General features: G+C 66.9%; 101 protein-coding genes and 1 pseudogene (2 of these 102 only partly in view). 44 read left to right on the top strand and 58 right to left on the bottom strand.

The features are described from left to right. A protein-coding gene (locus tag FOB72_RS29375; protein WP_191002304.1) for a hypothetical protein crosses the window boundary here: on the top strand, positions 1–181 show its end. Its footprint begins 191 nt before the window's first position; the window shows 181 of its 372 coding nt (coding positions 192–372); its start codon lies off the left edge, out of view; the stop codon is at positions 179–181. Here FOB72_RS29375 and mdtD read toward each other — a convergent pair. Beyond that, positions 171–1,589, bottom strand: coding sequence for a multidrug transporter subunit MdtD (gene mdtD, locus FOB72_RS29370; RefSeq protein WP_223851633.1), 1,419 nt, complete (start codon positions 1,587–1,589; stop codon positions 171–173). The genes FOB72_RS29375 and mdtD overlap by 11 nt on opposite strands. Before the next feature lie 105 nt (positions 1,590–1,694). Here mdtD and FOB72_RS29365 point away from each other — a divergent pair, with 105 nt between their 5' ends. Then, entirely contained in the window at positions 1,695–2,552 is an 858-nt protein-coding gene (locus FOB72_RS29365; protein WP_150376755.1) for a LysR family transcriptional regulator, read from the top strand. A 38-nt stretch (positions 2,553–2,590) separates the two neighbouring features. On the opposite strand, the gene FOB72_RS29360 is transcribed toward FOB72_RS29365, so the two are convergent. Then, the gene (locus tag FOB72_RS29360; protein ID WP_150376754.1) at positions 2,591–3,706 is read right to left on the bottom strand and encodes an AGE family epimerase/isomerase; all 1,116 of its coding nucleotides are present in this window, start codon (positions 3,704–3,706) and stop codon (positions 2,591–2,593) included. Between the two features lie 197 nt (positions 3,707–3,903). On the opposite strand from FOB72_RS29360, the gene FOB72_RS29355 reads away from it, so the two are divergent. The 4 genes from FOB72_RS29355 to FOB72_RS29340 all read left to right on the top strand — a co-directional run bounded on the left by FOB72_RS29355 (position 3,904) and on the right by FOB72_RS29340 (position 6,972). Further along, a complete protein-coding gene (locus FOB72_RS29355; RefSeq protein WP_223851632.1) occupies positions 3,904–4,176 on the top strand; it encodes a hypothetical protein in 273 nt (90 codons plus the stop codon). A gap of 183 nt (positions 4,177–4,359) precedes the next feature. Next, complete coding sequence (locus tag FOB72_RS29350) at positions 4,360–4,638, top strand: hypothetical protein (protein WP_150376753.1); 279 nt, start codon at positions 4,360–4,362, stop codon at positions 4,636–4,638. A 154-nt stretch (positions 4,639–4,792) separates the two neighbouring features. Next, the gene (locus tag FOB72_RS29345) at positions 4,793–5,803 is read left to right on the top strand and encodes a ferritin-like domain-containing protein (protein ID WP_150376752.1); all 1,011 of its coding nucleotides are present in this window, start codon (positions 4,793–4,795) and stop codon (positions 5,801–5,803) included. A gap of 26 nt (positions 5,804–5,829) precedes the next feature. Next, positions 5,830–6,972, top strand: coding sequence for a glycosyltransferase (locus tag FOB72_RS29340; RefSeq protein WP_150376751.1), 1,143 nt, complete (start codon positions 5,830–5,832; stop codon positions 6,970–6,972). 23 nt (positions 6,973–6,995) lie between these two features. On the opposite strand, the gene hpnA is transcribed toward FOB72_RS29340, so the two are convergent. Continuing rightward, complete coding sequence (hpnA, locus tag FOB72_RS29335; protein WP_263364846.1) at positions 6,996–7,994, bottom strand: hopanoid-associated sugar epimerase; 999 nt, start codon at positions 7,992–7,994, stop codon at positions 6,996–6,998. A 166-nt stretch (positions 7,995–8,160) separates the two neighbouring features. Between hpnA and ispH the strand changes: the two genes are divergently transcribed. Then, positions 8,161–9,171, top strand: coding sequence for a 4-hydroxy-3-methylbut-2-enyl diphosphate reductase (gene ispH, locus FOB72_RS29330; RefSeq protein ID WP_150377552.1), 1,011 nt, complete (start codon positions 8,161–8,163; stop codon positions 9,169–9,171). 20 nt (positions 9,172–9,191) lie between these two features. Then, the gene (gene hpnH, locus FOB72_RS29325; protein ID WP_150376750.1) at positions 9,192–10,358 is read left to right on the top strand and encodes an adenosyl-hopene transferase HpnH; all 1,167 of its coding nucleotides are present in this window, start codon (positions 9,192–9,194) and stop codon (positions 10,356–10,358) included. A gap of 92 nt (positions 10,359–10,450) precedes the next feature. Here the strand turns inward: hpnH and FOB72_RS29320 are convergent, their stop codons facing one another. The 8 genes from FOB72_RS29320 to FOB72_RS29285 form a co-directional block, all read right to left on the bottom strand. Beyond that, positions 10,451–11,776: an acetamidase/formamidase family protein gene (locus FOB72_RS29320; protein WP_150376749.1), complete on the bottom strand. Its 1,326-nt coding sequence runs from the start codon at positions 11,774–11,776 to the stop codon at positions 10,451–10,453. A gap of 37 nt (positions 11,777–11,813) precedes the next feature. Beyond that, positions 11,814–12,632 (bottom strand): alpha/beta fold hydrolase, encoded by an 819-nt coding sequence (locus tag FOB72_RS29315; protein ID WP_191002303.1) that lies wholly within the window; start codon positions 12,630–12,632, stop codon positions 11,814–11,816. Further along, entirely contained in the window at positions 12,623–13,375 is a 753-nt protein-coding gene (locus tag FOB72_RS29310) for a DNA-binding domain-containing protein (RefSeq protein ID WP_150376747.1), read from the bottom strand. Before FOB72_RS29310 ends, FOB72_RS29315 begins: the two co-directional genes overlap by 10 nt. After that, positions 13,372–13,569 (bottom strand): hypothetical protein, encoded by a 198-nt coding sequence (locus FOB72_RS29305; RefSeq protein ID WP_150376746.1) that lies wholly within the window; start codon positions 13,567–13,569, stop codon positions 13,372–13,374. Before FOB72_RS29305 ends, FOB72_RS29310 begins: the two co-directional genes overlap by 4 nt. Beyond that, positions 13,566–14,429, bottom strand: a complete 864-nt coding sequence (locus tag FOB72_RS29300; protein ID WP_150376745.1) for a DUF692 domain-containing protein — start codon at positions 14,427–14,429, stop codon at positions 13,566–13,568. Before FOB72_RS29300 ends, FOB72_RS29305 begins: the two co-directional genes overlap by 4 nt. A gap of 10 nt (positions 14,430–14,439) precedes the next feature. Continuing rightward, entirely contained in the window at positions 14,440–14,865 is a 426-nt protein-coding gene (locus FOB72_RS29295; protein ID WP_150376744.1) for a DoxX family protein, read from the bottom strand. Next, positions 14,862–15,137, bottom strand: a complete 276-nt coding sequence (locus FOB72_RS29290; protein WP_150376743.1) for a DUF2282 domain-containing protein — start codon at positions 15,135–15,137, stop codon at positions 14,862–14,864. The genes FOB72_RS29295 and FOB72_RS29290 overlap by 4 nt, the downstream gene beginning before the upstream one ends. A gap of 280 nt (positions 15,138–15,417) precedes the next feature. Continuing rightward, entirely contained in the window at positions 15,418–16,065 is a 648-nt protein-coding gene (locus FOB72_RS29285) for a phospholipid-binding protein MlaC (RefSeq protein ID WP_150376742.1), read from the bottom strand. Positions 16,066–16,327: 262 nt separating this feature from the next. On the opposite strand from FOB72_RS29285, the gene FOB72_RS29280 reads away from it, so the two are divergent. From FOB72_RS29280 to FOB72_RS29250, 7 genes are all read left to right on the top strand, one after another. After that, positions 16,328–19,048 carry an MMPL family transporter gene (locus FOB72_RS29280; RefSeq protein WP_150376741.1) on the top strand — a complete coding sequence of 907 codons (2,721 nt, stop codon included), beginning with the start codon at positions 16,328–16,330 and terminating at the stop codon, positions 19,046–19,048. A 143-nt stretch (positions 19,049–19,191) separates the two neighbouring features. Then, positions 19,192–20,055, top strand: a complete 864-nt coding sequence (locus tag FOB72_RS29275) for a VacJ family lipoprotein (RefSeq protein WP_150376740.1) — start codon at positions 19,192–19,194, stop codon at positions 20,053–20,055. 258 nt (positions 20,056–20,313) lie between these two features. Further along, complete coding sequence (gene pilM / locus FOB72_RS29270) at positions 20,314–21,354, top strand: type IV pilus assembly protein PilM (protein WP_150377550.1); 1,041 nt, start codon at positions 20,314–20,316, stop codon at positions 21,352–21,354. Further along, positions 21,351–22,031 (top strand): PilN domain-containing protein, encoded by a 681-nt coding sequence (locus tag FOB72_RS29265; protein ID WP_150376739.1) that lies wholly within the window; start codon positions 21,351–21,353, stop codon positions 22,029–22,031. The genes pilM and FOB72_RS29265 overlap by 4 nt, the downstream gene beginning before the upstream one ends. Next, positions 22,028–22,660, top strand: a complete 633-nt coding sequence (locus FOB72_RS29260) for a type 4a pilus biogenesis protein PilO (protein WP_150376738.1) — start codon at positions 22,028–22,030, stop codon at positions 22,658–22,660. The genes FOB72_RS29265 and FOB72_RS29260 overlap by 4 nt, the downstream gene beginning before the upstream one ends. Beyond that, entirely contained in the window at positions 22,657–23,205 is a 549-nt protein-coding gene (locus FOB72_RS29255; RefSeq protein ID WP_150376737.1) for a pilus assembly protein PilP, read from the top strand. Before FOB72_RS29260 ends, FOB72_RS29255 begins: the two co-directional genes overlap by 4 nt. Further along, the gene (locus FOB72_RS29250; protein ID WP_150376736.1) at positions 23,202–24,977 is read left to right on the top strand and encodes a type IV pilus secretin PilQ; all 1,776 of its coding nucleotides are present in this window, start codon (positions 23,202–23,204) and stop codon (positions 24,975–24,977) included. Before FOB72_RS29255 ends, FOB72_RS29250 begins: the two co-directional genes overlap by 4 nt. 86 nt (positions 24,978–25,063) lie before the next feature. Here FOB72_RS29250 and FOB72_RS29245 read toward each other — a convergent pair whose 3' ends face one another. The 8 genes from FOB72_RS29245 to FOB72_RS29210 all read right to left on the bottom strand — a co-directional run bounded on the left by FOB72_RS29245 (position 25,064) and on the right by FOB72_RS29210 (position 32,264). Then, on the bottom strand, positions 25,064–25,540 hold the full coding sequence (locus tag FOB72_RS29245) for a pilin (protein WP_150376735.1): 477 nt from the start codon (positions 25,538–25,540) through the stop codon (positions 25,064–25,066). Positions 25,541–25,622: 82 nt separating this feature from the next. Then, positions 25,623–26,045, bottom strand: coding sequence for a pilin (locus FOB72_RS29240; protein WP_411859860.1), 423 nt, complete (start codon positions 26,043–26,045; stop codon positions 25,623–25,625). 171 nt (positions 26,046–26,216) lie between these two features. Continuing rightward, the gene (locus FOB72_RS29235) at positions 26,217–26,699 is read right to left on the bottom strand and encodes a type IV pilin protein (RefSeq protein ID WP_150377548.1); all 483 of its coding nucleotides are present in this window, start codon (positions 26,697–26,699) and stop codon (positions 26,217–26,219) included. Further along, entirely contained in the window at positions 26,696–30,007 is a 3,312-nt protein-coding gene (locus FOB72_RS29230; protein WP_150376733.1) for a pilus assembly protein, read from the bottom strand. Before FOB72_RS29230 ends, FOB72_RS29235 begins: the two co-directional genes overlap by 4 nt. Continuing rightward, positions 30,007–30,549 carry a hypothetical protein gene (locus FOB72_RS29225; RefSeq protein ID WP_150376732.1) on the bottom strand — a complete coding sequence of 181 codons (543 nt, stop codon included), beginning with the start codon at positions 30,547–30,549 and terminating at the stop codon, positions 30,007–30,009. The genes FOB72_RS29230 and FOB72_RS29225 overlap by 1 nt, the downstream gene beginning before the upstream one ends. Then, positions 30,542–31,246: a PilW family protein gene (locus tag FOB72_RS29220; protein WP_191002302.1), complete on the bottom strand. Its 705-nt coding sequence runs from the start codon at positions 31,244–31,246 to the stop codon at positions 30,542–30,544. The genes FOB72_RS29225 and FOB72_RS29220 overlap by 8 nt, the downstream gene beginning before the upstream one ends. Next, positions 31,243–31,722, bottom strand: a complete 480-nt coding sequence (locus FOB72_RS29215) for a prepilin-type N-terminal cleavage/methylation domain-containing protein (RefSeq protein WP_150376728.1) — start codon at positions 31,720–31,722, stop codon at positions 31,243–31,245. Before FOB72_RS29215 ends, FOB72_RS29220 begins: the two co-directional genes overlap by 4 nt. Then, on the bottom strand, positions 31,719–32,264 hold the full coding sequence (locus FOB72_RS29210) for a GspH/FimT family pseudopilin (RefSeq protein ID WP_191002301.1): 546 nt from the start codon (positions 32,262–32,264) through the stop codon (positions 31,719–31,721). The genes FOB72_RS29215 and FOB72_RS29210 overlap by 4 nt, the downstream gene beginning before the upstream one ends. A 7-nt stretch (positions 32,265–32,271) precedes the next feature. Between FOB72_RS29210 and FOB72_RS29205 the strand changes: the two genes are divergently transcribed. Continuing rightward, positions 32,272–33,105 (top strand): hypothetical protein, encoded by an 834-nt coding sequence (locus tag FOB72_RS29205; protein WP_150376726.1) that lies wholly within the window; start codon positions 32,272–32,274, stop codon positions 33,103–33,105. Here the strand turns inward: FOB72_RS29205 and FOB72_RS32330 are convergent. Further along, positions 33,102–33,473, bottom strand: a complete 372-nt coding sequence (locus FOB72_RS32330) for a transposase (protein ID WP_191002300.1) — start codon at positions 33,471–33,473, stop codon at positions 33,102–33,104. The genes FOB72_RS29205 and FOB72_RS32330 overlap by 4 nt on opposite strands. A 308-nt stretch (positions 33,474–33,781) precedes the next feature. Between FOB72_RS32330 and FOB72_RS29195 the strand changes: the two genes are divergently transcribed. Beyond that, positions 33,782–34,528, top strand: a complete 747-nt coding sequence (locus FOB72_RS29195) for a response regulator transcription factor (RefSeq protein ID WP_191002299.1) — start codon at positions 33,782–33,784, stop codon at positions 34,526–34,528. Continuing rightward, positions 34,525–36,333 (top strand): sensor histidine kinase, encoded by a 1,809-nt coding sequence (locus FOB72_RS29190; RefSeq protein WP_150376720.1) that lies wholly within the window; start codon positions 34,525–34,527, stop codon positions 36,331–36,333. The genes FOB72_RS29195 and FOB72_RS29190 overlap by 4 nt, the downstream gene beginning before the upstream one ends. Before the next feature lie 192 nt (positions 36,334–36,525). Here FOB72_RS29190 and FOB72_RS29185 read toward each other — a convergent pair whose 3' ends face one another. From FOB72_RS29185 to FOB72_RS29145, 9 genes are all read right to left on the bottom strand, one after another. After that, positions 36,526–38,232 carry a PAS domain-containing sensor histidine kinase gene (locus FOB72_RS29185; protein ID WP_150376718.1) on the bottom strand — a complete coding sequence of 569 codons (1,707 nt, stop codon included), beginning with the start codon at positions 38,230–38,232 and terminating at the stop codon, positions 36,526–36,528. Next, on the bottom strand, positions 38,225–38,923 hold the full coding sequence (locus FOB72_RS29180) for a response regulator transcription factor (protein ID WP_150376716.1): 699 nt from the start codon (positions 38,921–38,923) through the stop codon (positions 38,225–38,227). Before FOB72_RS29180 ends, FOB72_RS29185 begins: the two co-directional genes overlap by 8 nt. A gap of 313 nt (positions 38,924–39,236) precedes the next feature. Then, on the bottom strand, positions 39,237–40,607 hold the full coding sequence (pelG, locus tag FOB72_RS29175; protein WP_150376714.1) for an exopolysaccharide Pel transporter PelG: 1,371 nt from the start codon (positions 40,605–40,607) through the stop codon (positions 39,237–39,239). Position 40,608: 1 nt separating this feature from the next. Then, a complete protein-coding gene (pelF, locus tag FOB72_RS29170) occupies positions 40,609–42,198 on the bottom strand; it encodes a GT4 family glycosyltransferase PelF (RefSeq protein ID WP_150376712.1) in 1,590 nt (529 codons plus the stop codon). Further along, positions 42,195–43,196 carry a lipopolysaccharide N-acetylglucosaminyl transferase gene (locus FOB72_RS29165; protein ID WP_150376710.1) on the bottom strand — a complete coding sequence of 334 codons (1,002 nt, stop codon included), beginning with the start codon at positions 43,194–43,196 and terminating at the stop codon, positions 42,195–42,197. The genes pelF and FOB72_RS29165 overlap by 4 nt, the downstream gene beginning before the upstream one ends. Then, on the bottom strand, positions 43,189–44,622 hold the full coding sequence (locus FOB72_RS29160) for a PelD GGDEF domain-containing protein (RefSeq protein ID WP_150376708.1): 1,434 nt from the start codon (positions 44,620–44,622) through the stop codon (positions 43,189–43,191). The genes FOB72_RS29165 and FOB72_RS29160 overlap by 8 nt, the downstream gene beginning before the upstream one ends. Before the next feature lie 28 nt (positions 44,623–44,650). After that, positions 44,651–45,202 (bottom strand): penicillin-binding protein activator LpoB, encoded by a 552-nt coding sequence (locus FOB72_RS29155; protein ID WP_150376706.1) that lies wholly within the window; start codon positions 45,200–45,202, stop codon positions 44,651–44,653. Positions 45,203–45,254: 52 nt separating this feature from the next. After that, positions 45,255–49,457: a tetratricopeptide repeat protein gene (locus FOB72_RS29150; RefSeq protein ID WP_150376704.1), complete on the bottom strand. Its 4,203-nt coding sequence runs from the start codon at positions 49,455–49,457 to the stop codon at positions 45,255–45,257. Further along, the gene (locus tag FOB72_RS29145) at positions 49,420–52,230 is read right to left on the bottom strand and encodes a bifunctional glycoside hydrolase 114/ polysaccharide deacetylase family protein (RefSeq protein WP_223851820.1); all 2,811 of its coding nucleotides are present in this window, start codon (positions 52,228–52,230) and stop codon (positions 49,420–49,422) included. Before FOB72_RS29145 ends, FOB72_RS29150 begins: the two co-directional genes overlap by 38 nt. A 996-nt stretch (positions 52,231–53,226) precedes the next feature. On the opposite strand from FOB72_RS29145, the gene FOB72_RS29140 reads away from it, so the two are divergent. The 4 genes from FOB72_RS29140 to FOB72_RS29125 all read left to right on the top strand — a co-directional run bounded on the left by FOB72_RS29140 (position 53,227) and on the right by FOB72_RS29125 (position 57,307). Beyond that, positions 53,227–53,430 carry a cold-shock protein gene (locus tag FOB72_RS29140; protein WP_011301065.1) on the top strand — a complete coding sequence of 68 codons (204 nt, stop codon included), beginning with the start codon at positions 53,227–53,229 and terminating at the stop codon, positions 53,428–53,430. Positions 53,431–53,622: 192 nt separating this feature from the next. Then, entirely contained in the window at positions 53,623–54,474 is an 852-nt protein-coding gene (gene hpnD / locus FOB72_RS29135) for a presqualene diphosphate synthase HpnD (RefSeq protein ID WP_150376702.1), read from the top strand. Between the two features lie 124 nt (positions 54,475–54,598). Then, positions 54,599–56,611 carry a squalene--hopene cyclase gene (shc, locus tag FOB72_RS29130; RefSeq protein ID WP_150376700.1) on the top strand — a complete coding sequence of 671 codons (2,013 nt, stop codon included), beginning with the start codon at positions 54,599–54,601 and terminating at the stop codon, positions 56,609–56,611. A 3-nt stretch (positions 56,612–56,614) separates the two neighbouring features. Further along, complete coding sequence (locus FOB72_RS29125; RefSeq protein ID WP_150376698.1) at positions 56,615–57,307, top strand: phosphorylase; 693 nt, start codon at positions 56,615–56,617, stop codon at positions 57,305–57,307. Positions 57,308–57,340: 33 nt separating this feature from the next. On the opposite strand, the gene FOB72_RS29120 is transcribed toward FOB72_RS29125, so the two are convergent. Continuing rightward, positions 57,341–58,594, bottom strand: a complete 1,254-nt coding sequence (locus FOB72_RS29120; protein ID WP_150376696.1) for an Hsp70 family protein — start codon at positions 58,592–58,594, stop codon at positions 57,341–57,343. 178 nt (positions 58,595–58,772) lie between these two features. On the opposite strand from FOB72_RS29120, the gene FOB72_RS29115 reads away from it, so the two are divergent. Genes FOB72_RS29115 through FOB72_RS29105 form a run of 3 tightly spaced genes read left to right on the top strand, consistent with a single transcriptional unit; the run spans position 58,773 to position 61,825 of the window. Next, entirely contained in the window at positions 58,773–59,771 is a 999-nt protein-coding gene (locus tag FOB72_RS29115; protein WP_411859859.1) for a Bug family tripartite tricarboxylate transporter substrate binding protein, read from the top strand. A gap of 12 nt (positions 59,772–59,783) precedes the next feature. Then, positions 59,784–60,983, top strand: a complete 1,200-nt coding sequence (locus tag FOB72_RS29110) for a CaiB/BaiF CoA transferase family protein (RefSeq protein WP_150376694.1) — start codon at positions 59,784–59,786, stop codon at positions 60,981–60,983. Further along, positions 60,980–61,825 (top strand): citryl-CoA lyase, encoded by an 846-nt coding sequence (locus FOB72_RS29105; protein WP_150376692.1) that lies wholly within the window; start codon positions 60,980–60,982, stop codon positions 61,823–61,825. Before FOB72_RS29110 ends, FOB72_RS29105 begins: the two co-directional genes overlap by 4 nt. Position 61,826: 1 nt before the next feature. Here FOB72_RS29105 and FOB72_RS29100 read toward each other — a convergent pair whose 3' ends face one another. The 5 genes from FOB72_RS29100 to FOB72_RS29080 form a co-directional block, all read right to left on the bottom strand. Next, positions 61,827–62,618, bottom strand: coding sequence for a phosphate/phosphite/phosphonate ABC transporter substrate-binding protein (locus FOB72_RS29100; protein WP_150376690.1), 792 nt, complete (start codon positions 62,616–62,618; stop codon positions 61,827–61,829). Between the two features lie 21 nt (positions 62,619–62,639). Further along, positions 62,640–63,650: an ornithine cyclodeaminase family protein gene (locus FOB72_RS29095; protein WP_150376688.1), complete on the bottom strand. Its 1,011-nt coding sequence runs from the start codon at positions 63,648–63,650 to the stop codon at positions 62,640–62,642. Positions 63,651–63,662: 12 nt separating this feature from the next. After that, positions 63,663–64,658, bottom strand: coding sequence for a Bug family tripartite tricarboxylate transporter substrate binding protein (locus FOB72_RS29090; RefSeq protein ID WP_223851630.1), 996 nt, complete (start codon positions 64,656–64,658; stop codon positions 63,663–63,665). Positions 64,659–64,818: 160 nt separating this feature from the next. Continuing rightward, on the bottom strand, positions 64,819–66,138 hold the full coding sequence (locus FOB72_RS29085; protein WP_150376686.1) for a sensor domain-containing diguanylate cyclase: 1,320 nt from the start codon (positions 66,136–66,138) through the stop codon (positions 64,819–64,821). A 162-nt stretch (positions 66,139–66,300) separates the two neighbouring features. After that, positions 66,301–67,071 (bottom strand): IclR family transcriptional regulator, encoded by a 771-nt coding sequence (locus FOB72_RS29080; protein ID WP_150376684.1) that lies wholly within the window; start codon positions 67,069–67,071, stop codon positions 66,301–66,303. A 262-nt stretch (positions 67,072–67,333) separates the two neighbouring features. On the opposite strand from FOB72_RS29080, the gene FOB72_RS29075 reads away from it, so the two are divergent. Continuing rightward, on the top strand, positions 67,334–68,572 hold the full coding sequence (locus tag FOB72_RS29075; protein WP_150376682.1) for an MFS transporter: 1,239 nt from the start codon (positions 67,334–67,336) through the stop codon (positions 68,570–68,572). Here the strand turns inward: FOB72_RS29075 and FOB72_RS29070 are convergent. The 5 genes from FOB72_RS29070 to FOB72_RS29050 all read right to left on the bottom strand — a co-directional run bounded on the left by FOB72_RS29070 (position 68,533) and on the right by FOB72_RS29050 (position 73,035). Then, positions 68,533–69,303 (bottom strand): class I SAM-dependent methyltransferase, encoded by a 771-nt coding sequence (locus FOB72_RS29070; protein ID WP_150376680.1) that lies wholly within the window; start codon positions 69,301–69,303, stop codon positions 68,533–68,535. The two genes, FOB72_RS29075 and FOB72_RS29070, sit on opposite strands and share 40 nt — an antisense overlap. A gap of 83 nt (positions 69,304–69,386) precedes the next feature. After that, positions 69,387–70,256, bottom strand: coding sequence for an ABC transporter permease (locus tag FOB72_RS29065; protein ID WP_150376678.1), 870 nt, complete (start codon positions 70,254–70,256; stop codon positions 69,387–69,389). Positions 70,257–70,258: 2 nt separating this feature from the next. Continuing rightward, a complete protein-coding gene (locus FOB72_RS29060; RefSeq protein ID WP_150376676.1) occupies positions 70,259–71,119 on the bottom strand; it encodes an ABC transporter ATP-binding protein in 861 nt (286 codons plus the stop codon). Between the two features lie 2 nt (positions 71,120–71,121). Then, positions 71,122–72,141 (bottom strand): ABC transporter substrate-binding protein, encoded by a 1,020-nt coding sequence (locus tag FOB72_RS29055; RefSeq protein WP_150376674.1) that lies wholly within the window; start codon positions 72,139–72,141, stop codon positions 71,122–71,124. A gap of 27 nt (positions 72,142–72,168) precedes the next feature. Next, positions 72,169–73,035 (bottom strand): TauD/TfdA dioxygenase family protein, encoded by an 867-nt coding sequence (locus tag FOB72_RS29050; protein WP_223851629.1) that lies wholly within the window; start codon positions 73,033–73,035, stop codon positions 72,169–72,171. Between the two features lie 225 nt (positions 73,036–73,260). Here FOB72_RS29050 and FOB72_RS29045 point away from each other — a divergent pair, with 225 nt between their 5' ends. Both FOB72_RS29045 and FOB72_RS29040 read left to right on the top strand, forming a co-directional pair. Beyond that, positions 73,261–74,226 carry an aliphatic sulfonate ABC transporter substrate-binding protein gene (locus FOB72_RS29045; protein WP_150376670.1) on the top strand — a complete coding sequence of 322 codons (966 nt, stop codon included), beginning with the start codon at positions 73,261–73,263 and terminating at the stop codon, positions 74,224–74,226. An 84-nt stretch (positions 74,227–74,310) separates the two neighbouring features. Further along, on the top strand, positions 74,311–74,964 hold the full coding sequence (locus FOB72_RS29040; protein WP_150376668.1) for a peroxiredoxin: 654 nt from the start codon (positions 74,311–74,313) through the stop codon (positions 74,962–74,964). A 130-nt stretch (positions 74,965–75,094) separates the two neighbouring features. On the opposite strand, the gene FOB72_RS29035 is transcribed toward FOB72_RS29040, so the two are convergent. Next, positions 75,095–76,057, bottom strand: coding sequence for a chemotaxis protein (locus FOB72_RS29035; RefSeq protein ID WP_150376666.1), 963 nt, complete (start codon positions 76,055–76,057; stop codon positions 75,095–75,097). Between the two features lie 511 nt (positions 76,058–76,568). Between FOB72_RS29035 and FOB72_RS29030 the strand changes: the two are divergent. Together FOB72_RS29030 and FOB72_RS29025 are read left to right on the top strand one after the other, a co-directional pair. Beyond that, positions 76,569–77,885: pseudogene (locus FOB72_RS29030) on the top strand (NCS2 family permease); the annotation flags it as partial. Positions 77,886–78,314: 429 nt separating this feature from the next. Next, on the top strand, positions 78,315–78,635 hold the full coding sequence (locus FOB72_RS29025; RefSeq protein ID WP_150376662.1) for an H-NS histone family protein: 321 nt from the start codon (positions 78,315–78,317) through the stop codon (positions 78,633–78,635). Positions 78,636–78,759: 124 nt separating this feature from the next. On the opposite strand, the gene FOB72_RS29020 is transcribed toward FOB72_RS29025, so the two are convergent. Beyond that, positions 78,760–79,401, bottom strand: coding sequence for a hypothetical protein (locus FOB72_RS29020; protein ID WP_223851628.1), 642 nt, complete (start codon positions 79,399–79,401; stop codon positions 78,760–78,762). A 227-nt stretch (positions 79,402–79,628) separates the two neighbouring features. Next, the gene (locus FOB72_RS29015) at positions 79,629–80,453 is read right to left on the bottom strand and encodes an IclR family transcriptional regulator (protein ID WP_150376660.1); all 825 of its coding nucleotides are present in this window, start codon (positions 80,451–80,453) and stop codon (positions 79,629–79,631) included. A 221-nt stretch (positions 80,454–80,674) separates the two neighbouring features. Here FOB72_RS29015 and FOB72_RS29010 point away from each other — a divergent pair, with 221 nt between their 5' ends. From FOB72_RS29010 to FOB72_RS28995, 4 genes are all read left to right on the top strand, one after another. Beyond that, positions 80,675–82,123, top strand: a complete 1,449-nt coding sequence (locus FOB72_RS29010; RefSeq protein WP_150377539.1) for an NAD-dependent succinate-semialdehyde dehydrogenase — start codon at positions 80,675–80,677, stop codon at positions 82,121–82,123. Positions 82,124–82,209: 86 nt separating this feature from the next. Further along, the gene (locus FOB72_RS29005; protein ID WP_150376658.1) at positions 82,210–83,367 is read left to right on the top strand and encodes an iron-containing alcohol dehydrogenase; all 1,158 of its coding nucleotides are present in this window, start codon (positions 82,210–82,212) and stop codon (positions 83,365–83,367) included. 112 nt (positions 83,368–83,479) lie between these two features. Further along, on the top strand, positions 83,480–83,638 hold the full coding sequence (locus FOB72_RS29000) for a DUF3309 family protein (protein WP_109583499.1): 159 nt from the start codon (positions 83,480–83,482) through the stop codon (positions 83,636–83,638). 34 nt (positions 83,639–83,672) lie between these two features. Next, on the top strand, positions 83,673–83,861 hold the full coding sequence (locus tag FOB72_RS28995; protein WP_150376656.1) for a DUF3008 family protein: 189 nt from the start codon (positions 83,673–83,675) through the stop codon (positions 83,859–83,861). 62 nt (positions 83,862–83,923) lie between these two features. Here the strand turns inward: FOB72_RS28995 and FOB72_RS28990 are convergent, their stop codons facing one another. Genes FOB72_RS28990 through FOB72_RS28980 form a run of 3 tightly spaced genes read right to left on the bottom strand, consistent with a single transcriptional unit; the run spans position 83,924 to position 85,934 of the window. After that, positions 83,924–84,529, bottom strand: coding sequence for a ParB-like protein (locus FOB72_RS28990; protein ID WP_223851627.1), 606 nt, complete (start codon positions 84,527–84,529; stop codon positions 83,924–83,926). Between the two features lie 27 nt (positions 84,530–84,556). Beyond that, on the bottom strand, positions 84,557–85,000 hold the full coding sequence (locus tag FOB72_RS28985) for a hypothetical protein (RefSeq protein ID WP_150376652.1): 444 nt from the start codon (positions 84,998–85,000) through the stop codon (positions 84,557–84,559). A 40-nt stretch (positions 85,001–85,040) separates the two neighbouring features. Then, a complete protein-coding gene (locus FOB72_RS28980; protein ID WP_150376650.1) occupies positions 85,041–85,934 on the bottom strand; it encodes an SDR family oxidoreductase in 894 nt (297 codons plus the stop codon). 225 nt (positions 85,935–86,159) lie between these two features. On the opposite strand from FOB72_RS28980, the gene FOB72_RS28975 reads away from it, so the two are divergent. Continuing rightward, positions 86,160–86,786, top strand: a complete 627-nt coding sequence (locus tag FOB72_RS28975; protein ID WP_150376648.1) for a ParB-like protein — start codon at positions 86,160–86,162, stop codon at positions 86,784–86,786. Here FOB72_RS28975 and FOB72_RS28970 read toward each other — a convergent pair. Then, the gene (locus FOB72_RS28970) at positions 86,783–87,148 is read right to left on the bottom strand and encodes a hypothetical protein (RefSeq protein WP_150376646.1); all 366 of its coding nucleotides are present in this window, start codon (positions 87,146–87,148) and stop codon (positions 86,783–86,785) included. The two genes, FOB72_RS28975 and FOB72_RS28970, sit on opposite strands and share 4 nt — an antisense overlap. 261 nt (positions 87,149–87,409) lie before the next feature. After that, positions 87,410–88,453 (bottom strand): DNA topoisomerase IB, encoded by a 1,044-nt coding sequence (locus tag FOB72_RS28965; RefSeq protein WP_150376644.1) that lies wholly within the window; start codon positions 88,451–88,453, stop codon positions 87,410–87,412. 233 nt (positions 88,454–88,686) lie between these two features. Here FOB72_RS28965 and FOB72_RS28960 point away from each other — a divergent pair, with 233 nt between their 5' ends. After that, a complete protein-coding gene (locus FOB72_RS28960) occupies positions 88,687–89,340 on the top strand; it encodes a DUF4142 domain-containing protein (RefSeq protein ID WP_191002298.1) in 654 nt (217 codons plus the stop codon). An 11-nt stretch (positions 89,341–89,351) separates the two neighbouring features. Here the strand turns inward: FOB72_RS28960 and FOB72_RS28955 are convergent, their stop codons facing one another. The 3 genes from FOB72_RS28955 to FOB72_RS28945 all read right to left on the bottom strand — a co-directional run bounded on the left by FOB72_RS28955 (position 89,352) and on the right by FOB72_RS28945 (position 92,082). Further along, positions 89,352–90,242 (bottom strand): alpha/beta hydrolase family protein, encoded by an 891-nt coding sequence (locus FOB72_RS28955; RefSeq protein WP_150376640.1) that lies wholly within the window; start codon positions 90,240–90,242, stop codon positions 89,352–89,354. Further along, positions 90,229–91,425: a DUF3182 family protein gene (locus FOB72_RS28950; RefSeq protein WP_150376638.1), complete on the bottom strand. Its 1,197-nt coding sequence runs from the start codon at positions 91,423–91,425 to the stop codon at positions 90,229–90,231. Before FOB72_RS28950 ends, FOB72_RS28955 begins: the two co-directional genes overlap by 14 nt. A 93-nt stretch (positions 91,426–91,518) precedes the next feature. After that, positions 91,519–92,082, bottom strand: a complete 564-nt coding sequence (locus tag FOB72_RS28945; RefSeq protein ID WP_150376636.1) for a low affinity iron permease family protein — start codon at positions 92,080–92,082, stop codon at positions 91,519–91,521. A gap of 168 nt (positions 92,083–92,250) precedes the next feature. Here FOB72_RS28945 and FOB72_RS28940 point away from each other — a divergent pair, with 168 nt between their 5' ends. Continuing rightward, positions 92,251–92,574, top strand: coding sequence for a BON domain-containing protein (locus FOB72_RS28940; protein ID WP_150376634.1), 324 nt, complete (start codon positions 92,251–92,253; stop codon positions 92,572–92,574). A gap of 48 nt (positions 92,575–92,622) precedes the next feature. Here FOB72_RS28940 and FOB72_RS28935 read toward each other — a convergent pair whose 3' ends face one another. The 5 genes from FOB72_RS28935 to FOB72_RS28915 form a co-directional block, all read right to left on the bottom strand. Further along, on the bottom strand, positions 92,623–93,087 hold the full coding sequence (locus FOB72_RS28935) for a PRC-barrel domain-containing protein (RefSeq protein WP_150377537.1): 465 nt from the start codon (positions 93,085–93,087) through the stop codon (positions 92,623–92,625). 133 nt (positions 93,088–93,220) lie between these two features. Next, positions 93,221–93,826, bottom strand: a complete 606-nt coding sequence (locus tag FOB72_RS28930; RefSeq protein ID WP_150376632.1) for a hypothetical protein — start codon at positions 93,824–93,826, stop codon at positions 93,221–93,223. Between the two features lie 15 nt (positions 93,827–93,841). Further along, the gene (locus FOB72_RS28925; protein WP_150376630.1) at positions 93,842–94,159 is read right to left on the bottom strand and encodes a hypothetical protein; all 318 of its coding nucleotides are present in this window, start codon (positions 94,157–94,159) and stop codon (positions 93,842–93,844) included. A 251-nt stretch (positions 94,160–94,410) separates the two neighbouring features. Beyond that, entirely contained in the window at positions 94,411–95,187 is a 777-nt protein-coding gene (locus FOB72_RS28920) for a sensor histidine kinase (RefSeq protein WP_223851626.1), read from the bottom strand. Positions 95,188–95,248: 61 nt separating this feature from the next. Next, positions 95,249–96,649, bottom strand: a complete 1,401-nt coding sequence (locus FOB72_RS28915; protein ID WP_150376628.1) for a sigma-54-dependent transcriptional regulator — start codon at positions 96,647–96,649, stop codon at positions 95,249–95,251. 257 nt (positions 96,650–96,906) lie between these two features. Between FOB72_RS28915 and FOB72_RS28910 the strand changes: the two genes are divergently transcribed. From FOB72_RS28910 to malQ, 6 genes are all read left to right on the top strand, one after another. Beyond that, positions 96,907–97,923: a sigma-54 interaction domain-containing protein gene (locus FOB72_RS28910; RefSeq protein ID WP_150376626.1), complete on the top strand. Its 1,017-nt coding sequence runs from the start codon at positions 96,907–96,909 to the stop codon at positions 97,921–97,923. Positions 97,924–98,156: 233 nt separating this feature from the next. Further along, a complete protein-coding gene (locus FOB72_RS28905; RefSeq protein ID WP_150376624.1) occupies positions 98,157–101,483 on the top strand; it encodes an alpha-1,4-glucan--maltose-1-phosphate maltosyltransferase in 3,327 nt (1,108 codons plus the stop codon). Further along, positions 101,480–104,878 carry a maltose alpha-D-glucosyltransferase gene (treS, locus tag FOB72_RS28900; protein WP_150376622.1) on the top strand — a complete coding sequence of 1,133 codons (3,399 nt, stop codon included), beginning with the start codon at positions 101,480–101,482 and terminating at the stop codon, positions 104,876–104,878. Before FOB72_RS28905 ends, treS begins: the two co-directional genes overlap by 4 nt. A gap of 10 nt (positions 104,879–104,888) precedes the next feature. Next, positions 104,889–107,132 (top strand): 1,4-alpha-glucan branching protein GlgB, encoded by a 2,244-nt coding sequence (gene glgB, locus FOB72_RS28895; RefSeq protein WP_223851818.1) that lies wholly within the window; start codon positions 104,889–104,891, stop codon positions 107,130–107,132. Between the two features lie 87 nt (positions 107,133–107,219). Then, positions 107,220–109,367, top strand: a complete 2,148-nt coding sequence (gene glgX, locus FOB72_RS28890; protein WP_150376618.1) for a glycogen debranching protein GlgX — start codon at positions 107,220–107,222, stop codon at positions 109,365–109,367. A 2-nt stretch (positions 109,368–109,369) separates the two neighbouring features. Next, a complete protein-coding gene (malQ, locus tag FOB72_RS28885) occupies positions 109,370–111,541 on the top strand; it encodes a 4-alpha-glucanotransferase (RefSeq protein WP_150376616.1) in 2,172 nt (723 codons plus the stop codon). Positions 111,542–111,578: 37 nt separating this feature from the next. Here malQ and FOB72_RS28880 read toward each other — a convergent pair whose 3' ends face one another. After that, on the bottom strand, positions 111,579–113,528 hold the full coding sequence (locus FOB72_RS28880) for an ATP-binding protein (protein ID WP_150376614.1): 1,950 nt from the start codon (positions 113,526–113,528) through the stop codon (positions 111,579–111,581). A 163-nt stretch (positions 113,529–113,691) separates the two neighbouring features. Further along, complete coding sequence (locus FOB72_RS32325) at positions 113,692–113,829, bottom strand: hypothetical protein (RefSeq protein WP_191002297.1); 138 nt, start codon at positions 113,827–113,829, stop codon at positions 113,692–113,694. Between the two features lie 193 nt (positions 113,830–114,022). Between FOB72_RS32325 and FOB72_RS28875 the strand changes: the two genes are divergently transcribed. Beyond that, positions 114,023–115,343: the 5' portion of a glycogen/starch/alpha-glucan phosphorylase gene (locus tag FOB72_RS28875; protein ID WP_223851625.1), read on the top strand. It continues 1,259 nt past the right edge of the window; 1,321 of the gene's 2,580 nt are visible here — the first part of the coding sequence; it begins with the start codon at positions 114,023–114,025; the stop codon falls past the right edge of the window.

Below are 115,343 nucleotides of genomic sequence, written 5' to 3'. Positions count from 1 at the left end.
GCTGTCCGAGCTCAGCGACCAGTTCGCGCGCCAGCTCGCGGAGACGCTGTCGCGGGAAGCCGGACTGTATGCGGCCCACGAGATGATGGAAGCGCTGGACCCGAACTACCAGTCCGCATTCGCCCACGACATGCTGGACGAATGCGAACGGCTGCTGCGGGAAAACGGCGTCACTGAGTAATCGCGCCGCGGCGCGGCCGCGTGAGTTCGGCGATATCGAGCCGGCGGAACACGAGCGCCGACAGCATCGTGATGATGCCCACGCTGACGAAGGCCAGCCGGTAGGCCGGCGCGGCCACGCCGAGCTTGACCGAAAACAGGCTTACGAGCCCGCCGCCGATGGTCACGCCCAGGCCGATGGCCAGCATCTGGACCATCGAGAACAAGCTGTTGCCGCTGCCCGCATCCTCGCGCGACAGGTTCTTCAGCGTCACGCTGTTCATCGCCGCGAACTGCATCGAGTTGGACGCGCCGAAGGTCGCCAGCTGCAGGATCGACACCGCAAGCGGCCAGCCCGGCGCCATCGCCGCGAACGACGCGATGGATCCGCCGACGATCAGCGTGTTGACCACGAGGAAGTTGCCGTAGCCGAAGCGGTTCACGAGCGGCACGATCCAGCGCTTGGCCACCGCGCCCGCGAGCGCCACCGGCAGCAGCATCAGCCCCGAATGGAACGGCGTGTAGCCCAGTTGCAGCTGCATCAGCAGCGGCAGCAGGAACGGCACCGCGCCGGAGCCGATCCGCGCGACGAGATTGCCGATCAGCCCGGTGGTGAAATTCGGCTCGCGGAACAGCGCAAGACGAAACAGCGGCGTGCGATGACGGCGGGCGTGCGGAATATAGAGCAGCGCGGACACGACGCTGAGCGCGGCCAGCGCGATACCGAGCGCGGGGCCGCCGGTACCGTGCGAAGCATCCAGCGCCAGCGAGAACGACACCATGCATAGCGACAGCAGGCCGCAGCCGAGCCAGTCGAAAGGCGGCGCCACGCCCGACTCGCCGGCCGGCAGGTAGCGGCGCACCGCGAGCAGGCCGATCAGCCCCACGGGCACGTTGATCAGGAAAATCCAGTGCCACGACGCGCTCTCCACGAGCCAGCCGCCCAGCACGGGGCCGAAGATCGGACCCACCTGCCCGGCCACCGAGACGAACGCCAGCGCCGCGATGTACTGCTCGCTCGGCACATTGCGCAGCACCGCGAGCCGCCCGATCGGCAGCAGCATCGATCCGCCGATGCCCTGCAGCACGCGCGCGATCGTCAGTTCCGTAAGCGTATGGGCGGTGGCGCAGAACACCGAGCCGAGCACGAAGATCAGGATGGCGGCGAAGTACACGCGCCGGGTGCCGAAGCGGTCGGCCAGCCAGCCCGAGGCCGGTGTCAGCATCGCCATCGTCAGCGTATAGGCAACGATCACCGGCTGCAGCGCGAGAGGTTTCTCGTTGAGGCTATGGGCGATGGACGGGAGTGCGGTGTTGAGAATCGTCGTATCGAGGGCCTGCATGAAGAAGCCCGCGAAGACGATCCAGAGCATGGCCTTCTGCGAAGACCCGGATGTTCCGGCGGTGGTGGGGGGTGAAACGGCAGTCATTGCATGGTTTTGTAGCGAATGCTGAAATGTTAACGAGGGCATCGCCCATCGGGAACCCCTCTGGAGTTATTGACTGCAATCGGAAATTCCGATGACAATGCCCCCATGCTCAATCCCGTCTGGATCCAGACCTTCTCCACGGTAGCCACGGCGCGCAGCTTCACCGACGCGGGGCGCCAGCTCGGGCTGTCCCAGTCGTCGGTCAGCGACCATATCCGCCGGCTGGAGCAGAGCGTCGGCCGCCGGCTCTTCGTGCGCGATACCCATTCGCTGGCGCTGACGCCGGACGGCGAGGCGCTGCTGGTCCATGCGCGGCTGATTCTCGAGTCGATCGCGCGCGCCGAAGGCCAGTTCAGCGCCCCGAAGCTCCAGGGGCGCGTGCGCCTCGGCACCTCAGAAGACCTCGCGCAGGGCCCGTTGCCCAACGTGCTGGCCGCATTCCGCGATGCGCATCCCGACGTCGAGTTCGAGATCACCATCGGTATGACGGGCCGGCTTTACGAACTCATGGATGCGGGCGCGCTGGACCTGATGGTCGGCAAGCGGCGCGAAGGCGACCGCCGTGGGGTGCCGCTGTTCCGCGGGCAGCTCGAATGGCTATCGCGGCCGGGGACGGTCATCGACGTGCGGCAGCCGCTGCCGCTGATCCTCGTGCACGAGCCGAGCGTGACGCGCTCCGTGGTGCTCGATGCGCTGGCCAAAAGCGGCTGGCGCTGGCATATCGTCTGCTCCAGCAGCAGTCACTCGGGCTGCATCGCCGCCGCGCGCGGCGGGCTCGGGATTACCGTGCGGGCGCAGAACCTCTCCGGGCGCGGCCTCGTGCCGCCCGTGAACCACGCGGAACTGCCCGCGCTGCCCGATGTGGAGTTCATTTCGCTGTCCGCGCGCCGGCTCAGCAAGCCGGCCGAGACGCTGCTCCGGCTGTTGCAGAAGAGCGACCTGCGCGCGTCCCGCGACGACTAAGGGCCCGCGATAAGGAGCGCGCGATAAGGGGCACGACTTCAGCGCAGCGCGCGCAACGCCTCGTAGGCGGTCAGCAGGTGATACGGCGTGGTGGACGGCATTTCGGCACGCAGCACGCTGCCGTCGGCGGCCAACACCTCGTGCCAGCCCAGCGGATGCAGGAAACGAATCCGAAAACTCGCGATCCAGGCTTCTAGTTGCACCAACGCGCCGGCATCGCCATCGATCGTGCCGCGCAGTCCCAGCGCCCGCGCGAATTCGGTCTGGGCCCAGATGCGCTGCGTCGTATCGATCTGATGGCCTTTGCCATCGATCGCGGCGCAAACGCCAAGCGTATCGACATCGGCCACCCCGTGCGTGCGTGCGAACGCAAAGGCCTTGTCGAGCGTCTCCCGCAGCGGCGAGTCGCCGAAGACCTGCGGTGCCATCGCCACCAGCGAGTACCACTCGAATTGATGCCCGGGCTCGATCCGGTTGCCCGCGGTGCCCTGCGGCAGTTCGGCGATGCAACCGTTGAGCGGATCGACGAACGTTACGTGAACCGCCCGCGCCAGCGCCTGCAGCCGGCCGGCGAACCATGGGTCGCCCGTGGCGTCGAGCGCGGCGAGGTAGGCCTCGGTCAGGTGCATGACCGGGTTCTGCAGCACACCGGCGCCGCTGTCGCCGAAGTCGGCCGTCAGCGCGGCGTGATACAGGCCCGCGCCGTTGGCAAAGCGGTCTTCCACCACGTCCACGGTGGCTCGCAGCACCGCGAGCGCGTCGGGGTCCGACGAGGCGCGATAGTAGTGCGCCGCCGCAAAGATCACGAACGCATGGGTGTAGAGGTCGCGCGCGGTGTCGAGCGGCTGGCCGTCCGGGCCGACGCTGTAGAGCCATGCGCCGCCTGCCGCGCCGAAATACCGCCGCAGCGACGTGAACAGCGTGCGCGCGTGGGCCAGGTGGCCGGCCCGGGAGAAAACGAACAACTGGCGCGCGCAGGCCATCGCGCGAAAGCGTTGATCCGGCCGGGGCGCCCCGGTGGCGCCGTCGAGCGCCTCGTGCGCGAGTTGCCGGTCGGCGTCCCAACCCGCGCCGGTCCACGCCGGCAGCACGGTGGCGTCGTAGTGGGCAACGAGGGTGTCGATCGCGCGGACGAGGGAAGACGGTACGGACATTGGCAAAGGAAAAAGGGCACATGGCCGCGGGTGCGGCAGGCGCCGAGCGGCAAAGATACTGGAAATGCGCCGCCCGCGAAAGCTGCCGGGGCGCCTCCGGCACACGGCCGCTTTGCGGCTGGCATTGCTGCAAAGCGGTGCTATGGTAAAAGTCCGACGGCCCCGCCGGGGCTCGCGGCACGCCACGGGAGCGCACCATGGCCATGCAACCCCATATCACGCCCACTGCCCCGACAACCCTCAGCGACAAGCGCCGCACGCTCGTCATGCATGTGATGGAGGACCCGCCAGGACGCTATTCCTGGCGCATCGTCGTCGAAGAGCACTGCGGCGGTGCCGACTGCGACAGCACGATCGAGTCGTCGATGCATTATGCGTCCATGGCCGAGGCCGAGGCGGCCTGCTGGGCCTGCGGCAACGGCATGCTCGATGTGCCGCGCACCGCCGCCGGGCATTCGCGCCATCACTGAGGCGCAAAACGCTGCCGAAACGGGCCCTGAGCGCCACGTTCCACCCACCGGTTTGAAACGCGCCATTGCTTTTCAGCGCGTTTTTGCCACTTTGCACGGATTGCCCTAGGCTGTTTACTCCTCGGCCCGGCATCTCGCTTCCCCCCAGAGCGAGCGGGAGCGCATTGGTATTGGGAGAGAGCGATGGACAAGCAGACTGTGAGTCCCCGCCGCTTTGTCGAACTGCTGAACGAGCGGCTGACCATGCATCCGCTGTACCGCGAAGGCATGCATGTGTACGCCATTCCGGCCCACGCCGAGCATCCGCGCGGCCTGGTTTGCGTTGGCCCGCGTGGCACCGAAGGCATTTGCGCGACGATCGAGAACATCGTGCGTGGCGAGTGCGACGTGGTGCCCGATATTTCGCAGGACTGGCCGCCACGGGTCCCTGGCCCGCGTCATCACTCGGCCCCGGCGCCCTGAGGGGCGCCGCTTTCCCCTTCTCTTCCCCCTTCTCTTTCCTTCCCCTGCGTCCGCTTTTCCCTCGGCTTCGGCAATTGCTACACGGTGCGCACCTCGGCTGCGTACCGCGCGCACCATCGTTACAATGACACCCGCATGCAAAGCGGGAGAACCGATGAGAAGGATTGCAGAGGACGGGATTGCACAGGACGGAGTCGCCAGTCTCCCGGACACCCACGGAAACCCCCATGGGGAAGCCACTGCCGAGGCGCGCGCCGCCGCCGTCGCCGCGACCATCGCGCGCAAGGCCATCGATCAGGCCGACCATGCGATGCGCAACTGGACCGACCCGACGCCGGGCCCGATCCGCATCGGATCTCCCGAGCATCTGCGCCTGTTCAGCAACATGCTGCTCCAGACCCACAACCCCTACAAACCCGCCGTCATCGACTGGCCGAAGCTGGCGCCCGACGCCCTGCGCCGCGTGACGTCGCTGCCGATCTGGGATATCGCCGTGCAGACCGAAGGCCGCGCGTCCGTGCGCGTGCATGCGTTTGCCGGGACCGTGCGCGATCCGCTGCTGCGCAGTGCGCTGGAGATGGATGGCGACGAGGAAGCGCGCCACAAGGTCGTGCTGTCGAAGCTGGTCGAGGCCTATGGCATCCCGCTGGAGCCGGAGCCCGAATATCCGGTGCCCGCGGATCCCGAATGGGGCTGGCTGGCCACGGGCTACAGCGAGTGCATCGACAGCTTTGCCGCGTTCGGCCTGTTCGCCGCGGCCAAGCAGTCGGGGTTCTTCCCCGCGGAACTGGTCGAGACGTTCGAGCCTGTGATCCAGGAAGAAGGCCGTCATATCCTGTTCTTCGTGAACTGGGCCGCCTGGTACCGGCGCAGCCTGCCCTGGTGGCGCCGCCCGTTCTACACGCTCAAGGTGTGGCGGGTCTGGATCCACCTGATCCGCGAGCGCATCGGCATCGCCAAGGGCATCGATACGGGCGACAGCGTCCAGGACGCCAACTTCCCGATGAACGCGTCGGGCGCGTTGACGGAGTCGCTGACGCCCGGCGCGCTGATCGACCTGTGCCTCGTCGAGAACGAGCGGCGCATGGCAGGGTATGATGCGCGCCTGCTGCGGCCCGACTTCGTGCCGCGCATCGCACGACTCGTACGCCGTTTCGTGAAGTAAGTCCCTGCCCCTGCCCTGATAACGAGATGATGTTTGCCCTGTCCCTGCTGACACTGGTGATCTGGTGCGTGCTGGTGTTCGCGCGCGCGGGATTCTGGCGTGTGTCCAAGCCCGCGCCGTCGCCGCGCCCCGCAACCTGGCCGCCCGTGGTCACGGTGATTCCCGCCCGCAACGAGGCCGACGTGATCGGCCGAGCCGTTGGCGGCGTGCTGGGCCAGCGTTATCCGGGACCGTTGCACCTCGTCGTCGTGGACGACCACAGCACCGACGGGACCGCCGATATCGCGCGCGCGGCCGCGGTCACGCTGGGCCGTGCCGATGCGCTGACCGTCATCGGCGCACGGGACCTGCCCGCGGGCTGGAGCGGCAAGGTCTGGGCCCAGTCCGAAGGGCTGGCCGCCGCCGACAAGGCGATGCCGGACGCGGCTTTCGTCTTTCTGACCGATGCCGATATCTGGCACGGCCCGAATGTGGTGAGCGATCTGGTCGCGCGCGCTATCGACGAACGCCGCGACCTGACCTCGCTGATGGTACGCCTGCGCTGCGAATCATGGTGGGAACGCATGATCGTGCCGGCATTTGTCTTCTACTTCGCCAAACTTTATCCGTTCCGCAAAGTTGCCGACGTGAACAGCAACGTCGCGGCGGCGGCCGGAGGCTGCATGCTGGCCCGGCGCGACGCGCTCGCACGCATCGGCGGATTCGAGGCCATTCGCGGCGAATTGATCGACGATTGCAGCCTGGCCGCGCAGATCAAGAAAGGCGGCTCGATCCGGCTGGATCTCGCCGACGACAGCCTGTCGCTGCGTCCTTACGACGACTGGTCGAGCCTCTGGAACATGATCGCGCGCAGCGCCTATACGCAGCTGCACTACTCGCCGTGGATGCTGGCGGGGGCGACGGCCGGGATGCTGCTGACCTATATTGCGCCGCCCGTGCTGGCGCTGGGCGGCGGTCCGGCGCTATGGCCGGCCTGGCTCGCGTGGATCCTGATGGCGGCCAGTTATCGGCCGATGCTGCGCGAGTACCGCCAGCCGGCCTGGCTGGCGCCGTTGCTGCCCGTGACCGCCCTGTTCTATCTGGGCGCGACGCTCGATTCCGCGCGCCGTTACTGGCTCAAGCGCGGCGGCCAGTGGAAGGGGCGCTCGCAGGCGCCCGTCCGGCCGTGAGCGCATGCCGCGAGCGCGGGCATTCAGCGCTTGTCGAGATACCCCGCCTGCCTGAACCAGGCCAGCGCATCGCGCAGCCCGTCCTGATACGGACGCGGCGCGTAGCCGAGTTCGCGCATGGCCTTGGCCGACGTGAAGAACATCCGGTAACGGGACATCTTCAGCGCGTCCACGGTCACGAACGGCTCCTTTCCCGTGAAGCGGGCGATGGTTTCGGCCACGCGGGCAATCGGGTACAGCGGCCACCGCGGCAGCTCGATGGTCGGCGCGCGCCGGTTGGACATGCCCGCGATATCGCGCAGCATCTGGCGCAGCAGCACGTCCTCGCCGCCGAGGATGTAGCGCTCGCCGATGCGGCCGCGCTCGAGCGCCTGGAAGTGGCCCGTGGCCACGTCGTCGACATGGACGAGGTTCAGGCCCGTATCGACGAACGCCGGGATCTTGCCAGTGGCGGCCTCGACGATCACGCGGCCTGTCGGCGTCGGCTTGACGTCGCGCGGACCGATCGGCGTGGACGGATTGACGATCACGGCGGGCAAACCTTCGGCTATCATGCGCTCCACTTCACGTTCGGCCACGACCTTGCTGCGCTTGTACGCGCCGATGGCCTCGTCCGCCGCCAGCGGCGCGGTCTCGTCCACGGGCGCCGTGGCGCCGGCCACGCGCAGGGTCGCCACGCTGCTCGTGTAGACGATGCGTTCGACGCCGGCGTTGCGGGCGGCTTCCATGACGTTGACCGTGCCGATGCGGTTGTTGCGCACGATCTCCTCGGGATCCGGCGCCCACAGGCGGTAATCGGCGGCGACGTGGAACAGGTATCGCACGCCGTCCATCGCGCGGGTCATGGACGCGGCGTCGCGCAGGTCGCCCTCGACCAGTTCGACGGGCAGGCCCTCGACGTTGGTGCGCGGGCTCGAGGCGCGTACGAGCACGCGCACCCGGAATCCGCGGTCAAGTGCCTGACGCATCACAGAAGAGCCCAAAAAACCGGAGGCGCCGGTCACCAGAATCGAATCGCTAATTTCAGTTCCCCTGTCATCAAAATGCCCTGCAAATACGTTGGCCCATACCAACGTATCGAACAAGAAAATCGGCACCGGTATATAGTAACCACCGTGCGTCGGAAAAGTGATGCAGAAATACCAATTAGATGATGAAAAATCGTACAAGAGTCGGGGGGCCGTCTCTATGCAGGTGATCCTTGCCCAGCCCAGGGGCTTCTGTGCCGGAGTCGTGCGCGCGATCGAGATTGTCGACCGTGCGCTGATCAAGCACGGTTCCCCTGTTTACGTTCGCCACGAGATTGTCCACAACAAGCATGTGGTCGAAACCCTGAAGAAAAAGGGTGCGCGATTCGTGGAAGAGCTGGATGAGGTCCCCGGCGGCGCCGTGACGATATTCAGCGCCCATGGCGTGGCGCGGACGGTCGTGGCGGAAGCGCGCGAGCGCGAGCTGCATGCGATCGATGCCACCTGCCCCCTCGTGATCAAGGTCCATACGCAAGGCCGCCAGTACGCGGCGGCCGGCCGCATCGTGATTCTTATCGGCCATGCCGGCCACCCCGAGGTGGAAGGCACGATGGGCCAGATTCCGGGCAACGTGATCCTGGTGCAGAACGAGGCGGAAGTCGGAACGCTCGACATTCCCGCGGATGCGCCCGTGGCCTACGTCACGCAGACCACGCTGTCCGTGGACGACACCCGTCATATCATCGCCGCGCTGCATCGGCGCTTCACCAACCTGGTGGGGCCCGATACGCGCGATATCTGCTATGCCACGCAGAACCGCCAGAGTGCGGTGCGAGAATTGTCCGCGCATGTGGACGTGATACTGGTGATTGGCGCCACCAACAGTTCCAACTCCAACCGTCTGCGTGAAATCGGTGCCGAAAGCGGCGTGCCGAGCTATCTGATCGCCGACGGCAGCGAACTCGATCCCGCGTGGGTGCGTGACGCCCGCGTGATCGGCATTACCGCCGGGGCGTCCGCGCCCGAGGAGATGGTGGAAGACGTCATCGCGGCACTGCGCCGCCTCGGGCCGGTCGAAGTATCGACCATGGCAGGCCGCGAGGAGCATGCCGAATTCCGCCTGCCGGCCGAACTGGCCGACCCGAAGCTGGCCGCAAGGACGGCCAGAGACACCGAAGACGACAGCGACGCTCAGCTAGCCGACACCCGGCAAGCCGAAGCGCAAGCCTGAATACCACAGAAGGAAGCACCTTGGCCATTCCGTTCCTGCAGGTCGCCCGCGTGGGCGCCTACATTGCACGCAAGCATCTGTCCGGTCAGAAGCGTTACCCGCTCGCCCTGATGCTCGAGCCCCTGTTCCGCTGCAACCTCGCCTGCTCGGGCTGCGGCAAGATCGACTATCCGGACCCCATCCTGAACCAGCGCCTGTCCGTGGCGGAATGCCTCGAGGCAGTCGATGAGTGCGGCGCCCCCGTCGTCTCGATCGCCGGCGGCGAGCCGCTGCTCCATCGCGACATGCCCGAGATCGTCCAGGGCATCATCGCGCGCAAGCGCTTCGTGTACCTGTGCACGAACGCGCTGCTGATGGAAAAGAAGATGGACGACTACAAGCCGAGCCCGTACTTCGTCTGGTCCGTCCACCTCGACGGCGACCGCGAGATGCACGATCACTCGGTGAACCAGGAAGGCGTGTACGACCGCTGCGTCTCCGCGATCGCCGAAGCCAAGAAGCGTGGCTTCCGCGTGAACATCAACTGCACGCTGTTCAACGACGCCAAGCCGGACCGCGTGGCGAAGTTCTTCGACACCGTGAAGGAAATGGGCGTCGATGGCATCACCGTGTCGCCGGGCTACGCCTACGAGCGCGCGCCGGATCAGCAGCACTTCCTGAACCGCGGCAAGACCCGCCAGCTGTTCCGCGACATTCTGTCGCGCGGCAATGCCGGCAAGAACTGGGCATTCAGCCAGTCGACGATGTTCCTCGACTTCCTGGCCGGCAACCAGACCTACCATTGCACGCCGTGGGGCAACCCGGCGCGTACGGTGTTCGGCTGGCAGCGTCCGTGCTATCTGGTCGGCGAAGGTTACGTGAAGACCTTCAAGGAACTGATGGAAGAGACCGACTGGGACGCCTACGGTACCGGCAACTACGAAAAGTGCGCGGACTGCATGGTCCACAGCGGCTACGAAGCGACGGCCGTGGCCGACACCTTCGCCCATCCGCTGAAGGCACTGGGCGTGACCCTGCGCGGCGTGAAGACTTCGGGCCCGATGGCCCCGGACATCAACCTCGACAAGCAACGCCCGGCCGACTACGTGTTCTCGCGCCACGTCGAGATCAAGCTCGCCGAGATCGGCGGCCTGCAGAAGAAGCCCAAGGCAGGCAACGCCGCCAAGGATGCCGCCACGGTGCACTAAGCCCGTACGGCGTATCCCGCGCAAACAAGAACGGCTGCGAGCGATCGCAGCCGTTTTTGTTTTGCCCCGACGCGTGATGCTCCCGTGGTGCGTTAGCCGATCTGGTATTTCTCCCGGACCAGATGGCCGATGCCGAGGCGGTCGAGGATGGGCATGGGGCACAGGATCGTGACGCGGACCGTGCCGGGCAAGCGGCTGATTTCGATCGAGCCGTTGATCGTCGCGCGGTTCAGCACTTCGTCGTAGGGCAGGCCCGTGACGTCTGCCGCGCGCTGCAGACCGTTCTTTGTGGCGGCGTTCAGGTCCACGCCGCTGCCGATAAACGTGATGGGTCCGCTTTGCTCGATCTCGCGCTGGCCCCAGCGTTCGCCCAGCTCGGCGACCTTTTGCCGCTGGGCGGCGGTCATCGGGCGGGCCATCGGGGGCAGGTCGTCGAGGTTCTGCAACAGGATCGGGCCGTCGATCGTCAGGTGCTTGATGACCTCGACCGTCAGCTCGGTTTCGCCCGACACGTCGGTGGCATGGCCCGCGATTTCGCCGTTGCCCTGCTGCGCGTGCATATCGCCCATATACACGCCGGCGCCGGGCACCTTGACCGGGCAGATCAGGATGCAGCCTTCGCGCACCGAGTTCGTGTCCATATGGCCGTCGGTCTTGGCCGCATGCAGTTGTGCCTCGGTCATGCCGAAGCGGTGCGGCGCGCCGATCAGGTGCTGGCCGAAGTCCGCGCAGTTGTGCGAGTCCGGCAGGTCGCGCGACGGCGTGGTGCCGATATTGCCGAGGAACGGGCGCATCGGTGCGGCCACGCCCGGGATGTCCGCGCGCGCCAGGGAGAGGATCGAGTGCTGCGCCGCATGGTCGGGCAGCGCGGACATCTCCGATGCCTTGCCGGCAAGACGGTCCGCGACCTGCTGGTTGACCGTTAGGCTGACCTCGTTCTCCGCATCGAACACGATCACGTAGCCGTGGCTGAAGCGGAACGCGCTGACTTCCGCGCCGCAGTGATTGCAGCGGATCGCGTCCTCGCCGATGCCCTCGACATGCGATGCCGGATGCTCGGTGCCGCAGTGGCCGCAGAACTTGGCGACGAACGGATCGCCGTTGTAGCGGCCTTCGACGAAGCGCATGACGCCGGACGACGTCGCGGCCGACGTGACGCGCATGCGCCGGATATCGAGCGCGACCGCATCGCCGACCTCGGCACCGGCGACGTACACGGGCTGCGTGACCTCGTGTCCGCCTTCGAACGCGGGCGTGATCATCGGACCCCAGCAGCCCGGCGGCGTGCCGGTGACAAGCGTGCCGCCATCGGCCAGCGGGCCCAGCATCGGCTGGCTCGGCCCGATGATGCCGCTGGTGTAGGTGTCCACGCGAAGGTAATCGACCGCCTCGGTCGTGGGTTGCGATGTCGTGCTCATGAAAGTCTCCTTGTGTGGGGGAAAAGCTCGAGGTGAGTCAGGTGCGCCATTTGCCTTGCCGCATGCATTGCAGCGCGGCTTCCACCCACGCGGATGGGTCGTTCTGTGGCAGCGTGTCGATGGCGAAGGCCGGACGGCCGTGCGCGGGTGCCTGCGCGATCTTGCGGTCGGCATCCGCCTGGTCGGCATGGCCCGCGTCGTCACCGAACTGGTGGCGCAGGCCCTGCACGGTCACGGCGATAAAGTCGCGGTTGTCGAACGTCCTTGCGGAACGGTCGAACAGATCGTCGTCGTACTGGACGAGTTGATCGCGCCAGACCATGCGCGCGATCGCGCGCCGATGTCGTGCAAGGCCCGCGCGGCCACGTTCGGTCAGCAGATAGAAGCGATACCAGTGGTCCCACTCGGTGCGCGGGGGCTGCGGTTCGCGCAGCGCGGCGCGGTCGGCCACGCGGTCTTCGGACGCTGCGATCAGGCCCACGCAGCGCGTCGGGCGCAATGCGGCGGCGGCGCTGGCCGCGCGGCCGCCCGTGTCGAAGCCCGCGAATACCGCCTCGGGAATATGCAGTGCATCCATCAGGTCGATCACGTCCTGTCCCAGCGCCGCGCGTTCGCCGATGCGGGGCGTGGCGGCGTCGTGGAATCGTGTGGGACCGTGGCCACGCAGGTACGGCACGATGACGCGCGCGCCTTGCGCGGCTAGCCGTGGTGTCACGGCGTCGAACGCGCGGACGTCGTAAGGGAAGCCGTGCAGTAGGACCACGGGGCGGGCGGTCTCGTCCCCGGCGGTCAGGTAGCCGATATCGAGCAGGTCGGTGCGGGCGCGGCGCAGCGGGTGCGTCGGGTTCACGGACATGAGGGCTCCTCTTCCGGCGGTGTGGTGACGATCAGCGCGCTGCCGATCCACCCGGCGAGCCATGCGCCCGCCTGCGCGACACCCGCGTCTTCGCCGAGCCGTTCGGCCAGCATGTCGCAGAGCGCGGCAAAGCTGCCGTCGCGGCGCAGCTGCGTCAGCGCCTCGAACTCGAGCATCGATACCTGACGCAGGCACGATGTGTAGTCCTGTCGCCAGACCAGCAGCGCCGCGGGTTCGGGCAGCATCTCGGCCTCTGTGGCGTCGTGCCACACACGCTCGGCGTTGGTGGTGACCGCGCGCATGCGCAGGGCCGGCGACAGGCACAGGCGCGCATGGTCCCAGTCGAGTGCGGCCAGATCGGCGGCGTCGAGCGGCGCGGCGTCGGCCGCCACGAACGCCGTGGAGAGCGCATGCTCGATCCACGCGAGTTCCTCGAGGTCGGGGTTGTCGGGGAACAGCGTGGCAAGCGTGTCGCCAAACCCGTCGGCATAGGCATCGAGCGTCCAGGCATGCGGAGGGCGTGCGTCGATATGCGTGATCGCGGTATGGAGGAACGCCGCGTGGCCGAGCCGATCGCGCGTTTTCGGATACGAGGCTTCGAGGCAACCGACCAGTTGCGCGCGATAGTTGTTCTGATACACCGCGAGGCCCGGATGCCCGGCGCCGATCACGCGATCGGCCGCGTCCGGCGATGCATCGACGAGCCACGCGCGGAAGTCGTGCTGGAGTTCGGCGAGCGTCATGCGGCCTCCCGCGGCGAAAGGCGATTGCGCGTCTTCGCGTGCGCAGCCTCGGCGCATCCCGCCCTCTGCGCGCGATAGTTGTTCCGATACACCGCGAGGCCCGGATGCCCGGCGCCGATCACGCGATCGGCCGCGTCCGGCGATGCATCGACGAGCCACGCGCGGAAGTCGTGCTGGAGTTCGGCGAGCGTCATGCGGCCTCCTGCATGTCGGACGAGGCGTGCGGGCGGCCGGGCATGCTGGCGTGCATGCGGGCCAGCGCGAGCTCGTCGAGCAGCGTCCCCAGCGGCGGCACCTCCGCATCGCGCTCGATCATCGTCGCCACCGGCCCGACCAGCGACATGGCCCGCGCATAGAGCGCCCACACATCGGCGCACACGGGCGCATCGTGCGTATCGATCAGCAGGTCCTTGCCGACGCTGTGTCCGGCCAGATGGATCTGCCGCACGCGCCCGGCGGGCACGCCGGCGAGATACGCCTGCGCATCGAAGCCATGGTTGGCCGCGCTGACGTAGATATTGTTGACGTCGAGCAGCAGGTCGCAGCCCGTCCGCCGGCACATCTCCGCCAGAAACTCCCATTCGGTCATGGCCGCGCCCGGAAACGCGATATAGCTCGACGGATTCTCGATCAGCATCGCGCGGCCGAGCGCATCCTGTGCCTGGGCGATGTTCGCGCACACGACACCGAGTGCCTCCTCCGTGTAAGGCACGGGCAGCAGGTCGTGCGACTGAAACCCGTCGATGCGCGTCCAGCACAGATGGTCGGACACGAACAGCGGCTCGACCTCGTCCACCAGCGCGCGCAGGCGGCGCAGGTAGTCGCGATCGAGCCCGTCCGCCGAGCCGATCGACATCGACACGCCATGCAACGCCACCGGATGGCGCGCGCGCACCTGCCGCAGGATATGGCGAGGCTGCCCGCCCTCGACCATGAAGTTCTCGGAGATGACCTCGACGAAGTCGACCGGAACCTCGCCGTCGAGGAAATCGCGATAGTGCTCCTTGCGCAGGCCGAGGCCAAAGCCGGAGAACGCGGTATTGGGAAGTGGCATGTCGATGGCCTCAGCGAAGATCCGGCGCGCGCCGCCACAGCATTGCATCGAGCGACCACCGTCCGCCGCCCCGCGCGATCAGCGGCAACAGCAGCCCGGCCCAGCTCAGATGCGTGGCCCATGCGTCGGGATAGACGAAGATCTCGATCACGGCGGTCATGCCGAGCAGCGCCAGCGCGGCCGGCCGCGTGAACAGCCCCAGCACGAGCAGGATCGGGAACAGATGCTCCGACACGGTCGCCAGCTGCGCCGCGAGATCGGGCGGGATCAGCGGCAGCGCGTACTCGGCGCGAAACAGCTCGTACGTGGTGTCCTTGATCGTCAGCAGGCCTTCCACCTTGGTCCGGCCCGAAAGAAAGAACACCGACGCGATGCCCAGCCGCGCCACCAGCAACAGCAGCGCGGGCGGCAGGATGCGGTCGGCCCAGCGGTTCATCGCTTGACCGGCGTGAGCGAACCCGGGCCCTTGGGCGTCTTGATCTCGGTGCAGGTGCCCTTCTCGACGAGCTTCCAGGCATCGCCCTGGTAATCGCGTTTGGACGTGGCCGCGCACGTGGTCCCGGCGCCGGCGGCACAGTCGTTCTGTCCCGCGAGGGCCACGCCGTAGCACTTCTCGGTGGATTTCTTGCCCTCGGCGTGGGCGATGTTGGCGAGTGCGGCGATCGAGACCGCGAGGGAAGCCGCGAGGGCGGCGCGCTTGTTAGGCATGGGTTCTCCCGATGTGAGGTTGAGGGTCAACCTGGCGGGAGAACAACGAGGAGAGTGTCGGACGATTCGCGCGCTCCCGTCAGGTGACGGGAGTTATAGCGGGGGAGGAAACGCGCTGTGTTTCGCCGTGTGTCCGGTATCGGCGGCGATACAAAACGTTTAAAAAAAACGCGCCGGGACAGGTCGCTGCGCCGCTACCGATACAAACCCGGATACAAACGCGGCGGCGATCCCACCATAGTCGGGACTGCCCCGACGAATGACAGGACCGCCGCGGCCCTCAGGCGGCGCCGCGTGCGTTATGGTTGGTGAGGTACTTGACGAGTCCGTCCACGCCGTCGCGCGCGACGATATCGGAGAACTGCTTGCGATAGACCTCGATGAGCCAGGCGCCCATCATATTGATGTCGTAGATCTTCCAGCCGTCGGCGGTTTTCGTCAGACGGTAGTCGATCAGCATTTCGTCGCCGTTGTTCAGCACGCGCGTGCCGACGACCGCGTCGTTGGCATTGCTGCCGGCCTGCGGCGGCTGGTAGCGGAACTTGGGATTCTGGTCGCGGAGCTGCGACAGCGAGACCGCATAGCTACGCACGAGCAACTGGGTGAACTGTTCCTGCAGCGTCTTCTGCTGCTCGGGCGTCGCGGTCTTCCACGCGGTGCCGACGGCGAGGCGGGTGGTCCGCCCGAAGTCCGTGTACGGCAGGAACTGCTTCTGCACGACGGCCGTGATCTTGGACAGATCGCCGCTGCGGGTGTCGGGGTTGGACTGAATCTGGGAAATCACGCCCTCGACGGCCGCGCGCACGAGGCGGTCCGGCGCGGCCTTGGTATCGACGGCCTGCGCGTGGGCGACGGAAACCACCATGACGGCGGCGATGGGGGCCACGATGGGAGCGAGTGCGACGGGATGGAAACCGGAGAGCTTCATGGGCGACTAAGTACGAGTAAGAAACGTACAGGTTCGAAACGAAACACCGAACTTAGTTCGACCTCGTTCGAATCCAGTTGAATCAGGCAGTAACAAAAACTGACTGATCGGAAGGCAAACCAGTATATAGCGGATCGGCGGCGCGCCAACAGGGTGATCCATACCCCACCCACAGGTGACGTCAGCGGCAACCGCTATACTCCGGGCTGCCGCACGCGCATCGTCGTGCCACGCCATACGGCCGCACCCAAACCGACCCCCAATGCTGAGACCGCTGCTTATCCGTACCGTCAAGTTCGCTACCCGTCACGCCTGGGGCGTGCTCGCGGTATCGCTGCTGCTCACCGCCGCAAGCGGCGTCTACGTGGCGCGCAACTTCGCGATCAATACCGATATCAGTCGCCTGCTTGAATCGGACGCACCGTGGGCCACCAACGACAAGGCCATCAGTGCGGCATTTCCGCAACGGGACAACCTGATCCTTGCGGTCGTGCAGGCCCCGGCCAAGGAACTGGCCGACGCCGCCGCCAACGAACTCGCGGTCAAGCTGCGCGAGCAGACCAAGCGCTTCCATGCCGTGGGCCAGCCCGGCGGCGGCCCGTTCTTCGAGCACAACGGTCTGCTGTTCGCCGATACCGCCACCGTGCAGGACATGGGCGGCAAGCTGACGCAGGCGCGCCCGCTGCTGAACAACCTCGCGCACGATCCCACGCTGCGCGGCCTGTCCGATCTGCTGACGACCACGCTCGCGCTGCCGCTGCAACTGGGGCAGGTCAAGCTGTCCGATATGGAGAAGCTGCTCGGCGAGAGCGCGAAGACCGTGGACGGCGTGCTCGAGAAGAAGCCGGCCGCGCTGTCATGGGCGGGGCTCGTCGATGACGAACTCAAGCCCGACGCGCAGGGCCGCGCATTCAGCTTCATCACGGTCTCGCCGGTGCTGAACTTCAGCGACCTCAAGGCCGGTTCGGCGGCGAGCAACGCGATCCGCGCGGCCGCCGTGGACCTCAAGCTGGCCGAGCGCTACAACGCGCAGGTGCGCCTGACGGGTTCGCAGCCGCTGGCCGACGACGAGTTCGCGTCCGTGAGCGAGGGCGCGGAACTCAACGGCATCCTGACGCTGATCGTCGTCATCGGCATTCTCTGGATGGCGCTGCGCTCGGGCCGCCTGATCGTGGCCGTGCTGACGAGCCTGATCTGCGGCCTGCTGATCACGGCGGCGCTGGGCCTGGCCATGGTCGGCGCGCTGAACATGATCTCGGTCGCGTTCGCGGTGCTGTTCGTGGGCCTCGGCGTGGACTTCGGCATCCAATATGGCGTGCGCTACCGGGCCGAACGCTGCGAGCACGGCGACCTGTCGCTGTCGCTCGAACTGGCTGCGCGCGACGTCGCCACGCCGCTCACGCTGGCCGCGGCCGCCACGGCGGCGGCCTTCTTCTGCTTCCTGCCCACCGACTATCGCGGCGTGGCCGAGCTCGGCAAGATCGCGGGCGTGGGCATGATCGTGGCGTTCACCACCACGTTCACGATGCTGCCGGCGCTGATCCGCGTGCTGCGCCCCACGGGCGAGCGCGAGGCGCCAGGCTTTGCCTGGCTTGCGCCGGCCGACGCGTTCTTCGAGCGGCATCGCAAGTCGGTATTGCTGGCAACCGGCGCGATCATCGTGGCCGGCATTCCGCTACTGATGCATCTGCGCTTCGATTTCGATCCGCTGCACCTGAAGGATCCGAACTCGGAGTCGATGTCCACGCTGCTCGCGCTCAAGGATTCCCCGCAGGCCGGCACGGACAACGTGAGCGTGCTGGCGCCCACGCTGCCCGCCGCGCAGGCTATCGCGGCCAGGCTGGCCGCGTTGCCCGAAGTCTCGCGCGTGGTCACGCTCAATACCTTTATCCCGCCCGACCAGGGGCCCAAGCTGGCCGCCATCGCCGATATGTCGAAGTCGCTGATGCCGGTGCTCACGCAGCAGCCGTCGGCGCCGGCCGACGATGCGCGCCGCGTGGCCTCGCTGAAGAATGCATCGCGCCAGCTCGCGCTCGCCGCGGAGGATCACCCGGGTCCGGGCGCCGAAGCGGCCGCGCATCTGGGTCGCGCGCTCGGCAAGCTCGCCGCCGCGGACGCGGCCACGCGCGATCGCGCGGAAGCCGCCATCGCCCTCCCGCTTCGGCTTGCACTGGCCAAGCTCCAGCGCGCGCTGTCGCCGTCGCCGGTCACGCGCGAATCGCTGCCGCCGGAGCTCGTGCGCGACTGGCTGGCGCCGGACGGACAGGCGCTGGTCAGCGTCAGCCCGAAGATGCCCGCGGCCGCGCGCAGCGACGAGGATGCCCGCCAGGCAACACTCGACCGCTTTACCGGAGCGGTGTTGCACGTCGCGCCGGGCGCCACGGGCGGACCCATCGCCATCCAGGGTTCGGCCGACACGATCATGACCGCGTTCGCCCACGCGGGCATCTGGGCGGTCATCTCGATCGCGGTACTGCTCTGGATTACCCTGCGCCGTATCGGGGACGTGCTGCGCACGCTGATCCCGCTGCTGGTCTCGGCGATCGTCACGCTGGAGCTCTGCGCCGCTTTCGGTATTGCACTGAATTTTGCAAATATCATTGCGCTGCCGCTACTGCTCGGCATCGGCGTCGCGTTCAAGATCTACTATGTGATCGCATGGCGCCACGGCAAGACCAAGCTGCTGCAGTCGAGCCTGACGCATGCGGTGCTCTATAGCGCCGCGACCACGGCCACGGCGTTCGGCAGCCTCTGGTTCTCGCACCATCCCGGTACCGCGAGCATGGGCGAGCTGCTGGCGCTGGCGCTGGTCTGCACGCTCGCGGGTGCGGTGTTTTTTCAGCCGATATTGATGGGGCGGCCCCGTCGGCGCATGGCGACGGACCCGCAGGGTCCCTCCATGCCGCCTGTCATGGTGGCTACACAACTGGCAAAATCGGCCGATAGTTCTCAAAGGCCCGACCAAGGCAATACCCGGCGATAGTTCGCTACCGCCGTTCGCAGCGATCATTCCCGCGCAGGAACCGTGTGTTGCCGCACCCGCATCATGCCGTTGATGTGTGCGCACGCTTGATTCTTGCGCACCGGCACCCCATAACAAAAAAATCACCGATCCTCGTGTACTCCATGCCCGCCCGTCTCGCATCCTTTCCCACCACCTCCCGTCCGCTGGCTGCCGCCGCGCTGACGGCCGCCGCGCTCCTCGCATCCGGCTGTGCCTCCGGCCCACAGGCCAACAAGGACGATCCGCTCGAACCGATGAACCGCGTCGTCTTCAAGGTCAACGACACCGTGGACCAGTACGTCGCGGTGCCGATCGCGAAGGGCTACCAGAAGGTGACACCGGAACCGGCGCGCACGGCGGTGACGAATTTCTTCTCGAACCTCGCGGATGTCGGCAACTTTGCCAACAACGTGCTGCAGGGCAAGGGCGTGGAAGCCGCGGAAACGCTGATGCGCGTAGCCATCAACTCGGTGCTCGGCATCGGCGGCCTGATCGATATCGCGACGCCGGCGGGCCTGAGCAAGCATTCGCAGGACTTCGGCCTGACGCTCGGCGTGTGGGGCGTGCCCTCGGGTCCGTACCTCGTGCTGCCGCTGTTCGGTCCGAGCTCGTTCCGCGATGGCGTCGGCCTTGGCGCGAGCTTCTATCTCGATCCCGCGCACTATCTGGACCCGGCGTGGCGTAACTCGCTGTTCGGCGTGAACGTGGTGAGCACCCGCGCGAACCTGCTGGGTGCTACCGACCTGCTCTCGCAGGCGGCGCTCGACAAGTATGCGTTCGTGCGCGATGCCTACAGGCAGCGGCGCCAGTACCTGATCGAAAGCGGCAGCGGCAAGCTGCCCGCGTACGAGGACGAGGACGACGACGCGGCGCCCGCCGCGGGCGCGTTCGGCGGTGCGCCGGGCGCGGCGTCCGCACCGGCGGCGCCGGCCCCGGTGAAGTCGACGACCACGCCCGCGGATTCCTCGGAAACGCCCAGGCAATAACGACGAAAAAGGTCCCGACAGCACGACGGGAGAACGCTGTCGGGACCGCAAAGCAGCCGCCATTCTCGGCGCAACGCCGCCTCGCTCCCCTTCCCTTTTGACAACTTGAGATTCCGCTCGGCAGCGGCAATCTAAAGTTGTCCCAAGCCCCGCCGACACGCACGACCCTTCGCATAGGCTCGAACCCGATTCGATGCCCTACTCATGCGAGGTTAATCCGTGTCGTCATTCCTGCCGGTCCCCTTGCGCCGCCATACGATGGTCGGCGTTGACATCGGCGCGTCCAGCGTCAAGGTAGTCGAGATATCGGCCGCGCGCGGCGGCCGCGCCATGACGCTGCACCGTTGTGCCAGCGAGCTGCTGGAGAAAGGCGCCGTCGTCAACGGCAGCCTCGTGCAGGTCGATGCCGTGGCGAAGGCGCTTGCCAGCGCGTTGCGCAAGGCCCGCATCCATACCAACACGGCCACGCTCGCGCTGCCGCATTCGCTGACCGAATGCTCCACGGTGTCGCTGCCGGACAACCTCAGCCACGACGAATTCAGCGTGGAGGTCGAGCACGAAGCGCAGCGGCTCTATCCGCCGTCGGAGCCGATCAATTACGACCACGGCGTCATCGCGCACAACCGCGATACCAAGAGCCTGACGGTGCAGGTGGTTGCCGCGCGGCGCGACTCCGTGGAAGAGCGCATCTTCGCCGCGGAAATGGCCGGTCTCAAGCCGGTCGCCATCGAAGTGGAAGAAATGTCGATCCATCGCCTGATGGCATCGCGTGCCCGCGTTCTCGCCGACGGCCAGGCGCGGCCCGGCATCGAGGTCCTCGTCCACCTCGGCGCCACCCGCTCTGCCGCGCTGTTCTATCAGGGCACCACGCCCGTGCATCGGGAGCAGATCAACAGCACCGGCGAACAGCTGACCGAAAGCTGCGCGCGCGCATTTCGCCAGGACATGCGCAAGGCGGAGATCCACAAGCGAAAGAACACGCTGCCACGCGAATGGCGCGTGCAGATCCTCAAGCCGTCCCTCGAACTGCTGGCGATGGAAGTCCAGAGCGCCATCAGCAGCTTCGCGGCGCGCTCCACGCTCGGCGCCGTCGATCACATCCTGCTGTGCGGCGGCCATGCATCGCTGCCGGGTCTCGACGAAGCCGTGCAGGCGCAGACGCGCATCGCCACCGAGATCTTCGATCCATTCGCGCACATGACCATCGGCCGGCATGTCAATCCGCGCTACTTCGAGCGCGATCTGCCCGCGCAGATCGTCGGCGCGGGCCTGGGTCTTCGCGGAGTCGCGCACCCATGAAACCGACATCGGCCACACCTTCGTTAGCGGCGCCGACCACCGCCATGGGCGCCGGCAGCGGGACGATGAATGCACTGCCCATCGTGGACAGCATCAATCTGCTGCCCTATCGCGATCAGTTGCGACAGGCCCAGCGCCGCGAGGCGGCCGTCATGCTCGCCATCGCCTGTGGCATCGCGATCGTGGGGCTGCTCGCCGCGCAGACCGTGGTGACGCATGCGACGGACAACGTGGCCCGGCTCAACACCGTCCTCAATGAGGAACTGCGCGAAATCGACAACCGGGTCGGCGAAATCCGCACGCTCGAGGAGGAAATGCAGGTGCTTCTGGCGCGCCAGAGCGCCATCGCGGTCCTGCAGCGCGAACGCATGCAGGCGCCCCTGCTGCTTGCGCAGCTGACGGACTTCGTGCCGCCCACCGTCTACGTCTCGACGCTGGCGCAGAAAGCCGGCGTCGTGACGCTGACAGGCGTCTCTGCCTCCAACCAGGAGATCTCCGCATTGCTCGCGAACATGGGCCGGACGGCCGGCGTTCGCGATCCGCAACTGATGGAGTCGCGCACCAGCACGACCGACGGCGCCGGCGGCGCGCGCCCCGCACGCCGTACCACCTTCGATTTCACCGTCCGGTTCACCCACGACGGCCCGCAGAAAACCGCCGACGACACACGCTCATGAAGATCCCTGCTTACCTTGGCGAACTGATTGCCCAGTTTCGCGACCTCGATGTGCGGGACCCGGCCAGCTGGGAGGCGGCGCCGCGCGCCGTGCTGTCGGTGTGCGCGGGCCTGGCGACATTCGCCGCGGGCTGGTTCCTGCTGATCGGCGACGGCATGGACGCGCTGCAGCGCATGCGCGCCGAGCACGAGACGCTGCGCGAATCGTATCGCGTACGGATTCGCCAGATCGCGAATCTTCCCGCGCTGCGCGCACGGAAGGAAGAAGTCGCGCTGCGCGTGGCCGCCGCGGAGCGGCAGTTGCCGGGCCGTACGGAAATGGACGCGCTGCTCGCGGATATCAACCATGCGGGTCTGCTGCGCGGCCTGCAGTTCGAACTGTTCAAGCCCGAGGTGGCGCGCATCGCGAGCAGCTTCGCGGAGATTCCGATCCGCATTCGCGTGACGGGCCGTTTCGCGGACCTCGCGGGCTTCTCCGGCGACCTTGCCACGATGTCGCGCATCGTCTCGATGCGCGATCTCGCCATCCAGCACAACAAGTCCGGCGCACTGGCCATGGAGGCCGATGTCATTGCCTATCGCCTGCTCGAATCGGGCGAACGTTCCGCGCAGGCGGAGGGCAAGCAATGATGTCCGGCGATCCACACCGCTCCCTCGTGCCGCGCTTCCGCAGGCTGTGCGCCGGCGTGCTCGCCACGTTCGCGCTGACCGCCTGCCAGACCTCGGACGAAGAGAAGCTGCGCAAATGGCTCGACACCACGAAACGTGCCTCCGCGGGAGAACCGGCCGAGCTCGCCGCATTGCCGACCACGCCCGCGCAGGCGCCTGTCTCCCCCACCGATATCGATCCGTTCGCGATCGCGCGCCTCGCCGCGCCCGCGCGTTCGGCCAGTTCTCATCCCGAAGCCGAGCGCCGCCGCGAGCCCCTCGAGGACTTTCCGCTCGAGTCCATCCAGATGGTCGGCGTGCTGGAACGCGGCGGCAGGAAGGTGGCCGTTCTGCGCATCGGCGATCAGCTCCACCACGTCGGCGTGGGGCAACACATGGGCCTGCGCCATGGCCGTGTCACGCGCATTACCGATCAGGAGATCGCGCTGCGCGAGTTGGTTCTCGAAGGCGAAACCGATTGGAAGGAACAAATGACTAGTCTGAAGCTGGAGGCATCCTCATCATGAAATCCCGTCGCTGGCGGCGCGTGCTTGGAACAGGCGCGGCGCTCACTCCCGCGCTGGCCGCGCACGTGGCGTTTGCACAGAGCAATTTTGTCAGGCAGGTGGAGTCCACCGAACAGAGCGGCCAGACCACGTTTGTCATCGAGATGCAGTCCGCCATCGTGGACAAGCCGCTCGACTTCATCACCGAGAAACCCGCGCGCATCGCGTTCGACTTCGACGATACGGGGTTCGCCGCGGGCCGCGCGCGCTACAAGTACGATAACCGGCTCCTCAATGGCGCGGATGTCGTGGAGACCGGCGGCCGCACGCGCGTCGTGCTCGATCTCAAGCGCTCGGTGCCGTATCACACCGCGGTCCAGGACAACAAGCTGATCGTCACGCTGGATCCGCCCGCGGCGCTGGCGGCAACCCCGGGCATCACCACCACCGCGGCGCGGAAGGATGCCGCCTCGTCGTCGTTCGCGGGGCAGCGCATGACGCTGAACTTCCAGAATGTCTCGGTGCGTTCCCTGCTACAGGTGTTCGGCGAGTTCACGGGCCTCAACATCATCACCAGCGACTCGGTGCAGGGCAACCTCACGCTGCGGCTCAACGATGTGCCGTGGGATCAGGCGCTACAGATCGTGCTCGACGCGAAGGGGCTCGATTCCCGCCGCAACGGCAACGTGATCTGGATCGCACCGAAGATGGAACTCGCGGAGAAGGAGAAGCTCGAGTTCGAGTCGCGGCATCAGGTCAGCGAACTCGAACCGCTGCGCAGCGAGGTCTTTCGCATGAACTATCAGCGCGCCGACGATATACGGCGGATGCTGGTCGGCGAAGGCGGCGCGCAGGGCGCGCTGCGCATGCTGTCGAAGCGCGGCGCGCTGACGGCCGATATCCGCACGAACCAGCTGTTCGTCTCCGACGTGGCCAGCAAGCTCGAAGAGGTGCGCGCGTTTATCGCCAAGATCGATATCCCCGTGCGCCAGGTTCTGATCGAAGCGCGCATCGTGGAGGCCAACGACGACTTCAGCCGCAACCTCGGCGTGAAGCTCGGCTTTGCCGCGCGGTCCAACGGTGCCAACTATGGCAGCGAGTATGGCAACGTCGTGCCGACATTCGGTGCCGGTAACGGCGGTGGCGGTAGCGGAGGGGGCGACGCGACGACGGGCGCGCCCGCCATCAGCTTTCCGGCGGGCGCGTTGCTGGGCTCGAACCCCGCCGCGCTGGCATTCAGCCTGTTCAATGCAAACGCGAGCCGCTTCCTTGCCCTCGAAATCTCCGCACTCGAGGCCGACGGCAAGGGCAAGATCATCTCGAGCCCGCGCGTCGTCACGGCCGACAATATCAAGGCGTTGATCGAGCAGGGTACCGAGCTGCCCTACCAGTCGGCCACGTCGAGCGGTGCCACGTCGGTGAGCTTCAAGAAGGCCAACCTCAAGCTCGAGGTCACGCCGCAGATCACCCCCGAGGGCAAGGTCATCCTCGATGTGGACGTCAACAAGGACAGCCCCGGCATCGCAACGTCGAGCGGCATCGCGATCGACACCAAGCATGTGCGCACACAGGTGCTGGTGGACAACGGGGGTACCGTCATGATCGGCGGCATCTTCATGGAGGACGACCGCAAGCAGGAAACCAAGGTGCCACTGCTGGGCGATCTGCCGCTGATCGGCTACCTGTTCAAGAACGATGCACGCGTCAAGAACCGGAAGGAGCTGCTGGTGTTCCTGACGCCACGCGTGCACGCCGACCTCGAACTGGAGCCGAAGTTCGCCAACGCGCGATAGCCCCCCATCCGGACAACAAAAAAGCCGGTAGCGATGTTTCGCTACCGGCTTTTTCCATGCCGCGCCGCTTCATCAAGGCGACGCGGTCAAGGCGACGCGGCGACCGTGCAATCGGCGGGCACATAAGACGCCCGCCATGCCACGGCATTCGCCGGCGGCGTAACGGTGCACCGCCACGCCCCTTCCGCGCTGCGGTCGAGCCGGATGGCGGCGCCATGGATCACGTTGCTGGCGCGTCCGCCCAGGTTGATCCTCAGATAGCCGGTCTTGGCCGACGGTGTATAGGTCCACAGGCCGTCCGTCCTGATCGCACCGGCAAGGGTGGAATCCACATAGCCGAGATCGATGCTCGTGGGCCTGGTGATGCCGCGGCCAAGGTGATCTTCCACCGCCGTCTTGTAGGCGGCGAGTTCGGACACCGCGCGTGTCATCTGGGTGCGTGCGGTGTATTCCTGGTACTGCGGCACGGCGATCGCGGCAAGAATGCCGATCACGGCCACCACGACCATCAGCTCGATCAGCGTAAAGCCGGCCTGGGCCGTGGGTGTACGGCTTGCAAACATGGTTTCGACTTTCAGAGGTGGGAAAGAGGGGAAAGGGGAGACGGGTGACACGGCGCGAACCGTGTCACCGTGGTGCGGGAGATCAGGTGCAGTTCGAAGGCTTGTACGAGTCCTTCCAGCCGTCCATCGTCGCGGGCTTGATGACACAGGTCCACGTGCCGTCCGCTGCCCGGTTGAGTTCGATGGTCGCGCCATTGACCGAGGTGTTTGCCCGCTGACCCATCGTCACTTTCAGCGTGCCGGTCTTTGTCGCCGTGTCGTACTTCCACAGCGACGCCGCGTTCGGGTCGTACACCGCCGTGAGGTTCGACTGCACATAGCCGATGTCCTTGCTGATGATCGCGGTCTCCCCGCGCAGCAGGTGATCTTCGACACCGGTCTTGTAGGCGGACAGTTCACCGAGCGCGCGCGTCATCTGCGTACGGGAGGTGTAGTCCTGATACTGCGGCACGGCGATGGCGGCGAGCACGCCGATGATGGCCACCACGACCATCAGTTCGATCATGGTGAAGCCGGTTTGTACCGAGCGAGTGGTACGCGAGAAATACATGATGACCCCCAAAGAAAAAAAGGCAATGAACAAGGACGATCGGCCCAATGCCGATCGGCGATGTTCATGACATCACGCAGGGGCAATGCATCTCGCGTTATTGGGAAATTTTGAGAATCGCGCGGGCTACCAGCACTCCGACGGACGCAGGCTGCCGCCGAAGGTCGATTGCCGGCCGGCGTCGTCGAGCGTAAAGGTGCCGCACCGGTCGTCGCGCTGTCCGTCGACGGGTTGGGCGCTGGCAATGTAGCCCTCGCCGTTGTTCCGCAACGTCATCGATACGCGATACCACACCACCCGCCGCGCGCCGGCTGGCAATGGCCCGCCGGGCTGACCGTCGAGCACGTCGAGCGGGAACCTTCCCGGCAGGCCCAGCTGTCCCGCCTTGTCCGCATACACGCCCTGCAGGGCCATATAACGGGCCTGCCGCGCGGCGATATCCATCAGCGTTGCCCGCGCATAGGCCCGGCGCGCCGCGGAGGCATGCTCGCGGTAGAGCGGCATGGCGATGGCCGTCAGCACGCCGAGGATCACCACCACGGTGAGCATTTCGATCAGCGTGAAGCCGCGCGGCACAGGGCCGGCACGCGCGCGGTCGTCCGCGCTCATCGCAGCCTCGCCCAGTTGATGCGTCTGCCTTTGCGCTCGCCGAGGTCGGGATGGATCTCGTTGAGCTTTCCGACGCCCTTCTCCGTCTGCTGCACCATGTAGGTCTTGCCATTCATCGTGAATGTGGTCGGCGTACCGGCGCCATCGAGGCTGATGCCACTCACCGTGATCGCCGGCGTCGCGCCGAGTTCAGGCACGTCGAAGAACGAGCGCGCGCTCGCGCCGCCGCTGTCGAGGCGGACGGCCATCGAATAGCCGATGGCCTCGGGCCTGGTACACGACAATTGGCCCGTGGAACCCGAAGCGGGCGGAATACGCGTGTTGAAGAGCACCATGCTGCCGACCATGGTGGGATCATGGAGGATCTGCTCGTCCGTCGCGGTCAGTTCGAGCCTCCACCCCGACCTCGCGACGCGGCATGCCCCATCGGCCTTCCAGCACACCTGCTCCGTACTGACCGCGCGCAATTCCGGCGCGCCCGGCACGGTGGCCAGCCGGCTGATGGTCTGCACCTGCAGATCCGCGGCGGTCAGCGTGCCCGACATGGATCGCGACGCGTACTGGAAGGCCGGGTGAATGCCCGTGTTCCAGCTATCGAGGTCGCCGTCCCAGACGCCATGCATGCCATGCTGCCCGGGCGAGTATGCGCTGCCCGCGGACAACGTCTGCTCGTAGCGCCTGCCGGTGCCGAAGATCAACATCACGCGGGGCTTCGATCCGGACGCGGGCGTGGCGGCCGCCAGGATGCTCGTCGAGATGGGCTGACCGCCCGTCGCATAGAGCGGCGCCGCCCGGACGCGCCATTTGCCGGGATCGCTGTCGGTCAGGTCGAAGCGCCAGACATTGCCGAACAGGTCGCCGGCATAGACAAAGTCGGTGATGTGGTCCTCGTCGAAGTCTGCCGCCGTGACCTCGACGATGCCATTCCTGCGCTGCAGCTTCAGCGGGTCCTGGGCACGCCCGTGGCCCGTATCGAGATAGTGGAACGTTGCCGCGCCCGCCCCCTTTCCGGGATCCACGATCATGACAAACAGCCCCGCGGATCCATGCGCGCTGTTGTACCCGTTGCCGAACAGCACCGCCCATTTGCCGTTGTGCAGCCGCCGGATCAGCGGCTTGCCGTGCACCATGCCGAGATGCCCGCCGCACTGCGTGACGTTGCAGATGCCGTCCGCGTTCAATCGTGACGACGACCATTCGCCAAGCACCACCGCGGCCGCGTTGCCTTCGCGGAAGGTGGATGGATCGGTAACGTCGAGCGCATAGATCATCCCGCTGGTGGACGTGGTGTCGTCCGCGATGGGTCCGTCGACGCGCGCGCCGCCGCCGAGTCCGCCCACGAGCCACGTATGCCATGCGCCGGCATAGTACAGATCGCCGGAAGCGGGCGTCGCATCGACGAACAGGTTGTGCGCGTACTGTGGCGAGGTCAGGTCGTAGCTTTCCGTGCGTGCGCGCACCACGTCGACCACGGGCGACGGCATATAGGCGAGCGCTTCCACGCCGTCGTTCTGGATGGGCTGGCCGCCTCCCGCGCGAAACCCGTGCAGGAGCCCGTCATTGGCGCCGACATACACCATGTGTTGCCGCTGCGCGTGGCGCGCCTTGAAGGCCGCGTAGCTGCCATCGGGCTCGCCTGCCTGCTCCGAGGCATGCCGCCGGTCCCACCATGGGCCATCATAGGACGCGCCGGGGGCGCCGACCCAGCTCGGGCTCGAATGGCTGATGTCGCCGAGCAAGCCTTGCCGCTTGCGAAGCGTGCCGCCCGCGGCCCTGCCGATTTCGTCCTGGCGCGAACCGCGCAGGTAATCGAGTGCCCGCTCGCCGGATGCCTCTCCCGCGTTGACCGGGCCCAGCGCGGCGCGTTGCGCGTCCGACAGCGAATGCCAGCGGAAGGGAACACCCTGCGCGCCGTTCCAGGTCAGCACGGTCCGATCGCCCGGCACGACCCCGGCCGCGGTCCCGACCACGCCGTCGCACTTGCCGCCGGTGAGCCGGCACGATGCATCCCAGCGCGGACGCTCCTCGAGCTGGATGCGGCCGTCCTGCCGCGCGGTCACGCCGTAGGCGGTCAGCGCCCCCGTCCAGTAACGCTCGTCATGCGCGGTGAAATAGAACTGCGGACCGCCGTCGGTCCGCCGCGCGGGATCCGTCCCCTGCGCGGCGCTGGTTTCGGAGCGCGTTGCCGGCCTGGCCTTGAAGCACGTGATTTCATGGACGTTGCTGCCTTGGCCGGTACTGGCCGCGAAGCCGAAGCGCAGCGTGGCGGGGGGTGTGCCATTCTTCGACGCGATGTCGTAATCCTCGAAAAGCGGCTTGGCGATGCCGCCGTTGTAGCTGTAATGCAGACTGAGGCTGCCGTGCTGGCTCAGGCGCAGCGAGTAGGTAATGGGCTGCGCGTTGCCGCGCGTTGGCATCGCCACGCCTTGCTGGTTCGCCATGACGCTGGGCAGCGAGACCGACTTCAGCAACGGATAATTCGACAAGGCCGTGCGACCGCTGTCCCCGGCCTTGCCGGTCTTGCAGGCATCACGCACCTGCGAACTGCGAAGGCCATCGTTGGCCAGCGAGTAGGTCTGCGGAAACTGCCTGACGAGCCCCGCCCAGTTGGTGTCCCCCGCTCCGCGTACCACGATGTGGTTCGGCCTGCGGCCGACCCCCGTATTTGTCGTCTCTCTGGAATTCGAGAAGTTGCCGTATTCGTCGATGCCGATGCCAAGATAGGCGCCTGCCACGCCATCGTTCTCCGAGGAACCGTTCCCACAGCTATAGCCGAGCGCTCCGCCGGGCGCGCCGATCGACGGCGGAAGGCTGCCATCCGCGAGGAAAAAACTGATGCCGTCCGCGCCCGTACGATCATGTCCGTCGCCGCCATACGTCACCGTGGTGAACGCCAGTTCGATGCCGTCGTGGTTTGGAAACGTAAACTTCGACAGGACCGCGCCACGCTGGCCGTCGCCGTTGCTGCCGCGCGATCGGTAATCGCCATTCGTGAGACGCAGCGCGCCCGCGCCGGGCGAATCGGGTAATCGCCCGCTCGTCCCGCCGACCTGCTGCTTTCCCCGGTAGTAGTCGTGCCCCTGGCAGGCGGGAATCGCGCCGGTACCGTCGCCCGCGGTCAGGCACGCACCCGCCAGCGGTATCCAGTCGTAGCGCGAGGCCTTTCCCGTCAGGTCGTCGTCGATGAACTGCACGCTGCTCGCGCCCGCGGCACCCGCCTGCGCGCGGGCCGTATTGCCGATGGCGAGCAACGCGAGGCAGGCCAGCGAGACGAAAGACCGGCGATGCCGCATGACTGTGCTGCGCATTACTGTGCTCCAAGGTTACGGGCGCCCGTGGTCAGCGCGAAGGCACTGCGCAACACGACGACGGCCCCGTTGCCGACGGCGCCATTCGGGCCGTAGCCCACGGTCGTGATTCTGAACAGGCGCCGCGTGCCACCGGCCGAGGTGCCACCCTGGGCGATATGGATCGCGCTACGCGATGGCGCATTCGCGTCCGGCTGGTTGCCGGGTAGCGGCAGGTACTCGATCCGTTCCGGCCAGGGCGGGCTGGCGGGGGACGCGAGTGCATTCGTGCAGACGCGCGGTCGCGAGGTGCCCGCGTGGATCGCGCCCGCGCATGCCATCGCGGCATCGCCCTGCTCCCGCACGAGCCACATTTCGGCGTATCGCATGGCATCCTCCGCGGCGCGCAACGCGCGCTGCTTGTCGGTGACATTGCCGGCGATGCGTTCCCGCACGGGTACGTTGCGCAATATCGCGACGCCAAGGGCGCCGAGCGCAATGGTCAGGAACAGCGCGAACAGCAGCACGAAACCCCCGCCGCGGCGTTGCATCGATCTACTCACGATTGGTCACCTTCACCACCTGTGTCAATTCCTGCGGGACGTCGCCGCTGGAGAGTCCGTGTGCGAGCTTCAGATCGAACCGCACGGTCACGACCTCGCTCCAGGCCCGGGCGCCTTCCACCCCCGTCGCATCGAGATAGCGCTCGACGCTCTCGTCCCCGTCGCGGTCCAATCCGTAACGAACCCTGAAGTGCGAAACGGCTTCCGCCAGCGTGTAGACGCGCCGGTATGGGCCGACGGTTGCGGACACTTCGCATTCGAGTTTTCCGGCTGCGCCGACCCGAACGGTCTGTACGTACATGGATGCCACATTGACCTGTGGAAGCTGGTCACCGCCACAATCGCGGACGGTCTCGCTCCTGCCGATACGAAGGCGCGTGCGCAGGACATCGCTGCTGGCGCCGCTGGCGCCCCCGATCGCCTGTCCCTGCTTCCACACATCCACCGCATTGAACTGCGCGCGGGGAACGCCGTTGTATTCATCGGAGGGGTAGAAGCCCGCGGTTTGCACGACCTGCGCAAGCCGATCCATGACGCGCATTTCCGAGGCAGTCAGCCGCGCCAGTTGCGTCTGCGCGCGATACGATGTCTTCAGGCTGACGAAGATGCCGAACAGCACGCCCATGACGATCAGGCCGACCGTCATGCCCACCAGCATCGACACAAGCGAGTGGCCCCGGCTTGCCGCGCGCTTCATGGCACGAATCGCATGGACTGCGACGACGTCGTGCCCGCCGACGCGCCGCGCTCGCGCCACGACACCGTGATAGTGCATACCGTTTGCCCGCTGACGGGTTCGCACGACGCGCTTCCTTCCACGCCGCTGAGCCGCCTTGAAAGATCATTGCCCCAGCGCGTCATGTCGAAGCGCGCCAGCCGGGCCGGATCGCACTCGCCCGCGGCACAGTCGGACGCGCTCTTGGCCATGGGCAAGCGAAGGGCCACGGGCGTGGCCGAACCGCTCGCCCAGTAGGCCCGGTTCGCCGATATCGCCGCCGCGAGGCTCTGCATCTGGTGGATGGCATAGGCACGCGTGCGCGACTCCTGCGTGCGCAGCAGCGACACGCCCATCATGCGCATGAAGACGACGGCAAGTATGGACGTGAGCAGCAGTGCGATCAGCGCCTCGATCAGCGAGAAGCCGCCCATGCGCGGTGTACCGTGCGCCATCATGCGCAGGCTCCCTTGCCGCTCCTGACCGTCACGGACTCCGCCTCGACGTTGCTGAAACGCAGGCATCGCGTGATATCCGTGAACGCGGCCGGCACGTCGAAGACCAGGCGCGCGTTCGCGGGCAAGCCGGTGAACATGCCGTCCACGTCGGCGGTCAGGCGGGGCAGCCGCGCATAGGTCGCATGCGCGCCGATGGATACGCCATGCCCCCAGCCACCGCGCCGCCGCAGAAGCTTGTCGCCGGCATCGAAGCGGCCATCGCCATTCACATCCACGAAGATCATCCAGTCGTCCTTCCAGGCGCCACCGGCATCGCAGGCATCGGCCGCGCCCGCCGCCGGGCACACCGTCACCGGCAGCCCGCGCCGCGCCGCCTCGCTGAGGGCAAACGCCACCTCCGCGGCGGCGTCGCCCACCATCGCGTCGACGCGGTTGCCCTGTACCAGCGCGCCAAGCCTCGGCATGGCAAAGACCGCGAGCATCGCCATGACGATCAGTCCCACCAGCAGTTCGATCAGCGTGAAGCCGTGTTCGTTACGCATCGCAGCCATGTCCTACATGTTCACGGCGGAAAGCTTAGGGCGCGCGCGCCGCGAACTCGCAACCTTGAGAAAAATTGAGGTGGGGAACGATCCGCGCAAAGGCAAAGAAGTGTCGGCGACGATCGGCGGGGCATGGCGTGGCCGCACAATCGCCGCGCGCCCTTATCTTTCCAGTACCCACCCAATGTCCATCCGACCCCCGGAACACGAGGACAGGCCCCGCGCCTGGTCCGGCAAGTACCCCGGCTCTCCGAGTCGCTTCCAGCTTCGTCATCCCAGCGTGCCGCGCGACGCCGTTGCCGTCTGCGACGACGACATCGATTGCATCGTCGGCTACCAGCGCGTGTTCGGCCAGATCGGCTATGCGCTCGACCTGCTGGGACAGGCCGCCAAGATCTGGCGCCTGCGCGGCGACGAGCCCCCCTCGGACCCGAATGAAACCCGGCTTGTGATGGGAGAGCTATGGCAGCCCGGCGTCCGCGCGCGTACGCGCGCCGGAAACTGGGGATACGGCGCATTGCTGGGCAAGGACTCGCGCGCGGCGTTGCGGCGTCGCTTCACCGAGCTGGGGAGCGCGCCGCTGTTGCTCGCGCAACGCGCGCTCGAGCAGATGGACCGGCCGGATACCTTCGTGCCGCTCCATATCCTTCGGCTCGCCATGCTGATCGGCCGCAAGAAGGTGGGCGCCGGCGAACTCGAGTTCGCGGCGCTGATCTCCGTTGGCGATGCGAGTACCGGTGGCCAGGTATTCCAGATGCTGACGGTACATACCAATCATGCGGGCACCGTGATCCGGGACTTCGAAACCAAGCCGGTACCGTCATGGATGGTGGATGGCTAGCCGTTGCCGCCGGGGCCGAGAGCGGCCCCGTCTTTCTCGGACAGCCTGCGGCCGCGCCGCGTGCGCGAGAAGTCCACCTGCTCGTCCTGCGGCAGGCTGTCGCCCAGCACTTCCTGCACCATGCTCCAGACGCCGATGCTCTGCCAGTAACGCAGGCGGCGCCAGCAACTGACCCCGGAGCCCACCCCGAGATCGCGCGGCAGCGCATTCCAGCGAATGCCGGTCCGCAACACGTACAGGATGCCCGTGATCGCCGCGCGATCCGAAACCGGCTCGCGTCCGCCGCGCGCTGCCTGAGGCTTGCTGAATGGCATCACGATCGGCGCGATGCGTGCCCAGAGTGCATCGTCCACGATTCCCTCATTCATGTTCGTATTTCCCTTGTAGTGGCAGATGAAAGGAGGCCATGGCGACATGGACTCAAAAAAGGAGGCCATGTCGCCATGGCCCCAAATCCCCTCTCGCTCGACAGGACGTCTCGCCGACAGGCTTTCGTCGCGGGTCGACGAACGTCCCGCTTCACTATGCGGGCCACGAGGGGAGCGATCGTCATTCTTGACGCACCTTGATGTTTCAGCATCGCGCCTGTGACCATCTAATACAGTCGCGATGTGGAGAATCGCATCCGCTCTGGTTAAACTCGCGCAGCACACCATCGACACTCACTGGAGGCTCAATGCGGGGCAGGCTCTATATCGCTCTGCTGGAAGACGACGCCGTGCAGGCAAGCATGATCTCGCGATGGTTGAACGGCGCGAATCACGATGTCGCGACGTTCAGCACGGGCCGCGCGTTCATTCGCACTTTGCAGACAGAGAAGTTCGACGTGCTGATCCTCGACTGGATGCTGCCCGACATGTCCGGCATCGATGTGCTCGCCTGGGCCAGGATGCGGCATCACCGCGCCACGCCCGTCATCATCCTTACGCAGAAGAACGAAGGGCGCGATGTCGCCACCGCGCTCCGCTCCGGCGCGGACGACTTCGTGCGAAAGCCCGTGGATCGCGACGAACTGCTGGCGCGCATCGAGTCGGCCACGCGCCGCAAGGGACACGACCCGCAGTCGAGCATCACCATCGGCGCGTTCGTGCTCGACCGCGTTTCGGGCGCCGCGCGGCGCGGCATGCAGGACATTCACCTCACCGCCACCGAATTCGCGCTCGCGTGGGAGCTGTTCGAGAACGCGGGTCAAATCGTCTCGCGCGAGCGTCTGCACGTCGCCGTATGGGGCCGCAACCACACGGTGCAGTCCCGCACGCTGGACGCGCATATCAGCAACCTGCGCGTGCGTTTCGGGCTGCGCGCCGAGAACGGACTGCGCGTCGTCTCTCTCTACAATCACGGCTATCGGCTAGAGATCGCGCAGACGCATGCCGGCGAGCTGCCGCCGCCCGATCCGCATTTCGGCGACGCCTCGCGGTGATCCGCCTGCCTACGCCCGGCAGTTACTGGCTGCTGGGGATCATGGTGCTGGGCCTGTCCAGCCTGCCGATCGTGTGGTCGATCCAGAACGAGCTGGCGCACTACACGCGGCTGCGTCAGGCGCGCGAGGCGATGACGCTGTTCGTCTCGCTTCTGCAGACCTATGAAGCCGCGTCGATCGAACGCCAGGCCAGCACCGCGCTACTGGGCCGCCTCTCGCCCGAGCAGGCCGTGCAGCGGCGCGAGCAGCTTGCACTCGCGCGGAGTGTGACGAACGAACGCCTGCGCAACATCCAGCACGTACTCGACCGCACCAGCTGCACGCGCTGTGCGAGCCTTGCCGCATCGATGGCGCTCGTGCGCACGCGGCTGGTGCCAGCCCGCGCCGCGATGGACAGATTGCATGCCGACGAGCGGCTGCAGCGCGTCCACGGCGCGACACTCGATGCGATTCACGGGATGATTGCGGCGAACGAGCCGTTCCAGCTGATGCTGAATCAATGCACGCTGATCATCGCCGAATTCAATGCCGACGCCGCGCAGCCGCTGCACCTCGCGCGCATCGTCGCGGACATGCGCGAGTACGCGGTGCGGTTCGGTTCGCTGCTGATCGAACCACTGGTCATGGGCCGCCACCTGACGCGCGACGATCGGGAACGCATCGCGATCATGGAAGGCCGCGTCATGCAGCTGCGCGACCTGATCGCGCTGCGCATGGTTACCAAGTCGTATCGCGGGCAGTTGCAGGCGAGCGCGGACGCCGTGACCGACGAGTACTTCCACAACGCCTACATGTATGCGCGGCAACTGATCGATGCGGGCGAGCGCACGGTGCATCAGACGGTGCAGCCTGCGGACTTCGTCGCCGCCTACAGACAGGGGACCGACGCCATCGCGCGATTCCGCGACGCCACGCTGGTACCGGCTACCACACAGCTCGACGCGCATATCGCGCGCCACGAAGATACGCTGGTCGTCATCACGGTGGTGAGCGGGCTCATCCTTGCCGCGCTGGCGGGCGTGCTGACGCTGTTCCGCGGGCACTACGTGTCGCCGTTGGAGGGCCTTGCGCGCGGGCTGCTGTCGCTGGCGGGACCGCGCGCCGCGACGCTCGCGGGACATCGGGAAGCGATGATGACGAGCCTGTCGCACGATATGCGCTCCCCGCAGGCCTCCATCCTTGCGTTGCTGGACATGGCGCGTACTACAGAGACGTACCGGACCACGCCCGACCTGTTCGCGAAGATCGAGGCCCACGCGCGCCGCACGCTCAAGATGGTCGATGATTTCGTCCAGCTCAGCGAGCTGCACGTGCTGAAGTACCGGCCCAGTGATGTGGATGCCTACGGGATCCTGCTCGATGCCATCGACGCGCTGACCGTCGCGGCGCAGAAGCGCGGCATCACGCTGCAGCCCGATGAGTCGATAGCGTCGGAGGGACGGGCCTACACCGTGCGCGCGGAGCCGGACAGCCTGTTTCGCGCGATCCTCAACGTGCTCGACAACGCGATCAAATATGGCCCCGGCCATGACACGGTGCGATGCGGTATCAGGCGGACACGCCGGCATGTGGAGATCACGATCGCCGATCGCGGGCCGGGCATCCGGCCGCAGGACATGCCGCATATCTTCAAGCGCTTTCGGCGGTTTGCGACGACAGCCGCGATCGGCGACGCGCCCGCCAGCGGAAACGGTCTGGGTCTGGCGTTCGCGCGCGCGGCGGTCAGGAAGGCGGGGGGACAGATCCGATGCAGATCGACGGTGGGGGTCGGCACGACGTTCACCATCGTACTGCCGGTGAAATAACGTGCCCGCGCCAGAACTGCTTGACGGGCTGGCGCGGGCACAAAAAACTACGGATGCGGTGTCCGCAGCGCCTGAATGTTAGGGAAGTTCGGGCAAACCGATTGCCAACAATTGTGTCAGCGCGGGAACCAATGCGCGCAGCCTCACACATGTCAACGAGAGCGATATCTCGCGCGTTGAAAGTCCCGCGCGTCAGCTCACCGTGTCGGTGCGGCCGCCCACCGGATGCGCGTCTTCGGGCGTCGGTTCGCCACGAACCGGCAGCAGAATGGCGAACGTCGCGCCGCGGCCCACATCGCTCTGCACGGTCACGCGGCCGCCGTGACGCTCGGCCACGGTCTTCACGAACACCAGGCCAAGACCGCTGCCCGCGGGACCCTCGGTGCCGGCGGCATCGTGCACGCGGCTGAACGGCCGGAACAGCCGCGCCTGATCGGCGCGCGCGATGCCCGGTCCCTCGTCGACGACCTCGACGGCGACATGTCCGCGCCCGCGGCGCAGGCGCACGGTCACCGGATGTCCTGCCGGACTGAACTTGATCGCGTTGCTGACGAGGTTGGCAATCGCGCGGACGAGCAATGCCGGCACGACGCGCAACGGCGGGCAATCGGGTTCGAGGTCGAGACGCAGCTCGATGCCACGCGCCTTCGCCAGCGCCCATAGTTCGTCCGTGGCATCGAGGATCAGCCCCTGCAGATCGGCGGGCGTGAAGGACAGCGTCTGCGATTCGGCCTGCGCAAGGCGGATGAAATCGTCGGCCAGTGCAAGCGTGCGATGCGCGAGTTCGCCGATGCGCGCGAGCAGCACGGCCTGCGGCAATGCGCGATCGGGTCGCGACTGCAAATCGAGGAGTGCGAGGATCGACGCCTGCGGCGAACGCATGTCGTGCGACAGGAAGTGCATGGTCTGTTCGCGCTGCCGCTCGGCACGGCGCACCGCGGTGATGTCGATAAAGCTGACGATGGCCCCCGCGGGTCGTCCGGTCTCGCCGTGCAGCGCGGCGCCATGCAACAGGTAACGGCGATCGCTCTCGGTGGCCAGCTCCACGCCCTGCGAATCGGCGGACGACACCACCGGCGCATGGTCCTCGAGCGTCGCACACAACGCGTCCCAGTACGCGAGCCCCGGTCCCGGTACCGGGAACAGCGACTCGATGACATCGGGCAGCGCCGGCGGATCGAGCCCATCGACAGACTCGCGCGCATCGCGCGCGTTGATGCCCGACAGCACGGCTGGCACGAGGGCCACCGCGCGCCGGTTGGCGACGAGGATGACGCCATCGGCATCGCAGATCACGGTGGCCTCGGGCAGGCTTTCCAGGCCATCGGCGAGAAAGCGCCGCATGTCGCGCAGCTGCGCGGTCATCCCATACACCGCCTGCATGCTGCCATCGAGCGTGCGGTCATGCGACTGGCGGACGGGATGCAGGCCGGGCTCGCGGGAGAGGCGCTCGACTTCGGCGCTGAGGAAACGCAACGCGGCTTCCTGACGGCGCCAGCTCCAGAGCGGATAGAACAACAGACATCCGAACAAGCCCGTGGCGGGTGCGAACCAGACGTCGGCGAGCGCGACACCGGCCACGCTCGCGCCGACCAGCGCGGCCATCAGCAGCATGGTGGAGATCAGCGCGCCGCGCGGCGTGAGCCGCAATGCCGCGAATGCCGCGAGCCATACGGGTACGAGCGTGCCGCACCAGAACCACAACGTGCCGACGGCATCGATGCCGCCGTCCTCCTCGGCGGCATGCAGGCGCGGCACCACCGCGACATCCATGATCGCGAGGTCCACGCGCGCACTCCAGTTGAAGTGCACCGACGCGCCCATGGCCAGCGTGACGACGGCAACCAGCAGCCCCCATTCGAGCAACGTGCGCTGCCGGAATCGCGCCGGGTCAAGCATCGGCGCTCCCCGCCTCCTCGAACCGATAGCCGTGCGAATAGACGGAAGTCAGCCGCACCCCGTTGTCCGGGCGCAGCGCGAGCTTGATGCGCAGGCGCGAGATATGCGTGTCCAGCGTGCGCGAGCCGGCATCCATCGTGCGGCCCCACACGGCCTGCTCCACGACATCGCGCGACAGCAGCCTGCCGATATTGCGGAACAGGAACAGGGCGAGATCGAATTCGCGTGGCGACAGCTCGATGGCTTCGCCCGCCAGCGTGATGGCGCGCGCCCGCGCATCCAGCACGTACACGCCCTGGCGGATCAGTTGCTCCTGCTGCGCGTCCGGATAGGCGCGGCGCAACAGCGCGCGCACGCGCGCGACCAGTTCCCCGGGGCGGATCGGCTTGGCCATATAGTCGTCGGCGCCGACCGCGAGCCCCGCGACGATGTCGCTCTCTTCGGCGCGGCTCGTGACGAACAGCACGGGCGGCAGGCGGCCCGACTGCTGCCGCACCCAGCTCACGACCTCGTAGCCGCTCATATCGGGCAGTTGCCAGTCGATGACCAGCAGGTCGAACACCTGGTCGCGCAGCGCCCGCAGGAAAGCGGACCCCGTCGCGAAGCTCGTGCACGTGAAGCCCGCCTCATCGAGAAGCGTACGGATCTGCTCGGCCTGACTCTCGTCGTCCTCGACTGACGCGATTCTCATGACATCCCTTTGCGTTACTGCTGCCTCTCTCTGGCGGGCACGGCCAAGTCATGAAGCTCATGTTACCTAATCGCGGCACCGCAAGTCGACCCTGGGGCGCGGCCAAGCGGACATTCGGCGGCGTTCTGTTGCACAACCGCGCCGGAACCGCGCCCGGCGCGGCACGGTGTAAGCCATTCGAAAGGTGGCGCGCGAGCCGGGCCCGCAAAACGCCGTGCAGCAATTCCCATGCCGAAAAGCAAACGCCCGCGGCTGGCGCGGGCGTTGGGGCTGGCGGGGGGGCGCAAGGGGGCGGCGCCCGGGCACACCATTGTTACTGCAGCATGTAGGTTTCGTACTCGAGGCGGTCGAGCTTGCGATCCAGAAGGTACAGCGCCAGCGCCACGACCAGCAGCAGCGACACCGCGAAGCCGTAACCGTACCAGGCCGGACCCAGTTCGAGCGTCAGCCGCGTCAGGACGAAGTTGAGCACCACGAACGTACCGGTCAGCAGCAGCACCTCGCGCCGGCGGTCCAGATAGAAGTAGATGTTCAGCACGCCCAGCAGCACCACCTGCAGGCTCGCGCCGATCACGTCCACGTACAGCAGTGGCAGGTAGAGTTCGGAGATGCCCAGCACGGACAGGACCCAGCGCCCGATCACGAACAGCACCAGCGCCGCGATGGCCTGCACCTTGACGATCTCGTACAGCCCAAGGCGGATGGTCTGGACCATCGTGTTGCGCATGTCCTCGATATGCTCGAGCGAGCTGCCGCCGCGCACCGCGTTGTAGAACGCATCGTAGTACTCGACGAAATCGGTCTCGATCCGCACGAGGAATACGGCCATGCCCGGAATGATGGCCAGGTAGGCCAGGAAGACCGGAATGTCGTAGATGATGGACGCGTGAAGCGGACCGACGACCTGCTGGCCCGTGGACGGCGCGTACCAGAACATGAACTTGTCCAGCCAGATGCCGAGGTTGTACAGCAGGCCGATGATCACGAGGCTCGGATACAGGTTCTTGCGCTGGAATACCTCGAACGACATGAACCGCTGGCTCGTGTAGTTGCGGTAGATCAGCGTGATCATGCCCACCAGCAGGCACAGCTGGCCGATGACGAAGCCGCCGAGCAGGCCCTCGAGCCCGCGGCCGCGCAGCGCAAGCGCCGCAAGTACGGTGATCGCGTAGCCGATCAGGAACGTCCACACGATCGCCTTGTACTGCTTCATGCCGGACAGGAAGATGACCGCGATCCAGATGTTGCTCATGATCACGAAGCCCGCCACCATCAGCAGCCGGTACAGCACCGATTGCTCGGTGAAGAAGAACACCGCGCAGCCCACGCCGATCGCGCCGGACAGTACCGTCACCAGCAGCGCCACCGCGTGGAAGTTCGACAGCACGAGGTGGTCCTTGCGCTCGAACAGCCGGTCCGACGTGAACCGCGTGAACGACAGCTGCATGGGCCCGGTCAGGATCAGGCTCACCGCTATCAGGTACGTCACGGACACCTGGAACTGCGTGATCAGCAGCCCCGGCACGACGAAGCCGATGGACAGCAGACCGATCAGCAGAATGCCGACGATCGACAGCACCCAGGGGCCGGAACTGATGACGCCCGCGTAGGCATAGGCGCTCAGCATGCCCGTCAGGCTGTCCCGACGCAGCATCTTGCGCAACTCGAAACCGATGCCGGCCATGTCAGTGTCCTCCGTGCACCGGGCAGCGGGCGGGATTGCCGCTACCGCCCGGGCTGTCTTTGCCGTGGTCCGGCTTGTCCATCAGCGTGCTGTAGAGCTCGCGATAGCTGCCGACCATCCGTTCCTGCGTGTAGTAGCGCTCCACGCGCGCGATGCCCGCCCGTTGCGCGTCCTGCCAGCGCGTCGGGTTGGCCAGCAGCGCGAGCGACGCTTCCGCCAGCGCGGCCGGATCGGCAATACGCACGACGCCGCCGGCGGCGCCGAGATCGGCATCCTCGCCGGGAAGCCCAAAGATCAGCTCGCGGCACGAGCCCACGTCGGTCGTCACGCACGGCACGCCCGCGGCAAAGCCTTCGAGCACGACCAGTGGCAGCGCCTCGGAGATCGAGCTCAGCACCATCACGCCGACCTTGGGCAGCAGTTCGTCGATGCGCTGGAAGCCGAGGAACTTCACCTTGTCCCCAAGGCCGAGCGACTCGGCCAGGCTGCGGCATTCGCGCGCGTATTCCGGATCTTCATCCTCCGGGCCGGCAATCCAGCCTTCCGCTTCCGGATACTCGCGCACCACCGTCAGCATCGCGCGAATGAACGTCTTGATGTCCTTGATCGGCACCACACGGCCGATCAGGCAGAGCACCGGCGGCACGCCGGGCGCGCGCTTCTCGCGCAGCGCCGCCAGCCGCGGCAGGTTGATGCCGTTGGGGATATTGCGCGTGCGCTCGGCGCGCGCGCCGTCCTGGATCTGTCGGCGGCGATTGCCCTCGTACAGCGCGACGATCTCGTCGCCCGCGTCGTAGCAGACCCGTCCCAGCGTCTCGAAGAAGCGCACCCACAGCTCGCGGAAGTAGCTGATCTGGGAGATATCGCGCTCGAACACGTTGCGGTTGTCGCGGATCCACTGGCTCTGGAACAGATCGATCTTGCGTTCCTTCGTGTAGATGCCGTGTTCCGAGACGAGCAGCGGCCGCGCATTGCGGTAACGCAGCATCGCGCCGAGGAATCCCGCGTAGCCCGTGGACACCGTGTGATAGACCTTGGCCGGAATCAGGTTGTCCGCGATCCGCACGAGCTGCCACAGCGGCTTGTGCATGATGCGGATGGTCCAGAAATAGTCGGTGAACGACGGGTCCGTGCAGAAACGGCGGTACTGATCGGTGATCGTCTGCCACGCGCGCTTGCTGTAGAGGAACGCGTCCTCGGACAGCGCCCCGCCCTCGCGCAGCGCGGGCATCAGTTCGCGGATCAGCTCGCCCGCGCGCGCCTCGTTGCCGGGCTCGCGCAGCATCTCGTGCAGCTCGTCCGAACGTGCGAATGCCTTGGCATCGCCGGCGCTGCCATGGACCAGCGGCGGCGGCGGAAAGTCGTACAGGAAGTGCGTCTCCAGATGGACCACGTTGTCGGGCAACGTGTAGGCCATGTCGCCATAGTCCTCGCGCCGGCTGCCGATGAAGACGATGCCGAAGCGGATATCCGGAAACGCCCGGATCATCTGATTGACCCAGCTCGACACGCCACCGCTCACATAGGGGAACGTCCCCTCGAGCAGCAGCATGACGTCGGCGGAATCGCCCTTGACCAGAATCTCGCTCATGATTGCCAGTACCGCAGCAGGGGCCGCACCAGCGGGAGCGGCGAAGGACTGTCGAATGCCGTCATCAGCTTGCGGACGGCGGCGTAATCGCGTTCGAGATAGGCGGCTTCCGCCAGCAGCGGCAGCACGCGGTCGCGCGGAAAGCCGAGCGACTCGGCACGCTCCAGCCATTCGCGCGACTCGGCCGGCGCATTGCGCGTAAGCGCCAGGCGGCCGCGCATGTACCACAGCGAAGCGTTGTCGGGCTGCGTTTCGAGCGCCGCGCTGGCGTAGCGCTCGACCTGGCTCGCCGTGTACCGGTACACGTCGCCCTGCACGAGGTTCTGGTAGATCAGTTCCCAGTACAGGTCGGCCAGACGCTTGTTGATTTCGCCGCGGGCCTGCGGGCTCTCCGCGCTCTCGAGGCGCGGCAGCTCGGCAAGGATCTGCTGCGTCAGCTGCTTCTCGGCGCCATCGAGCATGCCGTAGGCCAGCAGGCGGATATCGTCGGTGCTGTCGGCCAGCAGTTCGCGCAAGACCGGGCTCGAGGTACGCGCGGGCATCGACTGCATCGCCACGAGCGCGGTCATGCGCTCAGGCAGCGGCGCGCGCGTGTTGCCGAGCTGCGCGCGCAACCGCGCCCCGCCGCCGTGCGTGACGCGCTGGATCAGATGCGTCACGAACTCGGGCAGCGTCACCGATGCGATGCCCGTGGCATCGTACTTGCCGGGAAACAGCTTGGCGAACAGCAGGCTGCCCAGGCAGATGAGCGTGCCACCCAGCGGAATGAAGAAGCTGAACAGCGTGAGGTACGCATACGTCCAGCCGAACGGCACGCGAAACCGGCGCGGCAGCAGCAGGTACAGCGCGAAGCCGAGCAGCAGCGCCGCGATGGCCTGCAGGCCGAGGAACGACAGCAGCAGACCGGTGTCGGTCTGCGTGCCGCCCAGCACGCCCCGGAACAGCAGCGCTAGCGCGGCGATCTGGGCGGCGGTGCCGCCGATGGCGAACTTAAACATTGGCCTGGCCTGTTTCGATGCTCGCGGGCGTCAGCGCGCCGTCGCCGAGCTGGCAGCGCTGGAGCAGGCGGACGAGGGCATCCTCGGCACCCGCGGCCGGCACGGAAAGGCTATGCACCGCGATATGCGAGGTCGCGAAGTCCACGCCGAACTGCGCGCGGAGCATGTCCTCGATCCGCACGAGGTAGGCCGACACGGCCGCGCTGTCCGACAGCGGCATCAGCGTCAGCATCGCGCGATGGCTCGGGCTGCGCACGGGCCATGCCACGTCGAGCGCGCGGCGGCTCCGCACGACCTGCTCGAACAGCGCATCGCGCGCTTCGTCCAGGTCGAACACGAGCGCGACCACCGAGCTCTCGATACCGGTCTCGCGACGCAGGCGCGAGAGGCGCGCATAGTCGAGCGCGAACGGGTACGGACAGGCGGGCAGCAGCGTCTGGATGCTGTGCGTGGCCGGCGCGTGTTCGACGCCGTCGGCGTAGTAGCCCATCAGCACCATCAGCAGCTGCAGGTTTTCGTACGTCAGCGACAGGAACGGCATGCGCTCGACCACGAGCACGCCGATCAGATGGTCCGAGCCGGCCAGCACGGGCGCCACGGCGACGTAACGCGTCTGCGCGTCCTGCTGCAGACCCGTGGAACGCAGATGCGCGAGCGAACGCGTGTCGATGCAATGCCGCACGAGCGGATCGTCGATATCGAGATCGAACGTCGGTCCGATGCTCGCCGAGGCGCGCGTCGCCACCGTTTCGCCGTCGACCGCATACAACGCGGCCGCTTCGACCTGGCACGCCTGCGCCACCACCTGCAACATCGGCTGCGCGCCCATGAGCGCGCCGCGCGAGCCGTGCGACTTCGCGATGTCTTCCAGCGCCACCGCGCGCAGCTGCGACAGCGTATCGCGCAGCGTGGTCGGGCGAGCCAGCAGATCGTTCTCGAGCCGCGCATGCGAGATGCGCAGCAGATAGTGGTTCTTGGTCAGCGCGGCGAGGCGTTCATCGAGGTAGCGATTGACCGCGCGTGCGCGGGCCAGTCGCGTGCCCCAGATATCGCCGAACTGTCCCGCCACGAGCACCATCAGCAGGCCGCCCAGGAAGAACAGCCGCGGAAACTGGTCGGTACCCGCATGCAGGTTGTCGAAGAAGAACCAGCCGCCGAGCAGCATCAGCACGGCGCCCACGCCGATCAGCGTGCCGTAGCGCAGCGCGAGAATCAGCGGCAGCAGCCAGGCCCACGGGAACCCCATGCCGAGCAGCAGCGGGTTCTGCGGCAGCATCGCGTAGGTAATCGCCATCGCCACCACCATGATGACGATGAGTTCCACCACCGCGGCGCGGCCGCTCACCGCGGGCGCCAGCACGCGCGCATAGCGCCCGCCGAGCCCGATGCCCTGCCCCTGCCGGGTCTTTGCCGTGGAATTGGCCACGTTTGTCCCCTTCGCAATCAATTCGGAATCAACCTTGCGTCAGCGGCGCCAGCAGGCGGCGCAGCAGCTTCTGCGCGGTGCCGGACAGCGATTCGCGGCTCCAGCCGCTGTCGCTGCCGGTGGCCGACCAGACCACGTCGCCGCTCGACACGTCGATCAGCTGCAGCGAGATGCCGACGGCCGGCTCGCCATCCACGCCAACCTTGTAGCGCCATTCCTGCACGGCGCCGGTCAGCGCGTAGCGCGCGCGCTCGCCGCGTGCCCACTCGAGGGCCTTGCCCACCGACTCGCGCTCCGTCGGCTCGAACAGCGTTTCCGGGTTCAGGCTGGCCGGGTAGCGCTTGACGCTGGCGATACCGTTGGTCTTGAGCAGCGACTCGGTGATCGCTTCCGCGCGCAGGCCGGCCTGCGGCGTTTCCGTGTAGTTCACGATCGGCAGCATCGCCACCGTATCGCCGCGCGCGATCGCGGGCGCGCGGCCCACATCCGTCACCGCGCAGCCGCCCAGCCACAGCGCCGCGCCGAGCGCGCCGCACCACGCCACCAGGCGTCCCATGCGAGTCGTCATCCGCTTGTTCATCTCAATCTCCCTGTTTCTGCTGAAAGCGTTCATCGTGATCAATATAGCCAGCTCAATAGAGCCAGCGGTAGCGCAGGCCAACTTCGGTCAGCGGCGTGCCGCCATTGCGGGCGGCGGTTTCATGCGACCAGTACACCGACAGGTGGTCGTTACCGAACACCCTGCCGGCAATGCCGAGGCGCGCGCGGAAGTTCTGGCCCGCGCGCGTGTCGCGCAACAGGCCCACTTCCGCGAACGGACGGAATTTCTTGGTGTAGTCGTCGATCAGCTCGGTGCCGAAGTCGAACACCACGCCTGCCTGCGTGAAGCCGCGCGGCATGAAGAACGACGACGTGGTCTCGTCGTCATCGGCCGGCACCAGACGCTGCAGCCGCGGCGACAGCGTATTGCCGTTGGCGCTGTAGTTCGCATGCGTGCCGACGAGGCGCACCGTGTAATCGGGATACGAGGTCCGGATGCGATAGCCGGCCTCGATGTCGTACACCATGCCGTGGCCGAGCACGGTACGGTCCTGACCGTAGAAATGATCGTACTGGACGCGCCCGCCGATGAACTCCCGCAGGCTCAGGCGATACTGGGCGCCGAGGCTGAACGTATCCTTGGCACCGCCCACACGCAGGTAAGGCGATTCGTCGGCCTGCTGGTTGTAGCCGGCCAGCGTCGTGAACGTCAGGCGGCCATCCTGGTTCCAGTCGCCGAGGAAGCGCGCGGTGGTCATGTTGTCGAGACCATCGCGGCGACCCACGCCGATCAGGTAACGCTTCTGCGAGTCGCGATAGTTCAGCGCGAGTTCGGCGCGGCGGTCCTGCGAGGGCACGTTGACCAGCTGCGTCGGATCCGTCGAGCGCTGGTCGCGCCAGGTTCCGCGCAGGTTCAGCGCGTATCCGCCCCACAGGCGCGCGCCGCCGGACAGGCTGTACTCGAAGTATTCCAGCGGCTTCTGGTGCATGAACGTCACGCGCGGCTCGATGGCCTGCGCGTCGAACAGCAGCGCATCCTGCAGCGTGTCCTGCAGCACATCGTCCGTGCGCGCCAGATCCTGCGCGTTGAACGCGAGCGTCTGCGCGGCACCGAGGCGATCCAGCGCGCGGTTGGCCTCGATCCGGCTCGCGACCGGCACACGGCCGACCTGGCGCTCCAGAATACGGTCCAGCGCATTCAGGTCGTTGTTGTCCAGCGCGATCGAGATCTCGGCATACGCCGGACGCTGGAAGCGCTGCACGTATTGCCGCGCGAGCCACGCGCGCGCGAGTTCGTTCGACTCCGACGACATCGCCCACGCCAGGGCCACCTCGCGGCTTTCGGCCGAAATCGCATTCTGGCGGCGGCGTTCGCGCTCGGTCAGCGCCGTCGGCAGCTTGACCTCGAGCTTCGGCAGCCCCGGAATGTCGCCGAGCAGCGAGGGCGACTTCGGGTCGCTGGGCGAGGCATTGCGCGCGGCCACGATCGCGCGGTCGCGGCGCAGCATCTCGATGACGAGCGTCCGCGACACATCGCCGGACGCGAACGTCTGGCCCAGCGACACCATCTGCCGCTGCAGTTCGTTGCGCGACGGCAGGCCCTGCTCGTTCTCTTCGTTGTCGTCGTCTTCGTCGTCGGTCGCTTCCGCGCCCTTCAGACCGCCCTGCGCCCAGTTGTGATGGAGGTCGATCCACGCCTGACGGCGAATACGCCACGCCATGTCGTCCTGGCCGATGGCCTCGTAGGCATCGGCGGCCAGGCCCAGCCACAGCGGATCGGCCGACTTGCCGACGGCCATCTTGCGCAGGTAATGCAGCGCGGTGCGGCCATCCTGGAAACGCATCGAGCCGGCCGCATACGCGCCCCACAGGCTCGGATCGTCCTCGGCCTCGTTACGCAGGCGCGCCATCACGGCGCGCACTTCGTCGTCGGTGCCCATATCGACGAGCGCCCATAGCAGGCCCGCATACGTCTCGCTGTCCGCGTCGGGCAGGCTCACCGCGTGGCGCAGGTCGGCGAGCGACTTGTCGCGCTGGCCCGTGGCCCGGTAGTACTCGGCGCGGCGCATCACGAAGCGCGCGGACTGATTGGCCTCGCGGCGCTCTTCGGGCGTCAGGCCCGAGAGCAGGCGCTCCAGGCGAATCCATGCATGAGCGCGCGTGTAGTAGTAGACCGCGAGCTCGAGCTGCGACATCTTGTGATGCTTGTTCCAGCCCGCCTCCGCGATCCGCCCCGCATCGATCGGCGTCTTGTCGTAATACGCGATCAGGTTCGAGAAGTCGGCCTCCTCGGTGTCACGTACCTCGGACAGGCAGTCGTTGCGCGCGGCGCCGGCCGGCATCTTCATGCACTCGGCGTCCTGCGGCTGTCCCACCGAGATCAGCATCTGTCGATAGGCATCGCGCAGCAGTTCGTCGCGCTGCGTCAGCTTGGCGAGCTCCGTGAACGTGCGCCAGTACAACGTGTCCTTCGGGCCCGCCTTTGCGCGCGCCGGCAGCATCGCGTCCATGGCCTGCGAGAGCCGGCCCTTGACGTACAGCATGTTCGCGCGCTTGACCGCGTACTGCGGACTGGCGCCGAAGCGGCGTTCGAGCTGACCGTAGAGCGCGAACGCACGGTCGTCCTGCCCGGCGCGTTCGGCCAGTTCGGCATTGCGCTCCATCACCTCGCGCGCATGGGGGCCGTTGCTCAGGCTGTCGAGGAAGGCCATCGCGGCCTCGGGCTCGCCCAGGCGCTCGTACGCGGCCACCACTTCGTCGACAGTCTTGAGATCGCCGCGCGTCGCGCGGTGACGCAGCGCCGCCAGGTAGGCGCGATCGTCGGACAGACCGGGCGCGAGGCGCAACACGTTGTTCCACGCGCGTTCCTCGTTGGTCGCCTGTGCGTACTCGAGCCAGTTCTGCAATGCGATCGTCGGCTGGCGGTTCCATTCCGCGACCTGCGCCAGCCGTTCGCGCCATACCATCTGGCCCGGCAGCTTCTGCACCGCGGTCTGGGCGACGCGCATGGCCTGGTCGAGATTGCCTGCGGCGAGGAACACGCGGTACGCGAGTTCATAGTCGTCGGGATTGAACGGCTTGCCTTCGGCGGTGGCTGTCGCCACATCGGCCTTGGCCTGCGCCTGGGCCTGCGCTTGCGAGGGAGCTTGCGCGGCGGCGGGGGCCTGCGCCGGACGCTCGTCGGCCACCTTGCGGATACCGAAGTCCTCGCCCATCGCCTCGCGGCGCGCAACGCCGCGCGGCCCGTCGAGGTAGACGAAATTGCGCGCAAGCCACGGCTCGGCGTCGGAGACGCGACGCACGGCCGCCGCCATCGGCACGACGTGCGAACCTACGACATGGGCGTCGGCTACCGGCGCGGCCACGGGCCCGAGCACGGTGCCGTCGGCCAGATGCTGGCCCGTTCCGAGCGAAGACAGCTTGAGCAGCCGCTCCACATAGCGTGCCGCCACATCGGGACGGTTCGCCGCGAGCGCGAGCTTGGTCAGGTAGCGGAGCACATCCGGATCACCGAGCAGCTTGCCGCCACGGCGGTCCGCCTCGATCAGCGCTTCTTCCAGAAGATTGCCCGACTGCAGCGTCTGCAGCGCCTGCAGGAACAGCTTGCGCTGCTCGTCCGGATTGGCTGCGCGGGCCTGCGCGTCGAACAGCGCGCGCGCGGACTCGCGATAATCGCCGCTGCCGAGCGCAATGCCCGCCAGTTGCTTGTTGTAGAAGTCCGCATGCGCGGGATCGCGTGTGGCCAGCGCCCGATACAGCTTGCCGGCCGAATCGGTCATGCCGGCCTGGCTGGCCTGCGTGGCCAGTCCCTGCAGCTCCGCCAGCGACCACCGCGCCAGCATGCGGTCCCCGGTCGCGGTCTCGAGCAGCGACTTCATGTGCGCCATGTGCTCGGCCCGCTCGGGCGTGTCCGGCTGTGCCGCGTAGGCGCGCTGCAGCGTAATGTCGATGCGCGTGCGCAGGATCGGGCCCGAGGCGTCGATGCCCTGCACGGACTGCATGCGGTCGAGGAGTTTCTCGGCGTCGTCGAGCCGGCCGCTGCGCGCATACTGTTCCGCCAGCACACCCATGAAGCTCACGTCATTGGGCGCGACGCGCGACCATGCCTCGAGGTAGGCGACGGTCAGGCCATCGACGGTGCGGCCCTGGCCGAGCAGACGCTCGCGCAGGGTCTCGCGCGGAAACATGAGGCCGAGGCCGATCCCCACCATCGCGGTGAAGGTCAGCACGAGCGCGGGCGGCAGGAGCCGCTCGCGCTCAACCGGCGCAACGGACTTCGACGGGTTGCTTGACATTGATTGGATCGGTAACCGCGGGAAGATCGAAACGCAGCGTATTGCGGTCGCGCACGCCCGTCACGGGCTTGCCATCGATCGTCACGCTGCATTGGCCGGCGTTGGCGAGCCGGAAGAAGGGCTTGAAGTAGCCGCCGAATGTAAAGCGCGTGACACCGCCCTCGCGCTTCCAGTCGCGCACGAGACCGTTCGCCTCGGCGATCTCCGGCACGACCGTCGTGGGCGTCGCCGCCATGTTGAAGCGCGCGTCGCCGCCGGACAGCTGGACGTACACGCCGCCACCCGGCGCCGGCGAACTGCCGGTCACGCCGCGCGCGCCGGCCACGTCGGGCTTGCCCTCGCCGGTCCAGCGCAGATTGCGCAGGTTGCCGTCGCCGCGCACGACCCACGCGCCGTTCGCGGGCGCATCGCCCGTGCCGTCGCCGAGTTCGCGCGCCACCGCCATCGTCTGCCAGTCGAGCACCTTGCGCACGTAGTCGGTCGAGTGAATCGGCATCAGCGGCTGGCTGAGGACGTAGTCGTAGACCTTGCGCAGCGCGCGCAGCGACGCGGCCTTGGTGCCCGAGTAGCTGTGGTAGTAGATGTTCACGGGCTTGAACCGGTACGGCTTGTCGGTCAGCTCGTAGGTCTCGATCACGCGCTCGAAGCCATAGAACGGGCCATGCCACAGGTTCGTGTAGATATTCTCGTTCTGGTTCGTCGCGAACACCTGGAACGTGTTCTCGGCCTTGTGGATGCCGAGCGGCGCGATCGCGGTCCACGACGGATTGCTCCGCGTGATCATCGTGTCGCCGCCGTTCATGTTCAGCACGCCGGCACGCTCGGTCAGCTTCAGCGCCTCGGGCGGCGCCTGGCAGTCGCCGGGCCACAGCAGCATCTTCACGGGCTTGCCCGGCGGCGCGAGCACGCGGTTGATATAGTCGATCGATCCGCCGATCTCGCGGTCGAGGCTCAGCCTGTAGCCCGGGATCGCAAGGTGATAGTCGTCGTCGCCTTCGGTAAAGCGAGCATTGCTCTGCTGCGGCTGCACGGTACGCGTCCACTCGAACGGATGGGAGTACGTGTGGCTCGCCACCTCGACGTATGGCTGCGCGAAGATCTTGCGCGCGATCGGCTCGAGTTCCGGCGACAGCTTCGGATACATGCCCGACTTGCCCACCTCGCCCTCGATCACCGACATGGTCATCGGCAGCTTGTAGCGGTCGAACACCTCGCGGAACAGCACCTCGCCCGAATAGCCGCCGCCGGGAATCTCGGCCTTCGACGCAAAGCCGTCGCCGTCGATATGGATGGTCAGCAGGCGGCGGCCGCTCTCCGTGGTCGTGTCGGGCACCGGCATGCGCGGCAGGCGCAGCGCTTCCGTCAGGAACTTCAGCGGCTCGACGACCCAGCGGTCCTGGTTCGTGGCCGTGTTCTCGCGGACCGCATAAGGGCCCATCACATACCCGCCCCACGGCATGATGGCCGCGGCATCGTAAGTGAGCGTGCCGGACTTCAGGCGCAGCAGCGAGCGCCCGCCTGCGTTACCGGGCATGTCGGGCACCTGCACCGAGATGGCCTCGGTACGGTCCGGCGCCACCGGCGTCTCGAAGCCCATCATCGCGTCCTGCGACACAATCTGCACGGGGCCGGCCACACGGCCCTTCACCGGCTTGAGGCTCAGCATGCGCGCGAGCGAACCGCCCACCTGCGCGCCGAAATCGTTGAGGAACACCACGGGCACACCTTGCGCGATGCGCTTCTCGACCCACGAGAAGAAGCGGCCGGGGTCCTTGGTCACGTTGCCGTTGAGCCAGACCACCACGCCCGCATAGCGGTCGGGTCCGATTTCCGGCAGCGGATCGCGCGTCTCGGCAAACTCCACGCGGTAGCCGAGGTAGTTCAGCGGCATCGAGACGAAGCGCACGCCGGCCGTGTCGTCGATCACCACGTCGGACTCGCTCTCCTGCACCACGAGCACGCGGCGCGGCATCACCTCGACGCGGCCGATACCGATCGTCTGCAGGCCGGGGTCGGTCACATAGGGCGTGATGCCGAGCGCGGAGATGCGGCGGGCCGTCTCGCGCGCGCACTTGCGGTCGAACGGCGGGCAATAGTCGATGGACACCACGGGCAGGCGATACTGCTCGCGCACGATACGCGCCTGGTTCAGCAGCCACTCGCGGTCCTTGTCGCTGACCTCGGTAAAGCGCGTACCGGCCTGGTCCCAGCCGCGGAACAGCGATTCGAACACGACCGCGTAGGCGAGGTCGTGCACCTGCGGCAGGATCTCGAAGCCGCGGTTGAACACGAGCTTCGCTTCGGGATAGCGTGCCTTGACCGCGCGCAGCACCTTGACCATGCCCGCTTCCTGACGCGCGCGCTCGGCGTCGGTCTTGGCGATCAGGTGATAGGAATCGAGCGTGTCGAGGAAGAAGCCGCGGTAGCCGCGCTCCCACAACGGCGCGATGACCTTTTCCACATAGAACTCGGCCCAGCCGTCGGCGGCCTGATCCACCACGCGTGCCTGCCAGGCGTCGTTGTTGCCCTTGAGCCAGCCAGCCGGAATGTCCTTGAAATAGCCACGGCTCGGCAGCACCTCGCCGACGCTCACGTAGGCGAACCACGCGGTATGCGGCGTGTTGGCGGTACGCGGATCGAACCCGCTATCCGGCTCGACCACCGCGGCATCGAAGGCCTGTAGCGCATCCACGGGCGGCTTGGCGCCATAGTGGAATGCAATGTCGAGCGTACCCTGCGCGGCTGCGCCGGTCCCGAATGCGGACAGCGCGATGGCAAGGGAAAAGCAGGAAGAAAGGCGCGACCACAGACGCGCCCAGGCCGTTCTGATTGTTGGCTTCACTGGCGGTTCCGCTTCTTCTTTCTGTTACGGCATCTCGCTGTGAACGCCCACCCCGTTGCGGACATTCACGATGCGCTGACCCAGCCTGATGCCGGCTTCGGCGACACGGTACCGTAAAACGGTCGTGGCGCAAGCAGGCAGGATGCTAGGCCATTCGTTTCAAACAGATTGTCAAAAATTGTGGCGAATAGGATCGCGGCGGACGCACGATATCCGCCGGTTTTGCGTGGTATGCATGATGTTCCCCGGTTCCTCTAAAGCGCCCGTCATGCAGGTGCATGCGGCGCGGGTATTGGCACGGTGGCGCGTATATCGTCTCGCGGCCTTGTCGTTGGGCGTCATTGTCGCGGCATCGCAGCAACGCTGCCCATAGTCCATAAGGAGTAAGAAAGATGGAGTAAAGGAGGATGAGTCCTTCGAACACCGATTGCCAACATTGGCAACCTAGGCAACATCGACCGGCTATTCTTATGTCGGAATTTCATATATCCGATAACCCTAACCGAGCCGTGCGACCCAATCGGTAATTATTGTCGTAACTTTTTGGTAGATCTTGCAAGCGTCCGCGGCGATTGGGGGCATACCGTTGTATGACTTCCCGCTCCGTTCGGACAACGATAACGATACTTACCAGCGATTTAATCGGCGGGATGTCAGACAAAAGCCGATTCGAAGTCAAAAATCCTTATATCTGTCCTTTACAGACGTAAACGACTTTCTGCATGGGCGAGGGCTTTGGCTGATTGACACCTTGGAAAAAACCGGCAGAATGATTCCCGCAAGCGAGTCGTTCCCGGCGTTATTCGCCATCGTTCTTTGTGGCTTTCGTGACCGCTTCGAACAGCTCGTCGATGTGTTCGCCGGCAACAAGTCGGCACCATGCGGCGGGCAATCACGCTCATCTGAAATTCAAGGTTGGATAGAAATATGGAAACCGGTACTGTCAAGTGGTTCAACGACGCCAAGGGCTTCGGCTTCATCACCCCGGACGCGGGTGGCAACGATCTGTTTGCCCACTTCTCCGCGATCGAGGGCGCAGGCTTCAAGTCGTTGAAGGAAGGCCAGAAGGTTCGCTACGTGAAGGCCATGGGCCAGAAGGGCGAGCAGGCTACGAAGATCCAGGCAGTGTGATACCGGTCTGTCCATCTCGGCCTCGGTCGTAAGAAAGGGCCCCGCGAATGCGGGGCCTTTTTGTTTGCCGATCGCCCCCGGAAATGGCACTTTCGCCACAAAAGGCGCCCCCACGGTGAAGTTGCTATAATCGCCCGACTCAAAATCCAGCGCCGTCCTGGCGGCAATCCCATTCGCGTGCCGAGGAAATCCGTGGCAGGTACAGACATCGCCTCGCCCGGCGGCCCCATTGCCGGGCCCGCCGCATCATCCGGCAGCTCGTTCCATACGGCGCTGCGCATCCTGCCGCCCTCGCAGCGGCAGGCCATGTTCGAGATCTACGCGTTCTGCCGCGCGGTGGACGATATTGCCGACGACGGCGATGCCCCCGAGCAGGCGCGCCTCGACGCGCTCGCGCAGTGGCGCGCCGACCTTGCCGCCTGCTACGCGGGCACCCCGCCCGCGCGGCTGCGCGCGCTCGACGTGCAGATTCGCGCATTCCGGCTCAAGCAGCAGGACTTCCTCGACGTGATCGACGGCATGACCATGGACGTGGTCGCCGATATCCAGGCACCGCGCGCCGAGACGCTGGATCTGTACTGCGACCGCGTGGCCAGCGCCGTAGGCCGTCTGGCCGTGCGCGTGTTCGGCCTCGAGGAAGCGCCAGGCATCGAGCTGTCGTACCATCTGGGTCGCGCGCTGCAATTGACGAATATCCTGCGCGACATCGACGAGGACGCCGCCATCAACCGGCTTTATCTGCCGGCGGAAGGCCTGGCGGCCGCCGGCATTCCGCGCGGTACGCCGAACGAGGTCATCGACCATCCGAATATCGATCGCGTATGCATCGCCCTGGCGCACGAGGCGCAAACGCATTACGACGCTTCGGCCGCGATCATGGCGCGCTGCCCGTCGCGCCTCGTGAAATCGCCGCGCATCATGTTCGACGTCTACCACGGCATCCTGACGCGCCTGCTGGCGCGCGGATGGCGCCCGCCGCGCGCGCGCGTGCGCGTGCCCAAGGCGCGGCTCGTCTGGATCCTGCTGCGGCATACGCTCTTCTGACCGCCCCGCCGCCACGAGATCCGCCGTCAACCCCGCTGTCAACCCGACACACAGATAAAACGATACAGATGAGATCGGCTGAAAAGCGTCGCTGCCCATCCATCGCAAGTACCGCCCCGAATTGATGAATCAGGCTGCATTGTCACCCCGCCCCATTACCGAGTCGCCGCCGCGCCCGGACGTCTCCGTCCGCGCCGCGCTGCCGGATCCGCTCGACGCCGGCATTGCCAGCGCCGTAGACGCGCTGCTGGACCAGCAACAGGCCGACGGTCACTGGGTCTACCAGCTGGAAGCCGACGCGACGATCCCGGCCGAGTATGTGCTGATGGTGCATTACCTCGGCGAGACGCCGAACCTCGAACTCGAGCGCCGCATCGGCCGATACCTGCGCCGCATCCAGAATGCCGATGGCGGCTGGCCGCTGTTCCATGAAGGCGCCGCGGACGTGAGTGCCTCCGTCAAGGCGTACTTCGCGCTCAAGATGATCGGCGAGGACCCGCAGGCCGAGCATATGGTGCGGGCGCGCAAGGCCATCCATGCGATGGGCGGCGCCGAGGCCAGCAACGTCTTCACGCGCACGATGCTCGCGCTGTTCGGCGTCATGCCGTGGCGCGCGGTGCCGATGATGCCGGTGGAGATCATGCTGCTGCCGGAGTGGTTTCCGTTCCATCTGTCGAAGGTTTCGTACTGGGCGCGCACGGTGATCGTGCCGCTGCTGGTGCTGAACAGCCTGCGCCCCCGCGCGCGCAACCCGCGCAAGATCGGCATCGACGAACTGTTCCTCAAGCCCGCGCGCACGCTGGGCCTGCCGGGCAAGGCGCCGCATCAGAGCCGTTTCTGGCACAGCGTGTTCACCGCGCTGGACGTCGTGGTGCGCGCGGCCGAACCGCTGTTCCCTCGCAGCGCACGCCAGCGCGCGATCGAACGCGCGCGCGCATTCACCGTGGAACGCCTGAATGGCGAGGACGGCCTGGGCGCGATCTTCCCGGCCATGGCCAACTCGGTGATGATGTTCGACGTGCTCGGTGTGCCGGCCGACGATCCGAACCGCGCGATCGCGCGCAAGTCGATCGACAAGCTGCTCGTCATCGACGAGGACGCCGACGAAGCCTACTGCCAGCCGTGCCTGTCGCCGGTATGGGATACCTCGCTCGCGGCCCACGCGCTGCTGGAAGCGCGCGAACCGCGCGCGATCGCGGCCGCCGCGCGCGGCCTCGACTGGCTCGTCCCCCTGCAGGAGCTCGACCTGATCGGTGACTGGGCCGTGCGCCGGCCCAATGTGCGTCCGGGTGGCTGGGCGTTCCAGTACCGCAACGCGCATTACCCCGACGTGGACGATACCGCGGTGGTCGGCCTGGCGATGCATCGCGCCGACAAGGAAGAAGGCACGCACCGTTACGACGAGGCGGTGGCGCGCGCGCGCGAATGGATGGTCGGCATGCAGAGCAGCAACGGTGGCTGGGGCGCGTTCGAGCCCGAGAACACCCATCTGTATCTGAACAACATTCCGTTCGCGGACCATGGCGCGTTGCTCGACCCGCCCACGGCCGACGTCTCGGCACGCTGTCTGGCGCTGCTGTGCCAGATCGGCGAGATGCCCGCCACGAGCGAACCTTCGGCGCGCGCGCTGCGCTATCTGCTCGACGAGCAGGAAGCCAACGGCAGCTGGTACGGCCGCTGGGGCACCAACTATATCTATGGCACGTGGAGCGCGCTGTGCGCGCTGAACGCGGCAGGCATGGGCGCGGATGCGCCCGAGGTCCAGCGCGCGGCCAGCTGGCTCATCGGCATCCAGAACGATGACGGCGGCTGGGGCGAGGACGGCGACAGCTACAAGCTCGAATACAAGGGCCACGAGCACGCGCAGAGCGTCGCGTCGCAAACGGCCTGGGCACTGCTCGGCCTGATGGCCGCGGGCAAGGGCCATCATCCAGCCGTGGCGCGCGGCGTCGATTATCTGCTGCGTACGCAGGCCTCGCACGGCCTGTGGGACGAGGCACGCTTCACGGCGGTCGGCTTCCCCCGCGTGTTCTATCTGCGCTATCACGGCTACGCACGTTTCTTCCCGCTGTGGGCGATCGCGCGTTTCCGCAACCTGCAGCGCGAAGGCAACGGTGCCCTCACCTGGGGCATGTGACAGATGACGGACGCCACGGTGCTCGCGGTGAGCGGGATGACGTTCGAGTCCCGCATCGCCGAGGGGCCCGGTGTCACGACGCTGCATGGATTTCGCGACCGTCGGCTCGAGGAAAAGCTGGCCGAATTGCTGGCACGGCGACCGGGCACCCATCGCGGCGTGATCAGCATCGGCGTGGCGGGCGGGCTCGCACCACGGTTGCAGCCCGGCGCCGTGATCGTCGCCGCATCGGTACAGGATGGGGACACATTGCTCCCCTGCGACGCCGCATGGCATGACGCGCTGCGCGCCGCGCTGCCACACTCGGTGTCGGGGCCGATCGCGGGCATGGATGCCGCGGTGACCACGGTGGCCGACAAGGCCGCGCTGCATCGCACGCGCGGCGCACTGGCCGTGGATATGGAATCGCATATCGCCGCGCGCGCGGCACGCGATTGCGGGCTGCCGTTCGCGGCGCTGCGCATCGTGATCGATCCAGCCGAACGTCCGGTGCCGCCGCTGGCCGTGGCCGGTATGGCAGCCGATGGCAGCACCGATATCGGGGCCATCCTGCTGGGCCTGCTCAGGGCGCCGTGGGAGCTTGGCGGGCTGATGCGGCTGGGCCGCGACGCGGCGGCCGCGAAAGCAGCGCTGGCGCGTGCCCGCGCCATGGCGGGCACGGCACTGGGCGCGGCCCCGCAACCGGGCCAGCGCTAGTCGTCCAGCCTCGGCGACGATCGGTCGCCGGTATCAACCGCCGAACTTCCGCGTGGCATCGCGGGCCAGACCCGAGCCGATGCCACCGAACAGATCTCCCTCCACGCGCCGCGCATGCGGCAGCAGATGCGACAGCCGCTCGCGCAGCATCGGCACGCTGCTGGAGCCGCCCGTGAACAGGATGGTGTCCACCTTGTCGCCGCCCACGCCGGCGTCGGCCAGCATATTGCGCACGGAGGTCTCCGTCTTCGTCACGAGCTTGTGGATCGACTGGTCGAAGTCGTCGCGCGTGATCGACAGCACGAGGTCCGGCGCGATGCGGCCCAGATCCACACTCGCCTCCTCGGTGTCCGACAGCGCGATCTTTGCCGCCTCCACCTGGATCGCCAGCCAGTGGCCCGCGCGCTCCTTGATCAGCCGGATCAGGCGGTCGAGCTTCTCGGTATCGGCCGCGTCGCGATAGTTGTCCATCACCACCGACCACGCCTTGCGCGTGTAGACCAGATTGATCGTGTGCCAGCTCGCGAGGTCGAAGTACTGGCTCGACGGCATTTCCTTGCCATTGCGCAGCGTGCTGCCGAGCCCGAGCAGCGGCATGGCACTGGCCAGGCTCAGCGCGCGGTCGAAGTCGGTTCCGCCGATATGCACGCCGCCGTTGGCGAGGATGTCCTCATGGCGGTCGAGCCGTTTCGCGCGCTCCGGCGACAGCCGCACGAGCGAGAAGTCGGACGTACCGCCCCCGATATCGGCGACCAGCACGAGTTCTTCATGCGAGATGCCCGCCTCGTAGTCGAATGCGGCGGCAATCGGCTCGTACTGGAACGCGATGTCCTTGAAACCCGCCTTGCGCGCGATGTCCGCGAGCGTGTCCTCGGCCAGCTTGTCCGCGACGGGATCCTCGTCGATGAAGTACACGGGCCGGCCCAGCACGGCCTGGGTGAACGTCGTGCCCGCGGCGGCCTCGCCACGGCGCTTGAGTTCGCCGATGAAGTGCGCGAGCAGGTCGCGGAACGGCATCGCGCGGCCCATGACCTCGGTGCTGTCGTCCATCATCGATGTGCCGAGCAGGCTCTTGAGCGAGCGCATGAGCCGCCCTTCGTACCCGGCGAGATAGTCCGACAGTGCCGCGCGGCCGTAGGCGACGAGAGGATCCTCGGCGTGAAAGAAGATCACCGAAGGCAGCGTGGACTTGCCGTCCTCGAGCGGCAGCAATACCGGATGACCGGGGCGCAACCAGCCCATCGTGGAGTTGGAGGTGCCGAAGTCGAGGCCGCAGGCGTGAGACATGACGGAATGCCGAATGGGATGGTTTGGGGCGCCATTGTAGTGGACGCGGATGGCGGTACGTGGGTAGCGCGCGCCGCTTGACACGGACTACCGTCGCTTCTATTCTGCGCTTGTTCTTTCTTTAAGATCGTTGTTCTATCTTACAGAATAACGAAAACAAAGTTCCGGAGACTATTCCATGCATTCCGCCCCGCGCCGCGCCGCCATGCGCCGGCTCACCGCCATCGCCGCCACCCTTGCCGTTCCGAGCCTGCTGACCCCGATCGCCTCGGCCATCGCCGCGGGCTATCCGACGCAGCCGATCCGGCTGGTCGTGCCGTTCCCGCCCGCGGGCGGCACCGACGTGCTGTCGCGCCTGGTGTTCGACAAGGTCGGCCCGGCCGCGCACTGGACCGTGGTGGTGGAGAACCGCGCGGGCGCGGGCGGCAATATCGGTCTGGATGCCGTGGCCAAGGCCAAGCCGGATGGCTACACGATCGGCATGGGCCAGACCGCGAACCTCGCGATCAACCCCACGCTGTATCCCAAGCTGCCGTTCGACCCGATCAAGGACTTCACGCCCGTGGTGCTCGTGTCCGCGCAGCCCGTCGTGCTGATCGTGAAACAGGACGCCCCGTACAAGACGCTGGCCGAATTCGTGACCGCGGCCAAGGCGAAGCAGACGTCGATGGCATCGGCCGGCACCGGCACGGTCGGCCATCTGACTGGCGAGATGTTCCAGCGCCGCGCGGGCTTCAAGGCGCTCCACGTCCCGTACAAGGGCGCCTCCCCCGCGCTGACCGACCTCATGGGCGGCCAGACCGATTTCTACTTCGCCACGCCGCCCATCGCGCTGCCGATGCTCAAGGCCGGCCGCCTGCGCGCGCTGGCGGTGACCTCGCCCAAGCGCCTGGCGCTGCTGCCGAACGTGCCGACCGTGGCCGAGCAGGGCTATGCCGGCTTTGCCGCGGAAGACTGGAAGGCGCTGGTCGCGCCGGCCGGTACGCCCGCCGACGTGGTGGCGCGCCTCAACGACGAAGTCAACAAGGCGCTCAAGCAGCCGGACACCATCGCGCGCATGCGCGAGGAAGGCAGCGAGCCGCGCGGCGGCACCGCGCAGGAGCTGGCCGCATTCATCAAGAGCGAGAACACCCGCTGGGGCGCCATCGTGCGCGAATCCGGCGCTCGCGTGGAGTAAGGAGGGTTTTCGATGCAGAAGCCGCTACGCAATATCCGCGTGCTGGACCTGACCAACGTGCTGGCCGGGCCGTTCTGCTGCCACCAGCTCGCGCACATGGGTGCGGAGGTCATCAAGGTGGAAACGCCGGGCACGGGCGACCTCGCGCGCCAGCTCGGCGCCGATGCCGAACTGAACAAGCGCCTGATGGGCGTGTCGTTCCTCGCGCAGAACCCGGGCAAGCGTTCGATCACGGTCAACTTCAAGCACGCCCAGGGCAAGGAAGTCTTCCGCAAGCTCGTACGCAGCGCGGACGTCGTGGTCGAGAATTTCCGGCCGGGCGTGATGACGCGCCTCGGGCTCGGCTACGAGGCACTGCGCAAGGAGAATCCGCGCCTGATCTATTGCGCGATCTCGGGCTTCGGCCAGGACGGTCCGCTGTCCGATCTGCCCGCGTACGACCAGATCATCCAGGGCATGTCCGGCGTAATGAGCATCACCGGCGATGCGGACACCGCGCCCTATCGCGTGGGATATCCGGTGTCGGACACCATCGGCGGCATCACGGCCGCGTTCTCGATCGCCGCGTCGCTGGCCGATCATGAACGCACCGAGGGCTACTTCCTCGACGTATCGATGCTCGAGGCCACGCTCGCAACGATGGGCTGGGTCGTGTCGAACCATCTGATCGCGGGCAAGAACCCGTCGCCGATGGGCAACGAGAACATGACCGCGAGCCCGTCGGGCACGTTCCATACGGGCAATGGCCTGCTCAATATCGCGGCCAACAAGCAGGAGCAGTTCGAGGCCGTGTGCCGCGTGATCGGACGCCCGGACCTCGCCGCCGATCCGCGTTTCGCCGAGCGTCAGGCGCGCCTGACCAATCGTGGCGCGCTCAAGCAGGCGCTCGAGGCCGAACTGGCGGCCAGGTCCGCCACCGAATGGTGGCAGTTGCTCAACGACGCGGGCGTGCCCGCGGGACCCGTGATGGACGTGCCCGACACGCTCGCCCATCCGCAGGTGCGCGATCGCGGCATGATCGGGCACTTTGCCGACGTGCCCGGCGTGGGCCGCGACATCCGGCTCGTGCGCACGGGATTCAAGGTCAACCACGAGGCGCCGTCGGTCGACACGCCCCCGCCGCAGCTGGGCGAGCATACGGACGAGATTCTCGCGCAGCTCGGCTACGACGCCACGGACATCGCATCGCTCAAGGAGGCACGCGCGGTATGACGACAGAACACGACAAGCCGGCCATGGACGCCGGCCAGCAGGCATCGCAGGACTGGTGGCGCACCGAGATCATCGACATGCGTCCCGGCGAGATCCGCTATCGCGGCTATCCCATCGAGCAACTGATCGGACGCGTGTCGTTCGCGCAGATGATCTGGCTGATGCTGCGCGGCGAACTGCCCGCGCGCCGCGAGGGCGAACTGCTGGACGCCGCGCTGATGGCGGCCGTCGATCATGGCCCGCAGGCCCCGAGCATCGCCATCGCGCGCATGGCGGCGACCTGCGGCGTGGGCCTCAACAATGCGATGGCTTCGGCGGTGAACGTGCTCGGCGACGTGCACGGCGGTGCGGGCGAGCAGGCGGTGGAGCTGTACCAGGACATCGCGCGGCGCATCGACGATGGCGCACCGCAGGAGGACGCGGTTGCGGCAGCGCTGCAGCACTATCGCGATCTGCACGGCAAGTTCGTGTCGGGCTTCGGCCATCGTTTCCACCCGCTCGACCCGCGCGCGCCGCGCCTGCTCGAACTCGTGGATGCGGCCGCGGCCGATGGCGTGGTGTCCGGGCGTTACGCGAAGATCGCGCGCGCGGTGGAAGCCGCGCTCGGTGCCGGACGCAGCAAGCCCATTCCGATGAATATCGATGGCGCCACCGCGGTGATCTATGCCGAGCTCGGCTTTCCGGCGCCGCTCGCGCGCGGACTGTTCTGCCTGTCGCGTTCGGTCGGCATCCTGTCCCATGCGTGGGAGCAAACCCAGCAGGGCGGCCGCAACAAGGGACCGATTCCGCGCCAGTTTCTGTGGACGTACGACGGCAAGCCGCAGCGCGACGTGGAAGTCTGAGCTACCGGATCTCCGGATAGCCGTCGATCGGCGTCAGCAGCACGTCGTAGGCTGGCAGATCGGGTTCCACGAAGCGATCGATGCAGACATCGTCGAGCAAGGCGCGATACCGGGGATTCTCGCCGGGCGCGCCGAGCGAAACCAGCTTGTCGACGAGCAACCGCCGGTCTTCCGCCGGCAGGCTTTCCGCGGCCACCAGCAGCGGGTTCGGCGTCCATGGCGTGGCGCCGACGGTCTGGATGCCCGCCAGCGCCGCCGGGTCATGGCGGCGCAGCAGGTCGAGGTAGAAGCCGTCCAGCGCGGTCACGTCGATCTGCCGCTGGCGCAGCGCATCGAGCGTGCGTGCCGGCGTGTCGAGCGGGCCGATCGAGGCACCGAACAGCGGTCCCCGCTCGCGCGCGAAGGGGGCCAGCGCGCGCCGGGCTGCCTGGTAGCCCGACTGCGAGTGCTCGGCCATCCAGCCGAACCGATGGCCGAACGTATCGTCAAGCGTGTGCCAGCCCGATTCCGCGCGCACGAGAAATTCCGAGCGATAACGCGCGTGCCCGCGCAGCACGGGTGCGACGAGCGGCACCACGGGCGCCGCCCCCCGCACGAACGGCAACCCGCACATGAATCCGCACACGAGGTCCCGCCGCTGCCAGAGATCGGTCAGCGGCGCGGGCCATGCATGCGGAATGACCTCCACGGGCCAGCGCAGGTCCTCGAATACCTGCACGAACAGCGCCTGCCACGCGGCCGCGACCGCGGGCGTGGCGTTGTACATACGGAACGATGCAATGCCGCTGGCCATGCCGGGTCCTCGCTGTCGTCGTCAGGCGAAGCGCAGCGACTGGCCGATGCCGAGCGCGCGCGCCTTGGTCAGCATCGCATGGCCCAGCGCGATATCGGTCGTCGACAGGCCGCGATGCCAGAACAGGATCGTCTCGTCGTCGCGCTCGCGGCCGGGCTTCATGCCGGCGACGATCTGACCGAGTTCCGCATGCAGGTTCTCCTCGTTGAGGCGTCCGCTGTCCACATGCTGGCGCAGCGCGCCGAACGGCAGGCCCTTGCGGCACTGACCCCAGTCATCGACGACCATCTTGCTCATGATGTCCGTCAGCGACAGTTCCACCGCGCTCATGGTGCCGTACGGAATGACGAGCGCACCGGGCTTGATCCATTCGGTCAGCAGCATCGGCGTCGGCGCGGGCAGGCGCGAGGCCTCCACGACGATATCGGCGCCGCGCACGCACGATTCCCAGTCCGTGGTCACGATCACCGGCTTGCCGAGGTCGCGCGTGAGCCGCGCCGCGAACGCGTCCCGGCTCTCCGGGCGGCGCGAGTGCACGCGAATCTCGTCGAAATCGAAGATCGAGTCGAGCAGCCGGACGTTCCAGTAGGACGTACCGCGCGCGCCGATATGCGCAAGCACCTTGCTGTTCTTGCGCGCCAGATGGCGGGCGCCGAGCGCGGTCACCGCGCCGGTGCGCATATCGGTAATCGCCGTGGCGTCGATCATCGCGAGCGGCACGCCGTTGTCGGGATCGAACAGGTTGAGGATGGCCATCTCCGACGGCAGCCCCTGCTTGTAGTTGTCCACATAGTCCGACACCACCTTCACGCCGGCCACGTGCAGCGGGCGGATATAGCCGCGCAGCACGTTGAAGTGGCCCTTGTCGGACGACTCGGGCACAAGGTGCACGCGAGGCTCGATGACGGTCTCGCGGCGGCCCTGCGCGGCCAGCGCGGATTCCACGGCGGCGAGGATCTCGGCATCGGTCAGGGCCAGCTTTGCCACGTCCGGACCGTTGAGGTAGGTCAGGTGAATCTGCTTCTCTTCCACTTGGGGGTCTCCTTACTGCAGGGGCGGAATATTGGCGCGATGCACGATCGCGCGCCATTTGAGCGTCTCGCTCGAGATCTGCGTGCCGAAGGCCTGCGGCGTGCTGCCCACGGGCTCGAGGCCCAGGCCGTCGAGTTTCTCGCGCACGTCGGGCTGGCGCAGCACGGCGGCCACGTCGGTCTGCCATTTGCGCACGATCGCGTCGGGCGTGCCCTTCGGCGCGACGAGCCCGTACCACGAGGTGACATCGAAGCCCGGGTAGCCGGACTCCGCCACCGTCGGCACGTTGGGCAGCTGCGGCAGGCGGCGCGGACCGGCGATGGCGATCGGCACGAGCTTGCCCGTGCGGATATGCTGCAGCACGGTCGAAATGCCGCCGAACATCATCTGCACCTGTCCGCCGAGCACGTCGTTGAGCGCGGTGGCCATGCCGTTGTACGGCACGTGCACGGTCTTGATGCCCGCTTCGAGGTTCAGCAGTTCGCCGGCCAGATGCGCGCCGCTGCCGTTGCCGGGCGATGCGAAATTGAGCTCGCCCGGGTGCGCCTTCGCATAGCCCACGAGGTCCTTGAGCGTGCGCGCATGCACGGCCGGATTGACCACGAGCACGTTCGGCGAGGAAGCGAGCATCGTCACGGGCACGAGGTCGCGCACCTCGAAGCCCAGTTTCGGGAACAGGATCGGATTGACGGTCAGGTTGCCGGCGGGCGCAAGGCCCAGCGTGTAGCCGTCCGGCGCGGCGCGCGCGACCATCTCCATGCCGATGTTGCCGGCCGCGCCGGGCTTGTTATCGACGACGATCGACTTGCCCCACTGCTCCGACAGCTTCTGCCCCACGAGGCGCGGCAGGGCATCCGCCACGCCACCCGCCGCGAACGGCACGACGATGCGGACCGGTTTCGACGGATAGGCGGCGTTGTCCCCCTGCGCGCTGGCGCCGGACATTCCGGCCAGCATGGTCCCAGGCAGCATCAGCCATGCCGCCAACTTGTATGCAAATCGATTCACGCTAAAGCTCCCCGTGTAAGCGTTGTGGCCCGAATGTTAAGCAGCTTGTCTAACACTGTATAGACAGGTTTTCGCAAATCGAAAAGCGTTTTTCGCATAAGGCCGAAATGGCACCGGAATGGCGCGTCAGCGGCGCCCGCGTGACGTGCCGTGGTGCGGACTACACCGAGATGGGGAGGGGGTCGGGCTCGCGGAGCGGCAGCATGGTGTCGGTATCGGATGACGTTACCGGCACTTCGTCCATCACACGGGAGGCGATCACGAACTGGTCGCGGCCACGCTCCTTGGCGCTATAGAGCGCGCGGTCCGCTTCCGCGAAGAGTCCGCGCCAGATCACGTCGCGCGCGCCGGTCGCGGCACGGAGCTGGGCCACGCCGATACTGACGCTTGCGTAGCGCTCGCGGCCCGGCAGCGGGATCGCGCGCACCTTGCGCAGAATGCGGTTGGCCAGCGCCGTGGCCTGCAGTTCGTCCGTGTGCGGGCACAGGATGCAGAACTCCTCGCCGCCGTAGCGCGCGGCGATATCGGAGGCGCGGCGCGAATGGTCGAGCGCGGCGGCGATTTCGCGCAGGATGCCGTCACCCGCATCGTGGCCGAACGTATCGTTGACCTGCTTGAAGTGATCGACGTCGATCACGAGGCAGGACAACGCCTCGCCATCCCGCTGCCAGCGTGCAATCAGGCTGGCAGCCGACTGGTCGAGGGCGCCGCGGTTGAGCAGGCCCGTCAGCGCATCGACGCGGGCGCCGTTCTCGTTGAGGGCGATGATCTGCTCGGTGGCCATCATGCAGAAGCCGAACAGGCCGAGCAGGACGGCCATCATGGCGGCGATCATCGACAGCAGCGGCCAGGCCATGCCCGATGGCTGCATGAAGAACGGCGTCACGGCGGCGCCACCGCCCGAAATGGGGGAGGCGAACGAGGTCAGCGCCACGACCTGACCGGCCAGCAGCACCAGGTGCGAGACCATGACGACGGGGCCGCCAATGCCCGTGCGGCCGCGATCGCTGCGGAGCATGATCACGATGGTGCTGAACGACACCATGGCGAGGACACCATAGGCCAGCGCGTGGACGAGCAGCCGGGCGTCGGACAGGCCGGTGGCGATGACCAGCAGCGTCACCACGACGAGGCCGAACAGGCGCAGGGGGACGGTATGCGGCGGCAAGCCGTAGAACGTGCGCACGCCGCGGTAGATCGTCAGGCGGCCGAGGATGTAGCAGCCGGCGCCCAGGGCGCTCAGCTGGAGGGCGCCGGGGGGCGGGATCCCGTGTTGCGGATAACCGGGGTGCAGCAGGTCGTAGCCCGCCGTGCATGCCACCACGAGCAGCCCGGCGGCGGACGCGACCACATGGCCGAGCGCCCATTGGCGTCCCGCTTCGCTGGCGCGCAGGGCGACGACCAGCCCTGCCGACATCAGCAGCGTGCTGGAGAACACCACCATCATGACGACGACGATCGTCTGCTGGGCCAGTTGCACGGGTTTCCTCGATCAGACGGCGCGCGAAAACGCGAATCATAACGGCGCAGTCTTAGGGCAGGCACCCCCGACAAGGGGTGCATTCGCATGCAAGCAACGGATGGATTGGCCATCGCCCCCGATCGGACGCGGGGAGACCCTCTCGACGGGAAGAGAAAACCGTCAGTCCTTGGACGAACCTTCGGTCAGCGGCGTCTCGGTCGCCGGCGCAAAGTCCGGAAAGGTGCCGCCCAGCGCCTTCGTCAGCTGCCGCGCGGCATCGAGGACCTGGTCGCGGAAGGTCACGGAGAAGCGTGGCGTGGGGCACGTCAGCGTCAAGGCCCCGCGCAGGTCGCCCGCCGGGCCGAAGACCGGTGACGATACCCCGGCGATATCGGGACTGCGGTCGCCGACCAGCGCGATCACGCCTTCGTCGCGAATCCGCTGGTAGATCTCTCCGCGCGCGCCCGCAAACGCGCGCAACACGCGCCCGCCCGCGCCACGGTTACGCGGCAGCACATCGCCCGCACGGATATGGTCGCGCACGGGCTGCGGGGAATCCACGCGGTACAGGCAGAGCCGATGCTCCCCCTGCTCGATATGGAACGCCGCGGACTCCCGCGTCACCTGCACGAGCTGCCGCAGCGCCGGCACGACCACGGCCTCGAGCGAGAACGACGCCGCATACACGGCATTGAGCCGCGCCACTTCGGGCCCGAGCCCATAGCGGCCGTCGGGCAGCCGCTGCACCAGCCGCGCGTGTTCCAGCGACGCCAGCAGCCGCAACAGCGTGCTCTTGTACAGCCCGCTGCGCACCGCCAGCTCGGCCAGGCCAAGCGCACTGTCGCCCTCGCGAAACACCGACAGGACGAACAGCGCCCGGTCCACGGCGACAGCGCCCCCTTCCGCGGCATGCTTGTCGGCTTCGGAGAGTTGGGCGGCTTTACGTGGCATTGGCGTTGGATGTCAGTACCGGCTTCACCGGAGGCGCACGCCGGAAGCGGCTTGCGCGGCATGTTGGAACGTTTGACCACCGTATAGAACGGTGTGTGCCTTGTCAATCGCAAGCGGCCGCTGGCACGACATGTGCATCATGCGTCGCAAGGGCAGCCATCGACCATTCCCGGTATGATTACTGCTTTACGGGTTTTCCCTAGTTCAACTGTCAGCAGGCCCTGCCGCAGCGCCCTCCCGCCGTAGCGCCCCTCTTTCCCCGATGACCGCCCCCTCTCCTTCACTGGACGCCGCGCACGACTATCCCGGCGATGACCGTGTGTTGCGCCGCATCCTCAGCGTCGTAGCATTCAATTTCGTAGCGTACCTCGCGGTCGGCCTGCCGCTGGCCGTGATTCCCGGCTTCGTGCACGACCACCTCGGCTACAGCGCCGTCGTCGCCGGCCTGTCGATCAGCATCCAGTATCTGGCCACGCTGCTGTCGCGCCCCTGGGCCGGCACGCTCTGCGACGTGCAGGGGCCGAAGCGCTCGGTGCTGACGGGCCTGGCCCTGTGCGTCGCCAGCGGCGCGCTGACGCTGGCGGCGGCACTGTGCGGCGGCACCGCATGGCTGGGCCTCACGGTGCTGTTTGCCGCGCGCCTCGTGCTCGGCGCCGGCGAGAGCCTCGTCACCACGGGCACGATCGCCTGGGGCATCGGCAGCGCGGGCTCGCGCCACACGGGCAAGGTCATTTCCTGGAATGGCATGACGACCTACGGCGCCCTTGCCGCGGGCGCCCCGCTCGGCGTGGTCCTCGCGGACTTCGGCGGCCTCGCGTCGATCGGTGCCGTGACCGTGCTGATTACCGCGATCGCGCTGCTGCTTGCGCGCCGCAAGTCGCCGTCCGCGATCGTCAAGGGCGAACGCCTGCCGTTCCGCCGCGTGTTCCGCGCGATGACGCCGTTCGGGTTCTGCCTCGCGCTGGGCTCGGTCGGCTTCGGATCGATCACCGCCTTCATCACGCTGTATTACGGCAGCCGCGGCTGGGATCACGCGGCCTTCGCGCTGACGTCGCTCGGCACCTGCTTTATCCTCTCGCGCCTGCTGCTCGCCGACAGTATCAACCGCTTCGGCGGCTATACCGTGGCCATCGCGTCGTTCGCGGTGGAAGCGGCCGGCCTGGCCATGCTGTGGCTCGCCCAGTCGCCCTGGCAGGCGCTCGCGGGCGCCGCGGTCACGGGCTTCGGCTTCTCGCTCGTGTTCCCGTCGCTCGGCATGGAAGCGGTCAAGCGCGTGCCGCAGACCAACCGCGGCTCCGCGCTCGGCGCCTATTCGCTGTTTCTCGATTTCGCGCTGGGCCTGACGGGCCCGCTGGCCGGCCTCGTGGTGAAGCATGCCGGCTATGCGCCGGTGTACCTGTGCGCGTCGCTATGCGCGATCGCCGCGCTCGTGATGAGCCGCGTGATCGCGGTGCGCTACGGTCAGGACGAGCGCTCGCAGCAGTACGCCTCGGTGCGGTAAGGGAACGACACGATGTCCTGGCCCGCGAGGGCCGGGTGGTGCGCGATCACGTCGTGCAGCTGCGCGCGCACGGCATCCTGTTGCGCGGGCTGCAGCGACGCGATAAAGCTCACCGACATCACGCGGTCCACGATCACCTGCTCCGGCGCGCCCGTATGCGAATACGGCAGGCTCGTCAGCGCGAGCGGGCCGAAGCCATCCGCCGGGAACACCTTGCGCCAGTCGCCGCGATGAAAGCGCGGCGCATCGCCCTCGAACGGCTTCATGATGTCCGTGAGCCGGGCCACCCAATCCACCGATTCGTCGCGCACGTTCCAGACGAGGCCGAGCCGGCCGCCGGGACGCAGCACGCGGCGGATCTCGCGCATCGCGGCCGTGTTGGCAAACCAGTGGAACGCCTGCGCGCAGACCACCGCATCGACGCTCGCATCGGGCAGCGGCATGGACTCCGCGGTGCCCGCCACGGCCTGCACGCCGGGCAATGCGCCGGAGAGCTGGTCGCGCATCTGCGCCACGGGCTCCACGGCAATGATGATCGCACCGGTCGGCTGGAGCAGCCGTGTGAACTTGCCGGTGCCGGCACCGAGGTCGACCACGGTGCGGCCGGCGGCGAGGCCTACGGTGTCACGCAGCCATTCGGCGATTTCCTTGGGATAGTCGGGGCGCCCGCGGGCATAGGTGTCGGCTTGACTCGAAAAACCCTGCGCGGCGGCGTGGTGGATGGCGGTCATGGGAATTGTCGTGAATCGTTATTGGGCAAACCGCCACGTACCATACTCCGCTCCCGTTGCAGGGACAAGACGCGGGGCGCGTCTCAGCCGTTCTGCATGCCCCAGCGCCGCACGGTCAGGCGCTCCAGCGAGGCAAACACGATGCCTTCGACCGCGAGCCCGATCAGGATGACGGTGGCGAGGCCCGCGAATACGCGGTCGGTATAGAGTTCGTTGCGGTTCTGGAAGATGTACCAGCCCAGGCCGCCCTTGCCCGACGACGCGCCGAACACGAGCTCCGCCGCGATCAGCGTGCGCCATGCGAACGCCCAGCCGATCTTGAGCCCGGACAGGATGGCCGGCAGTGCGGCCGGCACGAGGATCAGCACCACGTAACGCAGCCCGCGCAGACCGTAGTTGCGGCCCGCCATGCGCAGCGTCTCGGGCACGCCGCGGAAGCCCGCATAAGTATTGAGCGCGAGCGGCCACAGCACCGAATGGATCAGCACGAAGATCAGGCTGCCCTTGCCGAGGCCGAACCACAGCAGCGCGAGCGGCAGCAGCGCAATGGCCGGCAGCGGGTTGAACATCGCCGTGAGCGTGTCCAGCAGATCGCGGCCGATACGCGTCGAGACCGCGAGCGTGGTCAGCACGAACGCGAGCACGATGCCGGCAAGGTAACCCTGCAGCAGGACAGACAGCGATACCGCGGCCTTGCCCGGCAGCTCGCCGTTGGCGATGCCATCGACGAACGCGCGCGCGGTGGCACCGAACGTCGGCAGCAGCAGGTCGTTGTCCTGCACGCGCGCGATGACCTCCCACACGATCGCCAGCACGATCAGGATCAGCAGCTTGCGCAGCCAGCCTTGCCGCAGCACGCGGCTATGCCACGGCAACGGCCGTTCCACGGGTGCGGCCGTGAAGGGTTCGAGCCGGCGCTCGTATTCGGGACGGATGGTCAGCGTGTCGGACATGGTCAGTACGTGTGTTGAGCGCGCTGGGGATGCGAGCCCCCGGCATGCGTGGCGTGTTCGGGTTCCTCGAACAGCATCCGGTGGATGCGCTGCGCCGCGGACTGGAAATCGGCGCTGCCCTGGCTCGCCAGCGAAAACTGGTGGCTGTTGAGTTCCGCGCGCACACGGCCCGGATGCGGAGACAGCAGCAGGATGCGGCTACCCACGACGAGCGCTTCTTCGATCGAGTGCGTGACGAACAGCAGCGTGAATGCCGCGTCTTCCCAGAGCGCGAGCAGTTCCTCCTGCATGCGGCGGCGCGTCAGCGCGTCGAGCGCGGCGAACGGCTCGTCCATCAGCAACACCTTGGGTCGCATGGCCAGCGCGCGGGCGATTGCCACGCGCTGTTTCATGCCGCCCGACAGCGTATGCGGATAGGCATCGGCAAACCCCGCCAGGCCGACCTTGTCGAGGAAGTGCATCGCGCACTCGTCGGCCTCCGCGCGCGACAGGCCCCGTGCGCGCTGCAGCGGGAACATGACGTTCTGCCGCACGGTCTTCCACGGCGGCAACTGGTCGAACTCCTGGAACACGACGATGCGATCGGGGCCGGGCGCGCGCACGCGCTGGCCATCGAGGCGGATCTCGCCCTCGGCCGGCGGCACGAAGCCGGCCACGGCCTTGAGCAGCGTCGACTTGCCGCAGCCCGACGGCCCCAGCAGCACGAAGCGATCGGCGGCGTGCACGTCGAAACTCACACGGTGCGTGGCGCGTACCACGCGATCGGGCGTACGGTATTCGAGCGAGACGTTATCGACCTGCAGCAGGGGCAGCCCGCCCCCGACGACACGCAGGTCGGCGCGCTGATGTTCGTGCGTTGCCATGTTCAGCTCCCCTGTGCGGTGGCCGGGTCCGGGAAGAAATAGTCCTGCCACGACTTCGGCGCATTCTTGATGGCGCCCACGCGGTGCATGAACTCGGCCAGCGGGAACGTGTTCTGCGGCGTGACCTTGAACTGGACCTGCGGGTTCTTGAGAATCTTGACCAGCAGCGCGCGATCGATCTTCGCCTTGTTCACGCGAATATAGAGATCGGCGGCCGCTTCCGGCTGCTTCGTGGCGAAGTCCGCGGCTTCCGCCAGCGCATCGACGAACGCACGGTAGGTCTTCGGATTGTCGTTGCGGAATTTCTCGGTGGCATAGAGCACGGTGGCCGAACTCGGGCCGCCGAGCACGTCATACGAGTTGAGCACGATGCGCGCGTTCGGATTGCCGGCCAGTTCCTGCTCCTGGAACGGCGGGTTGCCGAAGTGGCCCGTGATCTCGGTCCCGCCCGCGATGATCGCGGCCGCGGCGTCCGGATGGGGCACCGCGACGGTCCACTTGTCCAGGCGGTTGAATTCCTTGTCGCCCCATTGCCTGGCCGCCGCGTACTGCAGCACGCGCGACTGCACCGACACGCCCACGGCCGGCAGCGCGATACGGTCCTTCTCCGTGAAGTCGGCAATCGACTTCACCTTCGGGTTGTTGCTGACGAGGTAGTAGGGAAAGTTGCCGAGCGAGGCCACGCCCTTGACGTTCTGCCGGCCATGCGTGCGGTCCCACAGCGTGAGCAGCGGGCCCACGCCGGCGCCGGCGATATCGATCGAACCCGACAGCAGCGCGTCGTTGACCGCGGAGCCACCGGAGAGCTGCGTCCATTCGACCTTGACGTCCACGCCCTGCTGCTTGCCGTGCTTCTCGATCAACTGCTGGTCGCGCGCAACGTTCAGCAGCAGATAGACCACGCCGAACTGCTCGGCGATACGGATGCGGCCTTCAGCGTGCGCATTGGCGGTCAGCGCGAGACCCGCGACGAGCATCGACACGGCCGCGCGGCGCGGCCAGCGGGAGGTGAACAGGGACATTCAGATGGCTCCGGTAGGGAAAGGAATTCAGAAAGGCAGATCGCCCTCGATCGTGGTGCGGTACATCACGCGACGCTCGGTATCGGGCGTGCCCGCGGCCAGATGCATGAGCGAGCGGTTGTCCCAGAACACGAGGTCATGCTCGCGCCATTGATGGCGGTAGACGAAATCGGGCTTCACGCTGTGCGCGAACAGTTCGTCGAGCAGCGCGCGGCTCTCGTCCTCCGGCAGGCCGACGATCTTCGTCGTGAAATGCTCGCTCACGAACAGCGCCTTGCGGCCCGTCTCCGGATGCGTGCGCACCACGGGCTGCAGCGCGGGCTTGACCTGCGCGATCTGCTCGGGCGACAGGTCCGGGCGCCATGGGCTGCGGCGTTGCAGTTCCTTGTATTTGGCCAGGTAGGTGTGCTCGGCTTTCAGGCCCTCCACCTTGCGCTGCAGGTCGGCGGGCAGCGCGTCCCATGCGGCGTGCATGTTGGCGAACAGCGTATCGCCGCCCTCGCGCGGCAATTCCCGCGCGTGCAGCAGCGAGCCGAGGCTCGGCTTCTCCTTGTACGAAAGATCGGAGTGCCAGAAGTGACCCGCGTCGCCAAGACCGATCGGCTTGCCGTTCTCGCGCACGTTCGACACGATCAGGATCTCGGGATGCCCCGCGAGCTGGAACTGGTGCAGCACGTGGATCTCGAGCGCGCCAAAACGGCGGCTGAACGCGATCTGCTCCGCCGGCGTGATGCGCTGGTCGCGGAACACCACGACGTGATGATCGAGATGCGCGCGATGGATGCGCCGGAAGTCTTCTTCCGCGATCGGTTGCGACAGATCGAGTCCGATCACTTCGGCGCCAAGCGCGGCATCGAGCGGGCGGATTTCGAAATCCTGGAGAACGGGGGGCAACGGCAGAGGTCATGGTGTCTTTTGCTCGGGGGAAAGCAGAGGGACCCACTGTAGACACCGCAGTGCGCGCGGACAACGAATCAAATCGCCGGGGCATATGCGCCAATCGCATATGGATCGTCGAACTGGCATATGCATATATGCATATGCAAATGCGGTTTCGTTCGTTCCGCGCGCCGAGGCCAGGCAATAGCCTGTGCGCTTGCCTACCCCTGACTCCCCATCATGACCATCAACGCCCATCGGCGCGCGCTGCTCGCGGCCGGCCTTGCCCTGCCGACACTGTCGGTCGCCAACCGATCGTTCGCCGCGGGCGAACAAGAAACGCTGCGGATCGGCTACCAGAAATCCTCGACGCTGATGATCTGGCTGAAGTCGCGCGAGACGCTCGAGAAAGCGCTCGCGCCGCTGAACGTCCGCGTGCAATGGCACGAGTTCACATCGGGCCTGCCGCTGCTCGAGTCGCTCAACGTCGGCAACCTCGACCTCACCGCCGATGTGGCCGATGCCGTGCCGCCGTTCGCGCTAGCGGCCGGGGCCAGCCTCACGTATTACGCGATCGAGACGCCGTCGCCGACCGCGCAGGCCGTGGTCGTGAAGCAGGACTCCGAGATTCGATCCATCGCGCAACTCAAGGGGCAACGCGTGGCGTTCGCCAAGGGCGCGGGCGCGCATTATCTGCTGCTCGAGGCGCTGGCCGAGGCAAAGCTCTCGCTGCGCGATATCGAGCCCGCGTACCTCACACCGGCGGACGCACGCGCGGCATTCGAGCGCGGCGCCGTGGCCGCGTGGGTCATCTGGGATCCGTTCCTTGCCGCGGTGCAGCGACAGGCCAACGCGCGCGTGCTGCGCGACGGCACCGGACTCGCGAGCTACCGGCGCTTCTATCTGGCGGCCACGCCGTATGCGAAACGCCGGCCGGACGTGCTGGCGAAGGTCTACGAGGAACTGCGCAGTGCCGGTACCTGGATCAAGCAGAATCCCGGACCGGCCGCGGCATGGAACGCGCCGCTGCTCGGCCTGGACGCCGCGACGGTCGAGGCCGCGAACGCGCGCCGGACTTATCAGGTACAGACCGTGGATGCCGCGTCGCTCACCGAGCAACAGCGCATTGCCGATGCCTTCGCCGCGCAGTCGATCCTGCCGCGCAAGGTCGCCGTGGCGCAGTCGCCGGTGTGGAAGCCGGCCTGACAGTAACTTTTTCCTTGCCAGTTCCTATACTGGATGGCGCCTCGCCCCTGCGAGCGCCATCCCGAACGGACAAGGAGACCCACCATGGCAATTCGATTAGGCGAGACGGCACCGGACTTCACCGCGGATACGACCGAAGGCAAGATCCAGTTCCACGAGTGGATCGGTGACGGCTGGGCGATCCTGTTCTCGCATCCGAAGGATTTCACACCGGTCTGCACGACCGAGCTCGGCTACATGGCCCGGCTCAAGCCAGAGTTCGACAAGCGCAACACGAAGATCATCGGTCTCTCGATCGATCCCGTCGATGATCACAATCGCTGGGTCAAGGACATCGAGGAGACGCAGGGCAGCAAGGTCAACTATCCGATGATCGGCGATGCGGACCTGCATATCGCCAAGCTCTACGACATGATCCATCCGGAGGCCGGTGGCGGTCCGCGTACGGCGGTGGACAACGCGACCATCCGCTCGGTGTTCATGATCGGCCCCGACAAGAAGGTCAAGGCGATGCTCGTCTATCCGATGAGCGCGGGGCGTAACTTCGATGAGGTATTGCGGCTGCTCGACTCGCTGCAGCTGAACGCGAAGCACACGGTCGCGACACCCGTCAACTGGAAGCCGGGCGACGACGTGATCATCCCGACTTCCGTCTCCGACGACGACGCGAAGAAGAAGTATCCACAGGGCTTCAAGACGCTCAAGCCGTACCTGCGCACCGTGGCCCAGCCGCGCTGAACGGCGCCGCAATCGTCTCGGCACCGCGCGATTCTATCCACAGACTTGGTGGATATCCTGCCTATTGACTTCCCTGCAAGCCGCGCCAGCTCTGGAAAGAGCTGGCGTGCCTAATTTCTGGGCAATTGACTCAGGGATGCCGTGCAAGCACACCACGGATGGTGTCGGCAAGATCTTTCGCGAGGAACTTCGACACGTACGCATCGGCACCGACCTTGCGCACGTGCTCCTCGCTGGCCTCGCCCGACAGCGACGAGTGAATGACCACCGGCAGCGACTTGAGCCGCGCGTCCGCCTTGATCTTGCGCGTCAGCGTGAAGCCATCCATCTCGGGCATCTCGAGGTCCGTGAGCACGAGCGCGATCTCGTCGCGCACGGTCTTGCCACGGCCCGCGGCACCTTCGGCGATGCTGCCGAGCAGGTCCCACGCTTCCTGGCCCGTCTTCGTCATCACCACTTCCACGCCCATGGCCTTGAGGCCGTTCTCGATGAGACCGCGCGCGAGCGCCGAGTCATCCGCGGCCAGCACCTTGGTGCCGGGGCGCAGTGTCAGTTGCGGACCCACCGTCGCCGGGTCCACATCGGGCTGGCGGGTCGGCAGCACGTCGCGCAGGATCTGCTCGACGTCGAGGACCTGCACGAGGCGCGGATTGTCGCCGCCCACGTCGAGCTTGGCAATGCTCGTGACGAGGCCGCCCTTCACGCTGGTCTCGGCCGAGACCACCTGGCTCCAGTCGAGCCGCACGATCTCTTCCACCGCTTCCACGGCGAACCCCTGCGTGGAGCGTGCGTACTCGGTCACGAGCATGATATTGAGACCGGTGACCGGCTTGCACGACAACAGCCGCGGCAGGTCGATGACCGGAATGACCTGCCCGCGAATGTCGGCCATGCCGAGAATCGCGGGTTCCGCGCCGACCACGGTGGTCACGCTCGGCATGACCAGGATCTCGCGGACCTTGAAGACATTGATGCCGAACAGTTCCGATTGCCCGCTGGTCTCCGCGTCGCCGAGTCGGAACAGCAACAACTCGAACTGGTTGTTGTTGGTTAGGTTGGTGCGCTCGTCGATTTCCCTCATCGCGCTGGTCATGCTGTGCTCCGCTCGCCTGGCTGTTGGTTGATATATGTACAAGGACTGCGATGCGTCTAACGGCGCGCGCGGCCGAATATTTAGCCAAGGTAAGTGGCCGCCACCCGGCGGCCGCACCGAGGGAAATCCCTGATGCCGCGCGAGACAGGCGGATACGTGGGTATTTCCGCCGCCCGATACCGCGCATGCCGGGATGATGATGCCGGCCCTCCCCGCCTTGACTAGCCTTGAGCCTCGCCGGATCCCGCCCGTCAGAGGCAGGGGCCGGCAAGCCGGCGCCAGCGCCGGCCACCGCCGAGGACAGAGACGCCCACACCTTTGCCCGATGCGCCGGGCGCATCGTCCTTGCACCGAGAAACGAACGAGACAGCACCGACGCCGGCTGTACGCGGCCACGCGCGGACCCTGCAAGGAGGCAGACATCACCATGATTGACCAGCCCTACGACCGACCGCTCATGTCGCCGGCGGCGGCGGACATCGACGGCGCGCATGCGCCCCCTCCCCAACGTATCGACCGGTATTTCCAGATTTCCGCGCGCGGCAGCACCGCGCGGCGCGAGGTCGTGGCCGGCATCACCACGTTCATGGCCATGGTCTACGCGGTCTTCGTGGTGCCGGGCATGCTCGGCAAGGCCGGGTTCGATACCAGCGCCGTGTTCGTGGCGGTATGCCTGACCACCGCCTTTGGATCGTTGCTGATGGGTCTTTGGGCGCGGCTGCCGATCGCCATCGGCTGCGCCATCTCGCTGACCGCGTTCATGGCCTTCGGCCTCGTGCTCGGCCAGCATCTGTCGCCTTCGGTCGCGCTGGGCGCGGTGTTCCTGATGGGTGTCGTGTTCACCGCCATCTCCGTCACGGGCGTACGCGCATGGATCCTGCGGAACCTCCCTGCCGGCGTGGCGCACGGGGCGGGCATCGGCATCGGCCTGTTCCTGTTGCTGATCGCCTCGAACGAGGTCGGGCTCGTGGTGAAGAATCCCGGCGCGGGACTGCCCGTCGCGCTTGGCCATATCACCGCGTTTCCGGTGCTGATGTCGGTGCTCGGCCTCGCGGCGATCTTCGGCCTCGAACGCCGGCGCGTGCCGGGCGGCATCCTGCTCGTGATCGTTGCGATCTCGGTGCTGGGGCTGATCTTCGATCCGGCCGTGAAATTCACGGGCGTATTCGCGCTGCCGTCGCTGTCGTCACCGGGCCACGCTTCGCTGATCGGGGCGATGGACGTGCGCGGCGCGCTGTCGGCGGCGGTACTGCCCAGCGTGCTCGCGCTCGTGATGACCGCGGTGTTCGATGCCACGGGCACGATCCGCGCCGTGGCGGGCCAGGCGGGCCAGCTCGACGCGAACGGCCGCATCCACAACGGCGGCCGGGCACTGACCGCGGACTCCGTGAGCTCGATCTTCTCGGCCATGTTCGGCGGCGCACCCGCGGCTGCCTATATCGAATCGACGGTCGGCGTGGCCGCCGGCGCGCGCACGGGCCTGGCCGCCGTCACGGTCGGCGCGCTGTTCCTCGCGGTGATGTTCTTCTCGCCGCTGGCGGCGCTGGTGCCGTCCTATGCCACGGCGCCCGCCCTGATGTACGTGGGCCTGCTGATGCTGTCCAGCGTCAGCCGCCTGCATATGGACGACCTCGTCGACGCGATGTCGGGACTGGTCTGCGCCGTATTCATCGTTCTGACTTGCAATATCGTCACCGGCATCATGCTCGGCTTTTGCACGCTCGTAATCGGCCGCATCGTCTCCGGGGAATGGAAAAAGCTCAATGTCGGCACCGTCGCCATCGCGATTGCACTCGCGGCGTTCTATGCCGGAGGATGGGCGATTTGATGGCGGGTTGAAGGGAGAGGGGAGAGAAAAGAGGAAAAGAGCCGGCGCAATGCCGGCTCTTTTTTTATGGCCGCGCCCCCGCGTATATGGAGATCTCTGTCAGCAACGTGACAAAAATATCATCGCTGACAATCATGCGACTTACGGCATCGTCCTCACCAACAGATTCGCGGAAATACGAGCCTGCATGGAAACCCTGCGCCAATGTTGGGCATCGGCTTTGTCACCTTCTCGAGACGTAATCGATAAAATCCATCGACGAACTACGGAAATTGCGATTGCCCAACCAATGCATCGACAATGAGGTCAACGAAGACGCACCACAATGCGTTTAAATCGTGCAATCCCAGTATTATTTTGTAAGATTAATTCTGCTGGCATGCGATGATTTCTTGTACCATGCAGTCCAACACTGAACGGGGATCCAAAATGCCGACCTACAAGCAACTGCTGGCCGAAAAAGAAGCACTGGAAGCCAAGCTCAGCGAAGTTCGCGCGAATGAAGTCGCGGGCGTGATCGACCAGATTCGTCAATTGATGGCGGATTACGACCTGACGGTCGAGGATATTGCGCCCAAGCGTCGTCGTGGACGCCCGGCGGGCAGCGGCACGGGGGCCGCGCGAAAGACCTCTTCCCTGCCGCCGAAATATCAGGATCCGAAAACCGGCAAGACCTGGTCCGGCCGTGGCCGCGCACCGGCATGGCTTGGCAAGCGTCCCGAGCGTTTTCTGATCGAGCAGACAGCCTGAGGCAAGCGCCTTTCTGCAATCGGAACCTTCGTATCAAACGAGTGTGCGTAAGACGTGTGCCGAGGCCTGTGCATGACGGTTACGCATACTCGCTTCCCGGCGCGCTGAAATTCCCCCTGAAATGTCAGTCCGCGGGACGCTCGCAAATATAGTCGCGGCGTAGCGCCCGAAATCCCTGCTGGCTCGTTTCCTGAAATAGCGCGGCCCCGCCCTCCGGCCTGGCTTCGACACGCAGCACGCGTGCCGAGCACACACTTGCGGCATCGTCCCGCGCGAATCGGATTTCATATTGCCCGCCCGGCTGCGGCACGAACGATACGCCGGCGGCGCAGCGCATCTCCGGTGCCGGCGCCGCCGCCGCCGACGATACCGCGATATAGACACGATGCCCGGCCTCGACCTTGCGCTCGCGCGTGCGCGACGGGGGTTCCGGCGAGGCACCGGCCATCCCGAGGCTCGGCTCCCGGCCCATGGCGGCCAGTTGCTTGCCCGTGCCGGCGAGGACGCGCGGGCGGGTGGGCGTCGGGCAGCCGGCCGGATCCGCGACCGTGAACACGGTGTTGTCGTCGGTCGTGGTCAGCAGCCGCACGGTGGCGCTGGGCGCACCGGTGGGGACGCGGTACTGCGGCAGGCACCCACCGAGCAGGAGCGATACCGGCAGGGCTACAAGGAGCGACGCCGGCAGCGACACAGGCAGGGCTGCCGGCAGCCTGCGGGCGAGCCCGCCCGAAGCGCGTGGGAAGGTGCGGCGTCGCGTAGGTAGCATGGCGTAAGTCACATCGGCCCGACCGACCGGCCAGTGACTGAGGGTCCGGGATGCCCGAGCATACCCGCCAGTCCCGCCTGCCGACAGTCCGAAACGTACACTTTCCCACATCGAAACGGGCCGGAACTTTCACGGCCACGGCCCGCCACAGATATCCACAGGTTCTGTGGATATCCTGAGCTTTCCTGCCGCCGGACGCCCATATGTGCGCTACCGCACTGGGATGCCTAAAATTTAAGCAGTTTGCGATGTCCGAGCCGCGCCGACAGCTTGTCGGCGAGGTCGCGGACTCGCGGGCCGACCCGCGCGGCCGTCGCCGCGTCGATCTCGTTGGTCAGGTAACTGACCGCGATCGCGCCCACCGCGTGGTGGCCGCTCGCGTCGAAGACCGGCGCGCCGAAGCAGGTCATGCCTTCCCGCATCTGGCCGTTGTCCGTTGAGTAACCGAGCGCGCGCACGGTATCGAGCTCGATGGCCAGTGCATCGGGGCTCGCCACGCTCGCGCGCGTCAGCGGGTCCGGCCAGCGGTCCACGAGCAGCGAGCGCACCACTTCCGGCGACAGCGTGCTCAGGATGGCCTTGCCGGTCGCCGTATAGGGCGCGGGCAGCCGCATGCCGATGCGGAACGTCACGCCGAGCGGACGATTGCCATTGCGGCAGGCCAGATAGACGACCTCGGTGTCGTCGAGCATCGAGAGCGTGACCGTGGCCTCTCCGAAGGCCTCGGTGGCCTCCCACAGCGTGCGGAACTCCTCGGTGATCTGCGTTTGCGACAGGAACGCGTTGGCCCAGCCCATGACGTGGGGGCCGAGCGCCATCGTGCCATCGGGGAGCCGCTTGACGAGGCGCAGATGCACGAGCGTTTCGCAGAGGCCGTGGAGGGAGCTCTTCGGGGCGCCCGTGGCGCGGGCGAGGTCGGCAAGGGAAACCGGGGCCGGCGCGGCGGAGAGGGCGTCGAGCACCTGGACGGCGCGGACGACCGCGGGTGCCGTCGTTTTCAGCGGCGGCTGGCCGGGCGCGGCGGGAGGGGTGTCGTACGCAGTCTTGGGCATGCTGGGCTCGGGGACGTAGCTCGGGAACGTCGCTCAGGGACGTAGCTCATGGACGTAGGTCATGGACGTAGCTCAGGAGCTCAGGGACGTCTTTCCTTCGATCTTTGATTTCTCGGCGAATAGTTATAGACTGCGGTGGCAGCGTTCTACCAGCCGAATATCGTTCCATCTATTGAACGATACTTTGAAAAAATAAGCAAGGAAGGATTAACGTGACCGGAATTAACATCAAGGACCCCTCGCTTCTCAAGCAACTCGCCTATATCGACGGCCAATGGGTCGGTGCCGACAACGGCGAGACGCTGCCCGTCAACGACCCTGCCACGGGCGAGGTCATCGCGCAGGTGCCGAACCTGGGCGCCGCGGAAACCGAGCGGGCGATCGCGTCCGCGGAGATCGCGCAGAAGAGTTGGGCCGCCAAGACCGGCAAGGAGCGCGCGGTCATTCTGCGCCGCTGGTTCGACCTGATGATCGCAAACACCGACGACCTCGCGTACCTGATGACGCGCGAGCAAGGCAAGCCGCTGGCCGAGGCACGCGGCGAGATCGCATACGCGGCAAGCTTTATCGAGTGGTTCGCCGAAGAAGCCAAGCGCGTCGACGGCGAAGTGCTGGCCTCCCCCGCCGCCGACAAGCGTCTGGTCACGCTGCGTCAGCCCGTGGGCGTCTGCGCGGCCATCACGCCGTGGAACTTCCCCGCCGCGATGATCACGCGCAAGGTCGCCCCGGCGCTGGCCGCCGGCTGCGCGATCGTGATCAAGCCTTCCGAACTGACGCCGCTGTCGGCCTTCGCGCTGGCCGAGCTCGGCGCGCGCGCGGGCATCCCCGCCGGCGTGGTGCAGGTGCTCACCGGCCATTCGAAGCCGATCGGCGGCGCGCTGACATCGAGCCCGATCGTCCGCAAGCTGTCGTTCACGGGCTCCACCGAAGTGGGCCGCCTGCTGATGGCGCAGTGCGCGCCGACGATCAAGCGCCTGTCGCTGGAACTTGGCGGCAATGCGCCGTTCATCGTGTTCGACGACGCCGATGTCGATGCCGCGGTGGAAGGCGCCATCGCCGCGAAGTACCGCAACGGCGGCCAGACCTGCGTCTGCGCCAACCGTTTCTATATCCAGGACGGCATCTACGACAAGTTCGCCGAGAAGTTTGCCGCGCGCGCCGCGCAGCTGCAGGTCGGCAACGGCCTCGAGAACGGCGTGCTGATCGGACCGCTGATCGAGCCGAAGGCCGTGGACAAGGTCAAGTCGCTCGTCGATGACGCAAAGGCCAAGGGCGCGCGCGTGATCACCGGGGGCGGCAGCCACGCGCTGGGCGGCACGTTCTACGCGCCGACCGTCATTGCCGACGCCACCGCCGAGATGCGCATGGCACGCGAGGAAATCTTCGGACCCGTGGCCCCGCTGTTCCGCTTCAAGGACGATGCGGAAGCCGTGGCAGCCGCCAACGCGACCGAATTCGGCCTGGCTGCTTACCTGTACACGCGCGATATCGCGCGCGCCTGGAAGACGTCCGAAGCGCTCGAGTACGGCATGGTCGGCCTCAACACGGGCCTGATCTCGAACGAAGTGGCGCCGTTCGGCGGCATCAAGCAGTCGGGCGTGGGCCGCGAGGGTTCGCGCCACGGCATCGAGGAATACCTCGAGATCAAGTACCTCTGCCTGCAGATGTAATCGGCAACCCTGTCGGGCCGGCCGGTGCATACTGTTCCGGCCGCCCGACAGGGCATTGTCGAGACAAGACAGATTTTGGAGACAGCATGAACCCATTCCGCTTCCAGACGGTGCCGAGCATCGTCGTCGAATACGGCGCCGCGCGCCGCCTTGGCGCGCTGCTGCGTGAGTCGTGGCCCGCGGCGCGCCGCCTCGTCGTCGTGACCGACGGCTTCCTCTCGAAGAGTGGCCTGCTCGTGCCCGCGCTCGAGGACCTCGCGCGCCACGGCTGGGAAGTGACGGTCATCGACGACGTGGTCGCCGATCCGCCCGAGCACGTGGTCCTGGAAGCGACCGAACGCGCGCGTGCCGCGCGGGCGGAAGCGATCGTCGGCCTCGGCGGCGGCTCGTCGATGGACGTGGCGAAACTGATTGCGGTGCTGCTGCCCGCCACGCAGTCCCTCAAGGACATGTATGGCGTGCGCAAGGTCACCGGCACGCGCCTGCCGCTCGCGCAGATTCCCACCACCGCGGGCACGGGCTCCGAGGTCACAGCCGTGTCGATCGTCACGACGGGCGAAACGACGAAGATGGGCGTCGTGGCACCGCAGCTCTATGCGGACCTCGCCATCCTCGATGCGGAACTCACGCTCGGCCTGCCACGCGCCGCGACGGCGGCCACCGGCATCGACGCGATGGTGCATGCCATCGAGGCCTATACGAGCGCGCATCTGAAGAATCCGATCTCGGACATGCTGGCCGTGCGCGCGCTGGACCTGCTCTCGCGCAACGTAATGCTTGCCTGCGACAACGGCAACGACCGTGCCGCGCGCGAAGCGATGCTCGTCGGCGCGATGTTCGCGGGACAAGCCTTCGCCAACGCACCGGTCGCGGCCGTGCATGCGCTGGCCTATCCCATCGGCGGCATCTTCCACGTGCCGCACGGCCTGTCCAACGCGCTCGTGCTGCCGCATGTGATGAAGTTCAACGCGCGCGACGCCAGCCGGCTTTACTCGGAACTGGCCGACGTGATCGTGCCCGGTACCACGGGCAGCTGCGAGACGAAGACCGCGGCGTTGATCCGACACATCGAGGGCATGATCGAAGCGACCGGTATTCCGCGCACGCTGCGCGAGGTCGGCGTGAGGGAAGGCGACGTGTCGCGTCTGGCAAGCGATGCGATGCTGCAGACCCGACTGCTCGTGAACAACCCGCGCGAGGTGACCGAGCGCGACGCGTTCGAGATCTACAGCGCCGCCTTCTGAGGGCTTTTCGCGACGCGTCGTCCGATTCCTACAGCGTTATCAGCCCCTTCCCGCCTCTTTGCCCGAAGGGGCTGTCCTAATCTTGAGACATGACAAGAAAAGGAGAGCTTCCATGGGAATCGGCACCATTCTTCTGATCATCCTGATCCTCTTGCTGATCGGCGCGCTTCCCGCGTGGCCGTATAGCAGCGGTTGGGGCTACTGGCCGAGCAGCGGCCTTGGTCTCATCGTGGTGATCGTGGTTCTGCTCGTGGTATTAGGCAGAATCTAGAGGGCAGGATCCACGACCGCAAAGGAGACCGCAAATGCCAGCAAAATCGAAGGCACAGCAGATGGCCGCGGGCGCCGCGCTCTCGGCCAAGCGGGGCGATACGAAGGCCGGTGCGCTCAAGGGCGCGTCGCGCTCGATGTATGGCTCGATGAGCGAGAAGGAGCTCAAGGAGATGGCGCATACGAAGCAGAAAGGCAAGCCCGGCCATAAGTCGAAGGGCTGAGGCGCACGCCGCCACCTCATCATGCGCCGCCACGCCCCGCTCACGCGGGGCTTTTTACGTTCTCATCCTTCACGTGTACCGCAACGCCCGATAAAACCGGGCAGCCTGCGCGCCTTGCGGCTACGCGCGAGTTCGATCGCCAGCGACAATGCGCGCGCAAAGCCCGCGATGCTGTGCATATCCTCTTGCACGTACTTGCGCAAAAATGCCGCCCACGTAAAGTCGCCGTACGCGTTGCCGGGCTTGCGGTATGCGCCCGCGTCGCGCGCAAACGCGGCAAGGCTGCGGTAGGCGTCGTCGCGCATGCCGAGCACATTGGGCGGCAGCGCCTCCACGCCGAGCCGGTCGCCGTGTTCGTCGTACGGATGCAAATGGCCGAGCGCGTCCATTTTCTTCCAGAACGCATCGACGTCGAGGCCACTCAGATCGAGATCGACGGAAACCGGCCCGCGGCGCCAGCCCAGTTCCAGCCACGCGCGCGCCCAGTGATGATGATCGGCGATATAAAGACCGCCGCCAGGACCGCGAACCACGCGGATGCGGTGGCTGCGCAGAAAGCGGCGGAGGCCGCCGGCGCCGCGCGGCCGCGCGGACACGTCCATCTTGTGGCGAACCTGATAGAGACCGAGCGTGAGCTGTGTAGGCCGCAGCGTGGCAAGGTCCGCCATTTCGTGTTTTGGTTTCCCCATCGTGCCTCAGTTGTGGCGAGCGACCTGCTGGTCGACGAAGTGCTCGAGTTCGCTGCCGGGATCTTCGTTGCCCGTGCTGTCCAGGGCCACGGCCTCTTCAGCGACGGGTTTTGCGTGGGGGTGCGGTACGGCCTTGTCGTTGGCCTCGTGCCCATCGGACTTCGGCGCAGGCCACGGCTCGCCCTCGGCCGGGCTGGCGAAATCGACCCACTGTCCGCCCTCCCACTTGCCCTCGGCATGCTCCACGTCCTTGCCGCCGGCGTCGCGCATCACGTCGGTGGCCTCCTTGCGGCGCTCGCCCTTCGCGCGCGCCGCCAGCATGACGCCGCCCTCCTCGCCGAGCGACATGATGGAGACGTCCCATACCGAGAACCCGCGCGCGTACAACTTGCGGGACGCCTCCTCGGCATCCGCGGTGGACGCGAAGCGTCCGGCTACGATCGAAGACATGATGGCTCCCTTTGGCGTGATGCCTGTGATGGCGGAATCGTCAGGCATTGACGATCTCGCCGCCGTTGATATGCAGGACCTGGCCCGTGATATAGCTCGCCGCATCGGAGGCCAGGAACACATATCCCGCCGCGACTTCATAAGGCTGGCCGGGCCGGCCCATCGGCGTCTTCTTTCCGAACTCCGCCACTTCCTCGGCGGTGAACGTCGACGGAATGAGGGGCGTCCAGATCGGCCCCGGCGCGATGCCGTTGACGCGGATACCGCGCTTGACGATCTGCAACGCAAGCGAGCGCGTAAAGGCCACGATGGCGCCCTTGGTCGAAGAATAGTCGAGCAGATGCGCACTGCCGCGGTACGCGGTGACCGAGGTCGTATTGACGATGGCGCCGCGCTCGCGCAGATGCGGCAGCAATGCACGCGTGACGTGGAACATCGAGAAGATATTGGTACGGAACGTGGACTCGAGCTGGTCGGCATCGATGTCCTCGATGGATTCCTGCGGGTGCTGCTCGGCCGCGTTGTTCACGAGGATATCGAGGTCGCCGAAGGCTTCCAGCACCTGCCGCGCCATGGCATCGACGTGCGCAATCTCACCGAGATCGCCCGCGATGGCCAGCGCGCGCTGGCCGGCCGCCTCGATCAGCCTGACGGTTTCCTTCGCATCCTCATGCTCGTCGAGGTAGGCGATGGCAACATCCGCGCCTTCGCGTGCAAACGCCACCGCGATCGCGCGGCCGATACCGCTGTCGCCGCCCGTGACCAGCGCCCGCTTGCCCGCGAGGCGGCCGCAGCCGACATAGTCGTCGGCCCCGCTATCGGGTGCAGGCGTCATGGCCGCTTCGATGCCGGGCTGCCGGTTCTGGTGCTGCGGCGGCACCTGCTCCGGGGGCCTGTCGGGGCTTGCGGTGCGGGACTTGTCGGACGTCGCCATGGTCGTTTCCGGGGTGGATGTCGTTGTTCCAGGGCTGGCGCAAGTATCGTGCCGCGGCGCATTCCCCGCCGCGTGGTGCCGCGTGCGCGCGATGGACGGTAACCCTTACAACGCAGGGCAATGATTGCTGCACGCGCCGGTCCTTTCGGCCCACGGGGTGCATGTGGCGCAAAGGCATGTTTTTTGCTGCCATGCGGGAGACCAGACAACCAGAGAGTCCGCATCATGGCAGTTCGCCTGCGCAAGGGAGCGTGTCTCCGGGTCCCCGTCGATCATCTTCGCCCGACACAGATCACTGTCGGCGCCTATCACGTCTCACAGAAGATTCACGTGACCCGGCGCCTGCCGCGGGAGCGGCTCGGGGCGTTTCTGGATCGCCATCGCATCCATATCGTCATCGGCCCCGAACACACGATGTTCGTGGTGGATCATCATCACTGGGTCCGCGCATGGCATGAGATGGGTATCGCCACCGTACCCGCGATCGTGCGGGAGGACCTCAATCATCTGTCATGGCGAGCGTTCTGGCTGCATATGGTCGAGCACCACCTCGTGCACCCCTACGACGAGCACGGCAAGCGGCAACCCATCAAGGCGCTGCCTGACGATATCCATGGCATGCGGGATGATCCGTATCGAAGCCTGGAGGCATTCGTGCAGCTGGCTGGCGGCTATCGCAAGGTCAAGACCGCCTACCCCGATTTCCGCTGGGCCGACTTTTTCAGGCGCGAGATCGATGGCCCGCTCGACAGCCATCACGCCTTCGCGGTCGCGCTCGCGCGCGGGGTCAGACTTGCCCATAGTCCGAAGGCACGCAAGCTGCCGGGCTATCTGGGGCCCTGCCAGGGCTAAGCGAGAGCGGGCGTGCCCGTCGGCGCGGCGGGTGCGGTGCGCGTGCGTCGCGCCTGATCGCGCGCATGCGTGAGCACGCAGCACAACAGCAGATAGGCACGCTTGAATTCGCCGGCGGCCTCGCGGGCGCTGCCTGCCTGGGCATGCACGAAGGCGGCGTCCAGACGGGCCTCGATGCCACTCTCGACATCGGGCTGCGTAAAGATCTCGCGGGGCCGGTCTTCCCACAGCGCCATCAGATCCGCGCGTCGGCTCGCGAGCGTGCCGTCGCACCATGCGGGATGACCCGCGTACAGTTCGAGCCGCATCGAGCAAAGCGCGTGCAGCAGCACGCGCGTCTGGCGCAGATCGGGTCCGCGCAAGGCGCGGGCACCCTGGCGCCCGCGCTTGGATAGCTGCGGCAACGTTGCCAACCGGTGCAGCCGGGAAGGTTCAGCAGAGGCGGAAGCCTGAATCGCTTCCGCGGAGTCCGTTGCGGCGCAGCTGCCTGATGCCTGCGCGCAAGGGAAAACGGCTTGTTCCACTTGGGGCCTCGTACTACGTCAATCTTGTCGTTATTCGAATGGTTGCCGCGTTGGCGGCTTCCTCCAACATCATCCCTGTCCATGCAATTGCCGTGCCCGTCATGCCGCCTTGCGCGCGATGGCGCGCGCGGCAGGCGACGCAACGCTGGACTCGAGCAGCGCGAGCAGACGCGCCTCGTCCGCGCGCAGGCGCAACCCCGCGCGCGGTCCCGGTAACGCATCGAGCGAATCGGACATGAATGCCGCCAGCACGTCGGGATGCACGTAGCACTTGCGGCAGACGGCGACCGTATTGCGCAGCCGCTGCGCCACGGCCTTGATCACCGCGACCACGGCCTTCTTGCGCGCGCTTTCGCTGTCCGCGGGGGTCTTTCGCAGCAATGCGAGCGCATGCACGCTGCCCGCCCACGTGCGAAAGTCCTTGGCCGTGAAATCGCCATTCGTGATCTCCTGCAGATAAGCGTTCACGTCGGACGAGCCGATGTCGCGGATCTCGCCGTCGGCGTCCTTGTACTTGAACAACTGCTGGCCCGGCAGATCGGCACAGTTGCGGACGATGCGAGCCAGCCGCGCATCGTTGACCGATACGTCGTGCGTCACGCCGCTCTTGCCCGTGAACTGGAAGCGCAACCGGCTGCCGCGGACGGCCACATGCCGGCGCTTGAGCGTGGTCAGCCCATAGGTGCGATTCTGTTCGGCATAGCGCGGCGTGCCCACCCGCACGAGCGTCGCGTCCAGTAGCGTGACAACGGCTGCCAGGATCTTTTCGCGCGGCATGCCGTTGCGGGCGAGGTCGCGCGCGATGCGGCTGCGTAACCGCGGCAACGCGAAGCCGAATGCCAGCAGCCGCGCGTACTTGTCGGTATCGCGCAGCGCGGTCCAGTCCTCGTGGTAGCGGTACTGCTTGCGGCCGCGCGCATCGCGGCCCGTGGCCTGCAGATGTCCCGCCGCATCCGCGCAGATCCATACCGATTCGTAGGCCGGCGGAATTGCCAGGGCATGGATGCGCGCAAGGGTCGCTTCGTCCTCGACGCGCTTGCCCGCCGCATCGACATAGTAGAAGCCTGTACCCGCGCGCTTCCGCAGAATGCCGGGTTCGGTGTCATCGACGTGACGCAGGCGCGTGGGGACGGAGGTAGTCATGCCGCAGCGCCACGCATGTCTCGTGCCATCGTCATCGCGGGACAAAAAGGGGGACGACGATGACGTAACGCGGGAGCATTTGCAATATTTGCGCATCTCGAATGCAGAAACGTCCGCAGGCCGCGGGGCCGCCCCCTTTGCTACAACCCCGCTATCCCGGCCTGCGATCGCATCGCTCGGGAATGCTTCTTGCGCAATGCGGTTGGCGACCCACCGTTCAAGGAGTATCCGCCATGAAGCCGATTCAAAATGACATGTCACGGCATCCGGCCTTACACGTCGCGGTTTGCGCGATGCTGACGGCGGTGCTCTCCGCTGGGCACGCACTGGCGCAGCCGTCCGCCTTCGTGCCGGTCGAGGTGGTGTCGCCGGGCGACGCCGCCTCTTCCGTCCCCCCAAACCCGACGCCTGCCAAACCGCCCTCCTCGTCGCTCTGGACGGACGACCTGCGGTTTGTCGATGAGGCACTGATGGCAAGCGAAATGGAAGTGGCGGCCAGCGAGCTTGCGCTGAAGGTATCCGCCGATGCCAAGGTGCAGGCGTTTGCGCGCCAGATGATCAGGGATCACGGCGCGGCGGCAGAGGCGCTGCGTCAGATCGCGCGGGAGAAGGGCGTGACGCCGCAGAAGCGCGTGCCCGAGTCGCCCGAGATCGCGCGGCTACGGGGCCTCAAGTCGCCGCAGTTCGAGGAAGCATACATCCGTACCGTTGCTGTCGATGCCCACGAACAGGCCGTTCTGCTATTCCAGAATCAGGCCACGCGCGGCAAGGATGCCGCACTGCGTGGCTATGCCGAGAAGCTGTTGCCGACGCTGCGCGAGCATCTGAAAAACGGGCGCGCGATGGAGAGCCGCGTCACGGCCAGCGCCAGCGACGCGAAGACCTGATCCGCGCGGGCCTACTCTGCCGCGCGCGCGTCCGCGGGGGCGATCACGACCGATACCGGGGCAGCGGTCTCGGGCGACTCGGGTTCGAGCCCCCCGTCGGCCGACGCGATCGGTTTCGCCGATCCCGTGGCGGGCTTCGATGGCCGCGCCGCAATCGCGGCACCGGCACGCGCTTCCGTGACCATCTCGCGCAGCCAGCCGACCAGCAACTTGCCGTAGGCACGCTGACTGTCCTCGGTGGACAGCCCGTGGTCCGCGCCCTTGAGCTCGCGATAGGTAATCGACGACGCCTGCACGCAGGCATCGACGTAGCTCAGCACCGCGGTCTTCGGGACGATCGCATCGTGCTCGGAAGACACCACGAGGATATCGCCCTTGAAATTCGTGCAGGCGCGCAGCGCCCGATTGGTATCGGGGGCCACCACCTTGCGGCGATACGCCACGAGATCCTGATCGACATGCAACTGCCGCTTGGGCGAGTCCCAGCCGCTGTCCATGTACAACGCCGGTGCACGGAACGCCATCCATCGCACGGGCCGCAGTTCGCTGAGCACGGCCGCCAGATAGCCGCCGTAGCTGCTGCCGACCACCGCAATCGCATTGCGGTCGACCTCCGGATGCCGCACGAGCATATCGTAGGCCGCGAGCACGTCGGCGAGATTGCGCATGCGGCTGACGGTCTCGTACTGCGCGGACGTTCCCGCATGGCCGGTCAGGTCGAAGGTCATGCAGACGCAGCCCAGGCCGGCGACTTCGCGCGCGCGCGCATGGTATTGCTGCTGGCTGCCGCCCCACCCGTGCACGAACAGCACGCCGGGCAGCTTGGTCGCCGGCATGATCACGGTGCCGGCGATGGTACCTCCCTCTGTAGGGATCTGGATCGATTCTTCATGTGTTGCCATCGGATGCGGACTCCAGGATTGCGAATTTGACGAGCGCGCCAACGTTTCGGTCCTCGCCCGAAAAGTACACGTCGGCGCCCGGCGGAACGTTGACGTCCGCCGCGTACTGCTCGTGTGTGGACGCGGTGGCGCGCACACAGCGCGGATCGTCGCGGAACGCCTTGAGGATCGCGAGCTCCGCGCCTGTGGCGCCACCCGCGCGCCAGGACTGCTCGAGCACGCCGAGCCGTGGCTGGCCGTTGTCGGTGCCCATTACCACGTCATAGTTGCAACGCGAGACGAGCATGCCGGGGAAACAGTCGACGGCCGCCGCGTGATAGGCGACGGCCGCACGCACGGCATCGCGCAGATGCGCTTCGATCGGATGCGAGAGCAGGTCCTCGAGCGTGCCGCGCACCGCGCGCAGCGTGGAGCCGCCGTAGACCATGTCGCCAGCGTGATTGCGGGTGAGCGTCTGCGTGCCGCAATAGCTGGCGCGCAGGCCGCCGAGCTCGACCTGTCCCACACTGAACGTGGTCACGTCTTCGAGATTGCGTTCGAGCACGACCCCTTCGCTTTCGATACGCGAGGCGTCGATCGAATCGAGCGCGGCGACGAGTTCGGCATCGGTCGCGGCAACCTGTTGTCCCAGACCGCCGATACCGCAGGGCTCCTTCACGCGCACCGCGCCCGCCTTCAGCATCTCTCGTCCCGCCGCCAGGGCGTCGTCGCGATCGAACGCCGTATAGCCGGGCAGCACGCAATCGCGCACGCGCGCGGCAAAGTCCTCGCTCCACCCCACCGGCGCGCGCGCATCGGGCCGGATCAGTCCGTGCGAGATGGCCTTCGTTGCGATGAAAGCATGGGGAACGACGCCGCCGAACAGATCGTCGATGCTCGCAATGCCGAGCTGCCGCGCGCTGTCCACGCCGACGAGCGTGTCGGCGGGTACGAAATACATGCGGTCGACCGCCGCATTGGCGTTTCGCACGGCGTCGTAGCTGCCGCCGAAACGGTAGCCGGCAATCTGCGCCACTTCCCGCGCCACGCGAGCGAGCGTGGCGCCTTGATGGCTATTTGGGTCATCGACGTCGGCGCGCCCATAGGCGACGACGCATATGTCGCGCTGAACGGCGCGCGAGTCGGGTTGCTGAACGGGAACGCGCGCTGCTTGCGGGGCTGCGGTGGTTGCGGTGGTCGCCAAGGTGATCTCCTGTCAGGGATAGGCCGCCGGTATTGCTATCGCGTACTGCGCTTCCTGTACTGCCAGAACCGTGCCAATCGTTCGCGCCCGCGCCTAAGCCGGCTCGCGCCCGGTGTGCCGCTTCGCCCGCTCCATCCGTTCGTGCAGCGCGCGCGATTTGTCCTCGTGAATCTCGTCGGCCTCGTCGAGCGAATGGCTGCATTTGACGCCGCCTTCCTCGTCGGCCAGCTTCGCGAGATGCCGATAGAACATGACGAGCTGGCGCAACTCGTCCTCGTCGAGGTCCTCGATCGAAATCAGATGATTGCTGGCCTGCTTGTGCGAGGCCAGCAACTCGTTGAGCTTCAGGTGCACGGCCATCGAATCCTTGTTCTGACTCTGCTGGATCAGGAACACCATGAGGAACGTGATGATGGTGGTGCCCGTATTGATCACGAGCTGCCACGTCTCGGAAAAGCCGAACAACGGACCGGTGACGGCCCAGACGAGTACCACGGCGACCGCGAGTGCGAACGCCGCGGGTGAGCCGGCCTGCCGGGTGGCGGCGCCCGCGAATCGATCGAACAGATGCATCAGGCGCCGATGGGCGGGTGGCTTGTCGTGTACATCCTGCGAGTCATCGGCCTGGTTTGGCTCGGCATGGCGGGGAATATCCATGGCTGCGCTCCGGGGATCGGTTCTGGATAAATTCTAGGGAGCGCGCGCGGCGGCGGTAACCCGGTGCCGTCCTACACGGGGCGGTACGCGGATGCGGCTCCCCGCACGGCACGGTACGTGCTACGTTGGAAACATCGCAATCCGTCGAGACGAGAAAAAGGAGTGCCCATGGCAGACCATGACGATGACGACGAAATGCTGAGGGAGCGCGTCGGGACGTGTATCGCGGAAGTATGCGGTGGCGACATGCCCGATACGGTCACCGTGCATGTGGCGGACCGGCGCGTGACGCTGTCCGGCCGCGTGGAGGATATCGATCTTTCCCAGCGGCTCGAGAAGGCCGCCGCGACGCCGCCGGGCATCCTCGGCGTCTCGAACCAGTTGACGACGCGCATTCCGCCGCCCGAGGAGCCGCCGGGACAACCGCCGGCGAGCGGCATGCGCGCGGATCCCGCGGAACGGCCCGCGGGCCAGATCAATCACAAGGTATGACGCGGCGTTGAAGAGGTTCGGTCTGGCGCGTGCCAGACCGAAAGCGTCTTACGCCCACGGATCGTAGCGATCCGACTCCCAGTACGGCGAGATACCGTAGTACTCGTGGATGCTGGTCGCCCATTCCGAATTGGCCATCGTCGGCCAGTGCTCCTTGTCGAAGCCCGGCGATGCCTTGATGCGTTCTTTTTCCACCCCGAGCACGAAGCATTTCCGGCGCGTGTCCAGCGTGAGCGCTGACCACGGCAGTGCGTGCAGCTTCTCGCCGATGCCGAGGAAGCCACCCATCGCCAGCACCGCATAGGCAATCCGGCCACCGATCACGTCGAGCATGATGTGGTCGATCGTTCCGATCTCCTGGCCCGATGGATCCACGACCTTGTTGCCCTCCAGCGTGTCCGACGCCATCACGAACGGCCCGCATCCGCCCGTGGGATGCTGGTCCGCGCCGCCGATAATAGCGGCGCCGCGCGGCGGCAGGGTCGAGGGCGCTTGCGGTTCATCGACATTCATGGATCTCTCCTTGGGTTGCAGCGTGTCGGCCAGCATGGCGGCCTTCGTATCGGCGGACGCATCGGTCAGCGAATCGGACGTGAGACCCGGGGACGTAAGCCTCAGGCGGCGGGGGCAGAATGGAACGAGCATGTCAACGCGTCTCCACAGGGGTTATCTCGGCGGGTTTCGGGGGCTCGAGCGGATCGAAATCTTCCCAGCGGCCGTCGCGCCACTGCCCTTCGGCGCGTTCGACTTCTTCGGCGCCGCCGGTATGCAGCAGCTGGGTGGCAAGGGCTGTGTTATCGGGCGATACATGGGCGGCCAACAGGACGCCGGCATTCCGCACGCGGGCCTCGCCGGTGCGCGGATCGCGGCGCGCGGTACTCGTCTGGCTCAGGGCGCCGACCAGGGAGCCGACATAGGCACCGATACCGGTGGTCAACGCGAGGACGAGCACGAGCAGCCAGCTTTGCAGCGGCGCCTCCGTCCACGCCCGCATCGCGGCGCACGCGCATACGCCCACGCCGACGCCGACCGCGGCGCCGAGCATGATGCCGCGGCCCGCACCTTTCCCGGTGTTGCGCGCGGCCGGATCGACCGCGCGATCGCCACCGATCGGGTAAGTGCCGTGCTGGCCGGGTGGATTGACGTAAAACATGCTCAGGTCATCCTTGCGGAAGCCCTGCTCGAGCATGCGGTTGGCAGTGTTCTCGGCACGGGCGAAGGTTTCGAAGCGTCCTGCAATGATCGTAGACATCGTTTCCCTCCGTGTTCAAGTTTTGCTGCCCGTTTTACCGGGCGACTTGTCCGTGGAGCCCTTGCGATGGGCTGCGGGCTTCTCGCCCGCCGGCTGATGGTCGCTCCCGCGCTTGAGCGTCCAGTCGACGTCGTCGCGGCGGGTCTGTGTCTCTTTCTCGGCATGTGCGGCGGCGCCCGGCGAAATCGGATCGCTCGCGGGAAACGTCATGTCCAGCGATTCATCGACAGCCGATTGATACGTATCGGGCTTTTGCTGCTTGCCCTTGCCAGCGGTTGCCGAGGACTTCTGCGGTCCCTTGCTGGCCTGTGCGGAAGCATTGGCTTTTTGCATGGCGGTCTCTCCTTCGGTTGGAGCCTTTGGTTGGCTCCCCCTCCATCATGCAAACTGCGCGCCAGATCGGCATCGGGAGCATTGCCCGCATTCGTGCGGAAACCCACGTCCATGGGTATGCACATTGTGCGCGAGACAGGTAAGAAATGCGCGCGAGGTGCGCGCGCCACCCGCGTGGGCGGGTGCGCGTTTGAAAATGGCGATGCGTGGGGAAAATGGACGAGCGATGGCCGCGCGGACGCGCGGCGCACTCAGGACTGCACGCGTGGAAAGCGGACGGCGATGCAGACGGTGACATTGTCGGCATCGCAGTTGATATTCTCGGCGGTCAGTTCCGCGCCCTGCATCTCGACGATGCGGCGCGTCAGCAGCAGCGCGGTGCTCTGGCGTGGCGTGGGGGTGCCATCGACGGGCAGCCTGCGGCCGAAGAAATCGGTCAGCGTGGCCAGGCGGCTCGCCCCGCGCGTGCGGTCGACAGGCTGGCTTTCGGAGATGCGGAACTTCACATAGTTCGCCTCCGCCGTCAGGAACACGGTCACCGTGCCGCCGGTGGGCGCCCGCCACACGCAGTGAATCAGCAGATGACGGAGAAGGGGCGCCAGACGCAATGCATCGCCCTGGACGACGAAGTCGTCGCCGCCGCCCAGTTCGCTGGAGAGCGGCATGAGCTGCACGCCACGCGCTTCCGCGGCGGCACGCTTGTCCGAAATCGCCTGTTCGGTGGCGACCTGCAGATCGGTCGTCTCCCAGGTGGGCTTCGCCTCGTCGAAGAGCAGGCGTACCGCCTCTTCCATTTCCTCGATCAGCGCGAGCTGCTGCTGCATGCCCGAGCGCATGCCTTCGAGCGCGCGCTGCGCGGGCGGCGGCAGCGTCTCGACGGAGCGGTCCAGCACATAACTCCAGCTCTGGATGGCGTTGAGCGAAGAGCGCAGGTCATGCGCGGCCTGCTCGATCAGGGTGGAGATTTCCGCCGCGCTTTCGATGTGCGGCGCAATACGTGACGGATCTTCGGCCGTAACGGTGCCCACAGCGCTTCCGCTGGAAGCGTTGGGAATGGGAGAGTTCATTGCGTCGGCCATTATGGTGTCGTCATGCGGCCGGCGGGCTGTTGTCGCCGTTACGCGAGGCGCGCAGCCATTCCGGCAGCTCACCCTTGGCCGCATAGTCTTCGAGCCGGTTGTACAGCGTTTTGAGACTGATGCCGAGAATCTCGGCGGCGTGCTTCTTGACGCCCGCGCATTGCTCGAGCGTCGCAAAGATCAACTGGCGATCCGCGTCCGCGAGCGACATGCCCACGGGCACCGATACCACGGCCGTGCCTGGCGACGGCGTCGCGGCCACCTGCAGCGGAATCTGGACCTCGGTAATCACGTCCTGGTCGGCCAGGATGTACGCGCGCTGGACGAAGTTGCGCAACTCACGCACGTTGCCCGGCCACGAATGCATGCGCAGGCTCTCCAGCACATTGCTCGCGAATCGCCGTTGCGTGCCCTGCTCCGCATTGAGCTGTTCCAGCATCGTGTTGGCAATCTGCACCACGTCGTCGCCGCGCACGCGCAGCGGCGGCAGCTCGATCGGGAACACGTTCAGCCGGTGGTAGAGGTCGGCGCGCAGCTTGCCGTCCGCCACGGCCTCTTCGGGATTGCGGTTGGTCGCGGCCAGCACGCGAACGTCCGCATGGCATTCGCGATTGGTGCCGACGCGCATGAAGGTACCGGTCTCGAGCACGCGCAGCAGCTTGACCTGCAGCTCGAGCGGCATCTCGGTGATTTCGTCGAGGAACAGCGTGCCGCCGTCGGCGCGCTCGAAGTAGCCTTTGTGCTGACGGTCGGCACCGGTAAAGCTGCCGCGCTCGTGACCGAACATTTCGGATTCGATCAGCGTGGGCGAGATCGCGCCGCAATTCACGGCGAGGAAGGGCTGGCGGCGGCGCGACGAGAGTTCATGCACGGTCTGGGCTGCTAGCTCCTTGCCCGTGCCCGACTCGCCGATCAGCAGCACCGTGGCCTCCGTCGGGCCGACCTTGCTGAGCTGATCGTAGACGGCCTGCATCGCCTCCGAACTGCCGAGCAGGCGGCCAAAGCGTCCATAGCGGCGCAGTTCGCCGCGCAGCGAATGGATTTCCGCCTTCAGCTCGCCCGTGGTGGCGATGCGCTTGAGCACGGCCTGCAGGCGCGTGACGTTGATTGGCTTGACCAGATAATCGGTGGCGCCCATGCGGAGCGCTTCCACCGCGGACTCGACGCTCGCATAGCCGGTGGTCAGGATGACCTCGACCCCGGCAGAGCTGACTTCGCCGAACAATTCCATGCCGCTGCCGTCGGGCAGCCGCAGGTCCGCGAGGACCGCATCGGGCATGCGCCAGCCGATCTGAAGGCGCGCTTCGCGCAGGTTGCCTGCCGTTGCCGACGAAAAGCCCTCGATCGCGACAATCTCGGCCAGCGCGGCGCAAGCGTTCTCGTCGTCGTCAACGATCAAAATATGTGGCATGGTCGGATGGGTTGGCGGCGGGCGCAGGGCGGAAAGATAACTCGAAGTGTAATGGTGCCGTCAGGTGCGTTATGCCAGTGTTCGTCTGACACGGCTGTCGGACCTTGCCGCGACCCGTGCGCGGGCGGTAGCCACTGCTTGCCTCAACAGATAGCATAAGAGCCATCAACCACCAATGCCGACGCAATTGCGACCTCCTCCTGCCGCCCCTGCTGCAGCGATGGTAGTAGCAAGGCGTCCCGGCCCAGGCGACACCCGTGTCCACTACCGTCACCAGCCCTCCGAGCCGCACTGCCCCGCCGCCCCGCGCGCCGGCTCGCCGTGCCGTGCCCGGCCAGGTCTCTCTGCTATGGGAATCCACATCTCCCGCGATGCAGCGGCTGCTGAACCAGCTCGATCGCGTGGCTGCCACCGATGTCACGATGCTTGCCGTGGGCGAATCCGGCGCAGGCAAGGAAGTCGTGGCGCGCGCGGTGCATGAACGCAGCAATCGCCGCCAGGGACCGTTTATCGCGGTCAACTGCGGCGCAATCGCTCCCACCCTCATCGAGTCCGAACTGTTTGGCCATGAAAAGGGCGGATTCACGGGTGCGCTCGAACAGAAAGCCGGCTACTTCGAGCAGGCCCAGTCCGGAACGCTGTTTCTCGATGAAGTGACTGAAATGCCACTTGAGATGCAGATCAAGCTGCTGCGCGTACTGGAAAGCCGGACGTTCCAGCGCGTGGGCGGCGATACGCTGCTCGTCAGCGACGTTCGCATTCTGGCCGCGACCAACCGCGACCCGATGGACGCCGTACGCAGTGGCCATCTGCGGGAGGACCTGCTGTACCGGCTTGCCGTGTTTCCGCTGCAGATTCCGCCGTTGCGCGAGCGCACGGAGGACATTGTCCCGCTCGCGCGGCATTTCCTCGCCGAGTTCAACGCGATGGAGCAGACCGACAAGACGTTTTCCCCCGGCACGCTCGAGCGCCTTGTGCGGTACGACTGGCCCGGCAACGTGCGCGAACTCAAGAACGCGGTCTATCGCGCGTATATCCTCGCCGACAAGCTCGTGGAGATCGGCAACCCGAATCTCGCCAACCAGCCGCCCCGCCCGACCACGGTCGATGGTGTGGTCAGCGTGCGCGTGGGCACCACGCTCGCCGACACGCAGCGCGAGATCATCCTCGCCACGCTGTCCCGTTACGACGGCGACAAGCGCCAGGCCGCGCGCGCGCTCGGCATCAGCCTGAAGACGCTCTACAACCGTCTGGACGTGTATCGCGCCAGCTGAGTCGGGCGCCCTGCCGCGCCCGAGTGCTGCAACGCGCAAAGACGCGCCTGCCGCATGTAGGAATTACATGGGACGGCGCGCACCAAGGGTTGCAGCGCGCGCGTCACTCGCTCCAACGCCTTGCCTCACAAGGCTTTTCGGTTTTTTCCCGCAACGCTGACGTTCTGGCACAGCCTTCGCATGCCTCGCCAGATCCAATTCCCGGCCCAAGGCTTGCTGCCAAGGAACGTCACGTGCGAATTTGCCAACTTACTCCGTCCGACTCACGACCCATCGACGATGCCGCACTGACGCGTGCCGCATCGCTCGGATTCGACCATGTGCTGCTAGCCGGATGGTCGGTGCCGCACAACCGGCCCGAATCGCTGTCCGCCGTTGCGGCCTCGTGCCGCCGGCACGGCCTCGGCGTGCTGCTCGATCTCTCGCTCGACCGCTTTCCCCAGGATGCCGCCGCGCATCACGACGGCTGGCTCGATCATGCGCGCCCCGGTGGCGGCCCCGATGCCACCGACCACCATCTGCCCGGCGTACGCCTGCGCTGGCACGATCCCGCCGTGGCGGCCGCTGCCGTGCAATGGTGGGCCACACAGGTCCGCGATGCGCTCGAGAGCGGCGTGGCCGGGTTCTGCTGCCGTGCGCCGACGCGCGTGCCCGGGCTCCACTGGGCCGAGCTCATCGACGAGGTTCGCCGTGGCGGCACGGCACAGGGGACACAGGGACCACAGGGACCACACGGACTCTTTCTCGCCTGGACGCCCGGCACCACGCCCCAGCAGCTCGACGACCTCGCGCAGGCACCGTTCGACGGCGCGTTCTGTTCGCTGCCGTGGTGGGACTATCGCAGCGCGTGGCTGACCGAGGAAATCGCGCGCCTGCATCGGTTCGGACGCGTGCTGGCCGCGCCGTCGCTCACGCCGAATGGCCTCGACGTGCTCGCGGCGCGCCGCGCGCTGTGGACGGCGGCGGCCATCGGCGACGGTCTGCTGGTACCGGCCGGGTTCGAGACCGGCGGTGGCGGACTCATTGCCGAACTGGAAGCCCACGACACACCGTTCGATCTGTCGCACGAGGTCATGGAAGTCAATGCGTGGATCGGCGCGCAGCGCGGGGGCCCGGCCGTGGCCGTACGCCAGCTCAGCGGGCCCGACGCGCCGCTGACCGTGCTGGCCCGCCTGCCCCGGCACCTCGCGAATGGCCACGCACCCGATGCCGCGGAGGCGGAACCGCCGGCGCTGACGGTCGTGCTCAACCCGTGCACCGATGATCCGGCGTCGTTCGGCGCCGACCGCATCCTGCAAGGCCTGCCGCAGCCGGCGGCCACGCTGCTGCCCAGCGAAGGCGGCCCCGGCAGCGCGCTCGCGCGGCAGGACACGCTGGACCCCTGCGGCATCATTACGCTGGCGCCCGCCGATATTCGTATCTATCGCGCCATTCCCGCACCGGTTGCCGCGCGCGCGCCGGCCGAGCCGGCACGCAAGCGTGGAGCCAAAGCCAAGGCCAACGGCACGGCCAAGCCGGCGCTTGCCACCGCCGATGCCATGGCCGCGCCGCGCGTCGCCATCGAGAACCTGACGCCATCGTGCGATGCCGGCCGCTTTGCGGTGCGCCGCGTCGTCGGCGAATGCGTCGAGGTCAGCGCCGATATCTGGATGGATGGGCACGACAAGCTCGCCGCCGCGGTCGTCTGGCGCGCACCGGGTGAATCGACGTGGCAGTCGTCGCCCATGGTGCCGATCGTCAACGATCGCTGGCGCGGCAGTTTCCCGATGGTGGCGATGGGCCGCCACGAATATACGGTCGAAGCCTGGAAGGACAGCTTCGGCAGCTGGCTCGACGAAGTCGGCAAGAAGCGCAAGGCCGGCGTCGATATCACGCTCGAGATCGAGGAAGGCGCGCGCCTCGTGCTGGCCACGCTGGCCGGACCGGAGTCGGCGCAGATCGAGGGTGCCGGTGCGATCGTGGCCGATCTGGGCGCGGCAAGCGGCGACGATGCGCTGCGGCTGGAGATCCTGCTCTCGCCGCTCACCGACGCCGCGATGCGCGCCTCGATGGCGCATCCGTCGGGGCGTCCGTTCCTGAGCCGTTTCCCGACGACGATGCCCGTCGAAGCCGATCGGCTCGCGGCGCGCTTTGCCAGCTGGTACGAACTGTTCCCGCGGTCGGAAAGCGGAGATACCGAGCGCCACGGCACCTTTGCCGACGTCATCCGCCGGCTGCCCGATATCCGCGCCATGGGCTTCGACGTGCTGTACTTCCCGCCGATCCATCCGATCGGCATTCAGCACCGCAAGGGCAAGAACAACAGCCTCAAGGCCGAACCCGGCGATGTGGGCAGCCCGTATGCCATCGGCGCGGCCGAGGGCGGCCATGACGCGATCCACCCGGAACTCGGCACGCTCGAGGACTTCCAGCGTCTGCGCCGCGCGGCCGCCGACCTCGGCATCGAACTCGCGCTGGACTTCGCCATCCAATGCTCGCTCGACCATCCGTGGCTGCGCGAGCATCCCGAGTGGTTCCAGCATCGGCCCGACGGCTCGCTGCGCTATGCCGAGAACCCGCCGAAGAAGTACGAGGACATCGTCAACGTCGACTTCTATGCGACGCCCGGCGGCGACAAGCTGTGGGAAGCGTTGCGCGACGTGGTGATGTTCTGGGCCGAACAGGGCGTGCGCATCTTCCGCGTCGATAATCCGCACACCAAGCCGCTGCCGTTCTGGGAATGGATGATCGCGGACGTGCGCGCGCGCTACCCGGATACGCTGTTCCTCGCGGAAGCGTTCACGCGCCCGAAGATGATGGCGCGACTGGCCAAGCTCGGTTTTGCGCAGTCCTATACCTACTTCACGTGGCGCAATACGAAGGCCGAGCTCATCGAATACATGACCGAGCTCACGCGCGGCCCGATGCGCGAGTTCTACCGTCCGCACTTCTTCGTCAACACGCCCGATATCAACCCGTACTTCCTGCATGAAGGCGGACGGCCGGCCTTTCTGATCCGCGCGGCACTGGCCGCGCTGCTGTCGGGGCTCTGGGGCATGTACAACGGCTTCGAGGTCTGCGAGAGCGCGCCGCTCGTCGTCAACGGCGTGACCAAGGAGGAGTACCTCGACTCCGAGAAATACGAACTGCGCACGCGCAACTGGCGGCAGCCCGGCAACATCGTTGCCGAGATCTCGCGCCTCAACCAGATCCGCGCCAACCACCCCGCGCTGCAGAACCATCTGGGTCTGCGCTTCTATCACGCCAGCGACGACGCGGTGCTGTACTTCGCGCGCTTCGTGCCGAGCGGTGCGGAGCAGACGGGCGCATTCGGCGACGACGTTCTGCTCGGGGCCATCAGCCTCGACCCGCGCGCGCCGCGCGAAGCCGATATCGAACTGCCGCTGTGGGAGTGGGGTCTGCCCGACGACGCGTCGCTGCTCGTGGAAGACCAGATGTTCGGCCACCGGTTCACGTGGCAGGGCAAGCATCAGCATATTCGCCTGAATCCGCACGAGTTGCCGTTCTCGCTCTGGCACGTCAGGCCACAACCGACAACAACATCCGGAGACACGGCATGAAGCGTCTAACCGATCGCGCCAACGCCGCCCTGCTCAACGCCGACCCGCTCTGGTACAAGGATGCGGTCATCTATCAACTGCATATCAAGTCGTTCTATGACGCCAACGGTGACGGCGTCGGCGACTTCGCGGGACTGCACGCCAAGCTCGACTACCTCGTCAACCTCGGTGTCGATACGGTCTGGCTGCTGCCGTTCTATCCGTCCCCGCGCCGCGACGACGGCTACGACATCGCGGACTACCGCGGTGTGCATCCCGACTACGGTACGCTGGCCGAAGCGAAGCGATTCGTCACGGCGGCCCACGCGCGCGGCCTGCGCGTGATCACGGAACTCGTGATCAACCACACGTCGGACCAGCATCCGTGGTTCCAGCGCGCGCGCAAGGCCAAGCCCGGTTCGGCGGCGCGCAACTACTACGTGTGGTCGGACAACGACCAGGCCTACGCCGGCACGCGCATCATCTTCTGCGACACCGAGAAGTCCAACTGGAGCTGGGACGCCGAGGCCGGCGCGTATTTCTGGCACCGGTTCTATTCGCACCAGCCCGATCTCAACTTCGACAACCCGCAGGTCATCAACGAAGTCCTGTCGGTCATGCGTTACTGGCTCGATATCGGCGTCGACGGGCTGCGGCTCGATGCCGTGCCATACCTCGTGGAGCGCGAGGGCACGAGCAACGAGAACCTCGCCGAGACGCACGCGGTCATCAAGCAGATCCGCCGCCATCTGGACGAGCACTACACGGGCCGCCTGCTGCTCGCCGAAGCCAATATGTGGCCCGAGGATGCGCAGCAGTACTTCGGCGGCATGAGCGGCGGCGCCACCGCCGATACCACGGGCGCCGCGAGCCCGGACGGCATCGCCGGCGACGAATGCCATATGGCGTTCCACTTCCCGCTGATGCCGCGCATGTACATGGCCATCGCGCGCGAGGATCGTTTCCCGATCACGGACATCATGCGGCAGACGCCGGAGGTGCCGCCGAACTGCCAGTGGGCAATCTTCCTCCGCAACCATGACGAGCTCACGCTCGAGATGGTGACCAGCAGCGAGCGCGACTACCTGTGGGAGGTCTATGCCTCCGACCGCCGCGCGCGCATCAACCTCGGCATTCGCCGCCGGCTGGCGCCGCTGATGGAACGCGACCGCCGACGCATCGAGCTGATGAACAGCCTGCTGTTCTCGATGCCGGGCACGCCCGTCATCTACTACGGCGACGAGATCGGCATGGGCGACAACATCCACCTCGGGGACCGCGACGGCGTGCGCACGCCGATGCAATGGTCGCCGGACCGCAATGGCGGCTTCTCGCACGCGGACCCGGAACGGCTCGTGCTGCCGCCGTTGCAAGGACCGTTGTATGGGTACGAAGCCGTCAATGTGGAAGCGCAGAACCGCGATCCGCATTCGCTGCTCAACTGGATGCGCCGCATGCTCGCGCTGCGCCGCCAGCATCGCGCATTCGGCCGCGGCACGCTGCGCTTCCTGTTCCCCGGCAATCGCAAGATCCTCGCCTACCTGCGCGAGTACAACGGCGAGCACATCCTGTGCGTGGCGAACCTGTCGCGCGCGCCACAGGCCGTGGAGCTCGACCTCTCCGCGTTCGCGGGCCGCGTGCCCGTGGAGATGCTCGGCGCCACGCCGTTCCCGGCCATCGGTCAGCTCACGTACCTGCTCACGCTGCCGCCCTATGGATTCTATTGGTTTGTGCTCAGCGAAGACGCGCAACCGCCTTCCTGGCATGTTGACGCGCCAGAACAGATGACCGACCAGATTACGCTTGTCGTGCAGAACGTGGCTGGCCGCTCGGAGTTGACCGAGTCGGCGCGCCGCGCGCTCACCACCGAAGTCCTGCCGCATTACCTCGCGCGCCGTCGCTGGTTCGCGTCCAAGGGGGACAAGATCGAACGGGTGAACGTGGCTTACGCCTGGCCCTTCGCCAAGTCCGCCTCGGGCGAGGAAGTGTTTCATTGCGAAGTGGAGGTGGTGCTGTCGAACCGCTCCGAGTGCTACCAGTTGCCCGTGGCGCTGCTCTGGGACCGCGAAAGCCAGGACGGGGTCTCGCAGCTCGCCTATGGGTTGTCCATGGCCCGCGTGCGCCGCGGCGCGCGAGTGGGCATGGCCACGGACGGCTTCGTGATCGAGCCGTTCGCGCGGCAGGTGGTCACCGCGTTGCGCGAAGGCACTCAGGCAGAGACCTCGCATGGCGTCATTCGATTCCTCGCGGAGCCGGGGCTGGCCGATGTGCCGCTCGAGCAGGAGCCGGTGCAATGGATGTCCGCGGAGCAAACGAACAGCTCGCTGGCCTATGGCAACTACGGGGTGCTGAAGATGGTCCGCCGTATCGCGGGCGGTATCCATCCGGAAGCCGAAATGACGCGTTACCTCACGAGCCACGGCTATACCCACTCGGCACCGTTGCTCGGCGAGGTGGTGCGCACCAACGCGGCGGGCACGCCGCACACGCTGATGCTGCTGCAGGGGTACATCCTCAACCAGGGGGATGGCTGGGACTGGACCCTCGACTACCTCGGCCGGTCTATCGACGATGCCTTGCCCGCCGACCGCGGCGAAGACGATTTCGACGAAGCACTGAAGGGCTACGCGGCCATGATCGGCACACTGGGCCGGCGCGTCGCGGAACTGCACGCGGTGCTCGCCCAGCCGACAGACGAGGCGCCGTTCGCGCCCGAGGTGGCCGGCGAGGCGCAGGCGGAAGAGTGGGCACGCGAGGCCATGGCATCGATCGACGAGGCCGTGTCGCTGCTGGAAGCGCGGCGCGGCGAGGCACGCGGCAGCTTCGCCGAAGACATCGACACGTTGATGAACGCCCGCGACGCGCTGCCGCGACTGGTCCAGCAGCTTGCCGCGGCCGCGCCCGGTACGCTGCAGACGCGCATTCACGGCGACTTCCATCTGGGCCAGGTGCTGATCGCGCAGAACGACACCTATATCGTCGACTTCGAAGGCTCGCCGCGCCATTCGCTCGACGTGCGCCGGCGCAAGACCTCACCGTTGCGCGATGCGGCCGGCCTGCTGCGCTCGATCGACTACGCGGCCGCGACGGTCGGCACCGATCGCCGCGAACGCACCCACGTCACGCTGCCGCCGGCCCTGGCCGAGCGGCGCGCGGCGCTGCTCGAACGCTTCCGCGAAGCGGCGACCGGCGCCTTTCTCAATTGCTACCAGCAGACGATGCGCCAGGCGTCGCGCCCGTGGGCGGAACCCGCGCAGCTGCAACCGCTGCTCGACCTCTTCCTGCTCGAACGCGCGGCGTATGAGGTCGGCTACGAAGCCGCCAACCGGGTCGCCTGGATCGACCTGCCGGCCAGCGGGCTGGCCCGCCTCGTGCGCAAACTGCTGGGAACCGGAGCCGCCGATGGCCAGTCATGACACCGCAGAAATGGACCTGCAGCCCGATACGCCCACCCTGCCCGATCCCGTCATCGAGGCGCTGCTCGCCGGCCGTCTGGCCGACCCGTTCGGCGTGCTCGGCCCGCATCGCGACGACCACGGCGTGGTCGTGCGCGCCTTGTTGCCCGGTGCCGAGGGCGCCTGGCTCACCGACGCCGACGGCAAGCCTGTCGCGGAGATGAAGCGCCTCCATGGCGGCGGCGTCTTTGCGGGCCGGCTACCCAACTGGGGCAAGGGCGAGCCCGTTTCCCGCGACTACCGGTTGCGCATCCGCTGGCCCGACGGCAGCGAGCAGGTCACGGCCGACCCCTATGCGTTCGGCCTGCTGCTGGGCGAGCTGGACCTGCATCTGATCAACGAGGGCCGGCATCTCGAGCTCGGGAGTTGTCTGGGCGCGCAGTGCATGACCATCGATGGCGAGGTCGGCGTGCGGTTCGCCGTATGGGCCCCCAATGCGCAGCGCGTATCCGTGATTGCGGATTTCAACGGCTGGAACGCGTCCCGCCATCCGATGCGCGTGCGCCACGGCTCCGGGGTATGGGAACTGTTCCTCCCGTCCGCGCTCGGCGCGGGCCCGGGCGCCCGCTACAAGTTCGACCTGATCGGTGCCGATGGCACCGCGCTGCCGGACAAGGCGGACCCGCTGGCGCTGGCCACCGAGGCGCCGCCCGCCACCGCATCGGTGGTCGCCTGCGCGGGCCAGAGCGCGCCGCCGTTCGGCTGGAACGACGGCGAGTGGATGCGGCAGCGCGCCTCCGCGAATCCCTATACCGCGCCGATGTCCGTGTACGAGCTGCACGCGATGTCGTGGCAGCGTGCCGCGAACGATCCGGAACGCGGATGGGAGATTCTCGCGGACAGGCTGGTGCCGTATATCCGCGACCTCGGCTTTACGCATATCGAACTGCTGCCCGTGACCGAGCATCCGTTCGGCGGATCGTGGGGCTATCAGCCGCTGTCGCTGTTCGCGCCGACGGCGCGCCTCGGGCGCCCCGAGCAGTTCGCGGCGTTCGTCGATCGCTGCCATCAGGCCGGCATCGGCGTGATTCTCGACTGGGTGCCCGCGCATTTTCCGACCGATCCGCACGGCCTCGCGCGCTTCGACGGTACCGCGCTGTACGAGCACGAGGATCCACGCGAAGGTTTCCATCAGGACTGGAACACGCTGATCTACAACCTCGGCCGGAACGAGGTGCGCGGCTTTCTGCTCGCCGGCGCGCTGCACTGGCTCGAACGTTTCCATATCGATGCGCTGCGCGTCGATGCGGTCGCGTCGATGCTGTATCGCGACTACAGCCGCGAGGCGGGCCAATGGATTCCGAACCGCTATGGCGGCCGCGAGAACCTCGAGGCCGTGGCCTTCCTGCGCGATCTCAACACCGTCGTGCACGAACGTTGCCCCGGCGCGCTGACCATCGCCGAGGAATCCACCGCATGGCCCGGCGTGACCGCCAGCGTGGAATCCGGCGGGCTCGGCTTCGACTTCAAGTGGAACATGGGCTGGATGCACGACACGCTGCGCTATATGGCGCACGCGCCGATCCATCGTCCGTGGCACCACTCGGACATGACGTTCGGCATGGTCTACGCGTGGTCGGAAGCATTCGTGCTGCCGCTGTCGCACGACGAGGTGGTACATGGCAAGGGCTCGATGATCGGCCGCATGCCCGGCGACGACTGGCAGCGGCTGGCGAACCTGCGCGCGTACTACGCCTTCATGTGGACGCATCCGGGCAAGAAGCTGCTGTTCATGGGTGGGGAGTTCGCGCAGTGGCGCGAATGGAATCACGACGACGAACTCGACTGGTCGCTGCTCGACCAGCCTCAGCACCGCGGCGTGCACTCGCTCGTGCGCGACCTGAACCGGCTCTATCGGGAACTGCCCGCGCTGCATGCGATGGACCACCACCCGGAGGGCTTCCAGTGGGTGGTCGGCGACGATCACCAGAACAGCGTGTTCGCCTATCTGCGCAGTGCCGGCAAGGGCAGCCGCGACGTCGTGCTGGTCGTGGTGAACATGACCCCGGTGCCGCGGCCCGGCTACCGTCTCGGCGTGCCGTTCGCGGGTGCATGGGACGAATGCCTGAACAGCGATGCCGGTGTCTATGGCGGCAGCAATATCGGCAATGGCGGGCGCGTGGAGGCCGGGGACACGGCGTCGCACGGCCAGCCCGCGTCGGTCGAACTGACGCTGCCGCCGCTGGCGACGCTGGTATTGCGATTCGCGGGGTAAGTCTATTGAGACTGCTGCACGAGGTGAGCCCCCGGTCCAAGAACAATCATTACAACCGTAACGACATCTCAGGAAGGAGCTGACTTCATGGCGAGCGCACCCATCGACCGCCTGCTGCCCGGCAAGCCCTATCCGCTCGGCGCGCACTGGGACGGGCTAGGCGTCAACTTCGCGGTGTTCTCCGCCAATGCGAGCCGCATCGACCTGTGCCTGTTCTCGGCCAATGGCCGCCGCGAGATGCAACGGCTGCAGTTGCCGGAGTGCACCGACGAGGTCTGGCACGGATACCTGCCCCACGCTCCGCTCGGCACCGTGTACGGCCTTCGCGCGTTCGGGCCTTACGAGCCCGCGCGCGGCCACCGTTTCAATCCGCACAAGCTGCTGCTCGATCCCTATGCGCGCCAGCTCTCGGGTCCCGTGCGCTGGTCCGACGCCTTGTTCGGCTACCGGCTCAACAGCCCGCGCGCGGACCTCACGCCCGACCGCCGCGACAGCGCGCCGATGATGGCCAAGGGCGTGGTCGTCGACGAAAGCTTCCACTGGGGCGACGACCGCCCACCCGCCGTGCCCTGGCCGCAGACGACGATCTACGAGGCCCACGTGCGCGGCGTTTCCATGCAGCGCGAGGACCTGCTGCCGCATGTCCGCGGCACGTTCGAGGCGCTGGCCGATCCGCGCTTCGTCGATCATCTGCATGCGCTCGGCGTGACGTCCATCGAACTGCTGCCCGTGCATGCATTCCTGCAGGACCGCTTCCTGATCGAGCGCGGCCTGCGCAACTACTGGGGCTACAACTCGCTCGCGTTCTTCGCGCCCGAGCCGCAGTTCCTGTCCGCGAACCAGCTGCACGAGGTCAAGGTCGCCATCCGGCGGCTCCATGCGGCCGGTATCGAGGTCATTCTCGACGTGGTCTACAACCACACGTGCGAAGGCAACGAACTCGGGCCGACGGTATCGTGGCGCGGCCTCGACAATGCCAGCTACTACCGGCTGATGCCGGGCGACGAACGCCATTACATCAACGACACCGGTTGCGGCAATACGCTCAACATGTCGCATCCGCGCGTACTCCAGATGGTGATGGACTCGCTGCGCTATTGGGTGCAGTGCTATCGCGTGGATGGCTTCCGCTTCGATCTCGGCACCACGCTGGGCCGCGAGGCGCAGGGGTTCGATCCGGGCTCGGGCTTCTTCGACGCGCTACTGCAGGATCCCGTCCTGTCGCGCGTGAAGCTCATCTCCGAGCCATGGGATCTGGGCCCCGGCGGCTACCAGGTCGGCAATCACCCGCCGGGCTTCGCCGAATGGAACGACAAGTTCCGCGACAACGTGCGGCGCTACTGGCGCGGCGATGCGGGCCAGCGCGGTGAGCTCGCGGCGCGGCTGACAGGCTCCGCGGACCTGTTCGACCGCCGCCACCGCAAGCCATGGGCGAGCGTCAACTTCATCACCGCGCACGACGGCTTCACGCTCGCGGACCTCGTGAGCTACAGCCACAAGCACAACGAGGCGAACCGCGAGGACAACCGCGACGGCAACGACGACAACGCGAGCGCGAACTGGAGTCCCGATGGCAGCGTCGAGGGACCGACCGACGATCCCGCCATCCGCGAGACGCGCGCCCGCGTCGCGCGCGCGTTGATGACCACGCTGCTGCTGTCGCAGGGCACGCCGATGATCACCGCCGGCGACGAATGGGGCCGCAGCCAGGGAGGGAACAACAATGCCTACTGCCAGGACAGCCCCCTCTCCTGGCTCGACTGGAACGCCGCGGCCGATCCGGCGAACGCGCCGATGCTCACATGCGTGAAACGTCTGCTCGCGCTGCGCCGGCAATTGCCCGTGCTCACGGAAAACCGCTTTGTGCACGGCCGCACGCGCCCCGCGCCCGGCCTCGCCGATATCGCGTGGTTCGACCCCGATGGCAACGAACTGAGCCCCGAGCAGTGGGCCAACCCCGAGGAACGCACGCTGGCGCTGCGCCGCGCCGCGCACGACCATGCCCAGCAGGACGTCGTGCAGGTGATCCTCCTCTGCCTGAACGCGGGCTGCGAGGACGCCGTGTTCCGTCCGCCCGCGCCCGGCACGCAGTGGCGCGTGCTGTTCGACAGCACCGCGCCCGGCGACGAGGAAACCCCTGTCCGCTATGGCGACGACGGACGCGCGATGCAGCTTGTGCCCGCACACGGGGCGGTACTTCTCGCGGCAGACGTATCGAAGGAAGAGAACGGCTGAACATGACGACACATCACACCGATCCGCTCGCGGCGCTGGCCACGCAGGCAGGCCTGCAAACCCAATGGGACGACGCGTGGGGCCAGCCGCAGACGCTGTCGCCCGCGGCAATCCGCACCGTGCTGACGGCCATGGGCCTGCCGTGCGAGACCGATGACCAGTGCGAAGCCTCGCGCGCGCGGCTCGAGGCCGAAGACGCCGCGCATGGCTTGCCGCCCCTGATCACCGCCGACATCGATCGCCCCGTGCATGTGCCCTGGCGCGAGGCGATCGCGCAGCGGCCGTATCGCATCGAGATGGAAGACGGCAGCGTCGTGGAAGACGTGGCGCGGCGCGTGGAATGGACTTCCGCCGCGGACACCGGTTTGGGCAGAAGCGGCAGCGTCCTCGCGCTGGCGCCCATCGCCACGGCCGGCTATCACCGCCTGGTACTCGGCGACCTGCACACCACCATCGCCGTCGCCCCGCCGCGCTGCTACGGCGTGGAGGATGCCCTGAACGAGCATGGCGGCGGAAAGCCCGACGCTCATCCATGGGGACTGGCTGTGCAGCTTTATTCGCTGCGGCGGGGTGCCCCGACCGGCCTCGGCGACCTGACCGCGCTGGCCGATGCCTGCGAAGCCGCGGCCAAGGCGAGCGCGCAGGCGGTCGCGATCAATCCGCTGCATGCGGGCTTTGCCGCGCTGCCGTCACGCTATAGCCCCTATTCGCCGTCGAGCCGGCTGTTCTTCAATCCGCTCTATGTGGACCCCGCCGCGGTATTCGGCGCGGAGGCGGTCGCGACGGCGATCGACGCCCTGTCGCTGGCCGAGGCGTTCCGCGCGGCAGAGGCGCGCGACGAAATCGACTGGCTCGCGCTGTCTCCCGCGCGCTATGCCGTGCTGCGATGGTTATGGGAACGTCAGGCGCAGCTTCTGCCGGCGGACGTGCTGCAACGCTTTTCGGCGTTTCGCGCGCTGGGTGGCAGCGCCCTGCACGCGCACGCCTGCTTCGAGGCGATGCAGCAGCATCGCCTGCAGCGCGATGGCGAGGCGGGTGCCGACTGGCGCAACTGGCCCGCCGAATGGCGGGACCCTCACGACGACGCCGTGGCCGCCTTTGCGCGCGATCATGCCGACGACGTGGCCTTCCACACCTTCCTGCAGTGGCTGGCCGCGGACGGCCTCGCCGCCGCGCAGCGTCGCGCGCGCGCTGCCGGCATGGCCATCGGCGTGATCGCGGACCTCGCCGTGGGCACCGATCCCGGTGGCAGCCACGCGTGGACGCGGCAGGCCGAGATCCTCAACGGCTTTCATGCGGGCGCGCCGCCCGACGTGTACAACCCGCTCGGGCAGGACTGGGGCGTCGCGGTGTTCTCGCCGCGCGGGCTGCGCCAGCACGGCTACGCGGCGTTCATCGAGATGCTGCGCGCGAATCTCGCGCATGCGGGTGGCCTGCGCATCGATCATGTGCTGGGCCTCGCGCGCATGTGGCTGGTGCCCGAGGGCGCTTCCGCGCGCGAAGGCGCCTATCTGACCTATCCGCTGGACGATCTGCTGCGGCTCGTGGCGCTGGAATCGTGGCGGCATCGCGCGATCGTCATCGGCGAGAACCTCGGTACCGTGCCCGCATCGCTCAATGCCGCCCTCGCGGCGCGCGGCGTGCTCGGCATCGACGTGCTGTGGTTCGAGCGGGATGCCGAGCCACCGGCGGGGACGACCGCCCGCTTCGTGCCCGCAGCGGAATGGCCGGTGCAGGCGGTGGCCACGACGACCACGCACGATCTGCCGAGCATCGCGGGCTGGTGGGCCGGCCGCGATATCGCCTGGCGCGCGAGCCTCGGGCAGCTGGGCCCCGGCGAAACCGAGGCCAGCGCGATGGCCGTGCGCGCGGCCGATCGGGCGGCGTTATGGCATGCGCTCGTCGAGGGCGGGATGATCGACGGCGCAGCGCGCGACCTTCCGCCACAGGAGCCGCCGATCGAGGCCATCCTCGCGTGGCTGGGACGCACGCGCACGCCGCTGCGGCTCGTGCCGATCGAGGACCTGACCGGTGCGGTCGAGCAGCCCAATCTCCCGGGCACGATCAGCGGCCATCCGAACTGGCAGCGGCGGATCGATGTGGATGTCCGGGCGCTGTTCGCACGCAGCGACGTTGCCGCGCGCGTGCGCGCGCTGCGGAGCGGGGATGCGTGAACGCAGGGAATGCCGACAATGCGGGCAATGCGGGGCGCTAGCCCCGCAGCGCGCCGTTCAGCGACTCCACGGTGACCGGCTTGACCAGATGCTCGGCGAAGCCCGCATCGAGTGCGCGGCGCCGGTCGTCCGCGGTACCGCGGCCCGTCAGCGCGAACACGCTCGCCCGCAGCCCGTGGGCCTGCATGGCGGCAAGCACCTCGTAGCCGTTCATCTCGGGCATCTCGAGGTCCAGCAGCACCACGTCGGGCATGAAGTCGCGCACCACCTCGAGCGCCTGCGCGCCGCCGTAAGCGGCGCGGGCCTCGTGGCCGAGCACCGCGAGGAGTTCCACCATGCTGTCCGCCGAGTCCGCGTTGTCGTCGACGATCAGCACGCGGCGCGAGACGCTTGCTTCGGGCACCGCGCGTACCACCGCTTCGCCGTCCATTTCCACCTCCGGGAGGATCACGGTGAACGTACTGCCCCGGCCCTCGCCGGGACTGCTGGCCTGAATCGCACCACCATGCGCTTCCACCACGGCGCGCGCCAGCGCAAGGCCGATGCCGAGACCGCTGCGTTGTCCCGCCGCATCGCCCTCCTGCGTGAACAGGTTGAAGATGCGATCGAGCGCTTCGGGTGCGATGCCTTCGCCCGTGTCGGCCACGGTGGTGATGACGCTTCCGCCCTCGGCGACGACATCGACCGAGATGGCGCCGCCGCGCGCGGTGTATTTGGTCGCGTTGCTGAGCAGGTTCGACAGGACCTGTCCCAGCCGGCCCGCATCGGCATTGACGAACAGCGGATCGGTGGGCAACGTCACCGAGATGCGCTGTCCGGCTGCCTCGATGACCGGGCGAATCGCCTCGATGCTCGTGCCGACGATCTCGTTGTACATGGTCGGGGCAAGCTGCACCTTGAGTTTGCCCGTGGTCACGCGCCCGACATCCATCAGGTCCGTGACGAGCCGCGTCAGCAGATGGACCTGCCGGCCGATGATATCCGCGCAATGGCGAATACGGCCGTCCGCCGGCGAGGTCAGGCGGATGACGTCCACCGCATTGCGGATAGGCGCGAGCGGATTGCGCAGTTCATGCGCGAGAATGGCCAGGAAAGCCTGCACGCGACGGCCCGCGCCCTCCAACTCCCGCAACCGCGCGGCATCGGTCATGTCGTGGGCGGTCCAGAGAATGCCCGTGGGACAAGCTGCCGCGTCGCGCGACAGCACCTGGCCGATGGCACAGCGCACGAGCGAACCATCCTTGCGCTGCAGCCGGTCTTCGCCGCTCCACGCGCCCTGCGCGCGCACCGCCTCGAGTGCCGCGAGGTCGTTGCCGGCCGCGATGTCCTGCCGCGAGTACAGCAGGGAGATGGGCTGGCCGATCGCCTCGCTCGCGCTATACCCCGTCAGCGCGGTCGCGCCATCGTTCCATTCCAGAATCGTGCCATCGAGGCTCAGTTCACAGACCGCACGATCGTGCAGCGCGTTGGCCAGTTGCGCGCGCCGGGCCTCGGCCTGCTCCGCGCGCTCCTCGGCCGCATGGCGCACGGTCACGTCGTGACATGCCACGGCCATGCCGTCGGCGTGGACCACCAGACCGAGGTGCGCATAGAAGACGCTGCCGTCGCGTCGCGCACACCAGCCGCGCCATTCGCCACGGCCCTCGTCGCGTGCCGAGTCGAGCCACCGGTCGCAGCCTGCCGAAACGGTGTCGTCGTGCGTATCGGCGCCGTGCCTGCTGCCCCCCGACAGCAGGCACGACACATGCCGTCCCACCACCTCGTCCTCCGCATAGCGGAACGTGCGCCAGGCCGCGTGGGTCCATTGACGGATATGCCCGTCGGGGGCCAGATCGAATACGGCAACATCCTGCAGGGCGTCGAGCCATGCGGGATGCGATGCCGATACGTTCGATACATCCGATATGCCGCGCGACACGCCGCTCACGCGCGTGCCCGCGGATTCCTCCCGCGCCGGCTGAAAGACCGACGGCTGCCGCTGCCACATAGGTTGTCCTTCTCTTATCGCGAGAGCGCTGCTTTTCTTGGAAGCCAGGGGACGCGCGTGAATACCGACACGTCCATTCATCATAGACGGTCGGCAATGACCGCATTATTTACGCAAGCCGGTAACCCGAAACTGCTCGCGCGGGCAAAAACTACAACGCCACTCACGTGGAAGGCGGCACAGGATGCTTGTCCGGGAGGTCGCGCGCGGGCTTGTCGCCGCGCTCCTTGCCGTGGTCCGGACACTGGTCGGGCCGATGGTCCGGGCGTCGGGCAGGTTCGTGCGGAATATGGGTGGCCATGGCTTGTCTCCGGGGCGTGGGCTGGATGCTACGTCATAACGACGTGCCTGACGCACGGGCGATGCAGGTTTCGTACCTATCGCGCGTTTCATACGGATTGCACCGAATGCCGCGCCCGCTTGACGCGCCGCGGCGCTTTTTTTCTAGCATGGAGGCTGAGGTCTCTCCCGTCCCTCCCCAAGGAGCTCCTACGATGAATGAACCCACACGGCTGCGGGGCGCGCCCGCGGCAAACACGGATCAGGGCGACGACACGCGCACCGCGATGTCGGGCGCGACGATCCGCCGGGCATTTCTCGACCACGTCTTCTACACGCAGGGCAAACTGCCCGGCCATGCCAGCGGCAACGATCTCTATCAGGCACTCGCCCATACGGTGCGAGACCGCCTCGTGCAGCGCTGGATCAGTACCGCCGAGACCTATCAGAGCCAGCCGTCCCGCACGGTGGCCTATCTGTCCGCGGAATTCCTCATGGGGCCGCACCTCGGCAACAACCTCGTGAATCTCGGGATCTTCGACGACGTACGCGCGGCCATGGCCTCGCTGGACCTCGATCTCGACGAAATCCTCGCGCAGGAAGTGGAACCCGGCCTCGGCAACGGCGGCCTGGGCCGGCTGGCGGCGTGCTTCATGGACTCGCTCGCGTCGCTCGAGATTCCCGCGCTCGGCTACGGCATCCGCTACGAGTACGGCATCTTCCACCAGAACATCATCGACGGCATGCAGGTGGAGAGTACCGACACCTGGCTGCGCAACGGCAACCCATGGGAGATCCAGCGCTCGGAATGGGCGGTACAGGTGCGCCTGGGCGGCCATACCGAACATTACACCGACGATCGGGGCCATTACCGCGTGCGCTGGGTGCCGGTCAAGACCGTGCACGGCGTGCCGTTCGATTCGCCGATCCTGGGATATCGCGTCAACACCGTCAATACACTGCGGCTATGGCGTGCGGAAGCGACCGAAGCGTTCGACTTCCACACGTTCAACCGTGGCGACTACCTGGGCGCGGTCAACAAGAAGGTGACGTCGGAGAACCTGACCAAGGTGCTCTACCCCAACGACGAGACCCTGCAGGGCAAGGAGCTGCGGCTGGAGCAGCAATATTTCTTCGTCGCGTGCTCGCTGCAGGACATGATGCGACTGCTGGCGACCCAGGGCATGCCGGTCACGCGGTTCCACGAGAAGTTCGCCGTACAGCTCAACGACACCCATCCGGCCATCGGTATTGCGGAGCTGATGCGGCTGCTCGTCGATGACCACGACGTGCCATGGCAGGAGGCGTGGCATATCACACGGCACGCCTTTGCCTACACCAACCATACGTTGCTGCCCGAGGCGCTCGAACAATGGCCGCTCGAACTGTTCGGCCGCATCCTGCCGCGCCACCTCGAAATCATCTACGAGCTCAACGCGCGCTTCCTCGACGACGTGCGCATCCGATTCTATGGCGACGAGACCCGGCTCACCCGGCTATCTCTCATCAACGAACAGGGCGGCCGCCATGTGCGCA

Origin of the sequence: Cupriavidus pauculus (assembly GCF_008693385.1) — a bacterium.
GTDB classification, from domain to species: Bacteria; Pseudomonadota; Gammaproteobacteria; order Burkholderiales; family Burkholderiaceae; genus Cupriavidus; species Cupriavidus pauculus_D.
The sequence above is the reverse complement of the archived record's forward strand: the minus strand, read 5'-3'. Positions and strand labels throughout refer to the sequence as shown.

Coding starts and splice junctions, on each gene's coding strand:
- FOB72_RS29355 (WP_223851632.1), top strand. CDS start 3,904: ATGGCCATGCAACCCCATATCACGCCCACTGCCCCGACAACCCTCAGC.
- glgX (WP_150376618.1), top strand. CDS start 107,220: ATGGCGAGCGCACCCATCGACCGCCTGCTGCCCGGCAAGCCCTATCCG.
- FOB72_RS29060 (WP_150376676.1), bottom strand. CDS start 71,119: ATGGCAACGCACGAACATCAGCGCGCCGACCTGCGTGTCGTCGGGGGC.
- FOB72_RS29055 (WP_150376674.1), bottom strand. CDS start 72,141: ATGTCCCTGTTCACCTCCCGCTGGCCGCGCCGCGCGGCCGTGTCGATG.
- FOB72_RS29240 (WP_411859860.1), bottom strand. CDS start 26,045: ATGATCGAACTGATGGTCGTGGTGGCCATCATCGGCGTGCTCGCCGCC.
- FOB72_RS29105 (WP_150376692.1), top strand. CDS start 60,980: ATGACGACAGAACACGACAAGCCGGCCATGGACGCCGGCCAGCAGGCA.
- FOB72_RS29205 (WP_150376726.1), top strand. CDS start 32,272: ATGTCCTACATGTTCACGGCGGAAAGCTTAGGGCGCGCGCGCCGCGAA.
- FOB72_RS29300 (WP_150376745.1), bottom strand. CDS start 14,429: ATGCCACTTCCCAATACCGCGTTCTCCGGCTTTGGCCTCGGCCTGCGC.
- FOB72_RS28965 (WP_150376644.1), bottom strand. CDS start 88,453: ATGACTACCTCCGTCCCCACGCGCCTGCGTCACGTCGATGACACCGAA.
- FOB72_RS29035 (WP_150376666.1), bottom strand. CDS start 76,057: ATGACCAGCGCGATGAGGGAAATCGACGAGCGCACCAACCTAACCAAC.
- FOB72_RS29000 (WP_109583499.1), top strand. CDS start 83,480: ATGGGAATCGGCACCATTCTTCTGATCATCCTGATCCTCTTGCTGATC.
- FOB72_RS29245 (WP_150376735.1), bottom strand. CDS start 25,540: ATGTTTGCAAGCCGTACACCCACGGCCCAGGCCGGCTTTACGCTGATC.
- FOB72_RS29350 (WP_150376753.1), top strand. CDS start 4,360: ATGGACAAGCAGACTGTGAGTCCCCGCCGCTTTGTCGAACTGCTGAAC.
- FOB72_RS29110 (WP_150376694.1), top strand. CDS start 59,784: ATGCAGAAGCCGCTACGCAATATCCGCGTGCTGGACCTGACCAACGTG.
- FOB72_RS28915 (WP_150376628.1), bottom strand. CDS start 96,649: ATGCCACATATTTTGATCGTTGACGACGACGAGAACGCTTGCGCCGCG.
- FOB72_RS29080 (WP_150376684.1), bottom strand. CDS start 67,071: ATGCCACGTAAAGCCGCCCAACTCTCCGAAGCCGACAAGCATGCCGCG.
- FOB72_RS29165 (WP_150376710.1), bottom strand. CDS start 43,196: ATGTTTAAGTTCGCCATCGGCGGCACCGCCGCCCAGATCGCCGCGCTA.
- FOB72_RS29310 (WP_150376747.1), bottom strand. CDS start 13,375: ATGACGCTCGCCGAACTCCAGCACGACTTCCGCGCGTGGCTCGTCGAT.
- FOB72_RS29320 (WP_150376749.1), bottom strand. CDS start 11,776: ATGAGCACGACATCGCAACCCACGACCGAGGCGGTCGATTACCTTCGC.
- FOB72_RS28930 (WP_150376632.1), bottom strand. CDS start 93,826: ATGTCTACGATCATTGCAGGACGCTTCGAAACCTTCGCCCGTGCCGAG.
- FOB72_RS29230 (WP_150376733.1), bottom strand. CDS start 30,007: ATGCGCAGCACAGTCATGCGGCATCGCCGGTCTTTCGTCTCGCTGGCC.
- FOB72_RS29235 (WP_150377548.1), bottom strand. CDS start 26,699: ATGAGCGCGGACGACCGCGCGCGTGCCGGCCCTGTGCCGCGCGGCTTC.
- FOB72_RS28925 (WP_150376630.1), bottom strand. CDS start 94,159: ATGCAAAAAGCCAATGCTTCCGCACAGGCCAGCAAGGGACCGCAGAAG.
- FOB72_RS28995 (WP_150376656.1), top strand. CDS start 83,673: ATGCCAGCAAAATCGAAGGCACAGCAGATGGCCGCGGGCGCCGCGCTC.
- FOB72_RS29365 (WP_150376755.1), top strand. CDS start 1,695: ATGCTCAATCCCGTCTGGATCCAGACCTTCTCCACGGTAGCCACGGCG.
- FOB72_RS29005 (WP_150376658.1), top strand. CDS start 82,210: ATGAACCCATTCCGCTTCCAGACGGTGCCGAGCATCGTCGTCGAATAC.
- malQ (WP_150376616.1), top strand. CDS start 109,370: ATGACGACACATCACACCGATCCGCTCGCGGCGCTGGCCACGCAGGCA.
- FOB72_RS29025 (WP_150376662.1), top strand. CDS start 78,315: ATGCCGACCTACAAGCAACTGCTGGCCGAAAAAGAAGCACTGGAAGCC.
- FOB72_RS28940 (WP_150376634.1), top strand. CDS start 92,251: ATGGCAGACCATGACGATGACGACGAAATGCTGAGGGAGCGCGTCGGG.
- FOB72_RS29180 (WP_150376716.1), bottom strand. CDS start 38,923: ATGAGAATCGCGTCAGTCGAGGACGACGAGAGTCAGGCCGAGCAGATC.
- FOB72_RS29125 (WP_150376698.1), top strand. CDS start 56,615: ATGACGGACGCCACGGTGCTCGCGGTGAGCGGGATGACGTTCGAGTCC.
- FOB72_RS29285 (WP_150376742.1), bottom strand. CDS start 16,065: ATGAAGCTCTCCGGTTTCCATCCCGTCGCACTCGCTCCCATCGTGGCC.
- mdtD (WP_223851633.1), bottom strand. CDS start 1,589: ATGACTGCCGTTTCACCCCCCACCACCGCCGGAACATCCGGGTCTTCG.
- FOB72_RS28955 (WP_150376640.1), bottom strand. CDS start 90,242: ATGGCAACACATGAAGAATCGATCCAGATCCCTACAGAGGGAGGTACC.
- FOB72_RS29250 (WP_150376736.1), top strand. CDS start 23,202: ATGAAATCCCGTCGCTGGCGGCGCGTGCTTGGAACAGGCGCGGCGCTC.
- FOB72_RS29305 (WP_150376746.1), bottom strand. CDS start 13,569: ATGACGCTCGCCGAACTCCAGCACGACTTCCGCGCGTGGCTCGTCGAT.
- FOB72_RS28960 (WP_191002298.1), top strand. CDS start 88,687: ATGAAGCCGATTCAAAATGACATGTCACGGCATCCGGCCTTACACGTC.
- pelF (WP_150376712.1), bottom strand. CDS start 42,198: ATGAGCGAGATTCTGGTCAAGGGCGATTCCGCCGACGTCATGCTGCTG.
- pilM (WP_150377550.1), top strand. CDS start 20,314: ATGGTCGGCGTTGACATCGGCGCGTCCAGCGTCAAGGTAGTCGAGATA.
- FOB72_RS29070 (WP_150376680.1), bottom strand. CDS start 69,303: ATGACCGCCATCCACCACGCCGCCGCGCAGGGTTTTTCGAGTCAAGCC.
- FOB72_RS29195 (WP_191002299.1), top strand. CDS start 33,782: ATGCGGGGCAGGCTCTATATCGCTCTGCTGGAAGACGACGCCGTGCAG.
- treS (WP_150376622.1), top strand. CDS start 101,480: ATGAAGCGTCTAACCGATCGCGCCAACGCCGCCCTGCTCAACGCCGAC.
- FOB72_RS29220 (WP_191002302.1), bottom strand. CDS start 31,246: ATGAAGCGCGCGGCAAGCCGGGGCCACTCGCTTGTGTCGATGCTGGTG.
- FOB72_RS29015 (WP_150376660.1), bottom strand. CDS start 80,453: ATGCCCAAGACTGCGTACGACACCCCTCCCGCCGCGCCCGGCCAGCCG.
- FOB72_RS28980 (WP_150376650.1), bottom strand. CDS start 85,934: ATGGCGACGTCCGACAAGTCCCGCACCGCAAGCCCCGACAGGCCCCCG.
- FOB72_RS29275 (WP_150376740.1), top strand. CDS start 19,192: ATGCCCGCCCGTCTCGCATCCTTTCCCACCACCTCCCGTCCGCTGGCT.
- FOB72_RS28985 (WP_150376652.1), bottom strand. CDS start 85,000: ATGTCTTCGATCGTAGCCGGACGCTTCGCGTCCACCGCGGATGCCGAG.
- FOB72_RS28975 (WP_150376648.1), top strand. CDS start 86,160: ATGGCAGTTCGCCTGCGCAAGGGAGCGTGTCTCCGGGTCCCCGTCGAT.
- pelG (WP_150376714.1), bottom strand. CDS start 40,607: ATGGCCGGCATCGGTTTCGAGTTGCGCAAGATGCTGCGTCGGGACAGC.
- FOB72_RS29215 (WP_150376728.1), bottom strand. CDS start 31,722: ATGATGGCGCACGGTACACCGCGCATGGGCGGCTTCTCGCTGATCGAG.
- FOB72_RS29280 (WP_150376741.1), top strand. CDS start 16,328: ATGCTGAGACCGCTGCTTATCCGTACCGTCAAGTTCGCTACCCGTCAC.
- FOB72_RS29315 (WP_191002303.1), bottom strand. CDS start 12,632: ATGTCCGTGAACCCGACGCACCCGCTGCGCCGCGCCCGCACCGACCTG.
- FOB72_RS29260 (WP_150376738.1), top strand. CDS start 22,028: ATGAAGATCCCTGCTTACCTTGGCGAACTGATTGCCCAGTTTCGCGAC.
- FOB72_RS29210 (WP_191002301.1), bottom strand. CDS start 32,264: ATGCGTAACGAACACGGCTTCACGCTGATCGAACTGCTGGTGGGACTG.
- FOB72_RS29045 (WP_150376670.1), top strand. CDS start 73,261: ATGACCATCAACGCCCATCGGCGCGCGCTGCTCGCGGCCGGCCTTGCC.
- FOB72_RS29360 (WP_150376754.1), bottom strand. CDS start 3,706: ATGTCCGTACCGTCTTCCCTCGTCCGCGCGATCGACACCCTCGTTGCC.
- FOB72_RS29100 (WP_150376690.1), bottom strand. CDS start 62,618: ATGGCCAGCGGCATTGCATCGTTCCGTATGTACAACGCCACGCCCGCG.
- FOB72_RS29155 (WP_150376706.1), bottom strand. CDS start 45,202: ATGAACAAGCGGATGACGACTCGCATGGGACGCCTGGTGGCGTGGTGC.
- FOB72_RS29345 (WP_150376752.1), top strand. CDS start 4,793: ATGAGAAGGATTGCAGAGGACGGGATTGCACAGGACGGAGTCGCCAGT.
- FOB72_RS29020 (WP_223851628.1), bottom strand. CDS start 79,401: ATGCTACCTACGCGACGCCGCACCTTCCCACGCGCTTCGGGCGGGCTC.
- FOB72_RS29150 (WP_150376704.1), bottom strand. CDS start 49,457: ATGTCAAGCAACCCGTCGAAGTCCGTTGCGCCGGTTGAGCGCGAGCGG.
- FOB72_RS29040 (WP_150376668.1), top strand. CDS start 74,311: ATGGCAATTCGATTAGGCGAGACGGCACCGGACTTCACCGCGGATACG.
- FOB72_RS29140 (WP_011301065.1), top strand. CDS start 53,227: ATGGAAACCGGTACTGTCAAGTGGTTCAACGACGCCAAGGGCTTCGGC.
- shc (WP_150376700.1), top strand. CDS start 54,599: ATGAATCAGGCTGCATTGTCACCCCGCCCCATTACCGAGTCGCCGCCG.
- FOB72_RS29340 (WP_150376751.1), top strand. CDS start 5,830: ATGATGTTTGCCCTGTCCCTGCTGACACTGGTGATCTGGTGCGTGCTG.
- FOB72_RS28880 (WP_150376614.1), bottom strand. CDS start 113,528: ATGTGGCAGCGGCAGCCGTCGGTCTTTCAGCCGGCGCGGGAGGAATCC.
- FOB72_RS29115 (WP_411859859.1), top strand. CDS start 58,773: ATGCATTCCGCCCCGCGCCGCGCCGCCATGCGCCGGCTCACCGCCATC.
- FOB72_RS29075 (WP_150376682.1), top strand. CDS start 67,334: ATGACCGCCCCCTCTCCTTCACTGGACGCCGCGCACGACTATCCCGGC.
- FOB72_RS28945 (WP_150376636.1), bottom strand. CDS start 92,082: ATGGATATTCCCCGCCATGCCGAGCCAAACCAGGCCGATGACTCGCAG.
- glgB (WP_223851818.1), top strand. CDS start 104,889: ATGGACCTGCAGCCCGATACGCCCACCCTGCCCGATCCCGTCATCGAG.
- FOB72_RS29295 (WP_150376744.1), bottom strand. CDS start 14,865: ATGAACCGCTGGGCCGACCGCATCCTGCCGCCCGCGCTGCTGTTGCTG.
- FOB72_RS32325 (WP_191002297.1), bottom strand. CDS start 113,829: ATGGCCACCCATATTCCGCACGAACCTGCCCGACGCCCGGACCATCGG.
- FOB72_RS29265 (WP_150376739.1), top strand. CDS start 21,351: ATGAAACCGACATCGGCCACACCTTCGTTAGCGGCGCCGACCACCGCC.
- FOB72_RS29120 (WP_150376696.1), bottom strand. CDS start 58,594: ATGTCTCACGCCTGCGGCCTCGACTTCGGCACCTCCAACTCCACGATG.
- FOB72_RS28990 (WP_223851627.1), bottom strand. CDS start 84,529: ATGGCGGACCTTGCCACGCTGCGGCCTACACAGCTCACGCTCGGTCTC.
- ispH (WP_150377552.1), top strand. CDS start 8,161: ATGCAGGTGATCCTTGCCCAGCCCAGGGGCTTCTGTGCCGGAGTCGTG.
- FOB72_RS29255 (WP_150376737.1), top strand. CDS start 22,657: ATGATGTCCGGCGATCCACACCGCTCCCTCGTGCCGCGCTTCCGCAGG.
- FOB72_RS29185 (WP_150376718.1), bottom strand. CDS start 38,232: ATGCTTGACCCGGCGCGATTCCGGCAGCGCACGTTGCTCGAATGGGGG.
- FOB72_RS28935 (WP_150377537.1), bottom strand. CDS start 93,087: ATGAATGTCGATGAACCGCAAGCGCCCTCGACCCTGCCGCCGCGCGGC.
- FOB72_RS32330 (WP_191002300.1), bottom strand. CDS start 33,473: ATGAATGAGGGAATCGTGGACGATGCACTCTGGGCACGCATCGCGCCG.
- FOB72_RS29290 (WP_150376743.1), bottom strand. CDS start 15,137: ATGCCTAACAAGCGCGCCGCCCTCGCGGCTTCCCTCGCGGTCTCGATC.
- FOB72_RS29065 (WP_150376678.1), bottom strand. CDS start 70,256: ATGTCCGACACGCTGACCATCCGTCCCGAATACGAGCGCCGGCTCGAA.